We start from the raw sequence: 83,228 nt of genomic DNA, 5'->3' as shown, positions 1-83,228 counted from the left end.
GTGGTGAGCCCTGCTGGGTTCGAACCAGCGACCTACTGATTAAAAGTCAGTTGCTCTACCGACTGAGCTAAGGGCCCGACCACGCGCCGTGCCCTAAGCGGCGCGGCGGGCGCGGTCAAGGCTGGCGCTTGGCTTTGCGCAACTGAGCGCGCAATTGTCGAACGGTTAAGCGGGTAAGCGGATCGCGCCACTGCGCAGCGATACCGATTAGCGGGGTCAACACGAAATCCCGGACCCGAAAAGCCATGTGCGGGACGACCAGATCCGGCGCAGCCCAGGCGCCCCCACTCCACAACACGATGTCCAGATCGATCACGCGAGAGGTCCACTGCTGGCCGCCTGACCGGCGGCCGAACTGAGCCTCTATACCTTTTAGCATGTTCAGGGTCCGGTCCGGGGACAGACGGGTTTCGATCAGGGCTGCAGCATTGGCATAGCGGCGGCGGGAAGGCCCGACAGGGGCTGAGCGCACGATTCGCGATGCTGCCGTCACGGCCAGGCCCTGTTCGCGAAGTGCATCCAATGCCGCCGCCAGAACGCGCTCCGGCCGCCCATGGCGATGATGCGGCGCGTTGGATCCCAGCGCGATGAGATAGCGCTGGACCATGGTCAGATATCCTGACTGATCCGCCCGTATAGCTGCGGACGGCGATCGCGGAAAAATCCCATGCCAGCGCGGTGCCTGGCTGCGCGATCAAGATCGAGCGTCGCGATCAGGAAGCCGCTGTCTTGCGCCCCGTATTCGGCCAGATAATCGCCCCACTCGTCGGCGATAAAGCTGTGTCCATAAAAGCGCTGGCCATCTTCGCTGCCAGTGCGGTTGGCGGCGATCACCGGCATGCAGTTGGATACCGCGTGGCCCAGCATGGCGCGGCGCCACATCCGGCTGGTATCAAGTTGCGCGTCATAGGGTTCGGATCCGATAGCGGTCGGGAAAAACAGAACCTCGGCGCCCATCAGCGCCATCACCCGTGCGCATTCGGGATACCATTGGTCCCAGCAAATGCCGACACCAATCCGCGCGCCCATCACGTCCCACACCTTGAAGCCATCGTTTCCGGGGCGGAAATAGTACTTTTCCTCGTAACCCGGGCCGTCGGGGATGTGGCTCTTGCGGTAAGTGCCGCCAATCGCGCCGTCCGGTCCGATCATCGCCATGGTGTTGTAGTAATGATGTCCGTCGCGTTCGAAAAAGCTGGTCGGAATGGCAACGCCGTGCCTCTGCGCCAGCGCCTGCATCGCCGCGACTGAAGGATGCTCGGCGGTGGGACGGGCCAGGGCAAACAGTGCCTCATCCTCCACCTTGCAGAAATAGGGACTGGAAAACAGCTCGGGCGGCAGGATGACCTGCGCACCCTGCCTGGCCGCTTCTTCGACCAGCATTGCTGTGGCGGCGATGTTTTCCGCCTCGTCATTCGAACCAAGGGGAAGCTGCAGGGCGGCGACAGTCAATGTGCGGGTCATGGCCCCAGCGCTTATTTGGCCTGCAATGCAAAGTCCACCTGCACCGTCACCCGGGTGCGGGTGGTGCCGGGCCGGATTGATGGCGGCGGCGGGGCAGGCGCGGCGATTGGCGGTGGTGCCATGACGGCTGCCGCATCAGCCGCAGCTTCCATCGGCATGGGATAGCCGCCGCCCATTTGCCCGCCATCGCGGATGGTCAGGACCCGGCTGATGGTCATGCCGGCGGCTTCGGCATAGGCCTCGGCACGGGTCCGCGCCGCATTGTAGGCCGCGATATAGGCGCCGCGATTGGCCTTTTCGGGATCATCGATGCGCAGCGCCGGCCCCTGGATAACATTGGCCCCGGCAGCAGTGGCGGCCGCCAGCGCCTCGCCCGCGCGGGGCACGTCGCGCAGCCGCACGGTCAGCGTGTTACTGGCCTGGAACTGCCCTTTGCGCGGACCATAGTCGACCCGGCCCAGCGAAAGGTTGGCGGTCTGCACATCGCGGTCCCCGACCCCGAACTTGGCGAGAGCAGCAACGATTTCAGCGGCTTTCTTACTGTTGGCGGTGTTGGCGGCCTTGGCATCGGGACCGAAGGTTTCGACCCCGATCATGATCGTGGCCAGATCGGGCACCGTTTCCGCCTCACCCATCGCGGAGAGCGAAAGGAGCGTCTCGTCCCGGTCCACGCCGCGGGGATTGGGCCGATCATCGCCGCGCCCGCAGGCGGAAAGCGCAACCAGCGGCAAGGCAGCACACAGCGCAAAACGGCGGATCATCAAGGCTCTCCTTTAATTGATGAGATATTGTTACATCAATAGCAGGGGCATGCAAGTGCTTGCAAAAAAAGGGCAGACTATCTCAATTGCTGTGATCGGCAATGATCCGCCACGCCTTGCCCTCGCGTCGGAACACCACGGATGTCACCCCGCTGACTGACGGCTTTTCGGGAAAGGTCAGGGTGTAGCGGGCGATGTAAAGGGCCGTATCGGGACCAAGGCTGCGAAAATCGAGTGTTTCAAAACCGAGTATGCCGCGCTTAGCGGAATCGGCGAAATTGAAGCCCTTGCGGTACTGATCGGCAATCGCCTGCTTGCCGCGCAGCAAGCCTTTGCCCGTCACAAAGCTGGTTTGTGCCGACGGCGAATAGATCGCCATGAAGCGGTCCATGTCGCCGCTGTTCCAGCCTGCGGCGCTGTCCGCCATTGCAGTCACGGCATCGGCGACCTGAGCCGGCCCAGGTTTGGCCGCAACCGGCGGAGCAGCGAACAGGGCCAGAGCTGCAAGTATCAGAGCGGCATTGTTCATGACGGATCCCCTTGGCGCCTCGTTCACGGGCGCTTGCGGAACAGCAGGGTCATACGGTCGCTTTCGCCGATTGCCCGCAGACGCGCCTTGTCGGCATCACTGGCCCCCCGCAGCGTGGGCGGCAAGGTCCAGACCCCGGCAGGCCAGTTGGCAGGATCACGCGGATTTGCATTGGCGGCGCTGCGCCCGGCATAGGCAAAGCCGTTCATTTCCATAAAGGCGATAACGTCCTTTTCGCGCAAGTATCCCTTTGACCCGTCGGTAAAATCAAACGTCGCATCTGGCTTGGCGCGGTGCTGTTCGATCCCGACCATGCCGCCGGGCTTGAGCAGGTCGCGCATGGCCTTCACCTCGCGGTCGGCGATGTTCCAGCGCATCAGGTTGTGCATCATTCGCATGATCAGGATGCGGTCGAACGTGCCCTTTTCTGCCGCCGGAACAGCATCAAGGGTCATGGCCGCAAAGCGGTCTGCGGAAAGGCCCGACCAGCCGGCGATGTCTGCCGGATATTTGGCAGCGCCCGCGCGGATTCCCTGCTGGGTCTTTTCATCAAAGGCGCCAGAAGTGGGGTCGAAATAGAGTCCGACCAGCTTGCCCCTGGGACCCAGATAGAGTCCCAAAAGACGTGAGTACCATTCGCCGCCGGGGGCATATTCCCCCACCTTCATGTCTGGCGCGACTTGAAAAAAGGCCAGTGTTTCAGCAGGTTTGCGGTAGGTGTCGCGGGCGCGGTCCTTGTCGCGCAGCGGATTGGCAACGGCTGCGGCCAGATCGGCATTGACCTTGGGTGCAGCCACCTTGGCAGGGGCGGCCAGGGCGATGGCAGCAGGAACGGCGGCAGTCAGGGCAAGCAGCGGCAGAATCAGGCGGCGCATGGGTTTCGGGTCCTTTCCGGTTGGGCATCCGGATACTAGAGGCTGAAGGGGCGATGACAAGCGCGCCCGCGCTTCCTATCTAGGCAGCCAAGGCAACAAGGATGTGACGATGGCTCAGGCAATTCTGGCAGGCGGCTGTTTCTGGTGCACCGAAGCGGTGTTCCGGCGGATCGATGGCGTCAGCGAAGTGGAAAGCGGCTATCTGGGCGGCTCAGTTACCGATCCTACCTACAAGCAGGTGTGCAGCGGTTCGACCGGCCATGCCGAGGCGATACGAGTGACGTTCGACGAGGCCGTCATCAGCTATGCCGATCTGGTCGACGTATTCATGGCAACCCATGATCCCACCCAGCTGAACCGCCAGGGCGGCGATGTGGGCACACAGTACCGCTCGGCGATTTTCCCGCTGGACGATGGCCAGCGCTCTGAAGCGGCCGCCGGGATCGCGCGATGGAACAACGATCATCCGGGGCAGACCGCGGTCACCACGATTGAAGGCCCGGCGCAGTGGTACCCGGCCGAAGACTATCACCAGGAATACTGGGAAGGTGAAGGCCAGCGGAACCCCTATTGCCTGGCGGTCATCCCTCCCAAGCTGGCCAAGCTGCAAAAAGGTTTCGCCGAACGGGTGAAGGCCTAGTCGGCTTTCACCACCTTGGTTGACTTGATGTGTCCGGCCAGCTCGTCGGGATAGAAATAGACCGGGCGAAGGTTGCCGTCGGCATAGCGCTGGGCCTGATCGGCAAAGTGCGGGGAAGCAGGATCGCCGCTTACGCCCCCGGCAGTCACCGCCCGTGCCTTGACCCGCGCCCCAAACTCTACTGCTGCGACAAAGCTGTTGCCATAGGTGCCGTAGTACCGCTTTGTTCCGGGATAGCGGCTGGCCCCGAACGCGGCGAGCGAGCCCCAGTTGGCCGAGGCAAAAGGCACAGGCGTGCTGGGTTTGGCATCGTCAAAAGTCTGCTGGATCGAACCGTCGTTACGTTGGAAACGGTTGATTTCGCCCCACGGTACTTTCCATGATCCGAAATCGGCGGTGAGCCGGGCCATTGCCGTATCGAGCGCCGCCAACCGCTGTTCAGGGGTGGCGCGGGCGGCGATCCAGTCTTCAATCTTGACCCGACGCGCGGCTGCTTCCGACGCCACCAACGCAGCCAAATCTTCGCCCCAGAAAACCGCCAGGCTGGTTTCGGTCGAATCAAGCCCCCACTTGCAGTCCCACTTTGCCAGCATCGCAACCGCCTCGGCCCGCTTGGGATCGGGTGCTGAAGCCTGCGCTGCGACCAGCGTCGGGATCAACTGGGCAAAGCTGGGCAGCCACGGATCGTAGGCCGCTGTGACCAGGCTATCTAGGGTGAAGCGGGGATTGGCTGACAGGACAGCAATGGCGTGGGGGGTACGCGGCCTGATACCTGCGCTGTCAAGATAACGCGGGAAGCCCGCCTGTTTCGGGCTGTCCTTACCCGCCGCCCACCACGGCCCGTCGTTAACGTTGAAAGCCCAGCCGTTGGCCGGATTGACCACCTCGGGCAAGGTATTGACCCCGTGCAGACCTTTCCAGTCTGTCGCCGGATCACTGCCATCGACCGGCAAGGTGTAATCAAAGCGTTGGTCGCGCAGCGGCATGAATTGCGGCATGAACAGCGCCACCTCGCCCATGTTGTCGGCAAACAACGTGTTGTTGGTTGAATTGGCCTTGAGCGCAGCGACATTGCGGAAGTCGGCGATGTTGCTGACCTTGGTGCGCAGGAAGCTTTGCTGAAGCGCTGCCACCGGGCGGTTCATAAGCGCCGCCGCCACCCACTTGTCCCCCTCAGCGCGGACCACCGGGCCGTGATGCGTGGCATATGTGTTGAAGGTGCGGCTGGCCATCGTGCCGTCGGCGGCGCGGTAGGACAGCGTCACCGGCTTGACTTTTACCGGGCGGCTTTCGGCGCCGTAGCGATAGGTAAAGCCCGCGCCAGCAGGGCTTATGCTTTCGGCAAACTCGTCAACGTTGTCGGCGCCGCTGGTGGTGTGCATCCAGCCGGCCTTGGCATTGAATCCCTGGTATATGAAGAATTGCCCCCATGTCGCAGCGCCATAGGCGTTGAGCCCTTCGCCGCTGGTAACCTGCTGTTCGGATCGGAAAAAGAAACTGGTGTGGGGGTTGATCAGCAGAAGCGCCTTGCCGCTGGCGCTGCGCGGCGGCGCGATGACGAAACCGTTGGAACCCAGCGGCTCACGCCGGACCAGCCCGCGCTCGTCATCGGTCTTGGCGATACTGCGCTTTTCATAGAATGCCTGAAGCTGGGTCAGCGATATCTTTTCAATATCGCCGCCGATGCTGCCTTCGGAAAAAGACAGCGCCATCCATGGCACGAACCGGGTCAGGACCCTGGGTTTAACCTGGGGGTGATCCGCCAGATACCGGTTGAGCCCCGCCGCCCATCCCTGCATCACTTTCTTTAGCCACAGGGGGCTTTTGGCATATTGCCCTTTCAGATCGTCCGGATCGGTCCACAGCCGCTGGCGCAGGTCCTGCCACAGCGCGCTTTCCCCCTCTGCCTCGGCGCGCCGGCCCAGGCTGGTCAGGTAATTCATCTCGATCCGGCCGAAATCATCTTCGGCCTGGGCATAGATCATCCCGAAAACCGCGTCAGCGTCGGTCTTGCCGGTAACGTGGGCAATACCCCAGTCGTCGCGCGTTATTTTCGCCGCGTAAGGAGCGGCCAGTGCGGGGGCGGCTAGGCAAAGCGGCAAAGCGGCAAGCAGGACACGGCGGCGCATGGTTTTCCCCCAAGGTGAACGTTGGGGCCAACTGTGCCAGCCCTGATCAGGAGGGCAAGTGCCAGCGCGCAATAAAGAACCCATCAAGCCCGCCCGCCTCAGACAGCATTCCCGGATCGGTACGGAGCCAGCCCTTAGGCGTGGGCGCAATACCGGCAGGTAACGCGCCATCTGCAAGCGGTGCAGGCGGCAGGGCGATCGCCTCGGCTTGCTCCTCACCCTCCTCGCGCTCCAGCGAACACGTGGCGAATACCAAGCTGCCGCCGGGTTTCACCCACCCTTTCGCACGCTCCAGCAGCGCCGTTTGCAGTTCGGCCATTTCCGCGATCTGGCGCGGGCCGATCCGATGCAGCACGTCGGGATGACGCCGCGCGGTTCCGGTGGCCGTACACGGCGCGTCGAGCAGCACCGCGTCAAACGGCTCAACCGGCGACCAGTGCAGCGTATCGGCGCGGATGATCTGGGCAGTCAGTTTGGTACGCGTCAGGTTTTCGGTCATCCGCACGATCCGCTTGGCGCTCGAATCGATGGCGGTAACGTGCCACCCGGCGGCGGCAAGTTGCAGCGTCTTGCCGCCTGGCGCTGCGCACAGGTCAAGCACGCGGCGGCCTTGTCCAGCGCCCAGCAGCCGCGCGGGCAGGCTGGCAGCCAGATCCTGAACCCACCACGCCCCATCATTGAACCCGTCGAGATTTTCGATTGCAGTGCCGCGCGGCAGGCGCAGGTGTCCCGGCAGCAGCGAGGTGCCGCCCAGCCGCTCAGCCCAGTCCTGCGTCGTTTCACAATCGCGCAGCGTCAGATCCAGCGGCGGCGGCAGGGCCAAACCCGGAGCGATCGCTGCCGAACGCGCACCCCATCGTTCGATCACGGATGGCGGCAAGGTCGGCGCATCGGGCAAGGTGACGCCGCGCTTGACCAGAGTGGAGAAAACCCCGTGCGCCAGCCGCCGCGGCCCACCCGTCAGCAGCGGCAAGCCGGTGGCAATCACGGCATGGGGCGGGGTTTCCAGACGCAGCCACCCGGCCAGCATCAGCCGCAAGGCGGCGCGCGGCTTGGCATCGCCGGGCAGAACCTGCCGTGTCGCGGTGTCGATCAGGGCATCCAGATCGGTCAGCCAGCGCAGCGCTTCGCCCGCCAGCGCGCGGGCCAGCGCCCGGTCCGGCCCGCCGCGCAGGCCCTGCAACGCCCCATTCGCCGCCTGTTCAAGTGTCTCCCCGCGTCGCAGCACGGCGTCCATCAGGCGCAGCGCTGCCTTGCGCGCAGGGTAACCGGGTATGTCCATCGGCTGCCCCTAGAGGGAATTGCATTGAGTAGCCAGAGCGCCCACATGGATGCCATGATCAAGCGCGCAACCCAGCGGCCCGAAGGCTTTATCAAGCCTGCTCACTGGACCAACGAACCTGCTCCGCCTCCCAGGCAGCCGCCAGCGCCCGCGCCCGCGCCCGATCCCGATGGCCTGTCGCCCACCCGCTATGGCGACTGGGTAAAAGACGGCATCGCGGTCGATTTCTAGACCGGCGTAAAGGTTACGGTCAGACCGTCCTTGGGCTTGGGGATCGGCCACGGCTGCCATTTGGGCGCATAGCCGGGTTCAATCTCGATCCGGTAGCGCGTCAACAGCTGCGCAGTCAAAATCTTGATCTGCATATAGGCAAAGTGCAGCCCAAGGCACATGTGCGCGCCGCCGCCGAAGGGAACCCAGGCATATTTGTGGCGTTTGGCGACTTCATCAGCCGTGAAGCGCAGCGGGTTGAACCGGTCGGGTTCGGGCCAGTGCTCCGGCATCTTGTGAACCATCGATGCGCTGATCCCGACCTGCGTGCCCGCCGGAATAAGGTAGCCGCCGAAGGTGAAGTCCTTGAGTGCGCGGCGCGGGGTCGACGGGACCGGCGGGATCAGCCGTAGAGCCTCCTTGAAAGCCATTTCGGTCAATTCAAGCTTGCCCAGATCGTCATAAGCGACCGGACGGCCCTCGCCCCCGGTCACGGCCAGCGCCTCGGCCCGCAGCTTGTCCTGCCATTCAGGGTTCTTCGCCAGCAGATAGACCAGAGACGTTGCGCTGGAGGTGATCGTATCGTGCGCCGCCATCATCAGGAAGATCATGTGATCGACCACTTCGTCGACCGGCAACATGGTGCCATCTTCGCGCGTTGCAGTGGCGAACTGGCTGAACATATCCTGCCCGCCGCCCTGTTCCCGCCGCTTGATCGTTTCGGCCGTGAACCATTCGACCAGGAACTTGCGCCCTGCCGCACCCCGGCCCATGGCGGTGAACGGAAGCGGTTTGCGGACCACGCCAACCGCAGCCTGCACCATGTCGACAAAGGCCTTGTTGATCGCGTTGGCCTCTGGTCCCAGCGGCACGCCCAGAAAACTGTCGGCTGCCAGATCCAGTGTCAGCTTCTTGATCGCCGGGTAAAACTTCATCGTCTTGCCCGACCACTGCGCAACAGCCCCTGCAATCCCGCGGTTGAGCGCATCGGCATAGTGCCGCATCGGCCCCGGTTTGAAGGCGATCGACAGGGCCCGCCGGTCAATCCGGTGATGGTCGAAATCCATCAGCATCAGGCCGCGCGGGAACAGCAGGTCAAGCACCGGACCCCAGCCCTGCTGCGACGAAAATATCTTTTCGCGATCAAACAGCACCAGTTCGTTTGCATCGGCACCAACCAATGAAACCTGGCGGCTGCCGAAACTGCGCGAGCGCCAGACATCGCCATAGGTATTGCGCATCCGGTGCCCATAGGCGACCGGATCGGCCAGCACCTGCAGCGTCGTGCCAAGAACCGGCCAGCCATCCTCGCCCGGAATATGATCAAGCGAGTCGCCCCGCTGACGCTGTGACCAATGGGAAAATGCGGGTTTTTCGGGTGCGAGCGTGGCCATGTCTGTCCTCTTACTGACAGACGTGTAACTTAATCGTTCCCTTAAATCCACCCTGCCAATTCGCGCCGGATTAGCGCATCGAGCATATCAATTCCTGCGTGCCCTGCGTTCAGGCAATCAAGCGCGGCGAAATGTGTGCCGCCCGCTTCGACAAACTGTTCGCGTCCGCGAATCGCCAGTTCCTCGCGGGTTTCCAGGCAATCAGCGGAAAAGCCAGGAGCGGCGATGGCAATGCGGCGGGTGCCCTTGGCAGCTTCGGCGGCGAGCACTGCATCGGTGGCCGGCTCCAGCCACCTGGCCCGGCCAAACCGGGACTGAAAACTGGTCTCGATCCGCAGCTGCGGAAACTCAGGAGCCAGAGCCTGGGCCAGCAGCCGCGCGGTCTTGCGGCACTGGCAATGATACGGATCGCCCAGGTGCAAAGTGCGTTCGGGCATGCCGTGGAACGACAGCAGCAGCGCCTCGGGCGTGAAATCAAGGCGCGCCAGCTGGCGCGCGGTATCTGTGCGCAGCGCCTCGATGTGCACCGGATCGTCGTAATAGGAAGGCAAAGTGCGCAGCGCTGGCTGCCAGCGCATCGCGGCCAGCTGCGCGCCCAGCGCGTCGATCACCGTGGCGGTCGTCGCGCCGGAATACTGCGGGTAAAGCGGCGCAACCAGAATGCGTTCGCAGCCCCGGTCCTTCATCGCCTGGACTGCAGCACCTAAGGCCGGATTTCCATAGCGCATGGCCCAGTCGACAAGCACGTCCCCGCCTAGCCGCGCCTGAAGCGCGACTGCCTGGGCCTTGGTAATCGCGGCGAGCGGCGATCCGTCTTGCCCCCATACCTGGCCATAGGCATGGGCCGATTTGCGCGGCCGGGTGTTGAGGATGATCCCGTTCAGGATCGGCCACCACACCAGGCGCGGGATTTCAACCACGCGCCGGTCTGACAGGAACTCTTTCAGATAGCGCCGGACCGAAGCCGCATCAGGCGCATCGGGAGTGCCAAGGTTGACCAGCAGGACGCCGACGCGCGGCGCTGGCACAGGCGGGTGTGACTGCGGCCGTTCCATCAAATTGCCCCGCCGGACATCGGCAGATTGCGCACGCGGGTCCCCCCGGCAGCGAACAGGGCATTGGCAATTGCCGGGACAACGGCAGCCACACCCAGTTCGCCCGGATCGAACGGTTCTGCTTCGCTATCAATGAACTCCACATCAATCTCCGGACAATCGGCCAGCAGCGGCAGACCCAGCAGGCCCAGGCGCCCGGTCAGCGGCAAGCCGTCCGCATAGGCGGTGGTGCAGCCGTTCGCCAGCCCCAGACCGAACACCAGTCCGCCTTCGATTTGCTGGCGGGCCACGTCGGCGTTGATAATGCGGCCAATGTCGGCAACTGCGGTCAGCTTATCAACGCGGATACCGCGTTCGTCACGCCGCGCGCTGGCAACCACGGCGATCCGACCTTCGCGCCCGGCCACCGTCATATGATGACAGGCCAGCCCCTGCCCGCTACCCGCCGCGCCGCCGTTCCACGCTGCCAAACTGGCGGCACGTTGCAGCACGCCCGCCAGTTTGATGTCCTGCCCCAGCATGGCGATGCGGTAGGACAGCGGTTCGCGTCCGGCCCGCGCGGCCAGTTCATCAATGAAGGTTTCGATCAAAAAACAGCCCAGCGCCGCGCCGTTGCCGCGCTGCCGTCCTGTGGGCAGGTCAATCCGTACCGGGCAGTGTTCGACCACCAGATGTTCGAACCCATAGGGCGGCACGGCGCCGGCCAGGAACAGCGGATCGGCATGGTCCTGCGCGTCCAGAGCGTCCAGCCGGCTTGACTGTTCGAGCAAGCGTTCGCCAAACTCAAGCGTGGTCGCAGGCATCGCGACACGAACCTTGAGCGCGGTCAGAGAGCCATCCGCTGCCGTGCGCGCGGCCAGTATCGCCCGCGCCGGGCTGCGCGGCAATCCCGCGACATGTTCCTGCCAGCGCGACCACATCAGCTGAACCGGCTTGCCCAGTTGCTGGGCGATCAATGCCACTTGCCCGGCGTGGTCGCTTTCGAGCCGCCGGTCGAAACTGCCGCCGCCGCCGGTGGGGTAAAGGACCACTCGGTCGACCGACAGGCCAACGGCCGCCGCTGCCGCCCGCCGCGCCGCTTGCGGGGCCTGGCTGGCCATCCACAGTTCCAGCTTGCCATCAGCGAGGCGCGCGGTCGCGCTTGCCGTCTCGAGCGTGGCGTGCAGCGCCGGGGCGATGGAATAGCCTGCCACGTGTTCGAACTTTTCCGCCAGCCAGGTATCGGGATCACCGCGTTCAGCAATCCGGACGGCATTTCCGGTGCGCAGCGCCATGCCCAATGTGCGGTCGATCCGGTTACTGTCGGCCCGGTCTGTGACCTTAAAACGCGGCGCGATCAGTGCCAGCGCGCGCTCTGCCGCCCACCACGTCTTGGCTGCGGCGGCCAGCCAGCCCGGGCCGTTGACCAGCTTGATCAGGCCCGGAACGCCTTGCGCCAGGTGGGTATCATAGCCGCCAAGCGCGGCATTGCCCAAGGGGCCGTGGCGGATAGCGGCAAAAACCATGTCGGGCAGCCGCACATCGCCTGCAAACGTGTAGCTGCCATCAACCTTGGCCGGCAGGTCAAGACGGGGGAAGGCCAGCGGCGCGCCGGGCAGAACCGCGCCTGCCTGTTCCGCCGGGGCCAGTGCGCGCAGCACTGGCGGACTGGGCGGCGCAAATCCGGCGGCGTCCTGCGCCAGTTCGGCAAACGAAAGGCGGCGCTTGTCGTGGACAATGAAGCCGTCTTGCGCCTCGCATTCCTCCCAACCAACACCCCACCGGCTGGCCGCTGCCTGGGCCAGCATGGCGCGGGCGCTGGCCGCAGCGGCGCGGGCCGGACCTTCGAACGCGGTCAGAGAGGTTCCGTCCGCCATCACGTCAAAGGTTTCGTCCTGGGCAAACCGGCGCGCCAGCCAGTCGTCCGGTGCATCGGCCAGACCCGGCGCCAGCGGCAACCACAGCGGCGCCCAGTGTGCAGCCAGCGCCGTGTTGCCATAGGCCCCGCTGACCGGCGCAGGTTCAACGGCGATCTGGCGCCAGTCCGCGCCCAGTTCCATAGCCACGATCTGCGGGATGAGCGTGGTGATGCCGTGGCCCATCTCGGCCTCGGGCACGGCCACGGTCACTACGCCGTCGCTCCCGATTTTAAGCCAGCTGTCAAAGGCCACCTCGCCCGCGCTGGCGGGGAGCGGCGCGGTATAGCTGCGCGGGGCAAGCGTCCAGGCGAGCAGCAGGCCGCCGGCCGCCCCGGCCCCCAGCAAAACTCCGCGCCGCGATACGTGCATCGCCCCTAGCGCCCTTCTGCGCCGTCAAGCCAGCCGCCGACCCGCCGCGCAAGATCGGCAAAGGCGCGGCCGTGCGGCCCATCGCCTGCGGCGGGCGGCGTCCCGGCGTCGCTGGCCTGGCGGATCACGATGTCGAGCGGAATACGCCCCAGAAAGGGCAGCCCCAATTGTGCTGCCGCGGCCTCGGTCCCGCCGCTTCCGAACGGATCACTGACCTCGTTGCAATGCGGGCAGGCGTAGCCTGCCATGTTTTCGACCATGCCGATAATCGGCACCTGTCCCACCTCAAACAATTGAATCGCGCGGCGCGCATCGATCAAGGCAAGATCCTGCGGGGTTGAGACAATCACCGCTCCGGCAGGCTTGTGCTTTTGCAGCATAGTCAGCTGAACATCACCGGTTCCGGGCGGCAAATCAACAATCAGAGTATCGATTTCACCCCAATGGGCATCAATCAGCTGGTTCAGCGCATTGCCTGCCATTGGCCCGCGCCAGGCGATCGCCTTGTCCGGATCGATCAGCTGGCCCATCGACAGCATCGGCACGCCCCACTGGCCCTGCACGGGCACCATCTTGCTGTCATGGGCGGCGGGCCTGATGCCTTCGCTACCCAGCAACCGCGGCTGAGATGGGCCATAAATGTCGGCATCGACCAGGCCGACCTTGCGGCCCGCGCGCGACAGGGCAATCGCCAGATTTGCCGACACGGTCGATTTGCCAACCCCGCCTTTGCCCGATCCCACCGCGACGATCCGGCGGCGGACCTTGTCGGCGGTCAGCGCCACGCGAACATCGGACACACCGGGTTGGCCGCAAAGCGCCTGCTTTACCGCAGTTTCCAGACTGGCCCGGACCGCCGCATCGCTGCCGCTGGCATCCAGCACGGCAATTGCCACCCCGTCTGTCAGGCGCAGGCTTTGCAGGCGGGACTGGATTTGAGGGGGGAGCGCGGCGCGCAGCGCATCGGTCGGGTCACTCATGGCCAACCCCCCTAGCAAGGAAAAAGCATCGGCAGACACTGTTTTTGTGCGCGAGCCGACCCTATAACGGATTTCGATGGATAAACCGGGTGAGATTGACAACGGGCACGTGCTGGCAATGGCCGGACGCAAAAGCCCGTGGGGCGAAGGCGGCGATGCGGCGCAGGCCGATCCGCCTGGCGACCTGGCTGGCGATCAGGCTGGCGATAAAACCGCTGATCCAGCTGAGGATGCAGAAGGTGCGCGGCCCGGTAATCGCCCGCTCAACCCGTGGCTTCCCCCGTCAGAACCGGAACAGACCCGCCGTTCGGCCAATATCGAAGATATCCTCAAACAGCGTGCGCGTCTGCGCAAGGGCGGCGGGCCTGCGGGACGAACGTGGCTGCCGCTGGTGCTTGCGGGTCTTGTCGCGGCATGGATCGGCGGAACATCCGTTCACGTTCTGGGCAAAGGCGAACAGGGCCTGGTCACGTCCTTTGGGCGCTATGACCGGACCATCGGTACCGGCTTGACGCTGACTTTGCCATGGCCGGCCCAAGCCGTCGCGGTGCGCGAAACGGCGACTGGTCAGGAAACCGTGATCGCATCGAAAAGCGGCGAGACGCTGATGATCACGCGCGATCGGCAGCTGGTCAACCTGACCGCCAAACTGCGCTGGCGTATCAACGACTTGCGCCGGTTTGCCTACAACGCCGATGACACGCCGGCGCTGATTGCCAAATTGGCCGAAGCACAGGTTCGCGGCGCTGTGGCGGAACAGGGATTCGACGATCTGATTGAGGGACAGCGCCGCGCCGAATTGCAACAGCTGGTCGCCAGCCGTACCCAGGCCGCGCTGGACGTGCTGAAACTGGGCGTGCGGGTCGAAGGGGCCGAGGTGCTGAACGCCAACCACCCCGAAAAGCTGGCCGATGCGTTCCGCAAGGTCAACGAAGCGCGCAAGGGCGCACGCGATGCAATCGCCCAGGCCAGCACCGAAGCGCAAAAGATCACCGCCGTTGCCACCGACGAGGCGGCCCGGTTTGAAAGCGTCTATGCGCAATACGAAGCCGCGCCTGCGATAACCCGCAAGCGCGCCTATTATCAGACGATGGAACACGTGCTTGCCAACAACAAGGTTGTTATTGCCGGGGCCGGCACGACGGTAGCAATCAGTTCGCCCGGTCCGGTTGAAAGTCCGGCACCCACGCCAACGGCCAGCGCCACGGGAGGACCATAGCCATGGCCACAAACCGCAGCCGCGCAGCCCTGTTCGTATTCGGCACCGCCGCGATACTGCTGGGTCTGTGCGTGACCACTGTGCCCGAAGGCAGTCAGGCGGTTATCACCCGCATGGGCGAGCCGGTCCGCGTGATCAATCGCTGGACGCTGAAAGAAGGGTCGGGCGGCGGCGGGCTGATCGCCCACTGGCCGGTGGTCGAACAGGTCGAATGGGTTGATCGCGGCCTGTTCGGATTTACCGCTGAACGGCTAAGCGTGCGTGGTTCCGATCAGGTTCCGCTGCTGGTCGATGCCACCGCTACCCTGCGCGCATTCGATCCTGTCAAGGTGGTTCGCAATGGCGGCGGAAGCGACAAGGCGATGGCTCAGGTGGGCGATGCCCTACGCGCGCTGGTTCAGCAGGAACTGGGCCAGGTGACCGCGGCCCAGTTGGTGCTGCCCGGCAACGGCGGAGCGCTGCAACGTCTGCGCAGCGTAGTCGATGCGCGGGCGCGGCCCCTGGGCATCCAGGTCGTAGACTTGCGGTTGAGCTCTGCCGCTTTTCCGGAGGGAGAACTGCAGCAGACCTATGAACGGATGGAGAGCGAGCGCGAGCGGATCGCCACATTTGAAACCGAAAACGGCCAGCGCGAGGCTGATCGCATCCTGATGGCAGCCCGCACAGATTCGGCGCGGTTGTTGGGAGCGGCGGCAGGCAAGGACCCGGCGTTTTATGACTTTTTCCGCGCCATCCAAAGCTACGAGGTGGTTTTCGGCGGTGAAAAGGGCAAGAATGCCGCAACGATTATCCTGGGACCGGACAGCGAATACCTGAAACAGTTCCGGGGTCAGTAGCCCATTCAATTCCCGTTCAGGCGCTCCGGCGTGAATCGCTGGCGGGGTCTGAATGCGATGAACAAGAGGATTTGAGACACGTGCGATACGCTTATGGAGTGACTTCGGCGCTGCTGCTTGGCGGCGCGGCCCTTTCGCTGGCAACCGGCCTTCCCGCTGGCGCGCAGGTTGCGCAGAACGATGCCAGCCAGATGAGCAACGTGGTGCCGCGCGCCGGTGCGCCCGCCAGCTTTGCCGATCTGACCCAGCAATTGCAGCCCGCGGTCGTCAACATCTCGACCCGGCAAAAAGTCCAGGTTGCAAGTGGCGGCGGCAACCCCTTTGCCGGAACCCCGTTCGAAGGCCTGTTTGGCGGCGGCGGCGGTAATGGCGCCCCGCAGACCCGCGAAGCCCAGTCGCTGGGATCGGGCTTTGTCATTTCGTCAGACGGTTACGTGGTGACCAACAACCATGTGGTCACTGCCGAAGGCAAGGGCCAGGTCGAATCGATCACCGTGACGATGCCAGACGGCACCGAATATCCGGCCAAACTGGTCGGCAAGGATGCGCCTTCCGATCTGGCTGTCCTGAAAATCACGGCGACCAAGCCGATGCCCTTCGTCAAGTTCGGAGATAGCCGTTCGGCCCGTGTCGGCGACTGGGTGATTGCCATCGGCAACCCGTTCGGGCTTGGCGGCACAGTCACATCGGGGATCGTTTCGGCAGTCACCCGTTCGACCGGGTCGGGCAGCGCCTATGATCGCTACATCCAGACCGACGCCTCGATCAACCGGGGCAATTCCGGCGGCCCCATGTTCGACATGAAGGGCCAGGTAATCGGCATCAACAATGCGATCTTTTCGCCGACTGGCGGTTCGGTCGGTATCGGATTCGCCATTCCGGCCGAAACCGCAGCACCAATCGTTGAAAAGCTGATCAAGGGCGTATCAATCGATCGGGGCTACCTTGGCGTTCAGATCCAGCCGGTGACCGAGGACGTCGCCGATTCGCTGGGCCTGTCGCACAACCGGGGCGAACTGGTTCAGTCGGTCCAGCCGGCGCAGCCCGCCGCGGCCGCGGGGATCCAGCCTGGCGATGTGGTTCTGAAGGTGGATGGCAAGGACGTCAGCCCGGATCAGACGCTGTCCTACATCGTGGCCAATACCGCGCCGGGCAAACGGATTCCGATCGAGCTTATCCGCCAGGGCAAGCGCATGACGCTGACCGCCACAGTGGGCAAGCGCCCCAGCGAAGAGGAAATGGCCAAGCAGTCGTTCAATCCCAACGCGCCCCAGCAGGACGATCCCTATAGCCAGGGCGATGCGGCCAAGGGCGAAGGACTTGCCGAAAAAGCGCTGGGATTATCGGTTCTTCCGCTCAACGCGCAGATCGCCGGACAACTGGGTGTTCCAGCCGGCACCCGCGGTCTGGTTATCGCCCAGGTAGATCAGTCATCCGATGCCGCATCGCGCGGCTTTACCCGCGGCGACCTGATCCTGTCTGCCAATTACCGTGATGTGGTGACCGTTGCGGATCTGGAAGCCGCTATTCGCAGCGCCAAGACGGACGGCCGGGCGGCATTGCTGCTGCGCGTGCAAAAGCGCGGCCAGCCCGCTGTTTATATGCCGGTACGGCTACGCTGACGCTTCGCTGAAACGCCAGATCAAAAGGGGCCTTCTTCCATTGGGAAAAAGGCCCTTTTTGCCGTTCAGGGCTGCGGCGTTTTGGTGGACTGGGCAGCCGGTGGGGCCGATCGATCGCGGACAGGACGCGGAGGCGGTTTGGTCTTTCCGGTGGCCTGATCCAGAAAATCCTGATTGGCCGCAGGGGGTGCTGGCACCATTTCGGGTTCGCCATTGCCCTGGTCGGGGGGAAGCATTTCCTGATCTCCGGGACGCTGCGGCTCGATCAGATTGCCCTGATCGTCAGGGTAGTAATAGTCGTCCGGGTTGGGGCCAAGGTTGGCCTCGTCATCCGGCTCAAGCTGCCATGCCGGCAAGGTCACCGCCGTATCGAACTGTTCGACCGGCCGGCCGGCCACAGCGGTTTTCATGTATCCGGCAAAGGCGCGGGCAGGAGCCGTGCCGCCTTGCAGGCCGGTTACCGGCTTGTCATCGTCGCGGCCCATCCAGACCCCGGTTGTGACGCCGCTGGAAAAACCCAGGAACCAGCCGTCCTTGTTGGAAGACGTGGTCCCGGTCTTGCCTGCCACGGGCCTGCCGATCTGGGCAGCCCGGCCGGTGCCGATATTGACTGCACTTTGCAGCAAGTCGGTGATGCCGGCCGCGACATAAGCGGGGACCAGCATTTGCCCGCCTTTGGCGCTGCGCTGATACAGCAGGCGTCCGCCGGTCGAAGTGACCTTGACGATGCCATAGGGTTCGATTGCCTGGCCCTTGGCCGAAACCGACGCAAAGGCGCGAGTCATGTCGATCAGGCGAACCTCGCTGGCGCCCAGCACCATCGAAGGATAGGTGTTGATCGGCGTGGTGATGCCAAAGCGGCGGGCCATGCCGGCTACTGCGGAAAAGCCCACCTCGTTGCCCAGCTGCGCCGCCACCGTATTCTTTGAATAGGCAAAGGCTGTGCGGACGTCGATTTCGCCGGCGTAGCTTCCTCCCGAATTGCGCGGGGTCCAGCCATCAATGGTCACCGGCTCATCGGTCACTTTGCTGTCAGGGGTATATCCTGCTTCCAGCGCGGCAAGATAAACGAACAGTTTCCACGCCGATCCCGGCTGACGCACTGCATTGGTCGCGCGGTTGTAGTTGGATGTGACGTAGTCGGTCCCGCCGACCATCGCCAACACAGCGCCGTCGCGGTCCAGGCTGACCAGCGCGCCTTGCGCCCCGCCCGGCACATTGGATTTGATCGAATCGGTAGCCGCTGCCTGCAGCTTGGGATCAAGGGTAGTCCACACCTCGATCGGTTCGGTTATTTCGCCCAGCAGCAGGTCAAGCTGGGGCAGGGCCCAGTCGGTGAAATAGCGGGCGGAGTTCTGGCCCTTTTCAGCGGCAAAGCGCATTTCCTTGAACTCGACCGCATTGGCCTGGGCCCCAGTGATCGCGCCGTTCTGTTCCATCAGGCGCAAGACCACCTTGGCCCGGTCAACCGCGGCAACGGCATCGGCGGTGGGGGAATAGTGCGACGGAGCCTTGACCAGCCCGGCGATGATTGCCGCCTCGGGCAGGGAAAGTTCGGTTCCGGGATGGCCGAAGAACTTGCGGCTGGCAGAATCAACACCGTAAGCGCCGCCGCCGAAATAGACCTTGTTAAGGTACGCTTCGAGGATCTGGTTCTTGGAAAACTTCCACTCCAGCGCCAACGCCAGCACGATTTCGCGGATCTTGCGGCGCCACGTGCGGTCGTTGTTGAGGAATACCGTGCGGGCCAGCTGCTGCGTGATGGTTGACCCGCCCTGCCTGAAGGTACCGCTTTGATAGCGTACGTAAAACGAGCGCGCGACGCCGATCGGATCGATTCCGATGTGACTGCGAAAGCGCTTGTCCTCGGTGGACAGCATCGCATCCTTCATCACTTGCGGTATCTGCCCATAAGGCACCCATTTGCCAAAGCTGGGCCCCATCGAAAACAGTTCGGACCCGTCGCGCGCACGCACGACGATCATCTGTCCGGCCTGGCTGGACTTGAGCTGGTCGTAACTGGGCAGCGTCCTGGCGGTCAGCCCGACAGCGACTGCCAGGGCGATTACCCCCAGCAGCGCAACCGCAAAGCCCCAGACCAAGGTCCGGCGCAGAATACGGCGCCAACCGGACGGCCGCGCAGGTTCAGGCTGGCGTCTGCGCGGCGGATCCCGCCGGATATCGCTTCTGGCCATATGGGTCGATCATTCCTCCCGCCATGGCGAAGGCCCGGCGCACAGCCGCCACCATAGGAGATTTTATCAAGCGGGTAATGCCCAATCGTCAAACCGCACGGCTGTACCGTCCAGCCGTCAATCCTTGGGCTCAAAGTCCAGACTGGCACTGTTGATGCAATAGCGCAGCCCGCCGGCATCGCGCGGCCCATCGGGGAAAACATGGCCCAGATGCCCGTCGCATTTCGCGCAGCGGACTTCCGTGCGAACCATGCCGTGAGAGGCATCGCGGATGGTGTCCACGGCCTCATCCTCAACCGGCGCGGTATAGCTGGGCCAGCCCGATCCGCTGTCATACTTGGTAGCCGACGAGAACAATGGCGCGCCGCAACCGGCGCACATGTAAACACCTGTGGCCTTGTTCCTGTCATACTTGCCGGTGAAGGCGCGCTCGGTTCCGTGTTCGCGCAGCACATGGTACTGCTCGGGCGACAGCTTCTGCCGCCATTCGGCTTCGGTAAGGTCGGTCTTATCGGTCATTGGCGAACTCCTTGGCCCCCTATATGGGATCAGTGGAGGTGTTCGACAATCAGGGTCGCGCCATCATGAGCGGCAACGCGCATCTTGGTGCCAACCTCGGCGTCAGGGCCGCGGGCCAGCCATTCGCTGTCGCCCAGCTTGACCCGGCCCGATCCGGCACCGATCGCCTCGGTCACCTGCACGACTTCCCCCACGCTGCGCGCGCCGCGATCGTTCATCAGCGGATCAGCTTCGATCACTGGGTTGCGGGCCAGCCAGTTCCTGCCCAGAAACACCGAAACAATCGCCAATACCGCAAACAGCACGACCTGGACCGGCATGCCGATCGGCACCGCCCAGGTTACCAGCCCGGTAATCAGCGCCGCACCCGCCAGCCAGATCAGGAAAACGCCGGGAATGACCATCTCGCCGATTGCCAGGATCAACCCCATGCCAAGCCACAGCCACTGCGGCGAGGCACCGTCCATCAGGCCGATCATTTCGAATTGCCCGGATTGCCGATGGCATCCTTGACCAGTTCACCGATCCCGCCGATCGATCCGATCAGCTGGGTCGCTTCGACCGGGAACAGGATGGTCTTGGCATTGGGTGAAGTGGCAAAGGCGGCCACGGCCTCGGTATATTTCTGCGCGACGAAGTAGTTAAGCGCCTGCGTGCCGGACGAGGCGATCGCCTCGGACACGACCTGGGTCGCCCGTGCTTCAGCTTCGGCCGAACGCTCGCGCGCTTCGGCATCGCGGAAAGCGGCTTCCTTGCGCCCTTCGGCGGACAGGATCGCGCCCTGCTTTTCACCCTCTGCGCGGAGGATTTCGGCCTGACGCAGACCTTCTGCTTCAAGAATATTGGCGCGCTTTTCACGCTCGGCCTTCATCTGCCGGGCCATCGCGTTGGAAATATCGGCCGGTGGGCGGATGTCCTTTATTTCGATGCGGGTGATCTTGACCCCCCATGGTTCGGTGGCGTGATCGATCACTTGCAGCAGCTTGGCGTTGATCTCATCGCGCCGTGACAGCGTTTCATCAAGGTCCATGCTGCCCATCACGGTGCGCAGGTTGGTGGTGGTCAGCTGCATGATCGCGACATAAAGGTTCGACACCTCATATGCGGCCTTCCCAGCGTCAAGTACCTGGAAGAACACGATCGCATCCACCCCGACCATCGCATTGTCGCGGGTGATGATTTCCTGTCCTGGTATGTCCAGCACCTGTTCCATCATGTTGACCTTGTGGCCGACCCGGTCGACGAACGGGATGATCACATGCAGCCCCGGACGGGCCGCCAGCGTGTACTTGCCCAGCCGTTCGATCGTATAGACATAGCCCTGCCGGACGACGCGCACGCCCATCAGGATAAAGATGAAAACCACGCCCATCAGCGCGATCAATACGCCGCCCATTGCTTGTACTCCCGTATCGTTACACAGCGATGTTAGCGCATGGGGTGGCGGGAACAAGCGAAACCGGCGTGCTTAACCCGGTGGTAACCATGTCCCCCTAAAGCAGGCGGCATGATACAGGAAAACCCGGTTCAATTCGGCCCCGCCTTTCACGGCACGGAACACCCCGATACCGCTGCCCAGCGGATCAAGAAGGATTATGTGGACACCATGATCTCGCTCAAGCGCGAGAATATGGAGCGTGTCTATTCCTATGTCACCGGCCTGATGGACAAGGGCAAGGAGGAGCTTGGCCATGCCCGCAGCGGCGGCAGCAGCGCCGAACACCGCAAGGCCGCGCTGCGCCAGCATATCGATGAAATCGGCGCCTACCTTAAAGGCCAGGCGCTCGACGTGGCGCCTCCGGCAACCGGCGCTGACGGCCACTATTTGATTGATGATGTCGCCCCGTTCTTTGGCCGGGTCAAATGCGTCATGGACCAATGGTACGACAGCCACCTGATCGCGATGTATGATGAAATGATCGTGCTGACGAACTTGAAGGGCAAGCCTTCACCGGTCAGGGAATAGCCCGTCCCGCGGCCGCGCCGCTGGCCCAGGCCCACTGGAAATTATAGCCGCCAAGCCAGCCGGTCACGTCAACCGCTTCACCGATCGCATAAAGCCCCGGTACCTTGCGCGCTTCCATTGTCTGCGATGACAGACCTGCTGCGGCGATGCCGCCAGCGGTCACTTCGGCCTTGGCGAACCCTTCGGTGCCGTTGGGAGTGAAAGGCCAGCGGCGCAGTACGTTTTCGGCGTGGCGCAAGGCCTTGTCGCCTTGCCGGGCAAGCTCGCCCGCCATTCCAAGCTTGGCAAGGAGTGCATCGCTTAATCTCTCCGGCAAGTGCTCCCCAAGGGTGCGCCGCAAGGCCTGGCGCGGCGCCGAGCGCTTGGCTTCCAGCAACCATCCCGCCGCCGCATCAGGCACAAAATCGACGTGGATCGGCGTCCGGTGCTGCCAGTAACTGCTGATCTGCAGCATCGCCGGACCGGACAGCCCGCGGTGCGTAAACAGCGCAGCTTCCCGGAAACCGGCCTTGTTCCAGCGAACCTCAACCTCGGTTGAGACTCCTGATAATTCGCGAAACAGCGCTTCGTCCTCGCCCAGGGTGAAAGGCACCAGCGCCGGGCGCGGCTGGACAATGGCAAGGCCAAAACGGCGGGCCAGATCATAGGCAAAACTGGTTGCACCCAGCTTGGGGATCGACGGCCCGCCAGTGGCGATGACCAAAACCGGCGCACTGTGGACCGTGCCCGCCACGGTCACGCGGTACAGGCTATCGGCATGGTCCACGTCAGTCACCGGATCACCGAACGCCAGCGCGACCTGCCCCCTGGCGCATTCTTCCAGCAACAGAGCGACAATCTGCCGCGCCGATCCATCACAGAACAGCTGGCCCAGGGTCTTTTCATGCCAGGCAATGCCGTAGCGATCGACCAGATCAATGAAGTCGCGCGGAGTATATCGGCTAAGCGCGGACTTGGCGAAGTGCGGGTTATCCGAAAGGTAGCGGTCCGGTGCAGTGTGCAGGTTGGTGAAGTTGCAGCGCCCCCCGCCGGAAATGAGGATCTTGCGGCCCGCCTCGGTATTGTGATCGACCAGCAGCACCCGCTTGCCGCGCTGGCCTGCGCTGGCCGCAGCCATCAAGCCGGCCGCGCCCGCGCCCAGCACGATTGCGTCGTAACGGTGCAGCATCATCCCTGGACGATCGCGGCGGCGACCGCTTCGCCCGCTTTGATCCCGTCTATCGCGGCCGACAGGATGCCGCCGGCATAGCCCGCGCCTTCACCCGCAGGGTAAAGACCTGCCACATTCAGCGATTGGAAATCCTTGCCGCGCGTGATCCGCAGCGGCGAGGACGTGCGCGTCTCCACACCGGTCATCACCACGTCTGCATGATCGTACCGCGCGATCTGGCGGCCGAACACCGGCAGTGCTTCGCGCATGGCCTCGATCGCGAAATCGGGCAGGCACGCAGAAAGGTCGGTCGGCGTTACCCCGGGCTTGTAGCTGGGCACCACCGATCCCAACGCGGTCGATGGCTGGGCTTTCAGGAAATCCTCCACCCGCTGGCCCGGTGCGTGATAGCCGCCGCCGCCCGCGGCAAAGGCCAGGCTTTCCCATTTGCGCTGGTAAGCGATGCCCGCAAGTGGTCCGCCGGGATAGTCGCGGGCCGGGTCGATCGCCACGACAAAACCCGAATTGGCATTGAACTCTGCGCGGGAATACTGGCTCATCCCGTTGGTGACGACACGGCCTTCCTCGCTGGTTGCGGCAACCACGCGCCCGCCCGGACACATGCAGAACGAATAGACCGTGCGGTTATTCTTGGCGTGGTGGACCAGGCTATAGGCGGCTGGGCCAAGGTCGGGATGCTTGGCGAACCGGCCATAGCGCGCCTCGTCGATCCAGCTTTGCGGGTGTTCGATCCGCACACCGATGGAAAACGGCTTGGCCTCGACATAAACGCCGCGCGCATGAAGCATTTCAAAAGTCGGCCGGGCCGAATGGCCGACCGCCATGACCACGTGTTCGGCTTCGACGAAAGTACCGTCATGCAGGTGCAGCCCGCGCAGGGCAAAACCATCGCCGCGCCGTTCCAGCTCCAGATCGTCGACCCGGGTCTGCCAGCGGTATTCGCCGCCCAACGCCTCGATCGCGGCGCGCATCGCTTCGACCATGGTGACCAGTCGGAATGTTCCGATGTGCGGGTGGGCTTCCCACAGGATATCGGTGGGTGCGCCGGCGCGAACAAACTCTTCCAGCACCTTGCGGCCCAGAAAGCGCGGGTCCTTGACCCGGCAATAAAGCTTTCCGTCAGAGAACGTCCCGGCGCCGCCTTCTCCGAACTGGACGTTGCTGTCGGGATCAAGCTCACTGCGCCGCCACAGTCCCCAGGTGTCCTTGGTCCTTTCGCGGACAACTTTGCCGCGATCGATGATAATCGGCTTTAGCCCCATCTGCGCCAGAACCAGGCCCGCGAACAATCCGCAAGGTCCCGCACCGATCACCACCGGGCGCGTACCGGCCCAGTCATCGGGCGCCTGTACGGGTGGATGCCAGGCCATGTCGGGGGTGGAGCGCACGTCCTTGTCCCCGGCCAGCCTGGCCAGCACCTCGCCCTCGTCCGCCACGTCGATATCGAGTGTATAGACCAGCAGGATCGCCGATTTGCGCCGCGCATCGTTGCCGCGCTTGAACAGCGACCAGCCTTTGAGATCGGACGCGGCAATTCCCAGCCGCGCACAGATTGCCGGGGCGAGCGCTTCGGCCGGGTGGTCGAGCGGAAGGGACAGGCCGGACAGGCGGATCATGCCGCGCCCCTACAGCCTTGTGTCCGCCCGCGCTACAGGGTCTTGAACAGTGCCAGCATACGGTTCCAGGCGCGATCCGCCTCGGCCTTGTCATAGACCGGCGCATCGAGCGTGCACCAGCCGTGATCGGCCTTGTAGACTTCGACCTCGGCGGGGCGTCCGGCGGCGGCAGCAGCGGATTTGAGCGTATCCTTGTCGCCAGGCGCGCGGGCATCGTCGTTCTGCGCAATGGCGAAGAGGTAGCCGGCCTTCGTCTGGGCAAGCAGCTTGTGCGGACTGTCGGGCGCATCGGTGACCAGCCCGCCGCCGTGGAATGATGCAGCGGCACGAATGCGGTCGGGCACGGCAAAAGCGCTGCGCACGGTATAGGGTCCGCCCATGCAATAGCCGCAGGTGCCAATGCCTTTTTGCGGGTTGACGCTGCGTTGCTTGTCAAGCCAGGCGGCAAAGGCTTTGGCATCGCTCATCGTGCCCGCAGGTGTCAGCGCGGCGATCATCGGTTTCAGCTTTGCCTGGCCTTCGGGCGTACGCCATTCGGCAATCGAACCCAGGATCGGTGCGGGCGAGGAGCGGTAATAGTGGTTCACGACCAGCACGGCATACCCGGCCCGCGCCAGGCGGCGGCCCATTTCCTTGTAGGCATCGCGCAGGCCAGCGATATCGGGCCACATGATCACGGCGGGAAAGCGCCCGCGCACCGGCCGGACAAAAAACGCGTCGGCCATGCCGTCGGGCGTGGTGATCTGCACACCTTCTTCCTTCAACGCCGCGATATCCGCAACCCGGGCATCGGCGCAGGCTGCAGCCATGCTGGCCACGCCTGCCGCTGCAAATTGCCGGCGGTTCAGACCAAGCTTGGCGAGCGCCGTTTCTTCATGCTCGGCCGTAAAATCATCGCACATCGTCAGGCTCCCAGTTTCCCCGAAGTAGTAAGGATAGCCTGCCCGCCGGGAAGGTCCACCCATCCTTTTGCCAACTAATCGCGCGATTAAGGTTGCAATCGCGCTCCGAATCCGGCGAACTGCAAATCACGGACCCTCCGGCAAGGCGGGCCGCTTGCGGAAGAGGGATCGGGTATGCGTTTTAAGCTTCTGGCCGGAATTGCCGTGTTGGCTCTTGCTGCGTGCAACAATGCCAAGGTGCCGTCGCCGCCGGCCACCAGCGGGGTGACCGATGCGATGATCGCCGGGGCCGCTGATGGTGAGTGGCTAAGCTATGGCCGTGACTATGCCGAACAGCGCTTTTCCGGGCTGACCCAGATCAACGATACCAACGCCGCGCAGTTGGGGCTTGCCTGGTTTGCCGATCTGGATACCGCACGCGGGCAGGAAGCGACCCCGCTGATGCACGACGGCGTGCTTTACATCACCACCGCTTGGTCGATGGTAAAAGCCTATGATGCCAAAACCGGCGCGCTGAAATGGGCCTATGACCCCAAGGTTCCGCGCTCCAAGCTGGTCGATGTGTGCTGCGATGCGGTCAACCGCGGTGTCGCGCTTTATGGTGACAAGGTTTATGTCGCAACACTGGACGGGCGCCTGGTAGCGCTGGACCAGAAGACCGGCAATGTTGTCTGGGACAAGCCGACGATCCCCGATGGCAGCCACATGGCAATCACCGGCGCTCCGCGCGTGGTCAAGGGCAAGATCCTGATCGGATCGGCCGGCTCCGAATATTTCACCCGCGGCTATCTGGCCGCTTTCGATGCCCAGACCGGGAACGAGCTGTGGAAGTTCTATACTGTCCCCGGCGACCCTTCAAAGCCGCAGGAAGGCAAACACCTGGACGCTGCGGCCAAGACCTGGAGCGGCGATTTCTGGAAGCTGGGCGGCGGCGGCACGGTGTGGGATTCGATCACCTATGATCCGGTTACCAACCTGGTCTATTTCGGCACCGCCAATGCCGAGCCGTGGAATCCCGCGCACCGCAACACCAGCGGCGCGGGCGATAGCCTGTACACCGCATCGATCGTCGCAGTGAATGCCGATACCGGCGAATACGCCTGGCACTTTCAGGAAACGCCTGAGGACCGCTGGGACTTTGACAGCAACCAGCAGATCACCGTGGCCGACCTGACGATTGGCGGGCAGCAGCAGCATGTCATCATGCACGCGCCCAAGAACGGCTTCTTCTATGTGCTCGATGCCAAAACCGGCAAGTTCATTTCGGGCAAGCCGTTCGTCGACGGGATCAACTGGGCCAGCGGGCTTGATCCCGTCACCGGCAAACCCACTGTCAACCCGGAAGCCAAGTACGAAATTACCGGCAAGCCATTCCTTGGATCGCCCGGCGCAGTGGGCGCGCACAGTTGGACTCCGATGAGCTTCAGTCCCAAGACCGGGCTGGTCTATATCCCGACCAACAACACGCCCCAGCTTTACGCACCCGATCCCGACTGGAAACCGGGAACCACCGGTTTCCAGCTGGGCATCGATGCCAGCGGTGGCAACGTGCCTGCCGACAAGGCCGTTCGTGCGGCAACAGCTGACGCGCTTAACGGGGCGCTGATCGCTTTTGATCCGGTTGCGGGCAAGGTTAAGTGGAAAGTCCCCTATCCGATGCCGACCAATGGCGGCACGCTGGCGACTGCGGGCAATCTGGTGTTCCAGGGCACCGCCACGGGCGAGTTTAACGCCTACACCGCCGATGCCGGCAAGAAACTGTGGTCTTTCGGCACCCAAAGCGGGGTCCTGGCTGCGCCGATGACCTATACCATCGACGGTGAACAATATGTCGCCGTGCTGGCCGGATGGGGCGGAGTCTGGGATGTTTCGGCGGGCGCGCTTGTCAGCAAGAAGATCACGCCCAACATCAGCCGGCTGCTGGTGTTCAAGCTGGGCGCCAAGGGGCTGCTGCCTGCTCTGGCCCCCAGCGCCAAGCGCGTGCTGGATCCGCCGCCGCCATCGGGCACGCCAGAACAGATCGCTCTGGGCACCAAGCTTTACAGCAATTCGTGCTCGGTCTGTCACGGTAATGCGGCAGCATCCGGTTCGCTTAACCCCGACCTTCGCCACTCCACTGCGCTGGGCAATCCCAAGCTATGGCAAGAAATTGTCCACGATGGTCTGCTCAAGGACAACGGCATGGTCGCCTGGAAGGGCCAGTTTACGCCCGGCCAGATCGAAGCGATCCGGCTTTATGTGGTCAAGCGGGCGAACGAGGACAAGGCGCTCGGCTCAGACTAGGCGCGCATCTGGCCAAGACCAGCAGGGCGGACCATTGATTGGCCCGCCATTCGCGCAGTGTGGATCGGGCAGACCCTGACTTTGCTTTGCTTTGGCTCCGACTTGGGGCAAGGAGCGGGCGAGCGGGGGACACGTGGCCGATCGATTGCCCAAGACCACAGACAGACGCGTTGACTGGGACAGCCTGCCTTATGGCGGGGATCTGTTCGGTGAACTGCAGCTGGCACAAGAGGCCGCTCCGGCTGCCGCGCGGGCAAGCGCAGTGGCGGCCTTGTGGCCCGGCCTTGCAGTCTGTTCAGTAGCCGCAGGAGCCGCCGCCTGGCTGTCTGATCACTATGGTTTTCCGATCATCCTGCTGGGCCTGCTGGTTGGCCTGTCACTGAACTTCATTTCGCACGATGCGCGCACCCACCTGGGCCTCGACTTCGCCTCGCGGACCTGCCTGCGTATCGGCATCGTCGTGCTGGGTTTCCAGGTGACGGTCGCGCAGATTGCGGCGCTGGGCGTGGCGCCATTCGCTGCGCTGGCAGTGGTGATGGCGGTGACCTTTGCCGCTGGCATGGGCGGGGCAAGGCTGGCCGGGCAATCGCGTTACGCCGGGATCCTGGCCGGCGGAGCAACCGCGGTATGCGGCGCCAGTGCGGCGCTGGCCCTGTATGGGGTGATCGGCAAGGACCGGCTCAGCCAGGCCCAATTCGCGCTGACGCTGGTCGGGGTATCGCTGGCCAGTGCGCTGGCAATGTCGGTCTATCCAGTGCTCGCTGCAGAGTTCGCCTTGCATGACCGCCAGGCTGGGTTCCTGATCGGCGCGTCGATCCACGATGTCGCTCAGGCGATAGGCGGCGGCTATGCCTTTTCGGATGCGGCGGGCAGTTATGCGACCATCGTGAAATTGGCGCGCGTGGCCCTGCTCGCCCCGGTCGTAGCGCTGGTCAGCCTGGCGATTGGCCCTGCTGAAAAGGGAGCCGGGCAGCCCGTGTGGAAGCGGCTGGCACTGCCCTGGTTCATTGTCGCGTTCCTGCTGACGGTGGCCTTTAACAGTCTGGTGGCCGTCCCCGCCCCGTTGGTGCACGTCGCCCTGGTGGCATCAAAGACGCTGTTGCTGCTTGCTGTGACGGCAACCGCGATGCGCAGCAGGATGGACCTGCTATTGCAGATGGGCTGGCGCGCGATCGTACCCGTTGCCGCGGCCACGCTGGCCAGCTTTGCGGTGTCACTCGGCTTTGCGGCGGCGCTGCTCTAGATTACGAAATCCAGGATTGCCGGCATTGGCTGGCGCTGGCGGTTGGTGACCATCACCCCGTGCAGCGTGGTAATCTGCTTGCTGCCCGTCTTGACGAACAGGAACGGCAGCAGGCCGTGGACCATGCAGGCCAGACCGCCCAGAATCATCCGCAAGCCAAAACCCGATGCCATGGCCAGATGCTCGCCATAGCTTTCGCCAACGCTTTCGGGATGGTCGGTAAACAGCTTTGTGATGTGCATAATCGTCCCCGGATCAACGCTTCACCCACTCTAAACACGGATAGACGAAATATCTTCGCCGATTTTGTGGCAATTTTGGGAAAACGCGGTAATTCTATCCCACCATGATCGATCAAAACCAAATCGATTCACTTGATTGGGCTATCCTGCGCGAGTTGCAGAATGACGCCTCGCTCCCGGTGCATGCGATTGGTGAACGGATCGGGCTGTCCCACAATGCCTGCTGGCGGCGGATCAAGCGGCTTGAGGAAAGCGGCGTTATCGCCCGGCGGGTGGCACTGCTTGATCCCGAAAAGGTCGGGCTGGGCACCACCGTGTTCGTCGCGATCCGCACCAACAGACACGATCCCGGCTGGCTCGATGCGTTTTCCCGCGCCATCGCCAGCATCGACGAGATTGCCGAGTGCCACCGCATGGCCGGCGATGTCGACTATCTGCTCAAGCTGTCAGTGCGCGACATTGCGCATTATGACCGCATCTATCGCAAGCTGATCGCAGCAGTGCCCGATCTGGCCGATGTCAGTTCCAGTTTTTCGATGGAACGGATGAAGGCCAGTACCGCCTTGCCCCGGCCCGTCTAAACCAGCCGCGCCAGCAGATCATCGTGCGGGGCAAAGTTCAGCGCACAACCGGTAATGAAGCGATCGACCGCGCCCAAATCGGCCAGCGGCAAATCCGTTTCCGCTGCGACAAGTCGCGCGGGATCGGGATACTGGCCATATCCGCCCAGCAGGCAGTGCCATGACAGCGGCGCATAATAGCGTGCAATGTCCAGGTCCTGCACCACCTCGGCCAGATCGTCGCCGCGAAACCAGGCGGTGATCACCGTTTTGAGATTATCCGACAGGTCCTGGTTCTGCGCATTGGCACGCCAATATTCGCCCTGCCGCCGGTTCATCCGGTAATGGCAGACGATATAGTCGCGGATCCCTTCGTAGCGGGCGTAAATCGCACTGTTGAACGCATCGGCGTGGGTACCGGTAAATCCGCCCGCCTCATAAGCATCGACAAATCCCGATACGGTCGAATGCACGACGTGCAGCGCTGTCGCCTCCAGCGGTTCGATAAAGCCCTGGGCCAACCCGACTGCCAGGCAATTGCCGACCCACGACCGGCGCACCTGCCCGACTTTCATGGCCAGGTGCCGCGCCGCCACATCGGCGTCAAGCAGCCCCAGGTGGCGGCGCAGTTCCGTCTCCGCCGCATCGGCATCGCTGTAGCGTGATGAATAGACATAGCCGTTGCCGGTGCGCCCGGTCAGCGGGATTTTCCACGCCCAGCCATTGCTGAGCGCGCTTGCACCGGTTTCGCAAGGAGTCGGACCGGCGCCGGGCGGACTGGGCATGGCAACGGCGGCATCGTTGAACAGATTGCCGGCAAAGCTTTCAAACGGTTCGCCCAAGGCCTGCTGGATCAGCTCGGCACGGAACCCCGACGCATCGACAAAAAAATCACCCGCGATTTCTTCCCCGCCGTCAGCCACCAGCGCTGCGATCTGGCCGGTTTCGTCCACACGGCAATCGGCAACCCGGCGCGGCAGGTGGATCACCCCAAGCTTTGATACGGCATGATCGCGCAGAAACTCGCCCACCAGATGGGCATCGAAGTGATAGCCATAGCCGATGTCGAACGGGAAGTTTTCGCCGGCGATCGGTCCGCGGCGCTCATTCGCCAGGCGGCTGAGCAGCAAAAACCGATCGGGATGGGCAAAGGCATCGCGCCCCGTGCGCCGTGCGCGGGTGTGAAACAAGAACGCCCCGGCGGTGTGATCGTCAATTGCAGTCGGGAATGGATGGAAATAGCGTTCAAACCCTGGCGCGTCGGACCAGCCCTCAAACCGGATTCCGTTCTTGTAGGTGGCATTGCAGCGCGGCATCCACTCTGCCTCGGCAATGCCCAGTTCGTCGAAGAACGCTTTCAATTGCGGAGTAGAACCCTCACCCACCCCGATGATCCCGATGTCCGGGCTTTCCACCAGAGTAACCGCGGCGCGCTGGCCCAGCCGGTGCGCGATCAGGCAAGCCGCCATCCAGCCGGCCGTGCCGCCGCCCAGAATGACGAAGCGCTGAGGCGCCTCGCTCATCGCCGCGTCATTTCCGCGCTTTCAGCCGGATCGCAAAGCCTCCGCCCGGTGCCATGCGCAAAGTCAACTTGTCAGCGCTGGTCAGCACACGCTTTTCGATGGCCACGCTGTGGCGTTTTTCGGTCCGGTAATCGGCATCGTCGCCGTCGCGATAGATTTCTGCATCGTACTTGACGCCGGGCGACAGGAACGTGAGGTCGAACGACACGCTGCGCGCTTCTTCATCGCCGATGCCGCCAACGTACCAGTCTTTCCCGCCGCGCACCTTGCGCGCCATGGTGACATAATCGCCCACCTCGCCGTTCAGTACCCGGGTGTCCTCCCAATCGGTCGGCACGTCGCGGATGAACTTGAAGGTGTCCATATGCTGGGCATAGTTTTCAGGCGTGTCGGCGGCCATTACTACGGGCGAATAAAGCACGACATACAGCGCCAGCTGCTTGGCCTCGGTCGACAGGATTGCGCTGCCTTTTTCCCCGGTCAGGCTGAGCACGCCGGGGGTGAAGTCCATCGGCCCTTCCAGCATCCGGGTGAACACCAGGTTGGCTTCGTGTTCGGGCGGGTTCTTGCCGCTCCACGAATTGTATTCCATCCCGCGCGACCCTTCGCGCGCAACCCAATTGGGATAGGTCCGCTGCAGACCGGTGCCCTTGATCGGTTCGTGGCTGTCAAAGGCGACCTTGTACTTTGCAGCGGCCTCGGCAACCCGGATGAAGTGGTTGCTCATCCATTGGCCCTCGTGCCATTCGCGGTACGCGGAGCCATCGGGATCGACCCGTTCGATTTGCGCGGCATCGGTCACATAGCCCGTCTTGACCACCATTTCGCCATGGTCGGCGGCAAACTTGAATGCCTTGTCGAACTGCGCTTCGTAATGGCTGGCCGATCCGCCGGTTTCATGGTGGCCGATCAGCCTGACACCCTTGGACCTGGCATAACTGGCCAGTTCGGCAGCGTCGAAATCTTCGGTCGGCCGGGCGAAATCCATGGCATTGCCATCGCCAAACCAATCGCCGTCCCAGCCCACGTTCCAGCCTTCGACCAGCGTGTTGGGAATGCCGTTTGCGGCGGCGAAATCAATATAGCGTTTGACGTTGGCGGTGGTCGCCCCGTGCTTGGGTCCGCGCGCCCAGGTCCATTCGCCCTTGATCATGTTCCACCACACGCCGTTGAACTTGCCCGGCTTGAACCAGCTGACATCGCCCAGCTTGTTGGGTTCGTTGAGGTTCAGCATCAGATGGCTGGTGTAAAGCCCGGCGGCATTGTCGGCGATGATCAGGGTACGCCACGGGGTGGACCAGGAACCGATCTTGATGACCTTGGCCTTGCCCGAGCCCGGGGTCAGCGCCGCGCGGAACGATGTGCCCTGGCTGCGGGCCAGCGCCATGCCCGAAAAATCGACCAGTGCAGCCTCGTGCACGGCAACGTGCGTGCCATCGGCCAACTTGACCGTCAGCGGCGTGTCGACCGTGGCGACGGCCGAAAGCGGGGTCTTGTTGTAAAGGTATTCCTCGCGGTTCCACAAAAAGGCGGGTTTCCACCATGCGGTGCCATCGCTGGCAAAATTGAACTCGGTCAATTCTTCGGCGATGTTGGCGCCGTGCATGGCAGTCTGATCGGGCACTTCATAGCGGAAGCCCACCCCGTCATCGTAGATGCGGAAAGTCACGTCGAACTGGCGCTTAAGGCGCACCGTTTCGGCCAGGTGGACTTTCAGCTCGCGGTAGTTGTTACGGATCTGGCGCCATTCGCCCCAGGGCTGCTGCCAGGTATCATCGGAAGTGCGCACATCCTGTCCGGTAATCGCCAGACTGCGATCAAGCTTGGCCACATCGGTAAACAGAAAGCCGAGCCGCGACGTTGTTACAACCGGCTGACCTTTGCGGGAGATGGAATAGGCTACGCGTCCATCCTCGACGATTTTGACTTCCACCGCGATCGCGCCGTCGGGCGAAGTCGCGGTGACGGGCGCCGCGGCTTGTGCCAGCGCGGGCAGCGATGCCGACAAGGCAAGCAGCGCAAGAATCATCCGGCCGGTACGCATCACTCGGTCTCCTCGACAAGCACGGCACCATAGGCCGGCAGGGTGGTTTCAGGCGCGGCGCCGTTCACCGCAGCCAGGACGCGGCCTTGGCCGCTGATCCCGCCGGGCCAGGCGCACGGCACAGGCGACAGGTTGAATACGCACAGCACCGACTGGCCATCGCCGCGGCGGCGCACGGCAAGCAGGCTCTCGTCAATCGAGACTGCATCGAAGCTGCCTTCGCGAAGCGCCGGATTGGCTTTGCGCAGCGCCAGCATGTCGCGCGTAAGGTTTAGCAGCGAATGAGGATCACCTTCCTGCCGGTCAGCAGCCTCGGCCAGGTTTTCATCGCCCAGCGGCAACCATGGCTGGCCGCTGCTGAAACCGCCGTGTTCGTCCTGCGCGGTCCACGGCATCGGCGTGCGCGCGCCGTCGCGCGACAAGGTCAGCGGCCAGTTGGCGATCGCTTCGGGATCCTGCAGCTGTTCAAAGGGAATTGATACCTGGGTCAGGCCCAGCTCCTCGCCCTGATACAGGATGACATTGCCGCGAAGGCACATCAGCAGCAGCAGCTTCAGCCGGGCAAAGGCAGCGCGGTCCTGCGGCGCACACCAGCGCGACAATGCCCGCGGTGCATCGTGGTTCTCAAAGGCCCAGCTGGGCCAGCCTGTACCCGCCCGGTCGGGCCAGTTAGCCTGTGCCTCGGCCACAAGCTGCGGAGTGAGCGCCTCAGCGTAAAGGAAGTCAAAGCCATAGGCGCTGTTGAGACGGGCATCGCCCCGGGTATAGAGCTGCATCTCGCTCAGCGCTTCTTCCCCGCCAACTTCGGCCATGGTGAAGACCGCATCGTAACGGTCGGTCAGCGTGCGGATCCGCTCGATGAAGGCGGGTATGTCACTGTGCGACTGGTTGTACCGGCGCAGCTGAAAATCGAACGGCCGCGTGCGCGGCGTATCGTTGTCGGGTGCGGGCGGATTATCGGTCAGCGCAGGATCGTGCATCGCAAAGTTGAGCGCATCCAGCCGGAAGCCGTCCACACCGCGATCCAGCCAGAACCGCGCCACATCCAGCAGCGCGTCCTGCACATCAGGATCGTGACCGTTGAGCTGCGGCTGGCTGCTCAGGAAGTTGTGGAGGTAATATTGCCTGCGCCGCGCGTCCCAGGTCCAGGCCGGGCCGCCGAACACCGATTGCCAGTTCGAAGGCGGCGATCCATCGGCCTTGGCATCGGCCCATACATACCAGTCTGCCCTGGGATTGGTGCGGCTCTGCCGGCTTTCGGCAAACCAGGGGTGGAGGTCCGAAGTGTGGGCATAGACCTGGTCGATCATGACCTTGAGGCCCAGCGCATGCGCGCGCGCCACCAAAGCATCAAAATCAGCGAGATTGCCGAAGATCGGATCGACATCGCAGTAATCGGCGACGTCGTAACCAAAGTCCCTCATCGGGCTGGTGAAGAACGGCGACAGCCAGATCGCGTCCACCCCCAAAGAAGCGATGTGATCCAGCCGCGCAGTCACCCCGGGAAGATCGCCGATCCCGTCACCATTGGTATCGAGGTAGCTGCGCGGATAGACCTGGTAGATCACCGCGCCCCGCCACCAAGGGCTGGCAGCGTGCGAAGCAGGCGCAGCGGTAATCGGAGAAAGTCGGTTCATCATGGACAACGCGCGCTCGTCATTTTGCCGCGCAGATGGCAAAACCAAGGGGAGGAAGGCTTACGGTCACACTGCCAGGAGCATCCGCAGACACCGGACACTGACCCGCAAGCGCGGTGAACGCAAGGCTGGCCGGATCGACTGCAATCCTATTCGTAAGCGGCGCGGTCGATGTGTTGAATGCCAGCAGCACCTCGCGCCCGGTCTTCGGATCGAACCGCGATATGGCGAACATACCCGGCTTTTCGGACATGGCGCGAACCTCGCTTGATCCCCCGGTCAACGCCGGCGTAGCGCTCCGCAATCGCGCCAGCTCGGCGATGAAACGGTACAACGGGTGCGCGGGATTGAAACTGGCACTGGCGGTGGTGGCCGCGGTGCCGACCAGCGCTTCATCGTTGTAGACGGCGACCTTGCTGGCGAACATGTCCTGCCGCGCCAGCTGATCGCCGCCATGTCCGGCAAAGCCCTGTTCATCGCCATAATAGATCACCGGCACCCCGCGCAGCGTCAGCATCAGCGCATGGCCCAGCTTGTCGCGCGCCAGCAGTTCCTCGGCGCCGATCGCGGGATTGGCCTGCTTCAGGAAATAGGCAAAGCGCCCGGCATCGTGGTTGCCCAGGAACGTGGGCAGGCGCAGCGCGGTGTCCTTGCCTCCTTCGTACAGCACATCATCGTCATGCAGCCGGGCAAGCGTTTCAGTTCCAGTCCTGCCGCTGGCGGCATCAACCGCAGCGCGCATGAACGCGAAGTCCAGGTTGGTCGGCAGACCGGCATTGCGGGTCCACCCTGCCTGCAGCGCAGGATCGAAATCGCCCGTCGCCACTTCGCCGAAAATGTGGAAGTTGGGAATGCCGCGGGCTTTGGCGCGGGCCAGCATCGCAGGCACGAACGCGCGCCAGAATGCAGGATTGACGTGTTTGGCGGTGTCTATCCGGAAGCCGTCGACGCCGTAGCGATCGATCCAGCCACCGTAAATGTCGATCATCCCGGCAACGACGCGCGGATGTTCGGTGGCCAAATCGTCCAGCCCCACGAAATCCCCGTACAGCGCGCTTTCGCCTTTCCAGTTTGAATTGCCGCGGTTGTGGTAGAAAGCCGGATCGTTGAGCCAGCCGGGCGTCTTGGCCTTCTCTTCACCCTTGGGTACGTAGGGCGTGTAGGCAAACGAGGGATCGGTCAGCTTGGCCCAGTTGTCGGCGCCCGGCTTGTCATCCCCGGCAAAGCCCGGATTGATCGCAGCCCCGCCCGCCCCGCCCCGGCGCGAGAAGGGATAGTCGGCCTTGCTGCGATACGTATAATCACCTCCTTCGCGGTACTGGATTACATCGGCGGTGTGGTTGACCACGATGTCCATGTAAACCTTCATGCCCCGGGCGTGGGCGGCATCGACAAAGGCCTTGAACTCGGCATTGGTGCCAAAATGCGGGTCGACCGCAGTGAAATCGGTGATCCAGTAACCGTGATAGCCGGCGCTTTCGTCACCCTTGGGGCCCTGCACCGCCTTGTTCTTGAAAATCGGCGCGAACCACACCGTTGTCGCGCCCAGGCCCTGGATGTAATCAAGCCGCCGGACCAGACCCCTAAGATCGCCGCCGTGGTAAAAGCCCTTGGCTGAAGGATCGAACCCGGTCTTCAGCCGGTCTCCCTTGATCCCGCCCCTGTCGTTGCGGGGATCGCCGTTTTCAAACCGGTCGGGCAGGACGAAATAGACCACCTCCCGTTCAGGCGGGCGGGCACGGAAGTCTGCCGGGCCTGGCTGGGCATTGGCAGCCACAGGAGCAGCAAGAGCAAGTCCGATCAGCGCAGCGACGGCTTGTTTCATGATGGCAGTCCGATCTTCTGGCCCGTCATCCGGGCAATAAAGTCCCTGTGGCGCGGCAGCGCCTGCGCGCGCGCGGTGCAGGACCGCGCAAGGCTGGACAGGAAAGGCCCGATATCCTCACCCGGAACATTGTCGGCCAGCGGCGACCAGCCGCTTGGCACGATCCCTTGTCCGATCATCACCTGGCCCCAGCTGTCATCAAGGAACAGCTCGTCCTCCTCGCGCACGAACAGGCCGCTGGCCTGGAACAGCGCAATCTTTTCGGCCAGTCCATCAGGGATCGCCATCGTGCGGCAATGATCCCAGAATGGATCGCCCATGCGCTGATTGGCAACGTAATGCAGCACCAGAAAGTCGCGGACGTGTTCCCACTCGGTGGTCGATTGGCGGTTGAACATGGCACGCGCCACCGCGCAATCGGTCAGATCGCGCGGCAACAGGTTAAGCAGGCGCGCGATGCCCGATTGCACCAGGTGGATGCTGGTCGATTCCAGCGGCTCCATGAACCCGGCGGCCAGCCCCAGAGCTATGCAGTTGTGCGACCAGTATTCGCGCCGGTGCCCGGTGGTGAACCGGATCGGACGCGGATCGGCCAATGGCTTGCCTTCAAGGTTTTCCAGCAGCACCGCGCTCGCCTGTTCCTGGTCCATGAACGCCGAGCAGAACACGTGGCCGTTGCCTGTGCGATGCTGCAGCGGAATGCGCCATTGCCATCCGGCCGGACGGGCAAGCGATTGCGTGTAAGGGCGAAAGCGCGGCCCCGGTTCACTTGGCACTGCCAGCGCGGTGTCGCACGGCAACCACTGTGTCCAGTCGGTGAAAGGCACCTGCAGGGCATCGCCCAGCAGCAGGCTGCGAAAGCCGGTGCAGTCAATAAACAGGTTTCCGGCGATACGGCGATCCGCGTCAAGCTGAAGCGCCGTGATATTGCCGCTGTTGCTGTCACGTTCTGCCGACACGATCTTGCCTTCGACCCGGCGGACCCCCCGCTGCGTGGCATAATCGCGCAGCATCTGTGCAAACAGCGTGGCATCAAGGTGATAGGCATAGGCCAGATCGGGCGCCGAACCATCAGCATTGCCGCCAATCCCGAACCGGTCTTCGTGCGCAGCGGCAACGTTGGGGCTGTAATTGCCAAAGTCGCCCGCCTGGCCCAATGCCCGCCCGCGCAGCCACAGCTGGCGGAACGGGATCAGCCCGACCCCGCGCCCGACCGTACCGAACGAATGGATGTAACTGTCACCCTCGCGCAGCCAGCCGGCAAACTCGATCCCCAGTTTGAAGCTGGCATTGGTAGCGCGCAGAAAATCGCCCTGGTCGATGCCAAGACCGACCAGCAAATTGTGGATTTGCGGGATGGTCGCTTCACCGACGCCCACCGTGCCGATTTCATCGGATTCAACCAGCGTGATCGCGGCGCAATCGCCCAGGAACCGCGCCAGGGTGGCGGCGGCAATCCATCCGGCGGTTCCGCCGCCGGCGATCACGAACTCCAGGCGCGGCGCGTCGCTCATGGCAAGCCTGCTCCTATGAAGGGGTTCCGCCGGACGATCCGGCGGAACCCTCATGGTATCAGAACTTGTAGGTAAAGCCCGCCAGATAACGGCGGCCATAGGTCTGATATTTCAGCCAGGCATCCGGCACGCCAGCCCCGTTTATTTCAGCCAGGGTTGCCTGACGCTCGTTGGTTAGGTTCTGGCCTTGAAGGTACAGAGACAGCCCGTGCAGCGACGAACTTTCAGGGAAGTCATACCCGATCTGCGCATCGTAAACGGTTTCGGCCAGAACAGCCTGGCGATCCAGACCGCCGCTGAACAGCGCGAAATCACCCAGGAAGCTTGACCGGTAACGCATCGATCCGCGCAGGTTGAAGCCGCCGTTTTCGTAGAACGCGGTCAGGCTGGCGACCCACTTTGAGTATCCCGGGATGGTTGACGCGTTACCCTTGGCGTCGAACGCCTTGGTTTCGGTGTATCCCAGACCGCCGGTGACGCCGAACCCGCTCAATGCCGAGGTAAACACGTCGAACGGCAAGGTACCGGCCAGTTCGCCGCCCATGATCCAGCCGCCCTTGGTGTTGACCGGGCCGCTGAAGATACCGATCGGCGAAGACGGAACCTGTCCTGCCGGGATCGGGAAGCGCGAATAGTCGAAGTCGGTGACGTTCGCACTCGGATCGATGTAAGTGTTCAGATGCTTGTAATACAGCTGGACCGCAACGTAGCCCTTGTTGGCGAAGTATTTTTCGACACTCAGGTCAAGAGCGGTCGCCTTGTAGGGGCGCAGCGTAGGGTTGCCGCCGCCGCCGGTGTAGATTGGCGGGGTGAAGGCATTGTTCACGCCAAATCCGATGATGTTGTTCATCTGCGGCAGGCGCGGACGCATCATTTCCTGCGATGCGGCAAAGCGCACAACCATGTCATTGGGCGTACGGAAGTTAAGGTTGAGGCTGGGCAGCACCATCCAGTACTTGTCGGTGACGGTCGGGTTGACCGCGCCGCTTGAGACCACACTAGTGTGGATGGCCTGAACACCGATATTGCCGGTCAGCGTGTTGCCGTTGCCCAGATCGGAATCAAACGATGCCATGCCGTAAGGTGTCCAGACATCTTCGCTGATGTCATAGGCTTGCGACGCGCCATAAGGGTTCGGAACGTATAGCAGCACCTTGTTTGGAACCAGCGTGCGCGGATCGTAAGACAGGATCGGACCAAATCCGCGATCAAGCTGGACCGGGGTCAGCAGCAGGTTGCTGGGGACGACGACACCGTCGACGCCCGCGGGCGGCGTCAGGAACGCTTCGTCCTGGGTCAGGGTCTTTTTGCGATAGGTATGGTCAACGCCAACCTTGATCGCTTTCAGGAAGCCGCCGCCAATATCCTGTTCGATCTCGGCCCGGATTTCCTTCAGGTCATCCTTGCTCTTGCGGATTTTGTCGTAACCTGCCTGGTTGGTCCCGCCCGACCAGCCCTGCACGTCGGTCAGCACCAGCGCCGGGTTCGCCCCGTTGAAATTGCTGGTGAACAGCAAAGCGTTGTTGTCGGTCAGGGTGTAGCCGAACGTGCCGCCCCAGCTGGAAACCGGTCCGACCGAGGTGTCGAGGTTTCGGCCCAAGCCCGCAATGGTTTCAAGCCGGTCCTGGTAGCGGTCGGTGCGCGACCAGCTCACGTCGAGCAGGGCGCGGGTGCCGTTGTCGTTGTCCCACTTGAGGTTGCCAGCGAACGAATAGGTATCGTTCTTGTTGTCGGTGGCGTAGTTCTCGATGATCGGGCGGCCGGTCCAGGTCGCGGCTGTCACCAGGCCGATCGGCACTGTCGATCCGCCAATGTTGTAGCTGTTGACTGTGCCCGGAGTGAACCCCGTCACCGTCGAACCGCAGCACAGGATCGGCATTTCGAAGCCCTTCTGGTCGAGCTTTTCGTTAAAGCGCGAATAGAAGCCGTCGAGTGTCAGGGTCAGCTGATCTCCAAGCTGGGCCTGGAACGTGCCGTTCAGGCCAAGCCGCTTGAGACGCGATGCTTCTTCCCAGGTCTTGACGCCGCTGATGCCGTACTGGTTGGTGCCGTAGCCGCCGTAACCCCAGGCGTTCCAGTCGCGGGTGTGGTACGGTTCATCCGAATAGGCGGCCGACAGGGCAATGCCCATCGTGTCATCGGCAAACTTGTCAACGTAGGTTGCGTAAACCCGATAACCCTTGTTGGTGGTGGTCGGGATGACCTTCTGGTCAACCACCGTTCCGCGTGCGCCAACCGCGATCACGCGCTTGCTCACATCAAGCGGGCGGATCGTGCGCATGTTGATCGTACCGACAAGGCCGCCGGCGGTGTGATCGGCCTGCGCGGTCTTGTAGACATCGACGCCTGCCAGGATTTCCGACGGGAACTGGTCGAACTCAACCGCGCGGCTGTCGTTGGTGGTGGTCTGTTCACGCCCGTTGAGCGTGGTCGAGGAGAAATCCGGACCGAAACCGCGGATCGAGATGATGTTGGCGCGGCCGTTGCTGCGCTGGGCAGCAAGACCGGGCAGGCGGGCGATCGATTCGCCGATCGAGTTGTCGGGGAGCTTACCGATGTCTTCGGCGTTGACTGATTCGACCACCGTTTCGGTGCGCTTCTTGATCGCGGTGGCGCTTTGCAGCGAAGCGCGGAAGCCGGTAACGACGATTTCATCGCCTGTCGCCTGATCATCGGCAGCCGAAGCGGCGTCCTGCGCCATGGCGGCGACTGGCAGCGCCAGGGCGGATGCGGTCAGCGCCAGGGCGGATACGCCAAGCGCGCCGTGAATACGGGTGCGAAGTGCCACAGTGAACTCTCCCAAAACCTTGCCGGTATTCCCCGAGCCCCGGCGAGATGGCCCTTTTTTAATGTGACGCGCGGCAATGACTTGCAGTGTCGTCAGCTGCGCCATTACGTCCGGCTGTGTTCCCGCGGATAGAAGGCATACGTATACGCATACTATGCATTGCCCCATGCTGTGGCCGCGATGCCACGCCCGTGCGCCAATGCAACCCGGACGCAAGCACGATTGCGGGAAGCGCCGCTCCGCATTAGTCTGACCGCCAAGCGCTGCCGCCGGATGGACGCGAGGGAGGTGTCCATGGGGCGCAAACGGTCGAACAAGCCCACAAGCTTCGACATCGCCTATATCGCCGGAGTATCGCAGCCCACGGTCAGCCGCGCGCTGCGCGGGTCGCGATCCGTCAGTCTGGCTACCCGCCAGCGGATCGAGGAGATTGCCCGCGAGCTTAATTATTCGGTCGACAAGAACGCGTCGTCGCTCCGCTCGCAGCGTGCCAACACCATCGCCCTGCTGTTTTTTGAAGAGCAGACGCCCGAAGATTCAAAGATCAATCCCTTCTTCCTCTCGATGCTGGGTTCGATCACCCACGCCTGCGCCAACAAGGGGTTTGACCTGCTGATCTCGTTCCAGAAGATGGAAGATGACTGGCACACCCGTTACCAGGACAGTCACCGCGCCGATGGGCTGATCCTGCTGGGTTATGGAGATTACACCCTGTACGAAAGCCGGCTGGCCAACCTGGTCCGCCAGGGCACCTATTTCGTGCGCTGGGGTTCGGTCAGCGACGACAACATCGGGGCCACCGTGGGGTCCGACAATTTCGGTGCGGGGCGCAGTGCGGGAGAGCACTTGCTGTCCCTGGGATGCAAGCGCATCGCGTTCATCGGCCAGGCGGACGAGCATTACCCCGAGTTCGCCGAGCGCTATCGCGGGCTGTGTTCGGCACTGACCGACGCTGGCTTCGCCGCCGATCCGGCCCTGTTACGCGGCGGCGTCAGTTTCGAGGATGACGGCCAGCGCGCAGTGGAGGACTTGCTGGCCAGAAATGCCGGTTTTGACGCGATATTTGCTGCCAGCGACCTTATTGCGATCGGGGCGATGCGTGCACTGGCCGCAGCGGGGCTGCGCATTCCAGAAGACGTTGCAGTGGTCGGTTTTGACAACCAGCCCGCCGCCAGCATGACCAATCCGCCGCTGACCACGGTCATGCAGGACCTTCGCCAGGCCGGCGACCTGCTGATCGAAACCCTGCTTGCCCAGATCGAAGACCGGCCGATCCCCAACACGTCGCTGCCCACCCAGCTGATCGTCCGGCGCAGCACCGTGGGGTGACCGGCTTTTCCATCAACCAGCCCCAACGTATTCGTATGCAGTTGTTGTGCGCGCAGCCCAGCCGTGCAAGCCACAGCGGCACTTAGGGAGAAGGCACAGCAATGGAAAAACCCCGCCAGAACTGGGCCGGGCTGGCGAATATCAGCTTCGGCTTTTTCGGGATCCAGATCGGCTTCGCGCTGCAGAATGCGAACATGAGCCGGGTGTTCCAGTCACTGGGGGCCAGCCTGGACGATCTTCCCGCGCTGTGGATCGCGGCGCCGCTGACCGGCCTGCTGGTGCAGCCAGTGATCGGCCATCTCAGCGATCGCACATGGCTTGGCCGGTTCGGGCGGCGGCGGCCCTACTTCGTGGCCGGTGCCTTGCTGGCGGCGCTGTCGCTGCTGCTTATGCCGTTAAGCCCGGTGCTGCTCGCATCGGCCCTGCTGCTATGGACGCTTGACGCCAGCCTGAACATTTCGATGGAGCCGTTCCGTGCCTTTGTCGGCGATATGCTGCGCAAGGATCAGCACACCGCAGGCTATGCAGTGCAGACCGCGTTCATCGGCGTGGGCGCGGTGGTAGGATCATTGTTCCCTTATCTCCTCGATCACTTCGGCGTCGCCAACGAAGCGCCAGGCGGCGGCATCCCCGATACGGTCCGCTATTCCTTCTGGGCCGGCGGCGTTGCCCTGTTCGCGTCGGTCATGTGGACCGTGCTGACCACGCGCGAATATTCGCCGGCTGAACAGGCGCAGTTCGGCGACACGGCCGAAACACCGGCAGATCCGGCAGCGGCACTGGCAGCGCGCGGCAGCGGCCCATCGTTCTGGTGGATTGCGGCGGGGGCCTTGCTTGCAGTAATCACGCAGAGGTTCGCGCTGGAAAAGGAAGTATACCTGCTGGCCGGGCTGCTGATCGGCTATGGCCTGATCAGCCATATTGCGATCCGGCTGGCCCGCGCGGGGCGCAGCCAGGGCATGCTGGCCAGCATCGTCGGCGATTTTTCCGGCATGCCGCCGATCATGAAACGGCTGGCCGTGGTGCAGTTTTTCAGTTGGTCGGCGCTGTTCATCATGTGGATCAACACCACACCGATCGTCGCGCAGCGTTATTTCGGTTCAACCAATCCGGACAGCGCACCGTTTCAGGAAGCGGGCAACTGGGTAGGAGTGCTGTTTTCCGTCTATAATGGCGTGGCCGCTCTGGCCGCCCTGTTCCTGCTCCCCGCCCTTTCGAAAGCAGTGGGCAAGGCGCGGACCCACATGGCGTGCCTGCTGGCGGGCGCTGCCGGCTATGCCAGCTTTTTCGTGATCAGGGATCCATCGGTGCTGATCATCAGCGAAATTGGTGTCGGCATCGCCTGGGCATCGATCCTGGCCATGCCTTATGCCATTCTGGCAAGCAGCCTGCCCCAGGCCAAGCTGGGAATCTACATGGGGCTGTTCAATGTATTCGTGGTTATCCCGCAGTTGCTGGTCGCGACCGTCATGGGATCGATCATGAAGGCGTTCTTCCCCGGCCAGCCGATCTGGACCATGGCCTTTGCTGCGGGAACCCTGGTGATTGCGGCCCTGGCGATGATCCGTGTGCAGGTACCCGAAGACGCTGCCCCGGCTGGCGCGCAGGCCTGACTTCTTTCAGGCAGCAGCCTTGCGCAGTTCAACCAGCGCGCAATAGTCTGCGAACAGCTTGTCAAAATGCCCGCGCATCGTTTCGCTGGGGGGGACCTGTTCCAGCGGCAGGGGCGGGCCGTCAATCAACCGCAGGATCGCCGCTGCCGCAGCTTCGGCGCTTCCGGCAGTGTAGGTCAGACCCGCTCCGTCTGCGGCGTGATCGGCTGCGCCGCCCCGATCGGGCACGATCACCGGAATGCCGCTGGCCCGTGCTTCGGCCGCGCCCAGGCAGAATGTCTCTGCCTCGCAGCCGTGGATCAGCGCATCAGCGCTGGCCAGGATCGTGGCAAAGCGGATACGGTCGCGTTCCGGTTCGAGCAGGCGAATATGCGGATTGCCGAAAATGCCGCGCACGATGCGGCTGCGCTTGTTGCCATCGCCCAGGATGACCAGCCCGATCGGATGATCGTGGCTGGCGGCCATCACCGCGTCGACCACCATCGGCCAGCGTTTTTCCGCGGATAGCCGGCCGACCCCGATCAGCAGGGTGGCGGTTTCGGGCAGGTCGCACAGTTCCAGCAAGCGGCGGCGCACTTCGGGATCGCGGCGGTCCTTTGAAAACAAACCTTCCTGCACTCCCATCGGATGCAGCACGGTGTTGGCCACCCCGCCCGCTTCAAGCCGCTCCTTCAATTCGCGGCTGGCGCAAACCACCCGGTCATAGCTTTGCCCCAACTCGCGGATATGCTCCCAGAAGGTCTTGAAACGGCGATCGATCAGCTCGCGGCTGAACAGCGGCTCGAACCAGCGATAGGCATAGGCGGAAAGCGGATCGGCATGCATCACCAGGGCGCGCGGCACCGGCGCATCCCAGCGCGCGACCATAGACGGGCTGCGCCAGGGCGACGACGCTTCGACAAAATCGGGCCTGAGCGCGTCAAGCTCGGCGTGAAGCGCCTCTTCATCGGCGAAGTACCAGTATTTGCGGTCCAGCGGAAAGCGCGGGCTGGGCAATGTGACGATCCGGGCGCCCGGACCGCGTTCGATCACCTCGCGCGTGTCGCCAGGGGCCAGAATGATGATCTCGTGGCCCAGCTCGGGCCCCAGACGCAGCTTCTGCTCGACGTAAGTCTTCACCCCGCCGCCATGCGGTGTGTAGAAGGCGCAGACATCGACGATGCGCAAAGCGTGCCCCCTGTTCTGCCGAACGTCAGTTGTTCAGCGGCCCGAAGCTCATCAGCCCCTTGCGGTAATTCATCACGACCGATGTCTGCGAAACACCATTGCCATTCACCACGACGCGGGTAGCGGCTGCCTTGGGCTTGCGCATGCCGAGCTTGGGATTGCCAGTAAAGCCGATCCCGTCGACCGACAGGCCGAACTTGCGGTTGGCATCGCGGTCATGCAGCACCGAAACGCTATAGCTGCCCGGCCCGGGAATGCGGACGCACAACTGAACATTGCCGCTGGCATTGACCGGTTGCTCAACCCGGCGAAACGTCTTGCCGGCCGAAACCAGGATGTTGTCATCAGCCAGGAAATCGGTGTCGTTGGAAGGATAGACTTCCAGTTTGAGAGTGCCCTTGCGGTCTTTGAGGCCGCCAACATTTACCAGCAGCGCCGGGCCGCTTTCGCCCGTGCGGCAACGGCCTTCGGCCTTGCCCAGATCGGGAGTGGAAGGGATTGTGGGCGCGGCCAGGGCAATAACCGGCAAGGCCAGGCCAAGCGCCACACCGGAACCAAGAACTGCTATCTTCACCGCGTACTCCTTGAATCAAGAAGCCCGACCAGGCCGACGATCGCGCCGACAGCCAGGTGGGCCATCAACAGCATGACTGCCATCAGCGTCATCAGGCTTGCGACCTGCACCTCGTGCCCAAGCAGGAACACGGCCAGGCCGGCAAAGACAACGTCCTTGTTGGGCAACAGCGGCAGGCGGGACAGCAGCATACGGAGCGTGGCCAGCACGATCCACAGATCCACCGAAACGTCCGGGAGGACCAGATGCCACATGAACGCCGAGCACGCCAAGACCACAAGGATCCGCAGCACATGTACCACCGAAATAAACCACAATTCACGTTTCGGCAGGCTGAACAGCCGCTGGCGGAACAGCAGGATCACGAACGAAGTGATCAGAATGACGCCAAGAGACATGAAGGTGCTGCGCATTTCCATGCCGATCTGGCCCGATGCGACCAGCGGCCAGGTAAATACCAGCATGACCAGCGTCATTACGTTGCCGGTCAGCGCGGACAGGATGGTGACATCCTTGATCGCGCCAAAGGGGGCCGCATCCATTTTCAGATGGCTGCGCGCCCAGCCATAGAACTGCGCTTCACCAAGGTAGCCCAGCAGCAGTTCGTTGCTGACCAGCTTGCGCAGCAGCGCCGCCATGCCAGACCCCAACGGGATCGGCCAAAGCCGGCGGTAGATAAGCCATTCGCTGACGGGCAGCGCCATGTAATAGATGGCGAAGAACACCCAGAAGCCAACGTGCCCGGGTACCAGTTCGATCACCTGCTCCCACTGCAGGTTGCGCAATTCGACCACCACTGCGACCAGCATGGCGAGCGATACCGCTGCGCTGAACCAGCCAGCCCAGCGGGTGCGGTTGCCGTCATCTGCCGGGGTAAGCGGCAGTGCGGCAGCGTCCGGCTGCGGTTCGGTTACGGCGATGGATTCGGTCATCAAGCGCGGCCCTTTGGCTGGCGAACGGTCAAGCCCGGCGCAGCCCCAGCGCCTGACGCACGAAACGTGCGAAGAAGATTCCCTCGAAGATTCACGTTGCGTTCGTCTCGGTTCCGGCCCCTTGGCAGAAATCGCCTTTGAAGGGAAGCGCCGAGGCATGGCCCCCTATCTTGCCGGCGGGAAGGGCGGGCGCTATCGCCCCGGTCCATGCCTGCCGAGCATATCCTGATCCCAATCCACGATTTTTCCGCCGGGGGAACCGAGGTTATCGCTTTTCGCCTTGCCGAACAGTGGATCGCCGCGGGTCGACGCGTGACGCTGCTGGCCGGGGCAGAGCATGGCGCCATGCGCGCGCGCGTGCCCGCCGGTGTAGCGGTCTCGGTCCTTGCACCGCCCGTGCAGCGCTCCACCATGTCACGGCTGTGGCTGGGCAAGGCCATGGAGTCCAAAGCCCGTGCGCTGTCCCCGGACGTGGTGTTCATTCCCGGTAATTTTCACTTCATCCTGGCCCGCGCGCTGAAACGCGCATTGCCCCGCACCCCAATCGTTGCCAAGATCAGCAATCCGATGCTGCCCGGCGGGATAGTGGGGTTTTTGGCCAGGGCGACCAGGCTGCTACCGCGTTATTTCGCGCCAATCGACATGGTGGTGGCCATGAACAAAGGCCTGGAGGCGGAGCATCGCCGCATGGCGCCGGGCAGCCGCGTTGTCACGATCATCGATCCCAACGTGCCCGATACCGCGCCCGTCCAGCCGATGCGAGATCGCCGCCGCAGTCTGGGACCGGCCCGCATCCTGCTGATTGGTCGGCTGGAGCCGCAAAAGGACGTGCTACTGGCGCTGCGTGTCTTGAAAGCCCTGCAGCAGCGGATCGCAGCGCATCTGACTGTACTGGGCGAAGGATATCTGCGCGCGCAGATACAAGCCGAAGTCAAGCGTCTGGCCCTTGAAGACACGGTCGCGCTTCCCGGTTTCGTGGCCGACGTGACCGCCGCTCTGGATGCCGCTGATGTGCTGCTTATAACGTCCCTCTATGAAGGCGGACCGGCCGTGGCGGTCGAGGCTTTGGCTCGCGGCCTGCCAGTGGTCAGCACAGATTGTTCTTATTTTCTGCGTGAATTGCTTCATGACGAACAGCTTGGCCGTCTTGTCGCTGGCCGCAGCCCGGCAGCAATAGCTGCCGCACTTGAAGCCCAGCTAACCACCCCTCCGGCTTCGAACGAACGGCTTAGAGCCGCAGTTGAACCTAGCCGCTACGGAGCATCAGCGCACGCTTATCTGGCGCAGTTCGATCAATTGACGGGCAGCAAATCCCCATAGCGTCCAGCCGGTCGGCGCGCGGCGAAGGCCCTGAAGGTTGCCTCGATACTCCCGATAAGCGCCGGTACGGTCGTATCGCCTGGGTGAACCGCAACACGCACCACCCGCTGTGAGTGCAGGGCGCCGCGTGCGAGGCCTGCGAAAAAACGTGATGACAGCTGCCGCCCTTTGCTGCGGCTGGCCCAGGTGATGACCGGGCCCTTGGCCAGCACCTCGCCCGACTGTGGCTGCCAGACTCGAAAATGGTCTTCGGCCAGGGCAAAGCCGCTGCTTGCCAGGGCTGCGCGTGCGCCTGCTCCGTAGAGCCATGCCGGGGCGATGAAGCCAGCCGCCGGGCGCCCGATGATATCTTCGATCAAGGCTTTCCCATCGGCCATGCGCGCCGCCGCCTCGGTTTCGGACAGGCCCAAAAACTCGCCCTCGCCCGCGGTCATGTGCTTGGCTTTGAACGAGGCGGCGCCTCTGTGCCGGACCAGATCCTTGTGGAACCAGCCGTGGACGAACATTTCGACGCCCGCATCGGACCAGCTGCGTAGTTTCGCCTGAAACGCCTTGGCCTGGGCCAACGGCGCCTCGCTCCAGTGATCGGCGACCACCAGCATGGCAAACCGCGGCCCACCCAGAATGCGTCCGAGCTGATCGGCGAGCTGATCAACCTCTCGCTCAAACCGGGGGCCAACATCGTGGATCGAGGCGAGGAGAACTTTGCTCACAGGGCAGGCATCTGTTGGCTGGCACAGTGAAAACTGCCGCCACCAGCCAGTACGGCATCGGCCATCATGCCGATTACCAGGCGATCTGGAAACAGGTCCTGCACAGCGGCCACGCCGTCACTGTCATGGGCCGTGCCATAGGTCGGTACTATCACCAGCTTCGATGTAATTGCAAAGTTCATATAGCTCGCCGGTTCGATACGCCCGCTTTCGCTTTCGACCCGGCCGGGCGAAGGTACTTCGCGCACATGCACCCCAAACGCTTCGGCGCGGGCCTTAGCATCGGCATAGATCGCAGCGTTCGGATCATCCCTTCCAGTGGCGCGCGGCAAAGCGAGCACGTCTGGCGCAACAAAACGGGCAAGGTTGTCGACATGCCCATCAGTATGGTCGTTGATCAGCCCGTCACCCAGCCACATCACACGGCTGAACCCAAGGTCGCGCGCCAGCCGGGCTTCCAGTTCGCTGCGCGAAAGCGCAGGGTTGCGGTTGGGGTTGAGCAGACATTGCTCGGTCGTTACGACCAGTCCCGTGCCATCTCCGTCCAGTGCACCACCTTCCAGGATCCAGTCGGCAGTCCGCACGGGCAGACCGGCGCTTTCAGCCAGTTCCGCGCCGATTTCCTGGTCGCCGTCCATCAGGTATTTGCCGCCCCAGCCGTTGAAACCAAAGCGCCGGGCAATCATCTCGCCGTTATGACGCACTACCAGCGGCCCGGTATCGCGCAGCCATACGTCGCCGTAGCGCCGCACCTCAAGCCTGACCGCCGCCGAACACAGTTGCCGCGCCCGCGCCGCATTGACCGCATTGCGCACGATCAGCCGCACGTCCTGCCCGCTGTCCGCCACGGCACTGGCAAAGGCGGCGATCTGTTCCTGCGCGCGGGTCAGGAACCCTGGCCACTCCTCTGCGTCGTGGGGAAAGCCGATCCACAGCCAGCGCTGCGGGTGCCATTCGGGCGGCATAAACACGGTCACCAGATATCTACCTTCCGCCCGCCAGGCTCTTGTCGCGGATCAGACGGAACTCGTCAGTCTTGTACCAGGTGGGCCACGCCTTGCTGTCGGCCAAGGCCCGACCCAGGCGATAGTAAAGCGTAACGTCCTGCTGCGGGCCCGACCAGTCCCAGTCGGCATGGTATTCATCGCTCGGCTGGTGATAGTCGACAGCGCTGTATTGCTCTGCCGCGGCGCGCCCGGCCCCCTTGCCGCCTTTGATCCAGTCGCTGCCCCGCTCGACCGAGAACATCGGCACCCCGCGCTTGGCAAAGCTGAAGTGATCGGAACGGTAGTAATAACCCCGTTCGGGATGATCTTCACCGGTAATGGTCATGCCCATGCCCTCCGCAACGCGCTTTAGGATTGCCGTGAGATCAGACTTGTCGCCTCCGGTCACGGTCACATCACGCGACGGGCTACCCGGCAGTAGCGCATCCATATTGACCCCGCCAACGGTCCTGGACAGCGGGTAGATAGGGTTGGCGGCGTAGAACTCGCTGCCCAGCAAGCCTGATTCCTCGAGCGTCACTGCCAGGAAAACCTGACTGCGGGCAGCTGCGCCAGCTCTTCGACTGGCCTCGGCCAAGGCGGTCAATGCCGCAATCCCCGTGGCGTTGTCGATCGCGCCGTTACAAATGTTGTCGCCCTTGGCGTTGGCTTTGCAACGGCCCAGATGATCCCAATGAGCGGTATAGAGCACATACTCTCCGGGACGCGCCTTGCCCGGCTGAATCCCTATGACGTTGTGCGAAGTTGCCCGTTCGATCGCGTTGTCGAACGACAGGCTGGCACTGGCACCAAGCATCACCGGTTTAAAGCCCTTTTGCTTGGCGGCCGTGCTAAGCATCGCAAAATCTTGCCCACCGGCCTTGAAGATTGCTTCGGCCACCGGCTTTTGCATCCAGCCGTTGGCGGCGGTCTGATCCATCCCGCCTTTGGCGCTTTGGACGTACTTCTGCTTGCCGGTCCAGCTGGATTGAACGACCTGCCAGCCATAGGCGGCAGGAAAGGTGTCGTGAACGATCAGTGCGCCGGCTGCGCCCTGCCGGGCTGCTTCCTCGAACTTGTAGCGCCAGCGACCGTAATAGGTCATCCTTCGTCCCTTGAATGGACCAGTTTCATCACTCATCTCGTAATCGGGATCATTGACCAGGATCACCGCGATCTTGCCCGTCATGTCGATTCCGGCATAATCGTTCCAGCCCAGTTCAGGGGCGTTGATGCCGTAACCGACAAAGACCAGCGGCGCGTCGACGAGTGCTGTTTTCGGTACGACCCGGTATGATCCCGCGACATAGTCGGTGCCGTAGGCAAAGTTCAGCACCAGACCTCCGGCCTTGACAGTTAGCGGGCTCATGTTCTGCGCCTCGACAATCACGGTGGGCACGTCCTGCAGCCAGCGACCCTTGTTGCCGGGCCTGAGGCCCGCGGCCTTGAACCGGTCAATGATCAGCGTGATCGTCCGGTCTTCGGCCGGGGTGCCGGGGCCGCGCCCGTCAAAAACATCGGATGAAAGGGTGCGCGTAACATCTTCCAACGTCGCGATCGATATTGGCGGAGCCTGGGGCACAGGCTTGGCAAGTGCGCTTGCAGCAAGGATTGATGATGCGCAGCACACGGCGATCAGGCGGGAGGATATGGAAAACACGGACTGCCCCTAGGTATTCAGCGGATTAACTGGCGATGTGGCAGAGCCGCCGCCGCCCCGCAAGCGCGCGTTCCGCTTGCTTGCCGGAGCGGGACCGGGCATCGCAGGGCTATGACCGCCCAATGGACCGGAGCGCTGGCCCGCGCGCGCGATCACGCGCCATACCTGTGCCGCGGGCTGGACCGGCTTCCAGAACTCGAAAAACTGCTAACCGCTGGCAGTATGGAGGACGCGCTGGAATGGGCCCGCGCAGCGGGGCACAACGCGCCTGATATACCGACCGCCTTGCGCCGCGAAAAGCTGGCGCTGGCGATGGCTCTTGCAATAGGCGATCTGGCCGGTGCGCTGCCCTTGCTGCGGGTTACCGGCGAACTGTCAGCCTTTGCCGATCACGCATTGGACGCTGCGATTGGCGATGCGATCCGTGCGCGGGTGCCTGATGCCGAGCCGGCCGGTTTCCTAGCTCTCGCGCTGGGCAAGCACGGGGCGGAAGAACTCAACTACAGTTCGGATATCGATCCGATCCTGCTTTACGACCCCGCCCTGCTGCCACGCCGCGAACGGGACGAGCCGGGGGAGGCGGCACAGCGCATTGCCCGCACGCTGATTCAAACCATGAGCCATGTCGATGCTGAAGGCTATGTCTTCCGCGTCGACCTGCGGCTGCGTCCGGCCTCAGAAGTAAGCCCCTTGGCAATTCCGATCGATGCCGCGCTGACTCACTACGAAAGCTCTGCCCTGGCATGGGAGCGGGCCGCCTTTATCCGGGCGAGGGCCTGCGCGGGGGATGTAACAGCAGGCGACGCGTTCCTTGCCGCGATCCGCCCCTTTGTGTGGCGCAAGAGCCTTGATTTTGGCGCAATCGCCGAAATCGGCCGCTTGACCCAGCAGATCCGCGCCAATCATTCCGGCGCACCCAACCCCGGCCCCGGATTCGACCTCAAGAAAGGGCGCGGCGGGATCCGCGAGGTCGAGTTCTATGCCCAGACTCACCAGTTGATCCACGGCGGGCGCAACCCTGCGCTGCGGCTTCGCGGCACGCGGGCCAGCCTCGACGCCCTGGCCGAAGCCGGCTTAATCGATCCCGAAGATGCGCGTCTATTGGGCGAAAGCTATGACCGTCTGCGCCAGATCGAGCATCGGCTGCAAATGGTGGCCGATCAGCAGACCCATGCCTTGCCGCTCGATCCTGCCGCGATCGATGCGGTGGCTCGGCTGGACGGGATACCAGACGGAGCGGCGTTGGTTGCAGAGCTGTTCGCGATCACCGAGGCGGTCGGCAGCCGTTATGACAGGCTCATCACCCAGCACGATCGGCCTTCGGGTGGGCTCCAAGCCGCCCCTTCGCCGCGCGGGGATTCGATGCAAGCTGAGCTGGCGGGGCTTGGATTTACAAACACCGCTGCGCTGGCGGCACGGATTACCGGCTGGCAATCGGGCAAGCTGCGCGCACTGCGCAGCGATGCCGGGCGCGCAGCATTCGAGGCGATCCGGCACCCTTTGCTCAGCGCTTTGGCCGCCGCGCCCGAGCCGGATCGCGCGCTTCTGCGCTGGGAACAGTTGCTGGCGGGCCTGCCCAGCGCGGTCAATCTGTTCCGGTTGCTGGAAGCCCGGCCCGGGCTAATCGACCTGCTTGTCCGGATCCTCAGCCTGGCACCGCCGCTGGCGGATGCGTTGGCTCGGCGAGCTGACCTGCTCGATCCACTCATCGACGCCAGCGCCTTTGAATTGCCCGGGTCGGTTGAGGAACTGGCTGCCCTGTTGATCCGGGGCGAAGCCGACGATGATTATGAGAGGCTGCTTGACAGTGTGCGCCGCAAGGTGGGCGAGCACCGCTTCCTGCTGGGCGTGCAATTGATCGAAGGCGCGCGCGATCCCCTGGAAATCGGCGCCGCTTTGTGCCGGGTGGCCGAAGCAGCGCTGCAAGTCCTGGCTACTGCCGCAGAGGCCGAGTTCGTGCGCCCGCACGGCCGGATTGCGGGCAGCCGCCTGCTGGCGATGGGTTATGGGCGCCTGGGCGGAGGGATTCTGACTCACGCCTCGGACCTCGATCTGGTGTTTGTGTTCAGCGGCGAGACGTCCGGCGAAAGCGATGGAGAAAGGCCAATCGGGGCAACGCTGTACTTCAACCGCCTGGCGCAAAGAGTGATAGGTGCTTTGTCAGTACCCACGGCCGAGGGGGCGTTATTCGACATAGATACGCGCCTGCGGCCATCAGGAGCACAGGGTCCGCTGGCCGTCAGCCTGGACAGTTTCGCCCGTTATCAGCGCGAATCGGCCTGGACGTGGGAGCACATGGCGCTGTGCCGGGCGCGGGTTTTGCTGGGGCCAGAGCAGGATCGTGCCGCTTTGAGCGCCCTTGTTCAAAGCGTCCTCACCATGCCGCGCGATCCAGCCAGGCTCCACACCGACGTCCTGGCGATGCGCGCCGACATGGTCCGGCACAAGCCCGCCAAGGGCCCGCTGGACGTCAAGCTGGCGCGCGGCGGCCTGGTCGATGTGGAGTTCATCACCCACTATCTGCAACTGCGCGAAGGTGTGGGCCTTGATCCGCATCTTCCCGGCGCTCTGGCCGCGCTGGTCAACGCCGGTCTGCTACCCGCCGCGATCCGCCCCGCCCATGCGCGGCTGGCGCGATTCCTGATCGCGGCGCGGCTGCTTGCCCCCGATACCGCCCTGCCGCCGCCTGCTGCGCGCGCTGTGCTTGCCAAGGCGTGCCAATGCCGCGATTGGGACAGCCTGACCGATGCCCTGCTTGATGCACGCCAGACAATCGCGGCATGCTGGCTGGACATTTTCGGCACCCGACTGGAGATAGACGGATGAGCGCATTACCCGGGATCGGCGATCCCTTGCCCGATATTGCCCTGACCACGCCCGATGGCGCGGCGATCAAACCAGCGGACTTTGCCGGCCAAAAGCTGGTGATGTTCTTCTATCCCAAGGACGACACGCCGGGCTGCACCACCGAGAATCAGGATTTTACCGCGCTGGCGGATGATTTTGCGCGGGCCGACACCGCCCTGCTGGGAGTGAGCAAGGATCCCCCGGCGCGCCATCAGAAATTCATTGCCAAATACGGCCTTGCCGCGCCGCTTGCGTCAGATGCCGAAACCGGGGGTCTGTCCGACGCTTTGCGGATCTGGACCGAAAAGCAGAACTATGGCCGGACCTATATGGGCATGGTCCGCACCACCTATCTGGTGGGCGCGGACGGGCGGATTGCGCGGGTGTGGAACAAGGTCAAGGTCAAGGGCCACGCCGCCGAAGTGCTGGAGGCAGCGCGCGCGCTGTGACCATTGCATGACCAGCCTGGCCGCAGCAATCCGCGCCGCACTGCTGGAAACCGATCCCCGCACCAAAATCTTTGCCGCGCGCGCGCTGGCCCGCGATCATGCCGCCGGCCGCCTGGCGTTCGTGTTCGATGCTCCCATGCCCGACGAACCCGGGCGCCCCGACCGCCCTGAACTGCTGCTGCCCGCGCAGATGCCCAAGCGCGGCAAGGGCGGATCACAGCGAAGCCGGATCGCGTTGTGGCATTCGATCGCCCATATCGAGTTCGTCGCGATTGATCTTGCACTCGACATGGCAGGCCGGTTCGGCGCGGAACGCGGGCACGCCTTCGTTTCCGACTTTCTCGATATCGCCGCGGACGAGGCGCTTCATTTTGCCCTGATCGACCGCAAGCTGCGCACGCTGGGCAGCTACTACGGCGCGCTGCCCGCTCACGGCGGGCTGTGGGAAGCAGCCGCTGCAACCGCTCATGATGTCGCTGCGCGGCTGGCAGTCGTGCCAATGGTGCTGGAAGCACGCGGACTGGATGTGACCCCGGCGATGCTGGAACGGGTGCGCTCTGGCGGCGATGAAACCGGCGCGCGAATCCTGCAGCGAATCCTTGACGACGAAATCCGCCACGTGCGGGCGGGATCAACACATTTCGTCGCAATTTGTTCCGAACGGCGCGAATCCGCAGAAATCCTTTGGAAAAACCTGGTGCGGCGCCATTTTGCCGGTGCCATTAAGCCGCCGTTCAACGACTCGGCGCGCCTCGCTGCCGGTTTGTCGCGCGAATGGTACAGCGGGGTTGTCTAGTTAACTTTTAGTGGTCAGACCGACCAGGCAAGAGACGGCGGGGGGTCCGACCATCTCAAAAACACTGCTCCGGGACGCTTTAAAAGTAGCCCGGTACTGGGAGGTTTTCGACCTTTCGGGCGCACGAATAAGGTAGTTTTAGTGGTCGCCACTTCGATTTTTGCCAAGGCTCGTACAGTTGTCGGTGCTTTCGCCGCCCTTGCCAGCATGGCCTTTACCGCTCCCGCGTTGGCCAACAGCAGCGCTGCTGCTGCCGATGTCAACGCGCCCCTGCGCGCTGCCCAGGCAGCCAAGGCGCAGAACCAGGGCGATGAAGAGTTCCGCCGCCTGTTCTCCAGCTGGAAGTCGCTTGACAAGGCCGGGATCGTTTCCACGACCGCTGCTGCCGTCACCAGCTTCCGCCCGCGCGGCGTTTCGGTGCCGTCGCGGATGCCGGTGATGGGCGCTGCGCTGACCAGCGGTTACGGCATGCGCATTCACCCCGTTCTGGGCGGTCGCCGCGCGCACAAGGGTATTGACCTTGCCATGCCCACCGGAACCCCTGTCTATGCCACCGCTGATGCCGTGGTCAGCAAGGCCGAACGCTTTTCCAGCTATGGCCTGTACATCAGCCTTGAACATGGCGGTGATATTCAGACCCGCTACGGGCACCTGTCGCGCATTGCCGTGGCTGCCGGCCAGTCGGTCCACAAGGGCGATGTGATCGGTTATGTGGGTTCGACCGGCCGTTCGACCGGTCCGCACCTGCACTATGAAGTCCGCGTAGGCGGCCTGTCGGTCAATCCGGTTCCCTACCTGCAGGGCGAAGGGCAACCCCGTGCCCAGATGGCAGTCGCTGGTGATAGCGATGCAATGGGTGACGGCGAAGAATAAGGATTTTATCCGTGACCGGGTAAAAGCCCGGGGCGGGATCAGCTTCGGGAGGGATGCTGAAACAGGGGCGGTGCGCAAGCGCCGCCCTTTTTCGTTTCCCGCCACCTGCAGCGGATAAACAATCGCAGCAGACCTGTGCATTTCCCTTTGCGGGCCTTTAATCGTTCGGTTAAACCAGTGGCAAGCGGCGCAAAGCCGTAACGGAGAGTCTTGCCCCATGCATCCAGCGATCCACGCCCGCACCACCCCAGAAAAGCCCGCGATAGTGATGGCCGGCAGCGGCGAAATTGTGACCTATGCCGAATTGGACCGGCGTTCTAACCAGGTCGCCCAGCTGCTTCGCGCGCGCGGGATCGGGATTGGCGATACGGTGGCGATGTGCCTGGAAAACCATCCGTGGTTCTTTTGCCTGGCCTGGGGCTTCCAGCGTTCGGGGGTTCATTATGTTGGTATTTCCAGCCGCCTGACCGCGCCGGAAATTGCCTATATCCTGGAAGACAGCGGGGCCAAGCTGCTGTTCGGATCGGCGCACGGCGCGGCCGTACTGGATGAAGTGGCTGGTCTGGCCCCGCAGGTTCCGCAGCTGCGGCTGGATACGCCCGGTGCGCTTAGTGCCGAAGATGCTCTGGCTGCCATGCCCGCAACCCCCATCGCCGATGAACGTGCCGGGGTCGACATGCTCTATTCCTCGGGCACGACCGGGCGGCCCAAAGGGGTCAAGATCCCGCTGCCCGATGATCCGGCGATTGATCAGACCAATGTGCTGGTGCAGCTGACCGTGGCGGCATACGGGATCGGCCCCGACGCCATCTATCTGTCGCCCGCGCCCTTGTATCACGCCGCGCCGCTGCGCTGGTCGATGACGCTCCACAAGATTGGCGGCACCGTTGTCGTCATGGAAAAGTTTGATCCCGAAGGCGCGCTTCAGACGATCGAGAAATACGGCATTACCGACAGCCAGTTTGTGCCCACCCATTTCGTCCGCATGCTAAAGCTGCCGGAAGCGGTGCGGGCGAAATACGATGTTTCCACCCTTAAATGCGCGATCCACGCGGCTGCCCCGATACCGGTCCCGGTCAAGCGCGCGATGATCGATTGGTGGGGGCCGGTGCTGTATGAATATTACGCCGGAACCGAGGGCAACGGATCGACTTTCATCACCAGCCCCGACTGGCTGACCAAGCCGGGATCGGTGGGCAAGGCGCTGTCGGGTATCCTCCACATTTGCGATGAAAACGGGGATGAAGTGCCGCGCGGCACCGAAGGCCAGGTTTTCTTCGAACCGAGCGATCCCAGCCAGCCTGTGTTTGAGTATCACAACGATCCGGTCAAGACCGCCGAAAGCCGCAACAAGCATGGCTGGTCCAGTCTGGGCGATGTCGGTTATCAGGACGAGGACGGCTATCTGTTCCTGACCGACCGCAAGAGCTTCATGATCATTTCGGGCGGAGTGAACATTTACCCGCAAGAAATCGAGAACCTGCTGGTCACGCACCCCAAGGTGGCTGATGCCGCCGTGATTGGCGCACCCGATGCCGATATGGGCGAACGCGTGGTCGCCGTGGTCCAGCCGCTCGACATGACGCAGGCCGGGCCTGAACTGGCCGCCGAACTGTCTGACTATCTCGGCACCCAGCTCAGCCGGGTCAAGATGCCGCGGCAAATCGATTTTCGCGAACAGCTGCCGCGTGAACTGACCGGTAAGCTGTACAAGCGCCTGCTGCGCGATGAGTACCGCGACGCCTATGCCAAAACCCAAGCAGGAGCATGATGGCCATGTCCGATCCCGTCGCCAGCCCCGAGGATGGCCTCGCTGTCGTCGATCCCAATTCCTATGCCGCATGGGACCCGCTGCTTGACACTTTCGACCGGCTTCGGTCCGAAACACCGGTCGTCAGGATCGAAAGCCCGGCGGACGATTTCGATCCGTTCTGGCTGCTGACCCGGTATGATGATGTAATGCGCGTGTCGAAGGACAATGTCGGCTTTCTTAATGCGCCGCGCGCCACCGTCTTCACCAACAAGCAGGGCGAGGCATTTGCCCGGGCGATCACTGCGGCGCAGGGCGAAGAAAGCCCCAATCTGGTATCGTCGCTGGTCGCGCTTGACGCGCCAAAGCACCCCAAGCTGCGCCGCCTGACGCAGGACTGGTTCATGCCCAAAAACCTGCGCACGATCGAGGCGCAGATCCGCGCTCTGGCCCAAAAGACCGCTGACCGCTTTGTAGCCGCAGGACCCGAAGCAGACTTTGTTCAGCTGGTTGCCGCGCCCTATCCGCTCCATGTCGTCATGCAGATCCTGGGCGTGCCGGAAGAAGACGAGGCGCGGATGCTGTTCCTGACCCAGCAGATGTTCGGCGGCCAGGATGAAGAGCTTAACAAGTCAGGCCTTGCCAGCATGACGCCCGAGCAGATCTTTCAGATCGTCCAGGGCGCCGTCGCCGATTTCGAGGCGTACTTTGAAGGGCTCGCCGCCCAGCGCCGCGCCAACCCGACCAGCGATGTCGCGACCATTCTGGCCCGGGCAGAAATCGATGGCGCGCCAATTTCCGCGCAGGATCTGGCCGGATATTACATCATCATCGCTGCTGCAGGGCACGATACCACCAGCGCATCGACCGCCGGGGCAATGCTGGCGCTGGCCCGCGATCCCGACCAGTTCGCCCGCGTCAAGGCGGATCGCAGCCTGGTCCCCGGCATTGTCGAAGAGGCGATCCGCTGGACCAGCCCGGTCCAGCATTTCATGCGCACTGCTACCCAGGACGCCCAGTTCGGCGATGTGACCATCAAGGCAGGCGATTGGCTGATGATGAACTATGTAGCTGCCAACCATGACCCGGCGCAGTTTGACAACCCGCGCAAGTTTGACGCAGCGCGCGAGGCCAACCGCCACATCGCCTTTGGTGCAGGTGCGCACCAATGTCTGGGTCTGCACCTGGCCCGGCTGGAAATGCGGCTGCTGTTCGAAGCCCTGCTTGACCGGGTCGATGCGGTGGAACTGGCCGGAGAGCCGCGCCGCGCCAAAAGCACCTTCGTCGGCGGATTGAAAACACTGCCGCTGCGCTTCACGGCGCACTGACGCAGAAACGCCGCGCCCCCGCTTGGGGACGCGGCGCTTTGCCGGGCCGTGACCCGGGTTCAGGCGAAGGCCGGCTCGCGGCCCGTGACGACCGGCTGCGCGGGACGGTACTGGCGGAAATCGAGCGGCTGCTGCGCCGTATCCTGCACAGGCTGTTCGCGTCCCTGGATAATCAGACGCGCCCGGCGGCGGCGCGCTTTGGCGCTGCGGAACGGATTGGCCGCATCGGGCTTTGCCGCAACCATCGCATCGATCACCGCGCGGCGCTGCTCAATCAATTGCGGTACCGCGTCTGTCCATGCGGATTGCGGCGCAGTTGCGGCCCCGACGGGGGCGGCGTAGGTCGCTACCGGGCGGACAGCCGCAACGCTTGGTGCCGGTTCATGGGCAGGTTCGGCAAGGGCGACCGGGCGGCGGCGACGTCGGCTCATGACAAGGACCGCGCTTGCCCCGAACGTAGCCAGTGCTCCGCCAAGAGCCAAAGCCGCAAGTCCGCGCGACGTGTCGGGCGCTGCAGGGGTTTTTGCTGCGGGCGCTACTGCCGCCACCGGAGCCGCTTCTGGCGCTAACTGGGTTGCCGCGTCCTGCCCTGCGCTTTGAGCAGGGAGGGATTGCTGCGCCGGACTGGACGCGGCAGGCACGTCCGCAGCAGCTGGAACAGCCGTACGGGGTGCGGTAGAAGGCCTGACTGGACGCGCTGAGGTGGCAGGGGCCACGGCAGCCGCGATGACTGCTGGCTCCTCAGGAACAGCGGCCGGAACCGCCTGGACGACTGGCTGTGAGACTATCACCGGGACCGGGGCGACAGACGCGGCAGCTTCGGGCACAGCAGGCGCCGCAGCCTCAGCCGCTGGCGCAGCATCCTGGGCCAGAACAGGAAAGGGAACGAGGGCGAGCACAGCGATAGTCGCTGCAAAGGCCCGGGGCGAACGGAGGGGTGTAAGCTTCGTCATGCCTATCAAAATGTTCGGAAGCGCATTTCCGTTCCATCTTGACATGTGCTGTTTGAGACTAACCGAGCACCCTTGTTCGACGAGTTGATACACGGCGTTATTTAATTTCACGCAGGCTTTCGTTTAATTCAACAGTCTGCAGCAGCTGTTAATCATAGCGAAAGGCGCTGTTCATCTGGCGTTTATTTAGCGTGGTTCGTTCATTTCAATTTGTCGCATCACCGTACCGACTTAGCGCGACGCTATGTGCACTATCCCAGCAGCCGCAGCGCCATTGCCCGCACGTCATCGCGCATGTCCTCGCGTTCCAGGGCGATCGCCAGGGTTGCTTCCACGAAGCCGGTCTTGCTGCCGCAGTCATAGCGTTTGCCTGCGAAGGTGACGGCGTGGAACGGCTGGGTGCCGATCATCTTGGCCATCGCGTCGGTCAGCTGGATTTCCCCGCCCGCGCCCTTCTCCTGCGCTTCGAGCACGCGCATAACCTCGGGCTGAAGGATGTAGCGGCCCGAAATGATCAGGTTTGACGGGGCTTCGCCGCGCTTTGGTTTTTCGACCAGACCCCTGACCTCGGTCAAGGCCCCGCTTCGCGCGCCGGGTTCGATCACGCCGTAGGATGACACGTCTTCTTCCGGCACTTCCAGCACCGAGATGAGGTTGCCGCCAACCGCGTTATAAGCCTCGACCATCTGCTTCATGCAGCCCGGCTGCCCTATCATCAACTCATCAGGCAGGAAGATCGCAAAGGGTTCATCGCCGACAATCGCCCGTGCGCACCAGATTGCATGGCCCAGCCCCAGCGGCACCTGCTGGCGCACGGTAACCAGGTTTCCCGGCTGGATGCGGGTCGGTTCGAGTATCGCGAGCGACTTGTCCCGCTCGGCCATCGTCGCCTCAAGTTCGAAGGCGTGGTCGAAATGTTCGACAATCGCGGTCTTGCCGCGTCCGGTCACGAAGATCAGCTGGTCGATCCCGGCCTCTCGCGCTTCGTCAACGGCATACTGGATCAGCGGCCGGTCGATCACCGGGAGCATTTCCTTGGGAATTGCCTTCGTCGCGGGAAGAAAGCGCGTCCCCATGCCCGCAACCGGGAACACCGCCTTGCGGATCGGCTTTCTAGAGGAGGATGTCATGCGGGGCCTTTTGCGTGGTCGGGTTGGAACGTGCTTAAAGCGGTTTCCACTCCCTCGCGCAACGCCCGGTTGAAGCCTGCGCGAATCGCGCTACACGGCAGGGATGGACAAGATCATCATCCAGGGCGGCCAGCGCCTTTCCGGCACCATCCCCATTTCGGGGGCAAAAAACGCGGCGCTGACGTTGCTGCCTTGCGCGCTGCTAACTGACGAGCCGCTGACCCTGCGAAATCTGCCGCGTCTGGCCGATATCGACGGGTTCCAGCACCTGATGAACCAGTTCGGCATCTCAACCTCGATCGCCGGATCGCGGCCGACCGATTTCGGCCGGGTGATGACACTTGAAGCGCCGCGCATCACCAGCACGGTGGCCCCCTATGAACTGGTGCGCAAGATGCGCGCCTCGATCCTGGTGCTCGGCCCGATGCTGGCCCGCATGGGCGAGGCGACGGTATCGCTGCCCGGCGGCTGCGCCATCGGTAACCGCCCGATCGACCTGCATCTCAAAGTGCTGGAAGCGATGGGGGCGACGATCGAACTGGCCGCCGGCTATGTCCGGGCCGTGGCGCCCGACGGCGGGCTTCCCGGGGGGCGATTCTCGTTCCCGGTAGTTTCGGTCGGCGCAACTGAAAACGCGCTGATGACCGCGGTGCTGTGCAACGGCCGCACCATCCTTCACAACGCCGCGCGCGAGCCCGAGATCGTCGACCTGTGCAACCTGCTGGTAGCGATGGGCGCGCAGATCGAAGGGATCGGCAGCAGCGACATAACCGTCCACGGCGTATCCCGCCTGCACGGCGCGACTTACCGCGTGATGAGCGACCGGATCGAGGCCGGTTCCTATGCCTGCGCCGCCGTGATCACCGGGGGCGAGGTGTTCCTAAAACACGCCGTGATCGACGAGATGGACGCAACCGTGCAGGCAATGCGCGATGCCGGCGTGCACGTCGAACCGCGCAAGGACGGCATCTTCTTTGCAGCGCAAGGCAAATTGAAAGCCGTCAATATTTCCACCGCGCCCTACCCCGGATTTGCTACCGACATGCAGGCACAGCTGATGGCCATGCTGTGCCTGGCCGAAGGCACATCGGTGCTGACCGAAACGATCTTCGAAAACCGCTATATGCATGTTCCCGAATTGAACCGGATGGGTGCGCATATCGAAACGTCGGGCCGCACCGCGATCGTGCACGGGGCGGGCACACTGACCGGGGCTGAAGTCATGGCCACCGACTTGCGTGCTTCGATGAGCCTGGTGATCGCCGGGCTCGCGGCAGAAGGGGAAACCCAGGTCCACCGCCTCTATCACCTCGACCGCGGGTACGAGCGACTGGAAGAAAAGCTGGCGCTGGTCGGCGCGCAGATTGAGCGGGTTGGCGGGGATTGATGCAGGCTTCAAGGCCCACTTTTCGCCGCGCCCGCGCGGCCGATGTGGCAAAAATCGTCACGTTGTTGGCCGACGACATGCTTGGCGATGCGCGGGAAGCGACGGCGGATGCGGAAGCGCAGCTGGCCTATCTTGCCGCCTTTGGCGAGATTGATGCTGACCCCAATCAACTGTTGGCAGTGGCGGAAATGAACGGCGAAATTGTCGGGACACTGCAACTCACCTTCATAGCGGGGCTTAGCCGTCAAGGCTCGAAACGCGGGATTATTGAGGCGGTACGGGTCGCCAGTCAGCATCGAGGCAAGAAGATCGGCGGTGCAATGATCGCCTGGGCGATTGAACATTGCCGGGAAAGACGTTGCCGTTTGGTCCAATTGACGACGGACAATGCACGCGTCGATGCGCACCGGTTTTATGATCGGCTGGGCTTCGAGGCCTCGCACATCGGATACAAGTTCGCCCTGTGATTCGTCTTGCGTTGGGTGTTGGCTAGCCCATCCGCCCGGCGAGCCAGCCCAGCAGCCACAGACGTACCGCGCTGGCCAGCCCCGGCGGGACCGGGGCCTTGATCCGCTCTGCATCAATCCGCGCGACCAGTGCGTTGATCGGCACACATTCAACCGCCGCTGCCTGCTTGAGCAGTTCCCAGAACAGCGGCTCGAGGCTGATCGAGGTCTTGTGGCCGGCGATCTCGACCGAGCGTTTGACCGGGGGGTGATAGGGCGTGGTCATATTGGGCCCCTTAGCCGAGAGGCGGGTGACGGCAAAGCCGCCGCCGTGACAGCAAACGGGTTAGGCGGACATCAGTCCGCCGCCCCGCTGGCCGGGCCGGGCCGGGCCATTGCTGCGCCAGCGCTGGGCACCTCGGCCCTGTTTCAATACATATGCTGGCCGCCATTGATGCTCAGGGTCGATCCGGTCACGAAGCCGCCGTTGTCGCTGGTCAGGAAGGCAACGCCGCGGGCGATTTCTTCGGCCTGGCCCAGACGGCCGACCGGGATCTTGGCAACGATTTTTTCCAGAACCGGGGCCGGCACGGCGGCAACCATGTCGGTATCGATGTAACCCGGTGCGATGGCGTTGACCGTGACGCCATACTTGGCCCCTTCCTGGGCGAGCGCTTTGGTAAAGCCGTGAATGCCCGATTTGGCGGCAGCATAGTTGACCTGGCCGTATTGCCCGGCTTGCCCGTTGATCGAACCGATATTGACGATCCGCCCCCAGCCACGTTCGCGCATTCCGGGAAAGCTGGCCTTGGCCATGTTGAAGCAGCCGCCCAGATTGATGCGCATGACCTCGTTCCAGTCATCGAAGCTCATCTTGTGGAGCACGCCGTCGCGGGTCACCCCGGCGTTGTTGATCACAATATCGATCGGGCCATATTCCGCGGCTACATCGTTGCAGTTGTGGATACAGGCTTCGTGATCGCCCACGTCCCAGCGGATCGAAGGGATGCCGGTGCGGTCGGTAAAGGCCCGGGCCTTTTCATCGTTGCCGCCATAGTTGGCGATCACCTGATGGCCCTGCTTTTTCAGGCGCAGGCAGATCGCCTCACCAATGCCTCGCGTTCCGCCGGTTACGATTGCCACGCGCGCCATATCAGTCCCTTCCCAAGGTGATTCCGTAAGGGAAAGTGTAGGCAGGGGATAACCCGCGGGCAAGCCGCCCGCATACGTAAATCAATCGGCTTTGGCAGATCAGAAGCGGATTTGCGTGCCGACGTAAACGGCCTGATTGTCCTGCTTGCCATCAACCACCGGATCGACGCGGTTGCGTTCCGATGAATAGCGCACCCCGGCGGTGACGTTCATGTTGCCGGTGACACGGTAACTGCCGCCCAGGTCCACCGTCTGATCGGCGCCCTGCCCTTCAAGAGTACGCGGACTGCGGCCGGCGCGGGCCTTTTCATCCAGTTCGATCCGCGGACTGAAGCGCGACGGGTCAGACTTTGCCGAACCGGAAATGCTGTATGCCGCCAGATCGGGCATATCGACTCGGCGGCTGTCGCTGACCCCGTTCTGGGCAAAAGACTTGTACCCCCGCGCCGCGCCCAGACTGTAAGCGGTAGGAGCGATGCTGATTGCGGCGGTCTGGCTGGCGCTGGCCGGACCGCGCACCACGATCGGCCGCGCAACGGGTGAGAACAGGCGCACCGCCACGGTCAGCGAACGGTCCATCCGCGCCGGTGTGGCAGCTGGTGTAAAGCGGAACGTTCGCCCCTGCGACAGCGCCCGCACTGTGATCGAACGGGCCAGGCGCGGATCAACCTCGGCAGCGCGGAAACCGCCGCGATTGGCCACCTCACCCGCATCATCTACTGGCTGGAGGTCAAGACGCGTTGAAAAGGCCAGCACCGCGCTGGGCAGCGCAAGCAGGGCTACGCTGCCGGCCAGCAGCATCGCTGCTGCCCCGCTGCGTGTCCTGCCTTGATCCTGCCCATCGGCCATTGCCAAGCGTTCCTTTGATGTTGCCGGGCGAGTCGCGCCGCCCACAACATAACCCATTTTCGGCCCGATCGGTTGCCGAGCCAAGCGCTAAATGCGCCCCATGCCTGCGGGGCGGTGAATTGCCGCTTAACCGCACCCCCGATCATTCACTGCCGGTTCACGCCAAGGACGGCCATTAGCCGGGCAAAGCGGGCTTGCCGCACTCGCCGCCTTAGTTATAGAGGCAGCGGGCAGTGCGGCAGATCCCGCACCTCTTAACGCCCTTGTGACAGGACCTGGAACGACAATGAACGGCAGCACCCTCAACGGCAAATCCACATTCACCCGCACGGGCCGCGCCGGACTGGTCGCGCTGAGCGTGCTGGCGCTGACCGCCTGCGGCGGAAAGGATCGCCCCAAGGCCGATCTCGCCGCGTCGAAGGTCACCACAATCGGCGTCAATTCCTACCTGTGGCGTGCCAGCCTCGAAGCGCTGTCGTTTATGAATTTCGTGCAGACCGACAGCAATGGCGGGGTCATCGTCACCGAATGGTACGCCAACCCGAACAACCCGAACGAACGGATGAAGGTCACCGTCACGATCCTTGACCAGGATCTGCGGGCCGATGCGCTGCGCGTGGCCGCCAGCCGCCAGGTCAACCAGGGCGGTTCGTGGGTCGATGCACCTGTCCAGGCCGCTACGATCCAGAAGCTGGAAGACGTCATCCTGACCAAGGCCCGCGATCTGCGCCGCGGCGCTGTCGGCTGAAAACCCGTTCCGCGCTTGCGCGGCGGCGCTGAAAAGCTAGAGGGACTGGCATGACCGAAAGTCCCGCCCAGCCCAGCCGTTTTGACCCCGCCAGCGCCGATCCGCGCTGGCAAAAGGTGTGGGACGAGCGCCAGTCGTTCCGCGCTGACGATGCCAGCCCCAAACCACGCAGCTTTGTGCTGGAGATGTTTCCCTATCCTTCAGGGCGCATCCACATCGGCCACGTGCGCAACTATACGATGGGCGATGTGCTGGCCCGGACCAAGCGGATGCAAGGGTTCGAAGTGCTCCATCCGATGGGCTGGGACGCGTTCGGCATGCCGGCTGAAAACGCGGCAATGGAAAAGGGCGTCCACCCTGGCGGCTGGACCCGCCAGAACATCGAGACGATGAAGGCGCAGCTCAAGCGGCTGGGCTTTGCGCTGGACTGGAGCCGCGAGCTCGCCACCTGCGATCCCGGATATTACGGCCATGAACAGGCGCTGTTCCTGGATATGTACCAGGCTGGCCTGGTCTACCGCAAGGAAAGCGCGGTCAACTGGGACCCGGTCGACATGACTGTGCTGGCCAACGAACAGGTGATCGACGGTCGCGGCTGGCGCAGCGGCGCGTTGGTTGAGCGGCGCAAGCTCAGCCAGTGGTTCCTCAAGATCACGCAGTTTGCCGATGAACTGCTGGACGGTCTGGATGCGCTTCACAACTGGCCCGAAAAGGTCCGGCTGATGCAGGAAAACTGGATCGGCAGGTCGCAGGGCCTGCGCTGCACATTCAACTTCGTTGACAGCGCGGATGGAATCGCGGTTTACACCACCCGGCCCGATACGCTGTTCGGGGCAAGCTTCGTGGCAATCGCTGCGGACCACCCCTTTGCCCAGCGGATCGCCGCGAACGCGCCCGAAATGGCCGCCTTTATTGCTGAGTGCAAGCAGGGCGGGACCACCGCGGCCGAGCTGGAAACGGCCGAGAAGAAAGGCATGTTTACCGGCTATTCGGTGGAGCATCCGCTTAAAAAGGCGTGGCACTTGCCGGTCTATGTCGCCAATTTCGTGCTGATGGATTACGGCACCGGCGCGGTCTTCGGGTGCCCGGCGCATGATCAGCGTGATCTGGACTTCGCCCTCAAATATGACCTGCCGGTCACGCGCGTGGTGGCCCAGGACGATGACACAGGCGCTACCTTCCACGGGGACGAGGCCTATACCGGACCGGGCCGGATCGTGAACTCCGACTGGCTTGACGGGATGAGCGTAGACCAGGCCAAGGCCGACGTCATCGCACGCGCCGAACACGAAGGCTGGGGCCAGGCCGAAACCCAGTACCGCCTGCGCGACTGGGGTGTGTCGCGTCAGCGCTATTGGGGCACGCCGATCCCCTTCGTCCACTGCGCTACCTGCGGCGTCATACCAGTGCCCAAAAGCCAGCTTCCGGTGGTGCTGCCCGACGATGTGGACTTTTCGGTTCCAGGCAATCCGCTTGATCGGCATCCAACCTGGAAGCACGTATCGTGCCCGACCTGCGGCAAGCCGGCGCAGCGCGAAACCGATACGCTGGATACCTTTGCCGATTCGTCGTGGTACTTCCTGCGCTTTGCCAGCCAGCCGGGCGATGCCCCGTTTGACCCGGCGGTGATCAAACAATGGCTGCCGGTCGAACAGTACATTGGCGGGATCGAGCATGCGATCCTCCACCTGCTTTACGCCCGTTTCTGGACCCGCGCGCTGGCCCACATCGGCATGATCGATGTGAAGGAACCCTTCGCCAGCCTCTTTACGCAGGGGATGGTGACGCACGAGACCTATTCGCGCGAACTTGAAGGACGGCCATCATTCTTCAGCCCGGAAGAAGTGGCGCGCAGCAGTGATGGCGCAACGCTTAAAGCCGATGGTCAGCCAGTCGAAATCGGCAAGGTCATCAAGATGTCCAAGTCGAAGAAAAACGTGGTCGATCCTGATGATATCATCGCTCAATACGGGGCTGATGCGGTGCGCTGGTTCATGCTGTCGGACAGCCCGCCCGAACGCGATCTGCCGTGGTCCGAAGCCGGGATCGAAGGCTGCGCCAGGTTTGTCCAGCGGTTGTGGCGGCTGTTTGGCCAGTACGACGCCGCTGCGACGGGTGAGGACAAGGCGCTTGATCGCAAACGCGATCAGACTGTTGCCGCCGTCGCCGCCGACATCGCAGCGCTGGGGTTCAACAAAGCGGTCGCCCGCATTTACGAACTGACCGGCGCAACGGAAAAGGCCCCGCCATCGGCCAGCCGAAGCGCCGCGATCCGCGCGCTGCTGCTGCTGGTTGCACCAATGATGCCGCACCTGGCAGAAGAAGCGTACTGCGCAATCGGCGGTGACGGAATTGTTGCCGATGCCGCCTGGCCGCCCGTCGATCCGGCGCTGCTGGTTGAAGACGAGGTGACCATCGCGATCCAGGTTCTGGGCAAACTGCGCGATACCGTGACCGTTGCCAAGGGCCTGCCGCGCGAACAGCTTGAAGCCCTTGCCCTTGCATCCGACAAGGTGCAGCGTGCGCTGGATGGCAAGGCAATCAAGAAGGTGATCGTGGTACCCGACCGTCTGGTGAATCTGGTGGCATGAAGCGCCTGCTCGCCTTTTTTCTCCCCCTCGCGCTGGCCGCCTGCGGCCTGCAGCCCATGTACGCCGGCGGCGCAAGCGGCGCGGTGGCACAGGGGCTGGCCGGAATTGCGGTCTCTCCGATCGAAGGCAAGGCGGGGTGGCTGGTGCGCAATGCGCTTAACGACCGGTTGCATCCCGCCGGGCCGCCCAGCGGATCGCGCTACCGGCTGGACGTGCGGCTTGACGACAAGCTGGAAGGGCTGGGCATCCTGTCTGACGATACCGTTTCGCGCGAACGGCGCACCCTGCGCGCGCGCTACCAGCTGGTCGATGCCGCCAGCGGCGAAATTGTGATCGATGCGACGGCCGGTTCGGACGCCGGGATCGACGTGGTCAGCAGCGAATATTCCACGATCGCGGCTGAACAGACCGCTTTGGAAAACCTGTCGAAGCAAGTCGCCGATCGGATTGTTTCGCGTGTTTCGTTGCAGCTGCGAGATGCTGCAGCCCGCCCGTGAAGGCCAGCCAGAAGGACTTCAAAGGACTGGCACCGCGCGCCGCGCGCGACGCGCGGGTGTTCTTTTTTTGCGGCCCGGATGATGCCGGATCGCAGGATGCCGCTGAAATGATTGCCGCCCTGTTGCCTGAAGCGGGAGAGCGGGTGGAACTGGCTGGCAGCGATTTGCGCAAGGACCCGGTAAGACTGGGCGACGAAGCGCGATCAACCTCGTTGTTTGGTGATGCCCGGCACATCTGGATCCGTGCCAGCGGGGACGAAGTTCACGACGCGGTCGAGAATCTGCTGGCGGGAGAAGCGGAGGCTTGCCCGGTCCTGATCCTGGCAACATCCGCGACCGACAAATCACGCACCGCAAAACTTCTGGCCAATCGCTCCGATGCGCTGGTTGCGATGTTTTACCCGCCCGATCTGCGCAGCATGGCGGGGACTGTGCGTGACATGGGTGACGCGGCGGGTGTGCAGCTGTCAGGCGAGCTGGCCGAACGGATCGCCCGCGCAGCCGCGCTCGACAGCCGGCTGGCCAAGTCCGAAGTTACCAAGCTGGCGCTGTACCTCGACGCGAGCAAGGAGGCGCCCAAGACCGCCGATGCCGATGCGCTGGACGCAATCGGGGCGCGCACCGACGATGATGGCTTTATGGGCCTGGTCAACGCGGTTCTATCGGGCGAAACGGCCAAGCTGGCGGGCGAACTGGCGCGGATGCGCGAATTGGGACTGAACCCGGTGGGCTTGCTGCTCGCGTTCGAACGGCGCACCGCCCAGCTGGTCCAGCTCGCCGGGAAACTTGGCCGGCGCGGCAATCCCGTTGAACTTGTCGATGCCGAAGCGGCGGCGCGGCGAGTGTTCTGGAAGGACAAGCGCGATCTGATCACTCAGCTCAAGGCGTGGCGAGGGCCAAAGCTGGCCCGGCTGGTTGACCGCCTGATGGACCTGCACCGCCAGCTTCTTGGCAACAGCCAGAACGCCGAACTTCTGCTGGCCCAGGGGCTTACCGCCATCGCCCGGGCCGCAGCGCCCCGCAGCAGCGGTGCATCCCGGCGCGATTGATGTGCGTTAAGCGCCAATAGCGGTTGGCGCATGGCTGCGATTCGACTAGGTACTGGTACATAAGCAAAAGCCCAGGGCAAACCGCTGGGACGCAAAAGAGCACGACTAGTCGCGATGCCCCCAAGCCAGGCACAATTTGCACATTCCGCTGAACCGCTGTTGGCGGCAGAAAACGACACGCTTCTGCATCCTGTTACGCGACCACTGCTGCCGCGACATTCGCTCGAACGGCGGCGGTTGCAATGTTATCTGGCGATGATCCTGGCCGATCTGGCCACTGTGTTCGTCAGCTTTGTCGGCGCAGGCTATTTCTACCTTGGTCCCTACGGCCTGGAACAGTCGAGCCTGCTTTCACAGCTGCTCATGCCGGTTTTTCTGACCATAGCGCTTTACAACGGTGCCTATTCGATGGGCGCGCTGGAATCGGCGGGCAAGGGCGCGCAACGGGCTATCCTGGCGCTGCTGCTATCGGCCGGTGCCGTGGTCTTCATCGCCTTTTATACCAAGTCGAGCAGTGACTTTTCGCGCTTGCTGTTCACGGTCGGCGTAGTGTGTTCGGCTTTTGGCCTTGCCTGGACCCGGGCCCAGATGCGCAGTTTCGTGCGTTGGCGCTGCGGAACACGGATCATCAACGAAATCCTGATTCGTGATGGTGGACCGCAGATCCGGCTGGCGGGTGCGTCTTACATCGATGCCGCCCAGATGGGCCTTTCGCCCGATCTAGACGATCCCGATGTTCTTAACCGCATTGCCCATGCGGTTCACACCGCCGATCGGGTCGTGGTATGTTGCAGCGCCGACAAACGGTCCGCCTGGGCTACGGTATTGCGCGGTGCCAACGTATCGGGAGACATCCTGGATGAAGCTGTGGCAGAACTTGGCGCGCACGGCGCACGGCTGGCAGGGGGGCATGGCTGGCTGCGGGTTTCGGTCGGGCCACTTGGCCTGCGAGCCCGGGCTATCAAGCGCCTGTTCGACGTGGCGGTTTCGGGACTGGGTTTGACCTTGCTCTCACCGCTGCTGCTTCTCGTCGCAGTCGCAATCCTGATCGAGGACGGCAGTCCGGTGCTGTTCATCCAGCGGCGGGTTGGCCGAAGCAATCGCTTTTTCGACATTGCCAAGTTCCGTTCAATGGCCAACCGGCTAGGCGATTCCACGGGCGAACGATCTGCCAGCCGCACCGACGAGCGTGTGACCCGGGTGGGGCGATTGATCCGCCGCACCAGCATCGATGAACTGCCCCAGCTGTTCAATGTGCTGATCGGTCAGATGTCGATCGTGGGTCCGCGCCCGCATGCGCTGGGATCACAGGCAGGCGCAAAAAAGTTCTGGGAGGTCGACGGCCGGTATTGGCAGCGCCACGCGCTCAAACCCGGGCTGACCGGTCTTGCACAGGTACGCGGCCTGCGCGGCGCAACCGATACCGAATCCGATCTGCAACACCGCCTCAACGCCGATCTGGAATATGTCGATGGCTGGTCGCTGTGGCGTGATATCGCTATTATTTTCCGCACTGTAACGGTTCTTTCGCACGATCAGGCCTATTGATCGGTCAGAAGGGCGTTCCAGATGAACGTTGATCCATCGGTTGATCGCGGTGCAAATGGCGGAACTTCCGACGTTTTATCGCCTTGAACGCTGGACCAAAGGTTGATGTCTGTGCTAATGCAACCGCAGACTTGGCTGGAGTAAGTCGATTGAGCGCTCAAATAGTTTCTGCGTTGGCTGCATTCGGCCTTATTGGTGCTGGCGTCGCCGGGTCTGTTGAAACGCGCGCGATCGATGCGGTTCCGGTTACCATGGCCATGATGGGCGGCGGCCAGGCGGCAGCTGGCGGCAAGTGCCGCGTTGATGTATTTCGCACCGGCAACCCCGGAAATGCTGACATTACGCGCCAGGTGCTCGACAATGGAAATTGCGTTTGCACGGTTATGACCGGTCCTGCGCCCAGCAACGGCGGTGCTGAAGACGTGGTCAAGGCCCTGCTTCGCGAACGCACTTGCGACAGCGCACCATTGACGTCGGCAACTGGCAATGGCGTGGGCGCGCCTGTTGCTGCGGCGGCAAGCACGGGCGGCGGCAGTGCCGCGGTGCTTCCTGTGGTTGTCGGCGTGGCAGGAGCGGCCGGACTCGCCGTTGCCTTGGGTAAAAGCTCCAAAGGCTAAGCACGCTGACGCGTGATGGTCCGGGTCACGGCGATGGCCCCTTTTTTCCGTTTGCAAGCTGCCGAACCCGGTTGTCCTTTGGCTGACGCCCCCTAAGGTGCCAGACCAATGGAACCGGCCATAACCCGATCCGAAAACCGACAGGGATGGATCACGCTGGTTGCGCTTGGTCTGACCTTGCTGCTGGGCGGCGGCGGATCCCCCGCTCCGCTACCCGAAATTGTCTTGCAGCTGGCGACGCTGGCATTGTTTGTTGGCTGGTTCTGGCACTTGCCCGGCGGCTTTTCCAGATTGGTCCCCGCACCTGCGCGTATCGTTGCGGGGATTTTGTTGGTTGTGCCCATGGTTCAGCTTATACCACTGCATCCGGCCCTTTGGCAGCAGCTGCCCGGGCGGGGCATCCAGGCCGAAGCACTGGCATTGATCGGTCATCAGGACAGCTGGCGTCCCATCAGCCTCGTGCCGGCGCGGACCGTATCGGCGTTCCTTGCCATGGTGTCGGCCGCGGCTCTGCTGGTAATGGCATCGGTGATGCCTGCGGCTTTGCGGTGGCGTCCGATTGCCCTCATCGCTGGATTCGGCATCGTGACACTTGTCCTGGGCGCAGCCCAGCTGGCCAGCGCGGCCAGCAGCCCCCTGTTCTTCTATGGCGCGGACGCCGTCGTGCTCAGCGGATTTCAGGCCAACCGCAACAGCACTGCCGACATTCTGCTTATCGCCTTTATCGCAAGCGTGTCGTTGATCGGCCATGTGGCGCAGCGCCGCCGAAAGTCGTTGAGCAGGGCGGCCGTAGTGACGAGCGCTGCCGCAATCGCCATCCTGTTCGCACTGGGCGTCGCGATGACGCAATCGCGTGCCGGAGTGCTGCTGATCGCAGTCGCGCTGATCGCCAGTCTCCTGATACTGCGTCCGTGGCTGGCCATGTCATCCCGATCAATCGGCATCGTCGCCATGGGCTTTGCTTTAATCGCCGCGATTGTCTGGCAAAGCCAGTCGCTGGACCGGGTGGCGCGGCGTTTTGACGTCATTGCCGATGCGCGCACCGACATCTGGCACGACAGTATCTACGTCGCGCGGCAGAATGCTCCGCTGGGTGTCGGAATGGGCGGGTTTTATCCTGCCTATATTGCAAACGAGCGCCTTGAAGCCATCGGCCAGACCGTGCCCAACCGTGCCCACAATGACTATCTGGAACTGGCGGTTGAGGCAGGAATAGCTGGCCTGATTGCCCTTGCCGTCTGCTCGGCGTTAATAGTTCGGGCCGCGGCGGTCACGCTGCGCAGCGGCGCAGACCGCCATATGCGCGAAGCTACCATTTTTGCCGTTGCCGTTCTGGCTATCGCCGGATTGCATTCGCTGGTCGATTATCCGCTTCGCTCTATGGCCCTGGCCGGTGTAGTGGCGACCTGCGCCGGGTTGATCTTTCCTGCGGTAAGGTTGCCGTTGCGCAGGGTTCAGGCGATTGGAGAGAGAAGCCCCGCATGAAACAGTTTCGCCGAATTGCCTTGCTTGGTTTCGCCTTCCTGGCCCTTGGCGCCTGCGCCGGAAGCCAGCCCAATATCCTGCCTGCCGGCGAAGCCGCTTATGGCACCATTCCGATCCGCATCGAAAGCGAAGACGATGAAACCTTGCGTGTGGGCGACCGCTTGGCGATCCGCGTGCTGGGAGAGCCCGAGCTGACCTCCGATCAATATCGCATTGATGGCAACGGCGCGGTCCAGGTGCCGCTGGCTGGTGAAATTCCCGCTGCTGGACGCCTGCCGGCCCAGGTTCGCGATGATATCGTCCGCCGCCTTGGCGCACGCTTTATCCGCAATCCGCAAGTGGCGGTGATCGTGATGGAGCGCATCAGGACCACGTTTGCGGTCGAAGGTGACGTGCACGAACCCGGTGTGTTCGAGGCCCTGCCCAATACCACACTTTTGTCAGCAATCGCCCAGGCCAAAAGCCCCAACAATGTGGCCCGACTGGATGAAGTGATGATATTTCGGCAGGCCAACGGGCAGCGAATGGGCGCGCGCTTCAACCTGGCCGAAATCCGCAAGGGCAATGCAGCCGACCCGCAGATTATCGCGGGCGATACAATTGTTGTCGGTCATTCCGCACTTAAAAGTGCCTGGCGCGAGTTTCTTCAGGCTGCGCCTGCTTTCAATCTGTTCTACATTTTCCGATAAATGCGACACGGGGACGCGCACTTGCCAAGCAATCAAATCATAGCGGATCGCCCGCTTGCCGGTGTGCCAGGCCAAGACGATGATCTGGCCATTTTTACAGCGCCGCGGCCCAGCTTTGACCTGCGCCACATCCTGGTGGCTGTGCGGTCCCATCTCTGGTTGATCGGCGGAATAATCGCAGGAATACTGACCTTGGCGTTGGTTTACACGCTGCTGCAGACTGCCCGCTATACTGCCAGTTCGACCATCCAGATCAACGATTCCACCGCTCGGGTACTGGGCCGCGGGCAGGACGCAGAAGACGATTCCGGCCCGACCAATGTCTACGATACTGACAGGTTCTTGAAGACGCAGATTGATATTCTTAACAGCAGGGGCCTGGCATTGCGCGTCGCCCAGCGGCTCAAATTAATCGGCAACAAGGAATTCTACGCCGAGCAAGGAGCGGGCCAGCCCAGCCCCAAGGCATCGCCCGATGATCTGCATCGGCAGGCCGTGGGAATGCTTATGGGCAACCTTTCGGTCAAGTTGCCGCGCGATTCGCGCATCGCCACGGTCAGCTACAAAAGTGCAAACCCGGTGCGTTCGGCGCAAATTGCCAATGCCTATGTTGCAGAGTTCATCAGTTCCAACCTGCAGCGAAAGTTCGACAGTTCTTCCTATGCACGCGATTTCCTGTCGGGACAGCTGGCGGATGCCAAACAGCGGCTGGAGATGTCGGAACGTGCGGTCAACGCCTATGCGCGGTCCGCCGGCCTGATCCGTACCGAACCGACTACCACGGATACATCCGGCAGCAGCACCCAGACATCCGTCACCACGTCAAGCCTGGCGCAGCTGAACGCTGCAACCAACGAAGCGACTGCCCGGCGCATCCAGGCCGAAGCGCGGTGGCGCTCGGTCAGCGGCAGCAATGCCCTGGGATCGACCGATGTAATCACCAACCCTACCGTTTCGACCCTGCTGGCCCAGCGCGCATCGCTGCAGGCCGCGCTTGACGAGGATCGTGCGCGGCATCTTGAAGACTATCCATCTATCCGGGCCCGCGTGTCCCAGCTTGCGGCGATTGAACGGCAAATCCAGCTAGGCGCGAGCAACATCCGCAGCGGGGTGCGGCAGGATTACCAGGCCGCCCTTTCAGCCGAGCAACAACTGAAGGCACAGGTTGCCCGGTTGAAAGGCGAAACCCTGTCGGAACAGGACAGCAATGTTCAGTACAACCTGTTGATGCGCGAGGCGGAGACTAATCGCGAACTCTACAACGGACTGCTCGAACGTTATAAGCAGCTCAACGCCGCGTCGGGCGTCAGCTTGTCCAACATTTATGTAATCGACAAAGCCGAAGTGCCTTCATCGCCGTCATCGCCAAATCTGTTCAAGAACCTGCTGCTGGCCCTGATCCTTTCCTTGGCGATCGCTGTGACGGTGGTGTTTCTGAAAGACCAGTTCGACGATTCGATCAGGATGCCCGAAGATGTCGAGCCCAAACTGGGGCTGCCCCTGCTGGGCGTAGTGCCCAATTCCGCACTGGATGATCCCCAGGCCGACCTCGCCGATCCCAAGTCTGCGATTTCCGAAGCGTTCAATTCACTACGCTCGTCGTTGCTCTATTCCACCCCGGAAGGCTTGCCGCGGACCATCCTGGTCACCAGCGCGCAAGCTTCAGAAGGCAAAACGACGTCAAGCTTTGCAATCGCTGCAGGACTGGCACGAATGGGCAAGAACATCCTGCTGATCGACGCCGACTTGCGCCGTCCCGCGTTACATCGGCGCAATGGGTCGGAAAATAGCCGCGGCCTTTCCGACCTGCTTACCTCGCACGATCCAATCGGAACTGCCGTAGTTCCGACCAAGACTGCGAACCTATCGATGATCCACGCCGGTCCGGTCCCCCCCAGCCCGACCGAACTGCTGTCAACGGACCGGATTGAACAAATCCTTGACCAGGCGACAAAGCAATTCGATGTCGTCGTCATCGACAGTCCTCCGGTGTTGGGCCTGGCGGATGCCCCGCTTATCGCGGGACTGGTCGGCGGCGTAATCTTCGTCGTCGAAGCGGACCGCGCGCGCCACGGTTCGCTGAAAACTTCGCTGCGACGGCTGCGCGCCATGCGCCCGCTAATTCTTGGCGCGGTGCTGACCAAGTTCGATCCCACGAAAGCGGGTAACCGGTATTCCGAATACTATGGCTACAATTACTACCAGTACGATAGCGATGGCCGCTCCTGATGATTGTGGCGGCGCGCCTTGAACAGGGCCGTCCCTCTGCCCTGATCCGGATTATGGTCGCAGCGGCCTCCATGTGTCTGGCGGCGGTCGCGATTTTGGACGGCTTGGACCGGATCAGCGCCGAACGCCCCGGCGTGGCTCGGCGGGTTCCAGCGCTCTTTGCGTCAGAGGCCCACCTTGCCAGAGCGCGGATAGCGCTTGAGTCTGGCGATGGTAAAGCAGCGCTGGTCGAGGCCGAAGCCGCAGTAGATGCAGCGCCGCTTGATCCGGGCAGCAGCGCCACACTTGGCGCCGCGCGGCTTGCCCTGCAGCAGAATCGATCGGCACAAAGCGCGTTCCGGATCGCCGGCAAACTGGGCTGGCGGATTTTCTTCACCCAAGCCTATTGGATGCAGCGCGCCTTGGCCGTTGGCGATTACAGCGTGGCGGCCATGCGGCTTGATGCACTGGCGCGGCAGGATCCGGCGCTTTTGCGGCATCATGAATTGCTCGATCCGTTTGAAGCCAATCCAGCCGGACAGGCCGCGCTGGCCAAACGTCTGGCAGTTGCGCCGTGGCGCGTTGCCTATGCTGCCGATACCAGCGGTTTGCCGCCCGGGATGCTGGCGCAGCGCGGGCTGGTGCTTGCCGAATTGGCCCGGCAAGGGACCGTGCTTGGCTGCCGGACGATCGCTCCGGCGGTATCGGGCCTGCTGGACCAGAGAGCCTTGGTCGATGCATCGGCGCTGTGGCGCAGTCATTGCCCGGATGCGCGCAGCACTCTCATCTATGATGGCGATTTTGTCGCCGCCATCACGGACGATGATCGTAACGATTTTGCATGGTCCTTCATCGGACAAAGCGATCTGGCAATGGTCCTGACCCCTGCAGACGAAGGCAAAGGCCAGCAGGTGGCGGTGGACAGCACTGCGCAGCGCCGGAGCCTGTTTCTGCGCCAGTTACTGCTTGTGCCGCCGGGGATCTACCGGTTGTCGTGGCGTGCGCAGACTGCCGATGGCAATCCGTCCAGCGCCGCGGTCCCGCTCGTCTTTTGCGAAGGGGCACCGGAAACCGAAGTAGCAGGAATCCACAGCCCGACGGCTGACAGGTGGTCGGGCATACTGACAATCGACAAGGCTTGCCCGGCACACTGGCTGGGCTTTGCGGTCAGGCCGGGTCCATCGCGCTTTACGCTATCTTCGATCCGGCTTGCGGTGGAGCGCTAAGGCAGCTTGCGCGCCTTTACCTTGACCGCCGGGTTTCCGCGATAGACCCCGGCTGATTCGGCATCTTCGAACAGGGCTGCACGCGCAGCCAGAACCGAGCGGTCATGCATCGTCACTCCGGGCCCGACAAATGCTTCGGCCGCGACCCAGCATTCACTCCCGATAATGATTGGACGCAGCACCAGTTGGAAATCGGGATCATCAAGCGCATGGGTCGAAGCGCATAAATGCGCCCGCTGTGATATCACGCTGCGTGCACCGACTGTGATCCGCCCCTGGTTGTACAGCCGCACGCCCGGTCCGATCAGGGCATTGGCGCCCAGCTCAAGGTACGCGGGAAGCCAGATTTGCGCGCTGCCGTGGACCCGCGCGCCGGCGCCGATCCGGGCTCCGAACATTCGTAGGATTGCTGCTCGCCAGACATGCATTTGCGGCGGGGTGAATCGCGCCAGAATCAGCCAGGTTATGCCCCAGATGACGCGCCGCAAACGGTTGCGAAGCGGAAAACTGGCGCCGCCTTCAAGTGGGCGGGTCACGCTGGCATCAAGCGGGGTCATCAAAGGCGCTGTTCCACCGGCGGATCATAAACGTCCAGCCACTGCCCCGCCACTGCAGATGCAGAAAAACGGTTTGTTACGAAATCCTGGCCCGCTTTTGTCATCTGCAGCCACTCGGCGCCATTCAAGCCGATCGCAATCTGCAGCGCTGAAGCGATTTCCTGGGCGCCCGTAGCGCATTCAATCGCAGCGCCGCATATAAATGCGTCCGACAGATTGCACTGCGGGGTCATGATGACAGGCACGCCCGCCGCCCAGGCATCAAGCGCAGCCATCGGCAAGGCTTCGGTCAGTGACGGCAGAATGGCAAAGCGCGCCGAACCCAGCAGGGCGGCCTTGTCGGTGCCATAGACCGGGCCAAGGAACGTGATGCCAGGCCCTGCCTTGGCAATCGCCGCATTCAATTCGGCCACGGATTCATCGGCACCCCATCCCGCGATCACCAGACTTGCTGTCTGATCCAGCCCGGCGGATGTCCAGCCGTCAATCAGGGCCAGTACGTTTTTTACCGCGTGGATCCGTCCGATGCATACGATCGTCGGCGGCGGCATGGCCGAGCGTATCGGTGATAGCGGCGGTGCGGGATTGGGAATCACCGCTATGTCGCGTCGGCCGGTTTCGGCAGCTATATCGGCTGCTTCAATGTCAGTGAGAGCGTGAAATTGATCGGCAGCCTGCCAGCTGGCACGTTCGTAGCCCGCCCTGGCCAGTGCCTTTTTAAGGCGGCCTCGTGCCGTAATCCACGGATTTAGCATGCCGTGGGCCGAAATCACATAACGCCGCCCGGTCTTATGCACCCAGCGCCGCGCGGCGTACGAGGGGTACATCCAGATCCCATGCAAGTGCAGGCAGTCCAGGTCTGCCGCAAGCAGTTGAGGCAGCAGGTTCGGCGCAAAACCAATTTGCTTCGGCCCTAGCACCGGCACGCTGATCACCCGGCTGGGAGCCAGACGGACGGCATCCTGGGCGGTATAACGATCCTGCAGTGCGAAAATGATTGGCTCACCGCCCATATCGCGGATCATCTTTGCCTGATGAATTACCGCTTCGAACACTCCGCCGCCAAGCCGTGACGCTTGCGCCGTCAAAAGGCCGATGCGCTTGCCGGTCAAGGCGCCGGTCATCCGCGCTTCCCATCCGTTTCATCGAAGGTGGCCAGATAGCGATCCATATCTTCGCCGGCAGGCTGGGCCGCAGGATCAACCAACAGTTCGACCGCGTCGGCAAAACGTTGGCAATCACCAAGCGCAGCCCGCTGGCGCGACGCTTCGCCCATAGCGCGCCACGCGGTCTCGTCGCGGCCCAATGCGGTCATGGCGGCGGCAAGGCTGTCGACCGCGCCCGGCGCGACGACAAAACCGTTGACCAGATTGCGGACGAGCACATCGCGTGCGCCAGGCGTTTCGCTGATCAGCAGGGGCAGGCCAAGCGCGCAAGCCTCGTTGATGACGAAGCCCCAGGGCTCGCTGGTGCTGACCAGGACCAGGCCAAGCCCGTTGGACAGGATCGCCGCCAATTCCGGACCCTGCTTGAAGCCGGTGAATTCAACTTGCCCGGCAAGTCCAAGCCGTTCAGCCATAACGCGCAATTCGGGCTCGAGTGGTCCTGCCCCGACCAGCTTCAACCTGCGCTCTGAATCTGGATTACAGGAGATAAAGCGGGCGAAACCGGTGAGCAGAAAGCGAAGATTCTTTTCTTCGGCCAGGCGCCCCACATAAACGAAATCACGCTCTGCAAAGCTGGGCGTCGATGCGGTCTGGCCAGCTTTGGCATCCTGGGTGATGCGGGCAATATCAAGCCCGTCCGCACCGCCCAGGATAATGCGGTTGCGAAAGCCAAGGAAGCGCAAGTAATCCCGCGTCCTGCTACTCGGGACAATAGCGCCGCTGTAGCTGGCGAGGGCCAATGACTTTAGCGCTTCGAACCAGACCGAGCGCGGGCGGTCGTCAAACTTGCTATCATAGATGATATAGACCCTGCATCCGCACAGCCGTAACAGCGGAACCAGCAACAAAACGACTTTCAGCGAATAAGGGATGCCAAGGCAGACAATGTCCTTCCCCGCCAGCGCCCGAAAGGATCGCCACAGCAGTGGCAGCGCAGCCACCGTGTTGACGTTGCCGTCCGGAAACAGCTGCACATGATCAAATCGGCCCAGCGCATCCGCTGGCGCAAAATCGCCATAGACCAGCGAAGTTGGGGCCACTTCTACAGCGGTGATCTGCGCCCTGCCCTGCAGGCGTGCCTGCACTGCAACGATGCGATCGACATGGGCCGGGATGAACTGGGTCCAGGCAAGGGCAATCTGGATTGTCTGGCCCTTCGCATGACCGGCAAGCCCCTTCGGTCTGTTCATCACGAGCTGCCAGCTTGCCCTTCATTGCGCATGCACATCGCACTAGCCCAGACCGAACACTGCGTATATATGCCAAAGCCAGCCCCGGGCGCCATAAGTTGGGGCCACCCACAGACCGACCGGGAACCTACGATCATCCCATGACCAGTTCCCCTGATCGAAACGGCGGCGGCCCACGGGTATCGGTCATGATCCCATGCTATGGACGGCCTGACGATTTGCGCCGGACGCTGCGCGAGACGCGCCGCCAGACTTATTGCTCATTTGAAACGGTGATTATCGATGACGGAACGCCAGACGACACGGTTGCCATGGCCGCAAGAGAGTTCCCCGAATGCCGCTATGTCCGGCTTGCCGCGAACGTCGGGCTGATTGGCGCGCGCAACCAAGGCGCTGCGCAGTGCCGGGGTGAATACATCGTCAACCTTGACGACGATAGCTGGCTGGTCGAACCCGATGCGTTGACGCAGATCGTGACCTTTCTGGACAAAAACACCCATGTGGCTGTTGCCGCGCTGAACGTTCGACAACCCGCTAGCGGCCTCGCCTGGCCTCTCGACAAGATGCCGTTTCCCTCTGGCAACTACAGCGGGGGCGGCAATGTCCAGCGACGGGCCGTGACCCTGAAAATCGGCGGATACATAGCCGAGTTTGTCCGTCAGGGCGAAGAGCTGGAACACACGATGCGGATCATCGACGCAGGCTATGCGATCATGGCGCTGCCGGGGATCGAGGTGTTTCACAACGAATCCGCAGTTAATCGCAATATCAGGCGAATTCGCACATTCGAAGCAGTCAACCTGCTGCGGCGCGAGGCGCTGCGCGCCCCGGCCGTGCTGCTGCCGCTGGGAGTCACCCTGTTTTTCAAGTTCATCGTCGTCCATTACCGCGGCATCGATTGGTCCTTGATGGCCCGCTTGCTGTTTTCCGCACCAAGTTCCATGGCCACGCTGATCCGCAAATACCGCAAGCCGGTGCAGGTTGCTTCGTACCTGAAATGCCTGCGGCTGCGCCGCGCGACCGCCGGTGGCTGAGTGACGGGTCAGGGCTTCCCCACGCGAATGGGCGCACGATCCGCGCGATACCCAGCCGCATTTCCGCTCGTCATCGCAGCGGTTTGCATCGCCTACGTCTATTTATGGGTGGTCGGAGAAACCGGGATCGAATTCTTTGACGAAGCGCTCCCCGCGCTCCGTTGGAGCCTGGCAGCAATCGCCATTCCGGCGGGCGCACTGGCCGGATTGAACAGTCAACATGGTCTGAAAACCCAGCTAGCTTTCTTCATCTCCATCGCTTTGAGCGTATTGCTGGCCGAGCTTCCGCTCGATTCGTTCTACATTTTTATCCGTATCGTGATGGCTTTTGCGCTTGCCCGGGCCTGCACGCTTATGACGCCGCTTGAACGAATGACACTGGTCATGCGGATTCTGCGCTTCATGGCCCTTTTTGTCATCGCATCGCTACTCGCGTGGTGGCTGGCATTTACCCCCCAACCGACCGTTACTTCCAGCAGCGCAGCCGCGGTTCGTGTTGTCGGTCTGGCATCGTCGCCAGGTTTGCTGGGCTATGCGGCCTCCATCGTTTTGCCCTGCGCGCTGTACATGGCACTCTGGGGCCAACGGCTGGTCATTTACCGATTGGCGTGGGGCGCCATAGCAACCACAAGCGCCGCCGCGATCTATCTGGCCAATTCACGCTCCGGCATGGCTGCAGGCTCAATAGGCTGCCTGACCATACTGGCCATGCCGATCATCCGCCGCAGACTGACAGACCGGGGCGGACTGCGCGGCGGGTATGCATTGCTATGCCTGGCTATTGTGGCGGCCTACACCTATCCCATCGCAATCGGCGCGGGCTTGATCGATACGTCGGGTGAAGGCTTTTCGGAGGATTCAACTTTGGTTCGCCTCGCCTTGTGGGAAAGCGGCTGGCACAGTTTCCTTGAGCATCCTTTCACGGGGATTGGCCTGGCCACGCCAATTACGGCCTATGCCAACAGCCGCCTGATCGATTATCCCAACTACTTTCACACAGCCTTGCTCAATTATATGGCAAAAACCGGGCTGATTTCCGCGATCTGCTTTGCAGCAATGGTGGCCACCGCGCTGTGGA

The 83,228-nt window shown here is 62.9% G+C and carries 71 protein-coding genes and 1 tRNA gene; 32 read left to right on the top strand and 40 right to left on the bottom strand.

Annotation, left to right across the window (positions count from 1 at the left end; translation table 11 throughout):
* Position 1 precedes the first annotated feature (1 nt).
* The 6 genes from Q0L62_RS07285 to Q0L62_RS07260 all read right to left on the bottom strand — a co-directional run bounded on the left by Q0L62_RS07285 (position 2) and on the right by Q0L62_RS07260 (position 3,629).
* Positions 2-77 (bottom strand) — tRNA-Lys (locus Q0L62_RS07285).
* A 38-nt stretch (positions 78-115) separates the two neighbouring features.
* A complete protein-coding gene (folK, locus tag Q0L62_RS07280; RefSeq protein WP_296678404.1) occupies positions 116-607 on the bottom strand; it encodes a 2-amino-4-hydroxy-6-hydroxymethyldihydropteridine diphosphokinase in 492 nt (163 codons plus the stop codon).
* A 2-nt stretch (positions 608-609) separates the two neighbouring features.
* Positions 610-1,464, bottom strand: coding sequence for an N-carbamoylputrescine amidase (aguB, locus tag Q0L62_RS07275; RefSeq protein ID WP_296678403.1), 855 nt, complete (start codon positions 1,462-1,464; stop codon positions 610-612).
* Positions 1,465-1,475: 11 nt separating this feature from the next.
* Positions 1,476-2,225 (bottom strand): SIMPL domain-containing protein, encoded by a 750-nt coding sequence (locus tag Q0L62_RS07270; protein ID WP_296678401.1) that lies wholly within the window; start codon positions 2,223-2,225, stop codon positions 1,476-1,478.
* A gap of 82 nt (positions 2,226-2,307) precedes the next feature.
* Positions 2,308-2,754: an SgcJ/EcaC family oxidoreductase gene (locus Q0L62_RS07265; protein ID WP_296678399.1), complete on the bottom strand. Its 447-nt coding sequence runs from the start codon at positions 2,752-2,754 to the stop codon at positions 2,308-2,310.
* A 23-nt stretch (positions 2,755-2,777) separates the two neighbouring features.
* Positions 2,778-3,629, bottom strand: coding sequence for a methyltransferase (locus Q0L62_RS07260; RefSeq protein WP_296678398.1), 852 nt, complete (start codon positions 3,627-3,629; stop codon positions 2,778-2,780).
* 109 nt (positions 3,630-3,738) lie between these two features.
* On the opposite strand from Q0L62_RS07260, the gene msrA reads away from it, so the two are divergent.
* On the top strand, positions 3,739-4,269 hold the full coding sequence (gene msrA / locus Q0L62_RS07255; protein ID WP_296678396.1) for a peptide-methionine (S)-S-oxide reductase MsrA: 531 nt from the start codon (positions 3,739-3,741) through the stop codon (positions 4,267-4,269).
* Here msrA and Q0L62_RS07250 read toward each other — a convergent pair.
* Both Q0L62_RS07250 and Q0L62_RS07245 read right to left on the bottom strand, forming a co-directional pair.
* Positions 4,266-6,398 carry a penicillin acylase family protein gene (locus tag Q0L62_RS07250; protein WP_296678394.1) on the bottom strand — a complete coding sequence of 711 codons (2,133 nt, stop codon included), beginning with the start codon at positions 6,396-6,398 and terminating at the stop codon, positions 4,266-4,268. The two genes, msrA and Q0L62_RS07250, sit on opposite strands and share 4 nt — an antisense overlap.
* A 46-nt stretch (positions 6,399-6,444) precedes the next feature.
* Entirely contained in the window at positions 6,445-7,680 is a 1,236-nt protein-coding gene (locus Q0L62_RS07245; RefSeq protein WP_296678393.1) for an RsmB/NOP family class I SAM-dependent RNA methyltransferase, read from the bottom strand.
* 54 nt (positions 7,681-7,734) lie between these two features.
* Here Q0L62_RS07245 and Q0L62_RS07240 point away from each other — a divergent pair, with 54 nt between their 5' ends.
* Positions 7,735-7,911, top strand: coding sequence for a DUF1674 domain-containing protein (locus Q0L62_RS07240; protein WP_296678392.1), 177 nt, complete (start codon positions 7,735-7,737; stop codon positions 7,909-7,911).
* Here the strand turns inward: Q0L62_RS07240 and Q0L62_RS07235 are convergent.
* The 4 genes from Q0L62_RS07235 to Q0L62_RS07220 are packed head-to-tail and all read right to left on the bottom strand — an operon-like array spanning position 7,908 to position 13,586.
* Positions 7,908-9,284: a cytochrome P450 gene (locus tag Q0L62_RS07235; protein ID WP_296678390.1), complete on the bottom strand. Its 1,377-nt coding sequence runs from the start codon at positions 9,282-9,284 to the stop codon at positions 7,908-7,910. The two genes, Q0L62_RS07240 and Q0L62_RS07235, sit on opposite strands and share 4 nt — an antisense overlap.
* A 41-nt stretch (positions 9,285-9,325) precedes the next feature.
* On the bottom strand, positions 9,326-10,339 hold the full coding sequence (gene hemH, locus Q0L62_RS07230; RefSeq protein WP_296678389.1) for a ferrochelatase: 1,014 nt from the start codon (positions 10,337-10,339) through the stop codon (positions 9,326-9,328).
* A complete protein-coding gene (locus Q0L62_RS07225; protein ID WP_296678387.1) occupies positions 10,339-12,606 on the bottom strand; it encodes a molybdopterin cofactor-binding domain-containing protein in 2,268 nt (755 codons plus the stop codon). The genes hemH and Q0L62_RS07225 overlap by 1 nt, the downstream gene beginning before the upstream one ends.
* Positions 12,607-12,611: 5 nt before the next feature.
* Positions 12,612-13,586, bottom strand: coding sequence for an Mrp/NBP35 family ATP-binding protein (locus Q0L62_RS07220; protein ID WP_296678385.1), 975 nt, complete (start codon positions 13,584-13,586; stop codon positions 12,612-12,614).
* A gap of 76 nt (positions 13,587-13,662) precedes the next feature.
* On the opposite strand from Q0L62_RS07220, the gene hflK reads away from it, so the two are divergent.
* The 3 genes from hflK (at position 13,663) to Q0L62_RS07205 (ending at position 17,263) form a co-directional block, all read left to right on the top strand.
* Entirely contained in the window at positions 13,663-14,805 is a 1,143-nt protein-coding gene (gene hflK, locus Q0L62_RS07215; RefSeq protein ID WP_296678384.1) for a protease modulator HflK, read from the top strand.
* A 2-nt stretch (positions 14,806-14,807) separates the two neighbouring features.
* Complete coding sequence (locus tag Q0L62_RS07210) at positions 14,808-15,641, top strand: SPFH domain-containing protein (RefSeq protein ID WP_296678382.1); 834 nt, start codon at positions 14,808-14,810, stop codon at positions 15,639-15,641.
* An 80-nt stretch (positions 15,642-15,721) separates the two neighbouring features.
* Entirely contained in the window at positions 15,722-17,263 is a 1,542-nt protein-coding gene (locus Q0L62_RS07205; protein WP_296678381.1) for a Do family serine endopeptidase, read from the top strand.
* A gap of 65 nt (positions 17,264-17,328) precedes the next feature.
* On the opposite strand, the gene Q0L62_RS07200 is transcribed toward Q0L62_RS07205, so the two are convergent.
* From Q0L62_RS07200 to Q0L62_RS07185, 4 genes are all read right to left on the bottom strand, one after another.
* Positions 17,329-19,458 (bottom strand): transglycosylase domain-containing protein, encoded by a 2,130-nt coding sequence (locus Q0L62_RS07200; RefSeq protein WP_296678379.1) that lies wholly within the window; start codon positions 19,456-19,458, stop codon positions 17,329-17,331.
* A 117-nt stretch (positions 19,459-19,575) separates the two neighbouring features.
* On the bottom strand, positions 19,576-19,977 hold the full coding sequence (gene msrB / locus Q0L62_RS07195) for a peptide-methionine (R)-S-oxide reductase MsrB (protein WP_296678378.1): 402 nt from the start codon (positions 19,975-19,977) through the stop codon (positions 19,576-19,578).
* 29 nt (positions 19,978-20,006) lie between these two features.
* Positions 20,007-20,456 carry an NfeD family protein gene (locus Q0L62_RS07190; RefSeq protein ID WP_296678376.1) on the bottom strand — a complete coding sequence of 150 codons (450 nt, stop codon included), beginning with the start codon at positions 20,454-20,456 and terminating at the stop codon, positions 20,007-20,009.
* Entirely contained in the window at positions 20,453-21,373 is a 921-nt protein-coding gene (locus Q0L62_RS07185) for an SPFH domain-containing protein (protein ID WP_296678374.1), read from the bottom strand. Before Q0L62_RS07185 ends, Q0L62_RS07190 begins: the two co-directional genes overlap by 4 nt.
* A gap of 111 nt (positions 21,374-21,484) precedes the next feature.
* Here Q0L62_RS07185 and Q0L62_RS07180 point away from each other — a divergent pair, with 111 nt between their 5' ends.
* Complete coding sequence (locus Q0L62_RS07180; protein ID WP_296678371.1) at positions 21,485-21,943, top strand: hypothetical protein; 459 nt, start codon at positions 21,485-21,487, stop codon at positions 21,941-21,943.
* Here Q0L62_RS07180 and Q0L62_RS07175 read toward each other — a convergent pair.
* Genes Q0L62_RS07175 through Q0L62_RS07165 form a run of 3 tightly spaced genes read right to left on the bottom strand, consistent with a single transcriptional unit; the run spans position 21,933 to position 25,632 of the window.
* On the bottom strand, positions 21,933-23,111 hold the full coding sequence (locus tag Q0L62_RS07175) for an aminoacetone oxidase family FAD-binding enzyme (protein WP_296678369.1): 1,179 nt from the start codon (positions 23,109-23,111) through the stop codon (positions 21,933-21,935). The genes Q0L62_RS07180 and Q0L62_RS07175 overlap by 11 nt on opposite strands.
* Entirely contained in the window at positions 23,111-24,730 is a 1,620-nt protein-coding gene (locus Q0L62_RS07170) for an NAD(P)/FAD-dependent oxidoreductase (RefSeq protein ID WP_296678367.1), read from the bottom strand. The genes Q0L62_RS07175 and Q0L62_RS07170 overlap by 1 nt, the downstream gene beginning before the upstream one ends.
* Before the next feature lie 32 nt (positions 24,731-24,762).
* Complete coding sequence (locus Q0L62_RS07165) at positions 24,763-25,632, bottom strand: dienelactone hydrolase family protein (RefSeq protein ID WP_296678410.1); 870 nt, start codon at positions 25,630-25,632, stop codon at positions 24,763-24,765.
* 174 nt (positions 25,633-25,806) lie between these two features.
* Between Q0L62_RS07165 and Q0L62_RS07160 the strand changes: the two genes are divergently transcribed.
* On the top strand, positions 25,807-27,915 hold the full coding sequence (locus Q0L62_RS07160) for a PQQ-dependent dehydrogenase, methanol/ethanol family (RefSeq protein ID WP_296678365.1): 2,109 nt from the start codon (positions 25,807-25,809) through the stop codon (positions 27,913-27,915).
* 133 nt (positions 27,916-28,048) lie between these two features.
* Entirely contained in the window at positions 28,049-29,158 is a 1,110-nt protein-coding gene (locus Q0L62_RS07155; protein WP_296678363.1) for a putative sulfate exporter family transporter, read from the top strand.
* Here the strand turns inward: Q0L62_RS07155 and Q0L62_RS07150 are convergent.
* Entirely contained in the window at positions 29,155-29,400 is a 246-nt protein-coding gene (locus Q0L62_RS07150) for a DUF6356 family protein (RefSeq protein ID WP_296678361.1), read from the bottom strand. The two genes, Q0L62_RS07155 and Q0L62_RS07150, sit on opposite strands and share 4 nt — an antisense overlap.
* Before the next feature lie 104 nt (positions 29,401-29,504).
* Here Q0L62_RS07150 and Q0L62_RS07145 point away from each other — a divergent pair, with 104 nt between their 5' ends.
* The gene (locus Q0L62_RS07145) at positions 29,505-29,981 is read left to right on the top strand and encodes an Lrp/AsnC family transcriptional regulator (protein ID WP_296678359.1); all 477 of its coding nucleotides are present in this window, start codon (positions 29,505-29,507) and stop codon (positions 29,979-29,981) included.
* Here the strand turns inward: Q0L62_RS07145 and Q0L62_RS07140 are convergent.
* From Q0L62_RS07140 to Q0L62_RS07115, 6 genes are read right to left on the bottom strand one after another with little or no spacing between them, the layout of a single operon-like run.
* Positions 29,978-31,483: a tryptophan halogenase family protein gene (locus Q0L62_RS07140; protein ID WP_296678357.1), complete on the bottom strand. Its 1,506-nt coding sequence runs from the start codon at positions 31,481-31,483 to the stop codon at positions 29,978-29,980. The genes Q0L62_RS07145 and Q0L62_RS07140 overlap by 4 nt on opposite strands.
* 7 nt (positions 31,484-31,490) lie before the next feature.
* The gene (locus tag Q0L62_RS07135; RefSeq protein ID WP_296678409.1) at positions 31,491-33,527 is read right to left on the bottom strand and encodes a glycoside hydrolase family 97 protein; all 2,037 of its coding nucleotides are present in this window, start codon (positions 33,525-33,527) and stop codon (positions 31,491-31,493) included.
* A complete protein-coding gene (locus Q0L62_RS07130) occupies positions 33,527-35,164 on the bottom strand; it encodes an alpha-amylase family glycosyl hydrolase (RefSeq protein ID WP_296678355.1) in 1,638 nt (545 codons plus the stop codon). Before Q0L62_RS07130 ends, Q0L62_RS07135 begins: the two co-directional genes overlap by 1 nt.
* A 19-nt stretch (positions 35,165-35,183) precedes the next feature.
* A complete protein-coding gene (locus Q0L62_RS07125; RefSeq protein WP_296678353.1) occupies positions 35,184-36,989 on the bottom strand; it encodes an alpha-amylase family glycosyl hydrolase in 1,806 nt (601 codons plus the stop codon).
* Positions 36,986-38,503, bottom strand: coding sequence for a tryptophan halogenase family protein (locus Q0L62_RS07120; RefSeq protein WP_296678351.1), 1,518 nt, complete (start codon positions 38,501-38,503; stop codon positions 36,986-36,988). Before Q0L62_RS07120 ends, Q0L62_RS07125 begins: the two co-directional genes overlap by 4 nt.
* Positions 38,504-38,561: 58 nt before the next feature.
* The gene (locus Q0L62_RS07115) at positions 38,562-41,291 is read right to left on the bottom strand and encodes a TonB-dependent receptor (protein ID WP_296678349.1); all 2,730 of its coding nucleotides are present in this window, start codon (positions 41,289-41,291) and stop codon (positions 38,562-38,564) included.
* A gap of 294 nt (positions 41,292-41,585) precedes the next feature.
* Between Q0L62_RS07115 and Q0L62_RS07110 the strand changes: the two genes are divergently transcribed.
* Positions 41,586-42,620, top strand: coding sequence for a LacI family DNA-binding transcriptional regulator (locus Q0L62_RS07110; RefSeq protein WP_296678347.1), 1,035 nt, complete (start codon positions 41,586-41,588; stop codon positions 42,618-42,620).
* Between the two features lie 101 nt (positions 42,621-42,721).
* Positions 42,722-44,233, top strand: coding sequence for an MFS transporter (locus Q0L62_RS07105; protein WP_296678345.1), 1,512 nt, complete (start codon positions 42,722-42,724; stop codon positions 44,231-44,233).
* A 6-nt stretch (positions 44,234-44,239) separates the two neighbouring features.
* Here the strand turns inward: Q0L62_RS07105 and Q0L62_RS07100 are convergent, their stop codons facing one another.
* Genes Q0L62_RS07100 through Q0L62_RS07090 form a run of 3 tightly spaced genes read right to left on the bottom strand, consistent with a single transcriptional unit; the run spans position 44,240 to position 46,906 of the window.
* Positions 44,240-45,400, bottom strand: coding sequence for a glycosyltransferase (locus tag Q0L62_RS07100; protein ID WP_296678343.1), 1,161 nt, complete (start codon positions 45,398-45,400; stop codon positions 44,240-44,242).
* 25 nt (positions 45,401-45,425) lie between these two features.
* A complete protein-coding gene (locus Q0L62_RS07095) occupies positions 45,426-45,974 on the bottom strand; it encodes a DUF2141 domain-containing protein (RefSeq protein WP_296678341.1) in 549 nt (182 codons plus the stop codon).
* Positions 45,971-46,906 carry a hypothetical protein gene (locus Q0L62_RS07090; RefSeq protein ID WP_296678339.1) on the bottom strand — a complete coding sequence of 312 codons (936 nt, stop codon included), beginning with the start codon at positions 46,904-46,906 and terminating at the stop codon, positions 45,971-45,973. The genes Q0L62_RS07095 and Q0L62_RS07090 overlap by 4 nt, the downstream gene beginning before the upstream one ends.
* Positions 46,907-47,113: 207 nt before the next feature.
* Here Q0L62_RS07090 and Q0L62_RS07085 point away from each other — a divergent pair, with 207 nt between their 5' ends.
* A complete protein-coding gene (locus Q0L62_RS07085; RefSeq protein WP_296678337.1) occupies positions 47,114-48,226 on the top strand; it encodes a glycosyltransferase in 1,113 nt (370 codons plus the stop codon).
* Here the strand turns inward: Q0L62_RS07085 and Q0L62_RS07080 are convergent.
* The 3 genes from Q0L62_RS07080 to Q0L62_RS07070 are packed head-to-tail and all read right to left on the bottom strand — an operon-like array spanning position 48,199 to position 51,585.
* Positions 48,199-48,939: a polysaccharide deacetylase family protein gene (locus Q0L62_RS07080; RefSeq protein WP_296678335.1), complete on the bottom strand. Its 741-nt coding sequence runs from the start codon at positions 48,937-48,939 to the stop codon at positions 48,199-48,201. The two genes, Q0L62_RS07085 and Q0L62_RS07080, sit on opposite strands and share 28 nt — an antisense overlap.
* Positions 48,936-49,904 carry an agmatine deiminase family protein gene (locus Q0L62_RS07075; RefSeq protein ID WP_296678407.1) on the bottom strand — a complete coding sequence of 323 codons (969 nt, stop codon included), beginning with the start codon at positions 49,902-49,904 and terminating at the stop codon, positions 48,936-48,938. The genes Q0L62_RS07080 and Q0L62_RS07075 overlap by 4 nt, the downstream gene beginning before the upstream one ends.
* A 19-nt stretch (positions 49,905-49,923) precedes the next feature.
* Complete coding sequence (locus Q0L62_RS07070) at positions 49,924-51,585, bottom strand: M28 family metallopeptidase (protein WP_296678333.1); 1,662 nt, start codon at positions 51,583-51,585, stop codon at positions 49,924-49,926.
* A 111-nt stretch (positions 51,586-51,696) separates the two neighbouring features.
* Between Q0L62_RS07070 and Q0L62_RS07065 the strand changes: the two genes are divergently transcribed.
* The 6 genes from Q0L62_RS07065 to Q0L62_RS07040 all read left to right on the top strand — a co-directional run bounded on the left by Q0L62_RS07065 (position 51,697) and on the right by Q0L62_RS07040 (position 59,628).
* Entirely contained in the window at positions 51,697-54,411 is a 2,715-nt protein-coding gene (locus Q0L62_RS07065; protein ID WP_296678331.1) for a bifunctional [glutamine synthetase] adenylyltransferase/[glutamine synthetase]-adenylyl-L-tyrosine phosphorylase, read from the top strand.
* A complete protein-coding gene (locus tag Q0L62_RS07060) occupies positions 54,408-54,881 on the top strand; it encodes a peroxiredoxin (protein ID WP_296678329.1) in 474 nt (157 codons plus the stop codon). The genes Q0L62_RS07065 and Q0L62_RS07060 overlap by 4 nt, the downstream gene beginning before the upstream one ends.
* Positions 54,882-54,888: 7 nt before the next feature.
* Entirely contained in the window at positions 54,889-55,677 is a 789-nt protein-coding gene (locus Q0L62_RS07055) for a ferritin-like domain-containing protein (protein ID WP_296678327.1), read from the top strand.
* 141 nt (positions 55,678-55,818) lie between these two features.
* On the top strand, positions 55,819-56,550 hold the full coding sequence (locus tag Q0L62_RS07050) for a M23 family metallopeptidase (RefSeq protein ID WP_367183270.1): 732 nt from the start codon (positions 55,819-55,821) through the stop codon (positions 56,548-56,550).
* A gap of 217 nt (positions 56,551-56,767) precedes the next feature.
* Positions 56,768-58,321: an acyl-CoA synthetase gene (locus tag Q0L62_RS07045; RefSeq protein ID WP_296678325.1), complete on the top strand. Its 1,554-nt coding sequence runs from the start codon at positions 56,768-56,770 to the stop codon at positions 58,319-58,321.
* A gap of 5 nt (positions 58,322-58,326) precedes the next feature.
* Positions 58,327-59,628, top strand: coding sequence for a cytochrome P450 (locus Q0L62_RS07040; RefSeq protein ID WP_296678323.1), 1,302 nt, complete (start codon positions 58,327-58,329; stop codon positions 59,626-59,628).
* Positions 59,629-59,687: 59 nt separating this feature from the next.
* Here Q0L62_RS07040 and Q0L62_RS07035 read toward each other — a convergent pair whose 3' ends face one another.
* Both Q0L62_RS07035 and galU read right to left on the bottom strand, forming a co-directional pair.
* A complete protein-coding gene (locus tag Q0L62_RS07035) occupies positions 59,688-60,581 on the bottom strand; it encodes a hypothetical protein (protein WP_296678320.1) in 894 nt (297 codons plus the stop codon).
* 251 nt (positions 60,582-60,832) lie between these two features.
* The gene (gene galU, locus Q0L62_RS07030) at positions 60,833-61,711 is read right to left on the bottom strand and encodes a UTP--glucose-1-phosphate uridylyltransferase GalU (RefSeq protein ID WP_296678318.1); all 879 of its coding nucleotides are present in this window, start codon (positions 61,709-61,711) and stop codon (positions 60,833-60,835) included.
* Between the two features lie 103 nt (positions 61,712-61,814).
* On the opposite strand from galU, the gene murA reads away from it, so the two are divergent.
* Positions 61,815-63,098: a UDP-N-acetylglucosamine 1-carboxyvinyltransferase gene (gene murA, locus Q0L62_RS07025; protein WP_296678317.1), complete on the top strand. Its 1,284-nt coding sequence runs from the start codon at positions 61,815-61,817 to the stop codon at positions 63,096-63,098.
* Complete coding sequence (locus tag Q0L62_RS07020; protein ID WP_296678315.1) at positions 63,098-63,565, top strand: GNAT family N-acetyltransferase; 468 nt, start codon at positions 63,098-63,100, stop codon at positions 63,563-63,565. Before murA ends, Q0L62_RS07020 begins: the two co-directional genes overlap by 1 nt.
* A gap of 22 nt (positions 63,566-63,587) precedes the next feature.
* On the opposite strand, the gene Q0L62_RS07015 is transcribed toward Q0L62_RS07020, so the two are convergent.
* The 3 genes from Q0L62_RS07015 to Q0L62_RS07005 all read right to left on the bottom strand — a co-directional run bounded on the left by Q0L62_RS07015 (position 63,588) and on the right by Q0L62_RS07005 (position 65,602).
* Complete coding sequence (locus Q0L62_RS07015; protein WP_296678313.1) at positions 63,588-63,830, bottom strand: ribbon-helix-helix domain-containing protein; 243 nt, start codon at positions 63,828-63,830, stop codon at positions 63,588-63,590.
* A gap of 143 nt (positions 63,831-63,973) precedes the next feature.
* Positions 63,974-64,696, bottom strand: coding sequence for an acetoacetyl-CoA reductase (phbB, locus tag Q0L62_RS07010; protein ID WP_296678311.1), 723 nt, complete (start codon positions 64,694-64,696; stop codon positions 63,974-63,976).
* Between the two features lie 99 nt (positions 64,697-64,795).
* Positions 64,796-65,602, bottom strand: coding sequence for a hypothetical protein (locus Q0L62_RS07005; protein ID WP_296678309.1), 807 nt, complete (start codon positions 65,600-65,602; stop codon positions 64,796-64,798).
* 229 nt (positions 65,603-65,831) lie between these two features.
* Here Q0L62_RS07005 and Q0L62_RS07000 point away from each other — a divergent pair, with 229 nt between their 5' ends.
* The 10 genes from Q0L62_RS07000 (at position 65,832) to Q0L62_RS06955 (ending at position 78,203) form a co-directional block, all read left to right on the top strand.
* The gene (locus Q0L62_RS07000) at positions 65,832-66,293 is read left to right on the top strand and encodes a DUF3576 domain-containing protein (protein ID WP_296678306.1); all 462 of its coding nucleotides are present in this window, start codon (positions 65,832-65,834) and stop codon (positions 66,291-66,293) included.
* Between the two features lie 50 nt (positions 66,294-66,343).
* Positions 66,344-68,884, top strand: a complete 2,541-nt coding sequence (leuS, locus tag Q0L62_RS06995; RefSeq protein WP_296678304.1) for a leucine--tRNA ligase — start codon at positions 66,344-66,346, stop codon at positions 68,882-68,884.
* Positions 68,881-69,381, top strand: a complete 501-nt coding sequence (gene lptE / locus Q0L62_RS06990) for an LPS assembly lipoprotein LptE (RefSeq protein ID WP_296678302.1) — start codon at positions 68,881-68,883, stop codon at positions 69,379-69,381. The genes leuS and lptE overlap by 4 nt, the downstream gene beginning before the upstream one ends.
* The gene (gene holA / locus Q0L62_RS06985) at positions 69,378-70,430 is read left to right on the top strand and encodes a DNA polymerase III subunit delta (protein ID WP_296678300.1); all 1,053 of its coding nucleotides are present in this window, start codon (positions 69,378-69,380) and stop codon (positions 70,428-70,430) included. The genes lptE and holA overlap by 4 nt, the downstream gene beginning before the upstream one ends.
* A 159-nt stretch (positions 70,431-70,589) precedes the next feature.
* Positions 70,590-71,978 (top strand): sugar transferase, encoded by a 1,389-nt coding sequence (locus Q0L62_RS06980; RefSeq protein WP_296678298.1) that lies wholly within the window; start codon positions 70,590-70,592, stop codon positions 71,976-71,978.
* 149 nt (positions 71,979-72,127) lie between these two features.
* Positions 72,128-72,595, top strand: a complete 468-nt coding sequence (locus Q0L62_RS06975; RefSeq protein WP_296678296.1) for a hypothetical protein — start codon at positions 72,128-72,130, stop codon at positions 72,593-72,595.
* Between the two features lie 108 nt (positions 72,596-72,703).
* On the top strand, positions 72,704-74,080 hold the full coding sequence (locus Q0L62_RS06970; RefSeq protein ID WP_296678295.1) for an O-antigen ligase family protein: 1,377 nt from the start codon (positions 72,704-72,706) through the stop codon (positions 74,078-74,080).
* Positions 74,077-74,769, top strand: a complete 693-nt coding sequence (locus Q0L62_RS06965; RefSeq protein WP_296678293.1) for a polysaccharide biosynthesis/export family protein — start codon at positions 74,077-74,079, stop codon at positions 74,767-74,769. Before Q0L62_RS06970 ends, Q0L62_RS06965 begins: the two co-directional genes overlap by 4 nt.
* Before the next feature lie 21 nt (positions 74,770-74,790).
* Positions 74,791-76,998 (top strand): polysaccharide biosynthesis tyrosine autokinase, encoded by a 2,208-nt coding sequence (locus tag Q0L62_RS06960; protein WP_296678291.1) that lies wholly within the window; start codon positions 74,791-74,793, stop codon positions 76,996-76,998.
* On the top strand, positions 76,998-78,203 hold the full coding sequence (locus Q0L62_RS06955) for a hypothetical protein (protein ID WP_296678289.1): 1,206 nt from the start codon (positions 76,998-77,000) through the stop codon (positions 78,201-78,203). Before Q0L62_RS06960 ends, Q0L62_RS06955 begins: the two co-directional genes overlap by 1 nt.
* On the opposite strand, the gene Q0L62_RS06950 is transcribed toward Q0L62_RS06955, so the two are convergent.
* The 3 genes from Q0L62_RS06950 to Q0L62_RS06940 are packed head-to-tail and all read right to left on the bottom strand — an operon-like array spanning position 78,200 to position 81,116.
* On the bottom strand, positions 78,200-78,760 hold the full coding sequence (locus tag Q0L62_RS06950) for a putative colanic acid biosynthesis acetyltransferase (RefSeq protein WP_296678287.1): 561 nt from the start codon (positions 78,758-78,760) through the stop codon (positions 78,200-78,202). The two genes, Q0L62_RS06955 and Q0L62_RS06950, sit on opposite strands and share 4 nt — an antisense overlap.
* Complete coding sequence (locus Q0L62_RS06945; protein WP_296678285.1) at positions 78,760-79,884, bottom strand: glycosyltransferase; 1,125 nt, start codon at positions 79,882-79,884, stop codon at positions 78,760-78,762. The genes Q0L62_RS06950 and Q0L62_RS06945 overlap by 1 nt, the downstream gene beginning before the upstream one ends.
* Positions 79,881-81,116 (bottom strand): glycosyltransferase, encoded by a 1,236-nt coding sequence (locus Q0L62_RS06940; RefSeq protein ID WP_296678283.1) that lies wholly within the window; start codon positions 81,114-81,116, stop codon positions 79,881-79,883. Before Q0L62_RS06940 ends, Q0L62_RS06945 begins: the two co-directional genes overlap by 4 nt.
* Positions 81,117-81,256: 140 nt before the next feature.
* Between Q0L62_RS06940 and Q0L62_RS06935 the strand changes: the two genes are divergently transcribed.
* Positions 81,257-82,150: a glycosyltransferase family 2 protein gene (locus Q0L62_RS06935; RefSeq protein WP_296678282.1), complete on the top strand. Its 894-nt coding sequence runs from the start codon at positions 81,257-81,259 to the stop codon at positions 82,148-82,150.
* Between the two features lie 27 nt (positions 82,151-82,177).
* Positions 82,178-83,228, top strand: a 1,051-nt coding sequence (locus Q0L62_RS06930; RefSeq protein WP_296678280.1) for an O-antigen ligase, incomplete at its 3' end; no start/stop codon positions are given.

This window comes from Novosphingobium sp., from assembly GCF_024642085.1.
GTDB lineage: Bacteria > Pseudomonadota > Alphaproteobacteria > Sphingomonadales > Sphingomonadaceae > Novosphingobium.
Note: the sequence above shows the minus strand (reverse complement) of the source record. Positions and strands in the feature narration are given on the sequence as shown.

What these genes read in the sequence shown, in the direction of transcription:
- phbB (WP_296678311.1), bottom strand. Translation starts at nt 64,696, where the DNA reads ATGGCGCGCGTGGCAATCGTAACCGGCGGAACGCGAGGCATTGGTGAG.
- Q0L62_RS07105 (WP_296678345.1), top strand. Translation starts at nt 42,722, where the DNA reads ATGGAAAAACCCCGCCAGAACTGGGCCGGGCTGGCGAATATCAGCTTC.
- Q0L62_RS07270 (WP_296678401.1), bottom strand. Translation starts at nt 2,225, where the DNA reads ATGATCCGCCGTTTTGCGCTGTGTGCTGCCTTGCCGCTGGTTGCGCTT.
- Q0L62_RS06955 (WP_296678289.1), top strand. Translation starts at nt 76,998, where the DNA reads ATGATTGTGGCGGCGCGCCTTGAACAGGGCCGTCCCTCTGCCCTGATC.
- Q0L62_RS07220 (WP_296678385.1), bottom strand. Translation starts at nt 13,586, where the DNA reads ATGAGTGACCCGACCGATGCGCTGCGCGCCGCGCTCCCCCCTCAAATC.
- Q0L62_RS06950 (WP_296678287.1), bottom strand. Translation starts at nt 78,760, where the DNA reads ATGACCCCGCTTGATGCCAGCGTGACCCGCCCACTTGAAGGCGGCGCC.
- Q0L62_RS07185 (WP_296678374.1), bottom strand. Translation starts at nt 21,373, where the DNA reads ATGGGCGGCGTATTGATCGCGCTGATGGGCGTGGTTTTCATCTTTATC.
- murA (WP_296678317.1), top strand. Translation starts at nt 61,815, where the DNA reads ATGGACAAGATCATCATCCAGGGCGGCCAGCGCCTTTCCGGCACCATC.
- msrB (WP_296678378.1), bottom strand. Translation starts at nt 19,977, where the DNA reads ATGACCGATAAGACCGACCTTACCGAAGCCGAATGGCGGCAGAAGCTG.
- msrA (WP_296678396.1), top strand. Translation starts at nt 3,739, where the DNA reads ATGGCTCAGGCAATTCTGGCAGGCGGCTGTTTCTGGTGCACCGAAGCG.
- Q0L62_RS07040 (WP_296678323.1), top strand. Translation starts at nt 58,327, where the DNA reads ATGTCCGATCCCGTCGCCAGCCCCGAGGATGGCCTCGCTGTCGTCGAT.
- leuS (WP_296678304.1), top strand. Translation starts at nt 66,344, where the DNA reads ATGACCGAAAGTCCCGCCCAGCCCAGCCGTTTTGACCCCGCCAGCGCC.
- Q0L62_RS07175 (WP_296678369.1), bottom strand. Translation starts at nt 23,111, where the DNA reads ATGCTGCACCGTTACGACGCAATCGTGCTGGGCGCGGGCGCGGCCGGC.
- Q0L62_RS06935 (WP_296678282.1), top strand. Translation starts at nt 81,257, where the DNA reads ATGACCAGTTCCCCTGATCGAAACGGCGGCGGCCCACGGGTATCGGTC.
- Q0L62_RS07260 (WP_296678398.1), bottom strand. Translation starts at nt 3,629, where the DNA reads ATGCGCCGCCTGATTCTGCCGCTGCTTGCCCTGACTGCCGCCGTTCCT.
- Q0L62_RS07130 (WP_296678355.1), bottom strand. Translation starts at nt 35,164, where the DNA reads ATGAACCGACTTTCTCCGATTACCGCTGCGCCTGCTTCGCACGCTGCC.
- Q0L62_RS07250 (WP_296678394.1), bottom strand. Translation starts at nt 6,398, where the DNA reads ATGCGCCGCCGTGTCCTGCTTGCCGCTTTGCCGCTTTGCCTAGCCGCC.
- Q0L62_RS07005 (WP_296678309.1), bottom strand. Translation starts at nt 65,602, where the DNA reads ATGGGTTATGTTGTGGGCGGCGCGACTCGCCCGGCAACATCAAAGGAA.
- Q0L62_RS07060 (WP_296678329.1), top strand. Translation starts at nt 54,408, where the DNA reads ATGAGCGCATTACCCGGGATCGGCGATCCCTTGCCCGATATTGCCCTG.
- Q0L62_RS07170 (WP_296678367.1), bottom strand. Translation starts at nt 24,730, where the DNA reads ATGATCCGCCTGTCCGGCCTGTCCCTTCCGCTCGACCACCCGGCCGAA.
- Q0L62_RS07055 (WP_296678327.1), top strand. Translation starts at nt 54,889, where the DNA reads ATGACCAGCCTGGCCGCAGCAATCCGCGCCGCACTGCTGGAAACCGAT.
- Q0L62_RS07245 (WP_296678393.1), bottom strand. Translation starts at nt 7,680, where the DNA reads ATGGACATACCCGGTTACCCTGCGCGCAAGGCAGCGCTGCGCCTGATG.
- Q0L62_RS07020 (WP_296678315.1), top strand. Translation starts at nt 63,098, where the DNA reads ATGCAGGCTTCAAGGCCCACTTTTCGCCGCGCCCGCGCGGCCGATGTG.
- Q0L62_RS06970 (WP_296678295.1), top strand. Translation starts at nt 72,704, where the DNA reads ATGGAACCGGCCATAACCCGATCCGAAAACCGACAGGGATGGATCACG.
- Q0L62_RS07190 (WP_296678376.1), bottom strand. Translation starts at nt 20,456, where the DNA reads ATGATCGGCCTGATGGACGGTGCCTCGCCGCAGTGGCTGTGGCTTGGC.
- Q0L62_RS07125 (WP_296678353.1), bottom strand. Translation starts at nt 36,989, where the DNA reads ATGAAACAAGCCGTCGCTGCGCTGATCGGACTTGCTCTTGCTGCTCCT.
- Q0L62_RS07210 (WP_296678382.1), top strand. Translation starts at nt 14,808, where the DNA reads ATGGCCACAAACCGCAGCCGCGCAGCCCTGTTCGTATTCGGCACCGCC.
- Q0L62_RS07000 (WP_296678306.1), top strand. Translation starts at nt 65,832, where the DNA reads ATGAACGGCAGCACCCTCAACGGCAAATCCACATTCACCCGCACGGGC.
- Q0L62_RS07150 (WP_296678361.1), bottom strand. Translation starts at nt 29,400, where the DNA reads ATGCACATCACAAAGCTGTTTACCGACCATCCCGAAAGCGTTGGCGAA.
- Q0L62_RS07110 (WP_296678347.1), top strand. Translation starts at nt 41,586, where the DNA reads ATGGGGCGCAAACGGTCGAACAAGCCCACAAGCTTCGACATCGCCTAT.
- hemH (WP_296678389.1), bottom strand. Translation starts at nt 10,339, where the DNA reads ATGGAACGGCCGCAGTCACACCCGCCTGTGCCAGCGCCGCGCGTCGGC.
- Q0L62_RS07075 (WP_296678407.1), bottom strand. Translation starts at nt 49,904, where the DNA reads ATGCCGCCCGAATGGCACCCGCAGCGCTGGCTGTGGATCGGCTTTCCC.
- Q0L62_RS07225 (WP_296678387.1), bottom strand. Translation starts at nt 12,606, where the DNA reads ATGCACGTATCGCGGCGCGGAGTTTTGCTGGGGGCCGGGGCGGCCGGC.
- Q0L62_RS07160 (WP_296678365.1), top strand. Translation starts at nt 25,807, where the DNA reads ATGCGTTTTAAGCTTCTGGCCGGAATTGCCGTGTTGGCTCTTGCTGCG.
- Q0L62_RS07120 (WP_296678351.1), bottom strand. Translation starts at nt 38,503, where the DNA reads ATGAGCGACGCGCCGCGCCTGGAGTTCGTGATCGCCGGCGGCGGAACC.
- Q0L62_RS07085 (WP_296678337.1), top strand. Translation starts at nt 47,114, where the DNA reads ATGCCTGCCGAGCATATCCTGATCCCAATCCACGATTTTTCCGCCGGG.
- Q0L62_RS07045 (WP_296678325.1), top strand. Translation starts at nt 56,768, where the DNA reads ATGCATCCAGCGATCCACGCCCGCACCACCCCAGAAAAGCCCGCGATA.
- Q0L62_RS07035 (WP_296678320.1), bottom strand. Translation starts at nt 60,581, where the DNA reads ATGACGAAGCTTACACCCCTCCGTTCGCCCCGGGCCTTTGCAGCGACT.
- Q0L62_RS07140 (WP_296678357.1), bottom strand. Translation starts at nt 31,483, where the DNA reads ATGAGCGAGGCGCCTCAGCGCTTCGTCATTCTGGGCGGCGGCACGGCC.
- Q0L62_RS07015 (WP_296678313.1), bottom strand. Translation starts at nt 63,830, where the DNA reads ATGACCACGCCCTATCACCCCCCGGTCAAACGCTCGGTCGAGATCGCC.
- Q0L62_RS07165 (WP_296678410.1), bottom strand. Translation starts at nt 25,632, where the DNA reads ATGTGCGATGATTTTACGGCCGAGCATGAAGAAACGGCGCTCGCCAAG.
- Q0L62_RS07145 (WP_296678359.1), top strand. Translation starts at nt 29,505, where the DNA reads ATGATCGATCAAAACCAAATCGATTCACTTGATTGGGCTATCCTGCGC.
- Q0L62_RS07200 (WP_296678379.1), bottom strand. Translation starts at nt 19,458, where the DNA reads ATGGCCAGAAGCGATATCCGGCGGGATCCGCCGCGCAGACGCCAGCCT.
- hflK (WP_296678384.1), top strand. Translation starts at nt 13,663, where the DNA reads ATGGATAAACCGGGTGAGATTGACAACGGGCACGTGCTGGCAATGGCC.
- galU (WP_296678318.1), bottom strand. Translation starts at nt 61,711, where the DNA reads ATGACATCCTCCTCTAGAAAGCCGATCCGCAAGGCGGTGTTCCCGGTT.
- Q0L62_RS07235 (WP_296678390.1), bottom strand. Translation starts at nt 9,284, where the DNA reads ATGGCCACGCTCGCACCCGAAAAACCCGCATTTTCCCATTGGTCACAG.
- Q0L62_RS07065 (WP_296678331.1), top strand. Translation starts at nt 51,697, where the DNA reads ATGACCGCCCAATGGACCGGAGCGCTGGCCCGCGCGCGCGATCACGCG.
- Q0L62_RS06940 (WP_296678283.1), bottom strand. Translation starts at nt 81,116, where the DNA reads ATGAACAGACCGAAGGGGCTTGCCGGTCATGCGAAGGGCCAGACAATC.
- Q0L62_RS06965 (WP_296678293.1), top strand. Translation starts at nt 74,077, where the DNA reads ATGAAACAGTTTCGCCGAATTGCCTTGCTTGGTTTCGCCTTCCTGGCC.
- aguB (WP_296678403.1), bottom strand. Translation starts at nt 1,464, where the DNA reads ATGACCCGCACATTGACTGTCGCCGCCCTGCAGCTTCCCCTTGGTTCG.
- Q0L62_RS07180 (WP_296678371.1), top strand. Translation starts at nt 21,485, where the DNA reads ATGATACAGGAAAACCCGGTTCAATTCGGCCCCGCCTTTCACGGCACG.
- Q0L62_RS07135 (WP_296678409.1), bottom strand. Translation starts at nt 33,527, where the DNA reads ATGCGTACCGGCCGGATGATTCTTGCGCTGCTTGCCTTGTCGGCATCG.
- Q0L62_RS07090 (WP_296678339.1), bottom strand. Translation starts at nt 46,906, where the DNA reads ATGACCGAATCCATCGCCGTAACCGAACCGCAGCCGGACGCTGCCGCA.
- Q0L62_RS07265 (WP_296678399.1), bottom strand. Translation starts at nt 2,754, where the DNA reads ATGAACAATGCCGCTCTGATACTTGCAGCTCTGGCCCTGTTCGCTGCT.
- Q0L62_RS06945 (WP_296678285.1), bottom strand. Translation starts at nt 79,884, where the DNA reads ATGACCGGCGCCTTGACCGGCAAGCGCATCGGCCTTTTGACGGCGCAA.
- folK (WP_296678404.1), bottom strand. Translation starts at nt 607, where the DNA reads ATGGTCCAGCGCTATCTCATCGCGCTGGGATCCAACGCGCCGCATCAT.
- lptE (WP_296678302.1), top strand. Translation starts at nt 68,881, where the DNA reads ATGAAGCGCCTGCTCGCCTTTTTTCTCCCCCTCGCGCTGGCCGCCTGC.
- Q0L62_RS07240 (WP_296678392.1), top strand. Translation starts at nt 7,735, where the DNA reads ATGATCAAGCGCGCAACCCAGCGGCCCGAAGGCTTTATCAAGCCTGCT.